84 protein-coding genes, 9 tRNA genes and 3 pseudogenes (2 of these 96 running past the window's edge) are annotated in these 115,343 nt (G+C 43.3%); 58 read left to right on the forward strand and 38 right to left on the reverse strand.

Annotated features, from left to right (window positions below):
• The 15 genes from cysA to HGO23_RS07145 form a co-directional block, all read left to right on the forward strand.
• Positions 1 to 738, forward strand: partial view of a sulfate/thiosulfate ABC transporter ATP-binding protein CysA gene (gene cysA, locus HGO23_RS07075; RefSeq protein WP_209028407.1) — the 3' portion only. It extends 351 nt beyond the left edge of the window; only the last 738 of its 1,089 coding nucleotides appear in the window; its start codon lies off the left edge, out of view; the stop codon is at positions 736 to 738.
• A 136-nt stretch (positions 739 to 874) separates the two neighbouring features.
• Entirely contained in the window at positions 875 to 1,756 is an 882-nt protein-coding gene (gene cysM, locus HGO23_RS07080) for a cysteine synthase CysM (protein WP_099136265.1), read from the forward strand.
• A 639-nt stretch (positions 1,757 to 2,395) separates the two neighbouring features.
• A complete protein-coding gene (locus HGO23_RS07085; protein WP_209028408.1) occupies positions 2,396 to 2,647 on the forward strand; it encodes an acyl carrier protein in 252 nt (83 codons plus the stop codon).
• Complete coding sequence (locus tag HGO23_RS07090) at positions 2,640 to 3,803, forward strand: acyl-CoA dehydrogenase family protein (protein ID WP_099136263.1); 1,164 nt, start codon at positions 2,640 to 2,642, stop codon at positions 3,801 to 3,803. The genes HGO23_RS07085 and HGO23_RS07090 overlap by 8 nt, the downstream gene beginning before the upstream one ends.
• 161 nt (positions 3,804 to 3,964) lie before the next feature.
• Positions 3,965 to 5,593 (forward strand): amino acid adenylation domain-containing protein, encoded by a 1,629-nt coding sequence (locus tag HGO23_RS07095; protein ID WP_209028409.1) that lies wholly within the window; start codon positions 3,965 to 3,967, stop codon positions 5,591 to 5,593.
• Positions 5,586 to 10,394: an AMP-binding protein gene (locus HGO23_RS07100; protein ID WP_209028410.1), complete on the forward strand. Its 4,809-nt coding sequence runs from the start codon at positions 5,586 to 5,588 to the stop codon at positions 10,392 to 10,394. Before HGO23_RS07095 ends, HGO23_RS07100 begins: the two co-directional genes overlap by 8 nt.
• Entirely contained in the window at positions 10,391 to 11,641 is a 1,251-nt protein-coding gene (locus HGO23_RS07105; protein ID WP_209028411.1) for an ACP S-malonyltransferase, read from the forward strand. The genes HGO23_RS07100 and HGO23_RS07105 overlap by 4 nt, the downstream gene beginning before the upstream one ends.
• 2 nt (positions 11,642 to 11,643) lie before the next feature.
• Positions 11,644 to 15,054, forward strand: coding sequence for an AMP-binding protein (locus tag HGO23_RS07110; protein WP_209028412.1), 3,411 nt, complete (start codon positions 11,644 to 11,646; stop codon positions 15,052 to 15,054).
• Positions 15,051 to 21,785 carry a type I polyketide synthase gene (locus HGO23_RS07115; RefSeq protein ID WP_244967913.1) on the forward strand — a complete coding sequence of 2,245 codons (6,735 nt, stop codon included), beginning with the start codon at positions 15,051 to 15,053 and terminating at the stop codon, positions 21,783 to 21,785. Before HGO23_RS07110 ends, HGO23_RS07115 begins: the two co-directional genes overlap by 4 nt.
• A complete protein-coding gene (locus HGO23_RS07120) occupies positions 21,778 to 23,322 on the forward strand; it encodes a serine hydrolase domain-containing protein (RefSeq protein ID WP_244967914.1) in 1,545 nt (514 codons plus the stop codon). Before HGO23_RS07115 ends, HGO23_RS07120 begins: the two co-directional genes overlap by 8 nt.
• Positions 23,323 to 23,361: 39 nt before the next feature.
• A complete protein-coding gene (locus HGO23_RS07125) occupies positions 23,362 to 30,072 on the forward strand; it encodes a non-ribosomal peptide synthetase (protein WP_209028413.1) in 6,711 nt (2,236 codons plus the stop codon).
• Complete coding sequence (locus HGO23_RS07130; protein WP_244967915.1) at positions 30,062 to 36,661, forward strand: AMP-binding protein; 6,600 nt, start codon at positions 30,062 to 30,064, stop codon at positions 36,659 to 36,661. Before HGO23_RS07125 ends, HGO23_RS07130 begins: the two co-directional genes overlap by 11 nt.
• Positions 36,658 to 41,730, forward strand: a complete 5,073-nt coding sequence (locus tag HGO23_RS07135) for a beta-ketoacyl synthase N-terminal-like domain-containing protein (protein ID WP_209028414.1) — start codon at positions 36,658 to 36,660, stop codon at positions 41,728 to 41,730. Before HGO23_RS07130 ends, HGO23_RS07135 begins: the two co-directional genes overlap by 4 nt.
• Before the next feature lie 73 nt (positions 41,731 to 41,803).
• On the forward strand, positions 41,804 to 42,535 hold the full coding sequence (locus HGO23_RS07140; protein WP_099136256.1) for a GNAT family N-acetyltransferase: 732 nt from the start codon (positions 41,804 to 41,806) through the stop codon (positions 42,533 to 42,535).
• Positions 42,536 to 42,599: 64 nt separating this feature from the next.
• Positions 42,600 to 43,451: a 3-hydroxyacyl-CoA dehydrogenase family protein gene (locus HGO23_RS07145; protein ID WP_099136255.1), complete on the forward strand. Its 852-nt coding sequence runs from the start codon at positions 42,600 to 42,602 to the stop codon at positions 43,449 to 43,451.
• 126 nt (positions 43,452 to 43,577) lie between these two features.
• Here the strand turns inward: HGO23_RS07145 and crr are convergent, their stop codons facing one another.
• From crr to cysZ, 5 genes are all read right to left on the reverse strand, one after another.
• Positions 43,578 to 44,087: a PTS glucose transporter subunit IIA gene (gene crr / locus HGO23_RS07150; RefSeq protein ID WP_099136254.1), complete on the reverse strand. Its 510-nt coding sequence runs from the start codon at positions 44,085 to 44,087 to the stop codon at positions 43,578 to 43,580.
• A 65-nt stretch (positions 44,088 to 44,152) separates the two neighbouring features.
• On the reverse strand, positions 44,153 to 45,880 hold the full coding sequence (gene ptsI / locus HGO23_RS07155; protein WP_209028415.1) for a phosphoenolpyruvate-protein phosphotransferase PtsI: 1,728 nt from the start codon (positions 45,878 to 45,880) through the stop codon (positions 44,153 to 44,155).
• Between the two features lie 133 nt (positions 45,881 to 46,013).
• Positions 46,014 to 46,271 carry a phosphocarrier protein Hpr gene (ptsH, locus tag HGO23_RS07160; protein WP_038262654.1) on the reverse strand — a complete coding sequence of 86 codons (258 nt, stop codon included), beginning with the start codon at positions 46,269 to 46,271 and terminating at the stop codon, positions 46,014 to 46,016.
• 468 nt (positions 46,272 to 46,739) lie between these two features.
• Entirely contained in the window at positions 46,740 to 47,693 is a 954-nt protein-coding gene (gene cysK / locus HGO23_RS07165; RefSeq protein ID WP_209028416.1) for a cysteine synthase A, read from the reverse strand.
• Between the two features lie 181 nt (positions 47,694 to 47,874).
• Complete coding sequence (cysZ, locus tag HGO23_RS07170) at positions 47,875 to 48,654, reverse strand: sulfate transporter CysZ (protein ID WP_209028417.1); 780 nt, start codon at positions 48,652 to 48,654, stop codon at positions 47,875 to 47,877.
• Positions 48,655 to 48,877: 223 nt separating this feature from the next.
• Here cysZ and zipA point away from each other — a divergent pair, with 223 nt between their 5' ends.
• From zipA to HGO23_RS07190, 4 genes are all read left to right on the forward strand, one after another.
• Complete coding sequence (gene zipA / locus HGO23_RS07175) at positions 48,878 to 49,795, forward strand: cell division protein ZipA (protein ID WP_416778653.1); 918 nt, start codon at positions 48,878 to 48,880, stop codon at positions 49,793 to 49,795.
• A 61-nt stretch (positions 49,796 to 49,856) separates the two neighbouring features.
• A complete protein-coding gene (gene ligA, locus HGO23_RS07180; RefSeq protein WP_209028418.1) occupies positions 49,857 to 51,875 on the forward strand; it encodes an NAD-dependent DNA ligase LigA in 2,019 nt (672 codons plus the stop codon).
• 247 nt (positions 51,876 to 52,122) lie between these two features.
• A complete protein-coding gene (locus tag HGO23_RS07185; RefSeq protein ID WP_209028419.1) occupies positions 52,123 to 53,313 on the forward strand; it encodes a NupC/NupG family nucleoside CNT transporter in 1,191 nt (396 codons plus the stop codon).
• Positions 53,314 to 53,376: 63 nt separating this feature from the next.
• Positions 53,377 to 53,595 (forward strand): DUF3820 family protein, encoded by a 219-nt coding sequence (locus tag HGO23_RS07190; RefSeq protein ID WP_099136247.1) that lies wholly within the window; start codon positions 53,377 to 53,379, stop codon positions 53,593 to 53,595.
• Here HGO23_RS07190 and HGO23_RS07195 read toward each other — a convergent pair.
• The 6 genes and pseudogenes from HGO23_RS07195 to gltX form a co-directional block, all read right to left on the reverse strand.
• Entirely contained in the window at positions 53,592 to 53,969 is a 378-nt protein-coding gene (locus tag HGO23_RS07195; RefSeq protein WP_099136246.1) for a VOC family protein, read from the reverse strand. The two genes, HGO23_RS07190 and HGO23_RS07195, sit on opposite strands and share 4 nt — an antisense overlap.
• Positions 53,963 to 54,292: an MATE family efflux transporter gene (locus HGO23_RS20050; RefSeq protein WP_209028420.1), complete on the reverse strand. Its 330-nt coding sequence runs from the start codon at positions 54,290 to 54,292 to the stop codon at positions 53,963 to 53,965. Before HGO23_RS20050 ends, HGO23_RS07195 begins: the two co-directional genes overlap by 7 nt.
• Positions 54,264 to 54,637: pseudogene (locus HGO23_RS20055) on the reverse strand (transposase); the annotation flags it as partial. The gene HGO23_RS20050 and the pseudogene HGO23_RS20055, both read right to left, overlap by 29 nt.
• A gap of 147 nt (positions 54,638 to 54,784) precedes the next feature.
• Positions 54,785 to 54,860: transfer RNA gene (locus HGO23_RS07210), tRNA-Ala, on the reverse strand.
• 25 nt (positions 54,861 to 54,885) lie between these two features.
• Positions 54,886 to 54,961, reverse strand: a tRNA-Ala gene (locus HGO23_RS07215).
• A 186-nt stretch (positions 54,962 to 55,147) separates the two neighbouring features.
• The gene (gltX, locus tag HGO23_RS07220) at positions 55,148 to 56,563 is read right to left on the reverse strand and encodes a glutamate--tRNA ligase (protein WP_099136243.1); all 1,416 of its coding nucleotides are present in this window, start codon (positions 56,561 to 56,563) and stop codon (positions 55,148 to 55,150) included.
• A gap of 269 nt (positions 56,564 to 56,832) precedes the next feature.
• Between gltX and HGO23_RS07225 the strand changes: the two genes are divergently transcribed.
• From HGO23_RS07225 to HGO23_RS07250, 6 genes are all read left to right on the forward strand, one after another.
• Positions 56,833 to 56,908, forward strand: a tRNA-Val gene (locus HGO23_RS07225).
• 63 nt (positions 56,909 to 56,971) lie between these two features.
• Positions 56,972 to 57,047 (forward strand) — tRNA-Val (locus HGO23_RS07230).
• Positions 57,048 to 57,125: 78 nt separating this feature from the next.
• Positions 57,126 to 57,201: transfer RNA gene (locus HGO23_RS07235), tRNA-Val, on the forward strand.
• Positions 57,202 to 57,243: 42 nt separating this feature from the next.
• Positions 57,244 to 57,319, forward strand: a tRNA-Lys gene (locus HGO23_RS07240).
• A gap of 31 nt (positions 57,320 to 57,350) precedes the next feature.
• Positions 57,351 to 57,426: transfer RNA gene (locus HGO23_RS07245), tRNA-Lys, on the forward strand.
• Between the two features lie 30 nt (positions 57,427 to 57,456).
• Positions 57,457 to 57,532 (forward strand) — tRNA-Lys (locus HGO23_RS07250).
• A 130-nt stretch (positions 57,533 to 57,662) separates the two neighbouring features.
• Here HGO23_RS07250 and HGO23_RS07255 read toward each other — a convergent pair.
• The 5 genes from HGO23_RS07255 to HGO23_RS07270 all read right to left on the reverse strand — a co-directional run bounded on the left by HGO23_RS07255 (position 57,663) and on the right by HGO23_RS07270 (position 61,239).
• On the reverse strand, positions 57,663 to 58,325 hold the full coding sequence (locus tag HGO23_RS07255) for an L-fuculose-phosphate aldolase (RefSeq protein ID WP_209028421.1): 663 nt from the start codon (positions 58,323 to 58,325) through the stop codon (positions 57,663 to 57,665).
• Between the two features lie 12 nt (positions 58,326 to 58,337).
• Positions 58,338 to 59,342, reverse strand: a complete 1,005-nt coding sequence (gene mtnA / locus HGO23_RS07260) for an S-methyl-5-thioribose-1-phosphate isomerase (RefSeq protein WP_342355500.1) — start codon at positions 59,340 to 59,342, stop codon at positions 58,338 to 58,340.
• A gap of 114 nt (positions 59,343 to 59,456) precedes the next feature.
• Entirely contained in the window at positions 59,457 to 60,215 is a 759-nt protein-coding gene (gene mtnK, locus HGO23_RS19620) for an S-methyl-5-thioribose kinase (RefSeq protein ID WP_244967917.1), read from the reverse strand.
• Positions 60,212 to 60,715, reverse strand: a complete 504-nt coding sequence (locus HGO23_RS19625; RefSeq protein ID WP_244589929.1) for a hypothetical protein — start codon at positions 60,713 to 60,715, stop codon at positions 60,212 to 60,214. The genes mtnK and HGO23_RS19625 overlap by 4 nt, the downstream gene beginning before the upstream one ends.
• A gap of 158 nt (positions 60,716 to 60,873) precedes the next feature.
• The gene (locus HGO23_RS07270) at positions 60,874 to 61,239 is read right to left on the reverse strand and encodes a YkgJ family cysteine cluster protein (RefSeq protein WP_209028422.1); all 366 of its coding nucleotides are present in this window, start codon (positions 61,237 to 61,239) and stop codon (positions 60,874 to 60,876) included.
• A gap of 571 nt (positions 61,240 to 61,810) precedes the next feature.
• Here HGO23_RS07270 and HGO23_RS07275 point away from each other — a divergent pair.
• The 3 genes and pseudogenes from HGO23_RS07275 to HGO23_RS07285 all read left to right on the forward strand — a co-directional run bounded on the left by HGO23_RS07275 (position 61,811) and on the right by HGO23_RS07285 (position 63,500).
• Positions 61,811 to 62,509: pseudogene (locus HGO23_RS07275) on the forward strand (IS1 family transposase).
• A 149-nt stretch (positions 62,510 to 62,658) separates the two neighbouring features.
• Positions 62,659 to 62,988, forward strand: coding sequence for a hypothetical protein (locus HGO23_RS07280; RefSeq protein ID WP_209028423.1), 330 nt, complete (start codon positions 62,659 to 62,661; stop codon positions 62,986 to 62,988).
• Positions 62,985 to 63,500, forward strand: coding sequence for a DUF4411 family protein (locus HGO23_RS07285; protein WP_209028424.1), 516 nt, complete (start codon positions 62,985 to 62,987; stop codon positions 63,498 to 63,500). Before HGO23_RS07280 ends, HGO23_RS07285 begins: the two co-directional genes overlap by 4 nt.
• Before the next feature lie 293 nt (positions 63,501 to 63,793).
• On the opposite strand, the gene HGO23_RS07290 is transcribed toward HGO23_RS07285, so the two are convergent.
• From HGO23_RS07290 to HGO23_RS07320, 7 genes are all read right to left on the reverse strand, one after another.
• Positions 63,794 to 64,450 carry a hypothetical protein gene (locus tag HGO23_RS07290; protein WP_209028425.1) on the reverse strand — a complete coding sequence of 219 codons (657 nt, stop codon included), beginning with the start codon at positions 64,448 to 64,450 and terminating at the stop codon, positions 63,794 to 63,796.
• Positions 64,451 to 65,560: 1,110 nt separating this feature from the next.
• Positions 65,561 to 65,797, reverse strand: a complete 237-nt coding sequence (locus HGO23_RS07295; RefSeq protein ID WP_209028426.1) for a hypothetical protein — start codon at positions 65,795 to 65,797, stop codon at positions 65,561 to 65,563.
• 320 nt (positions 65,798 to 66,117) lie between these two features.
• Positions 66,118 to 68,244, reverse strand: a complete 2,127-nt coding sequence (locus HGO23_RS07300; protein ID WP_209028427.1) for a primase-helicase zinc-binding domain-containing protein — start codon at positions 68,242 to 68,244, stop codon at positions 66,118 to 66,120.
• Positions 68,238 to 68,543 carry a hypothetical protein gene (locus HGO23_RS07305; protein ID WP_209028428.1) on the reverse strand — a complete coding sequence of 102 codons (306 nt, stop codon included), beginning with the start codon at positions 68,541 to 68,543 and terminating at the stop codon, positions 68,238 to 68,240. Before HGO23_RS07305 ends, HGO23_RS07300 begins: the two co-directional genes overlap by 7 nt.
• Positions 68,544 to 68,545: 2 nt before the next feature.
• A complete protein-coding gene (locus HGO23_RS07310) occupies positions 68,546 to 68,716 on the reverse strand; it encodes a DUF4222 domain-containing protein (protein ID WP_209028429.1) in 171 nt (56 codons plus the stop codon).
• The gene (locus tag HGO23_RS19915; protein WP_280529531.1) at positions 68,709 to 68,831 is read right to left on the reverse strand and encodes a hypothetical protein; all 123 of its coding nucleotides are present in this window, start codon (positions 68,829 to 68,831) and stop codon (positions 68,709 to 68,711) included. Before HGO23_RS19915 ends, HGO23_RS07310 begins: the two co-directional genes overlap by 8 nt.
• Before the next feature lie 122 nt (positions 68,832 to 68,953).
• Positions 68,954 to 69,142 (reverse strand): hypothetical protein, encoded by a 189-nt coding sequence (locus tag HGO23_RS07320; protein ID WP_209028430.1) that lies wholly within the window; start codon positions 69,140 to 69,142, stop codon positions 68,954 to 68,956.
• Positions 69,143 to 69,344: 202 nt separating this feature from the next.
• Between HGO23_RS07320 and HGO23_RS07325 the strand changes: the two genes are divergently transcribed.
• The gene (locus tag HGO23_RS07325; protein WP_209028431.1) at positions 69,345 to 69,545 is read left to right on the forward strand and encodes a YlcI/YnfO family protein; all 201 of its coding nucleotides are present in this window, start codon (positions 69,345 to 69,347) and stop codon (positions 69,543 to 69,545) included.
• Positions 69,546 to 70,073: 528 nt separating this feature from the next.
• On the opposite strand, the gene HGO23_RS07330 is transcribed toward HGO23_RS07325, so the two are convergent.
• The 7 genes and pseudogenes from HGO23_RS07330 to HGO23_RS07360 form a co-directional block, all read right to left on the reverse strand.
• Positions 70,074 to 70,769, reverse strand: a complete 696-nt coding sequence (locus HGO23_RS07330) for a Rha family transcriptional regulator (RefSeq protein WP_209028432.1) — start codon at positions 70,767 to 70,769, stop codon at positions 70,074 to 70,076.
• 86 nt (positions 70,770 to 70,855) lie between these two features.
• Positions 70,856 to 71,061 (reverse strand): annotated as a pseudogene (locus tag HGO23_RS07335) (helix-turn-helix transcriptional regulator).
• 205 nt (positions 71,062 to 71,266) lie between these two features.
• Positions 71,267 to 71,797, reverse strand: coding sequence for a DUF6387 family protein (locus tag HGO23_RS07340; RefSeq protein ID WP_244967918.1), 531 nt, complete (start codon positions 71,795 to 71,797; stop codon positions 71,267 to 71,269).
• 42 nt (positions 71,798 to 71,839) lie between these two features.
• A protein-coding gene (locus HGO23_RS07345; protein WP_209027487.1) for an IS1 family transposase occupies positions 71,840 to 72,552 on the reverse strand; the annotation gives its coding sequence in 2 pieces (ribosomal slippage) (positions 71,840 to 72,306 and positions 72,306 to 72,552; 714 coding nt in all).
• Between the two features lie 50 nt (positions 72,553 to 72,602).
• Positions 72,603 to 72,926, reverse strand: coding sequence for a DUF6387 family protein (locus HGO23_RS07350; RefSeq protein WP_209028433.1), 324 nt, complete (start codon positions 72,924 to 72,926; stop codon positions 72,603 to 72,605).
• A gap of 144 nt (positions 72,927 to 73,070) precedes the next feature.
• Positions 73,071 to 74,285: a tyrosine-type recombinase/integrase gene (locus HGO23_RS07355; RefSeq protein WP_209028732.1), complete on the reverse strand. Its 1,215-nt coding sequence runs from the start codon at positions 74,283 to 74,285 to the stop codon at positions 73,071 to 73,073.
• A 175-nt stretch (positions 74,286 to 74,460) separates the two neighbouring features.
• Positions 74,461 to 74,535: transfer RNA gene (locus HGO23_RS07360), tRNA-Arg, on the reverse strand.
• A 198-nt stretch (positions 74,536 to 74,733) separates the two neighbouring features.
• Here HGO23_RS07360 and mlaA point away from each other — a divergent pair.
• On the forward strand, positions 74,734 to 75,486 hold the full coding sequence (gene mlaA, locus HGO23_RS07365; protein WP_209028434.1) for a phospholipid-binding lipoprotein MlaA: 753 nt from the start codon (positions 74,734 to 74,736) through the stop codon (positions 75,484 to 75,486).
• Between the two features lie 61 nt (positions 75,487 to 75,547).
• Here mlaA and fadL read toward each other — a convergent pair whose 3' ends face one another.
• Positions 75,548 to 76,870: a long-chain fatty acid transporter FadL gene (gene fadL / locus HGO23_RS07370; RefSeq protein WP_209028435.1), complete on the reverse strand. Its 1,323-nt coding sequence runs from the start codon at positions 76,868 to 76,870 to the stop codon at positions 75,548 to 75,550.
• A 353-nt stretch (positions 76,871 to 77,223) separates the two neighbouring features.
• Here fadL and HGO23_RS07375 point away from each other — a divergent pair, with 353 nt between their 5' ends.
• The 4 genes from HGO23_RS07375 (at position 77,224) to sixA (ending at position 81,919) form a co-directional block, all read left to right on the forward strand.
• The gene (locus HGO23_RS07375) at positions 77,224 to 77,346 is read left to right on the forward strand and encodes a DUF406 family protein (protein WP_145956633.1); all 123 of its coding nucleotides are present in this window, start codon (positions 77,224 to 77,226) and stop codon (positions 77,344 to 77,346) included.
• Between the two features lie 298 nt (positions 77,347 to 77,644).
• Positions 77,645 to 78,955, forward strand: coding sequence for an acetyl-CoA C-acyltransferase FadI (gene fadI / locus HGO23_RS07380; protein WP_209028436.1), 1,311 nt, complete (start codon positions 77,645 to 77,647; stop codon positions 78,953 to 78,955).
• On the forward strand, positions 78,955 to 81,123 hold the full coding sequence (fadJ, locus tag HGO23_RS07385) for a fatty acid oxidation complex subunit alpha FadJ (protein ID WP_209028437.1): 2,169 nt from the start codon (positions 78,955 to 78,957) through the stop codon (positions 81,121 to 81,123). Before fadI ends, fadJ begins: the two co-directional genes overlap by 1 nt.
• Before the next feature lie 298 nt (positions 81,124 to 81,421).
• On the forward strand, positions 81,422 to 81,919 hold the full coding sequence (gene sixA / locus HGO23_RS07390) for a phosphohistidine phosphatase SixA (RefSeq protein WP_209028438.1): 498 nt from the start codon (positions 81,422 to 81,424) through the stop codon (positions 81,917 to 81,919).
• A 37-nt stretch (positions 81,920 to 81,956) separates the two neighbouring features.
• Here sixA and smrB read toward each other — a convergent pair whose 3' ends face one another.
• Positions 81,957 to 82,499, reverse strand: coding sequence for an endonuclease SmrB (smrB, locus tag HGO23_RS07395; protein WP_099136419.1), 543 nt, complete (start codon positions 82,497 to 82,499; stop codon positions 81,957 to 81,959).
• Positions 82,500 to 82,590: 91 nt separating this feature from the next.
• A complete protein-coding gene (locus HGO23_RS07400) occupies positions 82,591 to 83,229 on the reverse strand; it encodes a hypothetical protein (protein WP_145956634.1) in 639 nt (212 codons plus the stop codon).
• A gap of 92 nt (positions 83,230 to 83,321) precedes the next feature.
• Between HGO23_RS07400 and hutI the strand changes: the two genes are divergently transcribed.
• From hutI to HGO23_RS07465, 13 genes are all read left to right on the forward strand, one after another.
• On the forward strand, positions 83,322 to 84,587 hold the full coding sequence (gene hutI / locus HGO23_RS07405) for an imidazolonepropionase (protein WP_209028439.1): 1,266 nt from the start codon (positions 83,322 to 83,324) through the stop codon (positions 84,585 to 84,587).
• Positions 84,588 to 84,647: 60 nt separating this feature from the next.
• Complete coding sequence (hutG, locus tag HGO23_RS07410; RefSeq protein ID WP_209028440.1) at positions 84,648 to 85,607, forward strand: formimidoylglutamase; 960 nt, start codon at positions 84,648 to 84,650, stop codon at positions 85,605 to 85,607.
• Positions 85,608 to 85,642: 35 nt separating this feature from the next.
• Complete coding sequence (gene hutC, locus HGO23_RS07415) at positions 85,643 to 86,374, forward strand: histidine utilization transcriptional repressor HutC (protein ID WP_416778029.1); 732 nt, start codon at positions 85,643 to 85,645, stop codon at positions 86,372 to 86,374.
• A 294-nt stretch (positions 86,375 to 86,668) separates the two neighbouring features.
• Complete coding sequence (gene hutU / locus HGO23_RS07420) at positions 86,669 to 88,393, forward strand: urocanate hydratase (RefSeq protein WP_209028442.1); 1,725 nt, start codon at positions 86,669 to 86,671, stop codon at positions 88,391 to 88,393.
• A gap of 14 nt (positions 88,394 to 88,407) precedes the next feature.
• The gene (gene hutH, locus HGO23_RS07425; RefSeq protein ID WP_209028443.1) at positions 88,408 to 89,967 is read left to right on the forward strand and encodes a histidine ammonia-lyase; all 1,560 of its coding nucleotides are present in this window, start codon (positions 88,408 to 88,410) and stop codon (positions 89,965 to 89,967) included.
• Positions 89,968 to 90,046: 79 nt separating this feature from the next.
• Positions 90,047 to 91,417 (forward strand): amino acid permease, encoded by a 1,371-nt coding sequence (locus HGO23_RS07430; protein ID WP_099136425.1) that lies wholly within the window; start codon positions 90,047 to 90,049, stop codon positions 91,415 to 91,417.
• A gap of 181 nt (positions 91,418 to 91,598) precedes the next feature.
• Entirely contained in the window at positions 91,599 to 92,531 is a 933-nt protein-coding gene (gene prmB / locus HGO23_RS07435) for a 50S ribosomal protein L3 N(5)-glutamine methyltransferase (RefSeq protein WP_209028444.1), read from the forward strand.
• Positions 92,532 to 92,701: 170 nt separating this feature from the next.
• Positions 92,702 to 93,787, forward strand: a complete 1,086-nt coding sequence (gene aroC / locus HGO23_RS07440) for a chorismate synthase (RefSeq protein WP_209028445.1) — start codon at positions 92,702 to 92,704, stop codon at positions 93,785 to 93,787.
• A gap of 104 nt (positions 93,788 to 93,891) precedes the next feature.
• Positions 93,892 to 94,692, forward strand: coding sequence for a sulfite exporter TauE/SafE family protein (locus HGO23_RS07445; protein ID WP_209028446.1), 801 nt, complete (start codon positions 93,892 to 93,894; stop codon positions 94,690 to 94,692).
• Between the two features lie 36 nt (positions 94,693 to 94,728).
• Entirely contained in the window at positions 94,729 to 95,280 is a 552-nt protein-coding gene (locus HGO23_RS07450) for an elongation factor P hydroxylase (RefSeq protein ID WP_209028447.1), read from the forward strand.
• Positions 95,281 to 95,303: 23 nt separating this feature from the next.
• Positions 95,304 to 95,591 (forward strand): YfcL family protein, encoded by a 288-nt coding sequence (locus tag HGO23_RS07455; RefSeq protein ID WP_099136430.1) that lies wholly within the window; start codon positions 95,304 to 95,306, stop codon positions 95,589 to 95,591.
• Between the two features lie 534 nt (positions 95,592 to 96,125).
• Complete coding sequence (locus HGO23_RS07460) at positions 96,126 to 96,602, forward strand: hypothetical protein (protein WP_209028448.1); 477 nt, start codon at positions 96,126 to 96,128, stop codon at positions 96,600 to 96,602.
• Between the two features lie 112 nt (positions 96,603 to 96,714).
• A complete protein-coding gene (locus HGO23_RS07465) occupies positions 96,715 to 97,233 on the forward strand; it encodes a GNAT family N-acetyltransferase (RefSeq protein ID WP_209028449.1) in 519 nt (172 codons plus the stop codon).
• 155 nt (positions 97,234 to 97,388) lie between these two features.
• Here HGO23_RS07465 and mnmC read toward each other — a convergent pair whose 3' ends face one another.
• Positions 97,389 to 99,434, reverse strand: coding sequence for a bifunctional tRNA (5-methylaminomethyl-2-thiouridine)(34)-methyltransferase MnmC2/FAD-dependent 5-carboxymethylaminomethyl-2-thiouridine(34) oxidoreductase MnmC1 (gene mnmC / locus HGO23_RS07470; RefSeq protein ID WP_209028733.1), 2,046 nt, complete (start codon positions 99,432 to 99,434; stop codon positions 97,389 to 97,391).
• A gap of 212 nt (positions 99,435 to 99,646) precedes the next feature.
• On the opposite strand from mnmC, the gene fabB reads away from it, so the two are divergent.
• Positions 99,647 to 100,861 carry a beta-ketoacyl-ACP synthase I gene (gene fabB / locus HGO23_RS07475; protein ID WP_099136433.1) on the forward strand — a complete coding sequence of 405 codons (1,215 nt, stop codon included), beginning with the start codon at positions 99,647 to 99,649 and terminating at the stop codon, positions 100,859 to 100,861.
• Between the two features lie 51 nt (positions 100,862 to 100,912).
• On the opposite strand, the gene HGO23_RS07480 is transcribed toward fabB, so the two are convergent.
• Genes HGO23_RS07480 through HGO23_RS07490 form a run of 3 tightly spaced genes read right to left on the reverse strand, consistent with a single transcriptional unit; the run spans position 100,913 to position 103,866 of the window.
• Positions 100,913 to 102,436 carry a tripartite tricarboxylate transporter permease gene (locus tag HGO23_RS07480; RefSeq protein WP_099136434.1) on the reverse strand — a complete coding sequence of 508 codons (1,524 nt, stop codon included), beginning with the start codon at positions 102,434 to 102,436 and terminating at the stop codon, positions 100,913 to 100,915.
• Positions 102,437 to 102,446: 10 nt separating this feature from the next.
• Positions 102,447 to 102,878, reverse strand: a complete 432-nt coding sequence (locus HGO23_RS07485; RefSeq protein WP_099136435.1) for a tripartite tricarboxylate transporter TctB family protein — start codon at positions 102,876 to 102,878, stop codon at positions 102,447 to 102,449.
• A 13-nt stretch (positions 102,879 to 102,891) separates the two neighbouring features.
• On the reverse strand, positions 102,892 to 103,866 hold the full coding sequence (locus HGO23_RS07490; protein ID WP_209028450.1) for a Bug family tripartite tricarboxylate transporter substrate binding protein: 975 nt from the start codon (positions 103,864 to 103,866) through the stop codon (positions 102,892 to 102,894).
• 389 nt (positions 103,867 to 104,255) lie between these two features.
• Here HGO23_RS07490 and HGO23_RS07495 point away from each other — a divergent pair, with 389 nt between their 5' ends.
• Entirely contained in the window at positions 104,256 to 105,224 is a 969-nt protein-coding gene (locus tag HGO23_RS07495) for a hypothetical protein (RefSeq protein ID WP_099136437.1), read from the forward strand.
• Positions 105,225 to 105,449: 225 nt separating this feature from the next.
• On the opposite strand, the gene HGO23_RS07500 is transcribed toward HGO23_RS07495, so the two are convergent.
• Entirely contained in the window at positions 105,450 to 106,334 is an 885-nt protein-coding gene (locus HGO23_RS07500) for a DMT family transporter (RefSeq protein WP_209028451.1), read from the reverse strand.
• A 262-nt stretch (positions 106,335 to 106,596) separates the two neighbouring features.
• Between HGO23_RS07500 and pdxB the strand changes: the two genes are divergently transcribed.
• The 9 genes from pdxB to purF all read left to right on the forward strand — a co-directional run.
• A complete protein-coding gene (pdxB, locus tag HGO23_RS07505) occupies positions 106,597 to 107,724 on the forward strand; it encodes a 4-phosphoerythronate dehydrogenase PdxB (protein ID WP_209028452.1) in 1,128 nt (375 codons plus the stop codon).
• A gap of 88 nt (positions 107,725 to 107,812) precedes the next feature.
• Positions 107,813 to 108,823, forward strand: coding sequence for an aspartate-semialdehyde dehydrogenase (locus HGO23_RS07510; RefSeq protein ID WP_209028453.1), 1,011 nt, complete (start codon positions 107,813 to 107,815; stop codon positions 108,821 to 108,823).
• Entirely contained in the window at positions 108,823 to 109,662 is an 840-nt protein-coding gene (gene truA / locus HGO23_RS07515; protein ID WP_209028454.1) for a tRNA pseudouridine(38-40) synthase TruA, read from the forward strand. The genes HGO23_RS07510 and truA overlap by 1 nt, the downstream gene beginning before the upstream one ends.
• 46 nt (positions 109,663 to 109,708) lie before the next feature.
• The gene (locus HGO23_RS07520) at positions 109,709 to 110,398 is read left to right on the forward strand and encodes a DedA family protein (protein ID WP_416778045.1); all 690 of its coding nucleotides are present in this window, start codon (positions 109,709 to 109,711) and stop codon (positions 110,396 to 110,398) included.
• 152 nt (positions 110,399 to 110,550) lie between these two features.
• Positions 110,551 to 111,495, forward strand: a complete 945-nt coding sequence (gene accD, locus HGO23_RS07525; RefSeq protein WP_209028455.1) for an acetyl-CoA carboxylase, carboxyltransferase subunit beta — start codon at positions 110,551 to 110,553, stop codon at positions 111,493 to 111,495.
• Complete coding sequence (gene folC / locus HGO23_RS07530) at positions 111,488 to 112,768, forward strand: bifunctional tetrahydrofolate synthase/dihydrofolate synthase (protein WP_099136442.1); 1,281 nt, start codon at positions 111,488 to 111,490, stop codon at positions 112,766 to 112,768. Before accD ends, folC begins: the two co-directional genes overlap by 8 nt.
• 6 nt (positions 112,769 to 112,774) lie before the next feature.
• On the forward strand, positions 112,775 to 113,482 hold the full coding sequence (gene dedD / locus HGO23_RS07535) for a cell division protein DedD (protein ID WP_099136443.1): 708 nt from the start codon (positions 112,775 to 112,777) through the stop codon (positions 113,480 to 113,482).
• Between the two features lie 193 nt (positions 113,483 to 113,675).
• Entirely contained in the window at positions 113,676 to 114,164 is a 489-nt protein-coding gene (gene cvpA / locus HGO23_RS07540; protein ID WP_038264857.1) for a colicin V production protein, read from the forward strand.
• Between the two features lie 32 nt (positions 114,165 to 114,196).
• Positions 114,197 to 115,343: the 5' portion of an amidophosphoribosyltransferase gene (gene purF / locus HGO23_RS07545; RefSeq protein WP_099136444.1), read on the forward strand. It continues 371 nt past the right edge of the window; 1,147 of the gene's 1,518 nt are visible here — the first part of the coding sequence; it begins with the start codon at positions 114,197 to 114,199; its stop codon lies off the right edge, out of view.

The raw sequence follows: 115,343 nt of genomic DNA on the forward strand, positions 1-115,343 counted from the left end.
ATGTCTTTACTCGATATGGTTCAGTTATCTCATCTTGCAGATCGTTATCCATCACAACTTTCTGGTGGTCAAAAACAGCGAGTGGCTTTAGCAAGAGCGTTGGCTGTTGAGCCACAAATCCTCTTATTAGATGAGCCTTTTGGTGCTTTGGATGCTCAGGTTCGGATGGAATTGCGTCGTTGGTTACGTGAGCTGCATGAAGAATTAAAATTTACCAGCGTATTTGTCACTCATGATCAGGAAGAAGCAATGGAAGTGGCGGATCGGGTTGTGGTGATGAATCAAGGTGCTATAGAGCAGGTTGGCACTCCACAGCAAGTATGGAAAGAGCCGGAAAGCCGTTTTGTCCTGGAATTTATGGGCGAAGTGAATCAGTTACACGGTGAGATCAAAGGCTCTCAATTATGGGTTGGCGGAAAAGTTTTCCCATTGGAGGTGATGCCATTACATCAAGGGAATGTTGATGTTTTCTTGCGTCCGTGGGAAATGAATCTCAGTACACAACAGACGTCATCTTGCCCTTTGCCGGTTAAGATTGTGGAAGTGAGTCCACGAGGGCATTTTTCCCTGTTGTCTGTTCAGCCGATGGGGTGGGGAGAAGAGAGTTTGTCGGTTATCTGGCCGGATAATTCTTTGATTCCGGCGAGAGGAAGTCAATATTTTATTGGTGGAAATAATGCCCGTTTGTATGAAGGTAATTCTGCATTAAAGGTACTGAAACTTGCTGAGTCCGCTTGATATTTTCATTACTCGTAGAACCCTGGGTTTCCCCTGTTGTCCTGAAGGATACAGGGGTTTTTTTGCTTAAGATCTTGCGACAGTTTTCTGAATACGATTATTCTATTGTTTATTCTCATATGATTCAGGTAGTGCTGTGGCAAGCTTAGAAAAATTTATCGGTAATACCCCGTTGGTTAAATTACAACGAATTATTGAAGAAGTAGATGCGGAGATTTGGGTAAAACTGGAAGGCAACAATCCTGCTGGTTCTGTGAAAGACAGAGCAGCACTCTCAATGATCCAGCAAGCGGAACTACGGCGAGAAATCTCACCGGGAGATGTGCTTATTGAAGCAACGAGCGGCAACACAGGTATTGCGTTGGCGATGATTGCCGCGGTAAAGGGGTATCGGCTTAAGTTACTGATGCCTGAAAATATGAGCCTTGAACGTCAGGCGTCTATGCAAGCTTACGGTGCTGAACTGATTCTGGTCAGCGAAGAGTTGGGCATGGAAGGTGCACGGGATTTGGCGCAACAAATGGAACAGAACGGTGAAGGAAAAGTTCTTGACCAGTTTAATAATCCTGATAACTCGCTGGCGCATTTCAAGACAACAGGGCCGGAAATTTGGCAGCAAACACAGGGGCGTATTACCCACTTTGTCTCCAGTATGGGAACAACCGGCACTATTACAGGTGTGAGCCGCTATCTGAAATCTCAATCAAATAAGGTACAGACGACGGGGCTACAGCCAGCAGAAAACAGTCATATTCCCGGTATCCGCCGTTGGTCGCCTGCTTATATGCCGGGTATTTATCAGAAAGATCTGGTGGATCAAATCTTAGATATTACGCAACAAGAAGCAGAAACAATGATGCGATTGCTGGCACAGAAAGAAGGCATTTTTTGTGGTGTTAGCTCTGGAGGTGCTGTTTCTGGAGCACTGCGCATTGCGGCTGAAAATCCAGGTGCAATTATTGTTGCGATCATTTGTGATCGTGGAGACAGGTATTTGTCTACCGGGGTATTTAGTTAGCTCTCTTTTCATCCTTTATCTTCACTCTCCATACTCAAGCTGTAGTTTTGTTGGTTATGTTACAGCTTGAAGTCGGTTGAACATCTTCCACGCTCCATCAATAACCTCTTATCAGAATAATGTGAGTTAAGTAAGTTTTTATTAATAGAATAACGCCGATCATTTGTGCTCTTAAACGATTGGATGGGTAACTATATTAATTGCTCTTATTAATCTTTGTGTTATCCAAAAACACATTTAAATGTGTTTTTTATTTTTTCATATATTAAAAAGTTATTTAATATATTAGATGATTTTTATTTATATCTTACTAAAACATAAGGAAAAAACTTGTAATCACAGAATATTTTTCACCAAAAATTTTTTATTGTTCAACTATTACCTTCTTATTAAGAATAATTTAATTAATATTTTATATTATGGAAAAAGAGGTTCATTGTTATTAACCTGCTTTTAACTGTCTGCTTTATTAAATGTATATTCTGAATTTTTATTATTTTGGGCGATTACACTCCCGTGCGGTAGCTATGAGGTCTTAAGTTTTATATTTAACCTGAAAATTAACCCATTACGTAAATCGTCCAGATAAATATTACGAACCAAAGACCAATGAAATGAAGCTTACAAAGGGAAGTCGTGATGAATGTATCTGAACGTAAGAAGTTAGTATCTGAATATCTCTGTAAACTTTCGGGTAAGCAAGATCTGGGAGATAACGTTAATATTTTCGAAACAGGCTTGGTTAACTCTCTGGCTGCCATCCAATTAATTTCCTTTTTGGAAAAAAACTTCAAAATTAAAGTCGAAATTGATGATCTCGATAATGCCAATTTTTCCAGTATTGAAGCTGTCTGCAATTTCTTAGACAGAAAGGTGGTAACAAATGTTTGATCGTTTTTTAGCACCTGAACAGCAAGAATGGTTACAGACATTTGAACAATTTTCAGTAACAAACGTTGCCCCTTATGCCGACGAATGGGATTTATCTGAAGCCATACCTGTTGGTGTGGTGAAACAACTGGCTAACAATGGTTGGTTAGGCGGATTAGCAAAAACAAAAAATGGAGGATTGGGATTTGATGCCACCACGTTCGGCTTACTGAATATGGCGATAGGCGCCGGAAGCGGATCACTGACTGGTTTGTTGAATGTACATTCAATGATGTTAAAAACCATTGAGGATTGGGGCTCGCAAGAGCAGAAACAACGTTTTCTGGCACCCTTGGTAACAGGGGAACTGATTGGGGCTTTCGCCCAAACAGAAGTTTCAGCAGGTGGTGATTCTAAAAACCTGTCAACCAGATTTGAAGATCACGGGAATGAACTGAGTATTAATGGGCAGAAAAGCTGGATTACTTTTGCTCAGATTGCGGATCTGTTTCTGGTATTCGGCAAATATCAGGGTTTGGATACTGCGGTGTTGGTTCCTAAAAATGCACCAGGATTAACAATAACAGCCAAGAAAAACATGTTGGGATTCAAGAGTGCTTATCTGGCTGGATTGGATTTCAACGATTGTCGGGTCCCGAAGACAAATATTGTCGGAAAACCCGGTTTTGGGCAAAACCTCATATCTAACAGTGCGCTGGACTATGGTCGTATTAGTGTGGCCTGGGCTGCGGTAGGAATACAGCAAGCGGCATTATCAGCATCAGTATACAGAGCCAACTCTCGCTCTACCTTCGGAACACTGCTTGCAGACCAAGGCATTATCCGTGGTTATTTGGCGGAGATGTCCAGTAGTCTGCTTGCCTCTCAACTTATTTGCTTATCAGCGACAAAAGCTAAAGAAGCCAGGGATGAAGATGCTCTTGAACAAATACTTCAAGCCAAACTTTTTGCATCACAGGAAGCGGGAGTGAGTGCTGCAAAAGCGGTTCAGATCCATGGTGGTTACGGTTGTGATGAGATCAACGGTATCAGCCGACTTTATCGCGATGCAAAAATTTTGCAGGTTGTTGAAGGAAGTAATGAATTACAAAAAATGCTGATTGGTAAGCAAATCTGTACTCGGTACAGTTATAACGCTGGACTGACTCATCCATAAAAGATCCCCAATAACTTCTGACTTACAGCACGAGACATTTTGTCTGGCTGGTAGGTTTCTATTGTCTGACATCCGCCTGTGATGTCGGTTTGCTATCACTACGGGAGAAGGGGAATGAAATTGGGGGACAATAAAGCCAGCAATCAGAGGACTTCGGCGTCATGAAAACAGGTCGATTTATTACTGATTATTTTGAAAATACGGCGAGAGATAACCAAAACCCTGCGATACGTTGGGGCAAAGGAAATATCTTATCCTGGGAAGGATTATATGTAAGCGTGAAGCGATTGGCTGATCACTTAATGAATGAGCGAAATTTACGTCAGGGAGAATGTGTTGCTATTGGGCTTGAACGTAGCCCAGAGTTTTTAGTCGCAGCATATGCCGTTTTATTAGCCGGGGGCGTTTATTTTCCCGTTGATTCGAAAATACCTGTTGCCCGTTTGTCATCCATGTTTGCAACAGCCCGATGCCGTATTGCCTTCTGTAGCAGAAATCAGATCAACTTATTCACTCAGGTACATGCTGAATTGGCATTAATTAGCTGTGATCAATTAGAAGAGATAACCACACAGCCACGACCAGAGAACGAATGTTATAACTCTTTTCAGTTAAATACACCTGAATTGCAATCTACTGATCCTGCATACTTAATTTTCACTTCCGGTACAACAGGCACGCCTAAAGGCGTATTGGTCAATCATGGCGCGTTTATTAATCGACTGGAGTGGCATCAGCGACACAGTGAAATGATTGATTCAGATGTCATCTTACAGAGAACTGCACTGACTTTTGATGTGTCCTTATGGGAGCTTTTTCTACCGGCTTTAAGCGGTGCAAGTCATTATTTGTTACAGCCGGGATTAGAATCCTATCCCAGAGCTATTGTGGCAGCATTAGCAAATGAAAATATTACGGTTGTTCACTTTGTTCCCAGTTTGCTTAAGCCGGTATTGCAAGAGCTTCAAGACAGTGACATGCAAAGTCATCATATTAAAAACCGTCAAATAGATCTTGAACCACCATTACCTGCTCTGCGCAGAGTATATGTGAGTGGGGAGTCACTACTTGCCAGTTTGGTTGTTCAATTTCATGAAATGTTTCATTTCCGTTGCTTGCTGACCAATTTATATGGTCCGACAGAAGCCGCTATTGATGTTAGTTTTTATGATTGCATGGAAAATCCATCGGGACTTGTTCCTATTGGGCAGGCTCTTACCGGATGCAAATTGTACATCGTAGATCCGGATAATTTGACCTTAAAAGCAGAGTCGGAAAAAGGCGAAATTGCGATTGGTGGGTTATGTCTGGCAGAGGGGTATTACAACCGTCAGGATTTGACCGATGAGGCGTTTGTATTTCATCCAGAACTTCAGGAGCGAATTTACCTGACGGGAGATCTTGGTTGGTATGAAAAAGAAACAGGATTTTTCTGCCAGGGCCGAAAAGATACGCAAATCAAGCTGCGTGGATTGCGGATCGAATTGGGAGAGATTGAGCATCACTTACTCAATTATCCATCCATTACTGAAGCTGTTGCTTGCGTAGTTGAAGACGATAAACAAGAGCAATGGCTTGTTGCAGCTATCGTAGCGGGACAAGAAGAACTGGAGCCACAAGACATCAGGCAATTCCTTTCGGCACAGATGCCAGCTTATATGCTACCTGCCCGTTACTGGCAGGCTGAACAGTTACCCCGTTCCAGTTCAGGAAAACTTGAACGGAAAGTGATCGCCCAAAATATTCGGACTCTGTTTTTTAATCAAAACGAGGGGTCACATCATGAATAATCGATCAATTTTTAGATTGGCCCGGTCACAACAGACTATTTTCAAAATGGAACAGTTTAACCTCTCTGGGTATCAATTTTATTTTGGCGGGATCACGCGGTTACGGGGAGATATTTCTCTGGAGCGGATTGCGCGTGCTGCTGAACACGTCCGCAATACGCAAGATGTTTTCCGCATCGGATTTATTAATAAAGCGTTGCATGGGCAGCAAACAGAAAGCGAAGCATTGGCAACCGAAACTACAGAAATGGAATGGTTCGGTATTCGACACGATAGTCCCCAGGCAGAAGTAGAGAAAGCCGATTTCAGCAAATATCCCAATCCTAAGGAAGCGTTTGAATATTGGGTAGAGCGTCAGTTATTGATGGAAGAGGACTTATCACTCACACCAGTGAGGATCTTTGCTGTACGTTTTCAGCCTGATCAATCAGGTTGGTTTTTGAAAGCCCATCACGCTGCGCTGGATGGGATAGGTGTGGCTATGTTGCAGAGTCACCTAATCAAAGAATTGGAACAAGAAAACCCGGATTCAGCAATCGGACAAACCGAATCCTTTTTATTTTCCACCAATGCTGAGGAAGAACAAAATTATGAGCATTCCCGGCGATTGGAAAGAGATGCCGCGTATTGGCAGGGGCTTTTTGGAGAAACTTCACCAATAGATGCCCGAAAAATATCCCGCCGTTATCCGATAGGTGATTATCGTGGGTTAGAGCCACGCTCCATGCGTATAGAAGCAACTGTGGCCCAATCGCAAAATGAAATATTACTCCGATTTAAAAACAGTGGTGGTTCTATTTTCAGATTGTTTTTCACTGCGGTTGCTTATACGCAAATGGTGATTGAAGATAGCAACTGTGTGTTATTACAGGCACCTATTGGTAATCGCTGGAGCAGGGAAGAGAAACAGACTATCTCAATGGGAGTGGCTCCTATCTTGGTGCCTGTGTTTCGTCAGGATGGACAGACAGCCACAGACTGTTACCAGAGCCTGCAAAAACATTTGCAAAAAGCACTTATACATTCACGTTATGCGCCCGCGACCCGTTGGGGAGAATTAGCATCACCGGACTGGAAACAGATTATTCCCGCTTTTGGTGTTTCCTACCAAACAGGTAATTTTCAGAAAACAAGCAGTTATACAGAAACAATAATTGAACACCATCAGGCCGTCGAATCTCTGTTTGCTACCATCCATCTCCATGACCGCTTTGCAGATGGTTATTTGGCGATTGAAGCTGATTTCCGCAGAATATGGTCACCTGAACAATGCCATACCTTTCTGCACACTGTGCTTAATTATGCAGTAGATATTGCGGTTGAAGTTATGGCACAAGAGCACACTGATCATCATCCGAAAGCCTATCATACCTCTGACGAATGTTCGGCGGAGCCAATAGGTGTTCATTTACTTAAAGCATTTGAATGCCACACAGACAACGTTTTATTTAAGCCAAATGGGGAAAATAGTACGCTTACTTACCATGAGGGTTTACAGTGGATGCACCGTTTCAGTATGCGATTGCATGATATACATACTGAGAATAAACCTGTACTTATTCTGGGCAGGCGTACCCCTGAAACAGTACTGGCTTATCTGGCTTGTCTGATTAAAAACGTGACGGTTGTGCCTGTTTGCCCCACGACAACACCAACAGAAAGATTATTAACCATCACCCGTAATTCCGGGGCTTCCTTGTGTATTTACACCGAAGCTGACCAAAACTTAGCTGAGACACTGAATTTACCTTTGCTGCGGGTTTCTTTGCATAAGGGAGATAGTGCTCAGAAAGGGATCGTTCAGGAACAGATTGCCTCGACATCGTATCCTGAAATTCAGCATCTATCCTGTAATCCGGCTTATATTCTGTATACCTCCGGCTCGACGGGAGAACCAAAAGGCGTTGCCATTTCTTCTGTTGCATTGGCTAACTATGCGCTGGCAGCGAAAGCAGCATATGCTGATGAAATTCCATTTAACACGCCTCTGTTTACTTCCTTTGGATTTGACCTGACGCAAACCGCTATCTTAGTGCCCATTTTGTCAGGAGGATTTATCCAACCTTATGAACAAGACATTCGTGATAATCCTGAATTGTTACGTGCTCTGCTCGCTGATGAATCCCTGACAGGTGTTAAATGCACGCCATCCCATCTGTCTTTGTTGATCGAGCATGGCATTGGATCCACCAGACAACACCCGCTGACCTTTGTTGTAGGCGGTGAAAATCTGCCGGCTTCACTGGTGAATCAGGTACTGGATTGTTTGCCGTCAGGCAGTGAAATTATTAATGAATACGGGCCAACGGAGGCTACGGTTGGCTGCTGTATTTATTCGATAAACAATGGCGCTAGAAGCATTGAGGAAGAAAAAACCGCGCCTGCTCTTATTACGCCGATTGGTACAGCACTGGGTAAAGCAGAAATATCGATCAGGGATCGCTGGGGTCAAATTATGCCCCGTGGTTTTCATGGGGAAATCTGGATTGGTGGGCCTGTACTGGCAGATGGCTATCTGAACAATAGCACCCAGACAGAAGCAAAATTTGTGTTCAGTGTGGATAAGCAGTGCCGTTGGTATCGTACAGGGGATTTGGGGTTGCAGGATGAACAGGGCATATTCCATTGTCTCGGACGCATTGATGATGAATTTAAAGTGCGAGGTCATCGGATCCATCCGGTGGAGATTGAGAAAGCCGTGGAAGATGTGCTGGTACAGCTTGGTCAATCAGAGGATCATAATCGGCAGTTGAAGGCATTGAAATTAGTCATTGATGAAGCTGACGGCATAGCGGGTTATGAAACTATTGCCTTGTGCAGTAACCAACCAATCCCGCATGACAGTCACCAATTCCAAGATAAATTAAAAGAAAAAATAGCTGAATCCTGGTTGCCGAATCTGTATTGCACTGTGCAACCCTGGCCAATGAATGCTAACGGTAAGGTTGATATAGCGCTGCTTACCTCCGCTGCTGAAACTTACCGCAGGTCATTCATTGATGTTGCACAGTGCCCCTTAACGGATAAACCGGCAGCCGATAAAAAAACGCAGCAACAGGCCGAAAACTATAATCTGCCTTTATGGCTGGATGAGGAATTTTTTAGGCCAATTTGGCCTCACTCGGTGGATCTGACGGCTTCATTTCTTGCACAGGGAGGAGATTCGATCAAAGCAATCCGCCTGGTCGCATTATTAGCGAAAAGAGGCGTTAAACTAGAGATCAAAGAATTGCTGACGTTGACAGTATTAGGTGCAGTATTGGAAACGGCCTGTGCTGAACAACTGGCAGGTTGTGCAACAGATGCCGCAGTACTGGAAAAGCCATTGAAACCAGAAGATGCATTGGAGGAGTTAGCCGCCGGTTGGTTACATTATTTACCCAGTGTTCGCTGGTATCAACATCACCGCTTTATACATGGTGAACGGTTACAGCAAGGTGTTGTGCTCGAAGTCACCTCTGCCTTATCTGCCGAACATATCAATGCAGCGGTTATTGCAGTTAAAGCCAGACATAAAATTTTTTCCCTGCGAGCGAATCAAGATCTGACTGAACTGCATTTTTTGCCTGCTACTTCTGTATTAACGGATATGGTATTAACGGATATTGAATGGGAGTCGCAAAACAGCAGTAAGGTATTGGCCCCGGGCGAATCTCTTGAAGACAGGCTTAAGCGATTACAGGGTAAAGTCAGTCTTGCGACTCAGCCCAGTGTGCATGAAGTGATATACGATCCACACGTAAATAAACACTATTTGGTTTGGGTTTGCCATCACCTGATTTGCGATGTGCATTCGTGGATCTACTTGCTGGACGAATTAGAGCAAGCATTAAACACTCCAATCGTTAAAACGAACACTTTTGCTGAGATTGAGGCAGAGCAGGGAGCGTTCTTGTGGGGTAAATGGCTGGCAGACAATCAGTCACAGGAAGAAATGATTGATGTATCCCCCTCATTTGATAGCAATCTCAATGACCAGCCAGCTACGACACCTGTCACAATAGCGTTATCAGTTTCCGGTGATGACTTTCGGCAGATGGAGCAACATAAAAAAGCTGATCGTTCACAACTTATTGCCGCTGCATTGCTGGAGGTGATACAGGAAAACGGCCTGTTACCACCGCAACCTGGCGTGTTGTTTGAAAACCACGGACGTTTATTCTCTGAAACAAAAATGCCTATAGCCTGGAATGCAGCCATGGCAAATGCAGTGGGATGGTTTACCGGCTTCCAACTGATGCAGTTGGATGTGGCTTCGAATCACTCATTGAGTTTTTTGCAAGTGTTGAAATTACAGCAGCATAAAGATAACTCGGATTGGAAAAATCAACTGGGGCTGAATAGCACGGGAGAGAGGCCACTGATTTGCATTAATGATCTTGGTTTCGGTTTCAGTCTGGGCGATAGCAAAGCATGGCAACATATTCATTTAATTCAGTCTCTCTCTGGCGGTTTTCGTCATCCTGATGAAAAAAGTGTGGTGAATTTCGACATACTGACCCACGATTGCTGGGAATCTGGCTCTGTTCTGGTCGAACTGAGTTTGGGCATTCCTGAAACCAATGCCGATGATGCCCTTAACTATCTGACACAACTCGATAACCGACTATCAGCGTGGTGCCGTGCCTGTTGTTATGACATCTATTGTCATGACAATGCCAAATGCAATGACAACCCTGATGAACTGAACAATGGGCAATCTGCTCACGGTCAGGAACGCGCATTTATCCCTGCGGATTTTCCTCTTAGTCAGCTCTCACAATCGGAGCTCGATTTCATTATTCATGGAGCCTCAGAATGAGAACAGCTAGCGACTCAGCCAAAACCGTATTTTTATTTCCCGGCGTAGGCGTGCAGCAACCGGACATGTTTGCTGAATTCAAAACCTATCCAGAATATCGGGCATGTTTGGAGGAAGTATCAGATCTGTCACAAGTTGATCTATTTGATGTTATTCATGGCAACCGCCGTGACACGTTGCAGCAAGTCCGCATTGCACAATTGACACTAACGGCAACCACAGTCGCCATTGCCAATATATTGCGTCAGCATTGTGGATTAGTGCCTGAATTTATGATGGGGCATAGCTTGGGGCAATACCCTGCGCTGTGTGCTGCTGGCTATCTTGATTTAGCAACACTGACAAGAGTAGTCAATATTCGTTCTGAAATTGTGGAAGCCTGTGCGAGGCATTATCAGCAGGGTGATATGTGCTGGGTTCTGCATGTTCCCTCCGAAGTTGTTGTGCAGCAAGTTGATAAAGCCCGCATTGATGATGGTATAGCGATCTATGTATCTGCGATTGACGCATTTGATCAGGTCACTATTTCTGGTGAGATGGCAGATATCCGGCGTTTTGCACCGCGTATAGAAGCACTGGGAGGATTACTGTTTCCGTTGAAAATTGGTGGCCCTTTCCATTCACCTTTAATGATTGAGGCAAAGGAAAAATTAGATACATTGCTTGATTTTTTGCCGCAATCAGACCAGCAAAATGCTTTATTGTCTCGCTTAGTTTCACGTTTGGTTTGTAATGTCAGTGGTACGGAGTTACCTGCGGAAAATCTCAGAACATCGATTCTGCAACATCTTATTTCTCCGGTGCAATGGTTACCGAGCTTACAGTACGTTGCGCAAAATGGTGTGACCCGTTATCTGGAAGTCTCGCCTAAAAATGTGCTGAGTTATCTCACTCAACGTGCGGGGCTGCCTATGTGTTCGCTGTGGGGGGCTGATGAAATGTTCACCTCCATTCAGGCATTAAGCACGCAAGAGAATCGGTTGAAACAGTTTTCAGGATACTGTTATTTCCACTTTTACAGCTCAAAGCTACCTGCAATTACAGAGCCAGCGGCGATAGAACAATTGTCTCGTATTCGGAAAAACGCCAGACAGACGATGACAGGATCACGTCTGAAGGTTGAAGAGAGTCATTCTCTCTATCAACTCACACAACAGTGGCTGGAGATTGTTGAGGCAAACGGAAATCGCCCTCTTTGCGTAGAGAAAGTGAAATTACACACACTCTTTGATGCGGTAAGGAGTTGATCATGGCAGTGTTCAGGCATAATCCCATTGAAGAGTTGCTACAGGCGACGCCACAAGCGAATGGATTGTTGTTTCACGCTTTAAAAGATGGCAACAGTGCTTACCATATTGGTGTGGTATTCAGGCTACAAGCGGATGTTGAAAAAGAAGAAATTTTCAACGTGTGGCATCAGATACAACAATCACAACCCGCCTTGCGATCAGTATTTATCTGGCAGGGTATTCGGGTTCCTCACCAGATAATATACGCATTGCCACGCATTCCACTGGAATATGTCCGTATTGATTCCGGGCAGTCTACGTTATCCATCAGACAACATTGTCTTGACTGGCTGGCCCAATCGAAAACAACGCCATTCGCACTTAATAAAGAAGTGTTTCGTATTGCGGCCTTCCACGATATTGACGCAGAAACATTAAATATCGCGTTCTCCTTTCATCATATTTTGATGGATGGTTGGAGTAGTTCGTTACTGATTTCCTTATGGTTGCAAGGATTGCGTAAGCAAAAAATCATGCCTTTGACGGCGCGTTTGTATGCACAGCAACTTTGGCGGGGATTAAGTGAGGAAGAACAGGCAGCCAGCCGTAAATATTGGCAACACACATTACAACAATTGCCCGGTGGAAAAGATGCTGCGACGACCAAACTATTAGCGGAACCCTTGTTTCGTACTTCTGAATATCCGGCAATTAAGCACGATGCCAACGTAAGAATAGCAACAAGTAGTGTATGGAGTGAGGAGCGCAAGGCGGCGATAGAGGCGTTATGCCGTCGTGTTGGGGTAACTCCGGCAAGTTTCATTTATCTATGCTGGGCATTGACATTATCCAAACTGACTTTTCAAAAAACGGTTGCATTTGGCTGTACATTTTCTGGCAGAGGCGAGGCATTGACGCAAGATGGTGATTACCAGCCGTTGGGGCTATTTACCAATACCGTGCCACTGATTTTGATGCTGGATGGCAAATGGGGTCTGGATGTTGCACTGCGCACAATTTTTCAGGTATTGCAGCAGGTTCAGCAACATGAAAAAACACCCCCGCTTCTTATTCGGGAAGAGACGGGAATACGTGATGATCTTTATGACTCTATTGTTGTTTTCGATAATTATCCTATTGATACTACGTTACAGGACAGCCGCCGCGGCATATTTCTGACAGAGCTACACAGTGAAGAGGCAACGCACTTTGGTTTGACATTAACCGTTGCTGGCATTGAACATTGGCACGTTGAGTTAAGTGCAGGAGAAAGTTATCAAGGGGACCCTGCTGCCGTCACGATGGTATTTAATGCGTTCGAATCGCTGGCGGCGGATCTGCTCAAACATACTGCAAATAGCCCGATTGAAGAGAGAGTATTCACTCTTGGTTCAAGTAATCCCGAAGAAGAAAAAAAGGATGGTTTGCAGGAGATCTCTCTGGTAGCAGGGAAATTAAAAGAGCAATACCCTGATATCAACGAATTGCTATCTTGCATTTATCATCGATTCGATGAATTCCCACAGGAAATCAGTTTGATTGACCATCGGAACCGCATCCGTAATATCGAATTGTTACGGGGGGTGGGGATCTTACAGCAACACCTGCGGGAAGCTGGTTTTATGCCGGGGGATCGTGTTGCGGTTCATCTGGAGAAAGGGCTGTTATCCACTCAGGCAATATTGGCCATTCTGTTCAGCGGCGGAAGTTACTTTTATCTCAACCCGAAAGACCCCTTACAACGTAAAAAGACCCTGCTGGAGTTGGCCAATTGCAGTATGGTTTTATGTGACTCAGCTTTATGTGATTCAGCCTTATTTAATTCATCTTTAAATAATTCGGTTCTGAACGAGGAATTCAGTAGTGACAGAGGACGTTATTTGTTGCTGGATGTTGAATCGTTAAATGCCGTACCCCCGAATAACACAGCAGCCCCCGTACTGTATCGTAATCGTCAACCTGAAGATGAATTTTACTTCATTTTCACCTCAGGAACGACAGGCAAACCGAAAGGGATCTCCATCCGTAACGAATCAGTGGCAAATCTGCTGGATTGGTTTGTACAAGAAGTAGGCCTGACATCCGCAGATAGGGTGCTCGGATTGACCGATCTGAATTTCGATCCGAGTGTGGAAGATCTGTTTGCCAGCTTTGTCGTCGGAGCGACGCTGATCTATCCAGACCCTCATGTTTTGCTGGAAAGGCAATCCTTTATCGAACTGGTGCAAAATGAATCTGTTACCTTAATCAACTTTATTCCGGGAGCCATTGCGCAACTTATTCAAGATGCCCCTTTCTTTCCCTCCATGCGCTTATGGATATTCGGTGGCGAGGAGTTGTCGAAACATCTCAAAGACCATTTATTACAGCAGGGTTATGCGGTCAGAAATCATTACGGGCCGAGTGAGGCGACAGTAGATTGCCTTACGGCTGAGCAATCTTTGGTTGCGGATGTCGCCATTGGCTGGCCAATTCAAAATGTGGTTGCCTACTGTGCGGATGTGTTTGGTAAGCCATTGCCCGCAGGCATTCGTGGTGAGTTGTGGGTTGGCGGACTTGCTGTTGCTCATGGTTACACGACCAATCCGGTTGAGTCAGCCAAATATTTTGTCCAAGCCAAAGGCATGACTGACTACCCGAACCTGATTAAATCTTTTTATCGCACAGGGGATGCGGTAGTTTTTTCTTGTAACTCTGGTTTTCGCTATCTGGGTCGGATTGATGATCAGATGAAAGTGAATGGTGTTCGCATCGAACCACGAGAATTGGAACTGACTGTCGAAAAGCTGGAACAGGTAACAGCCTGTTATTTGTTGCCCGCAGTGCAGGCAGGAAAGCGCCAATGGCAACTCTTTATTGAGAGCGCAGAATCACCCGCAACACTGGTTCCCCGTGTAAGAGAACATATCCGTCAGCACTTCCCTGAATCGTGGAATCCTGCACTTATTGTGGTGGTGGAAGGTCTTGAGCGCACTATTACAGGCAAAATTGATCGTAAATGGCTTCAGGCACTGGCGGTTGAATGGCAACAAAAGCAAGCGGGCGAACATCATGCACCGTTAACCGATCCAGTAGAGATTCAGGTTCAGGCCGTCTGGAATGAAGTTCTGGGAACTCAGGTTATTGCCAGAGATGTGAATTTCTTCGATGCGGGCGGGGATTCGCTTAAGATCATTGCATTGCAATCCCAGATGCAGCAGGCATTCAGGCAGGACATTGGGATCGCCATCTTATTTGAGTATCCCACTATTGCCTCTTTTGCCGACTGGATAAAACAGCGCCACTTATCATCCGAATGCGCAGAAAATGCCGAAACGATCCGCACTGATCACCGCAAACAGTTATCCCAAGAATCCATTTTGTCGTCGGCCCGATCCGGTAAAAACAGGATGGCGGATCGGCGGCGTAAAGCAAAAGGAAGTTCAGCATGATGAAGCGTGAATATACCGGTAATGAAATTGCGATTATTGGCATTTCCTGTCGGTTTCCCCATAGCCCGGATTGGCAGCGTTTTTGGCAAAACTTGCTGGCAGGGCGGGAATTGGTATCGTTCTTTTCTCGCGAAGAGCTTTTGGCTATTGGCATCCCGCAGGAGGTTATTGACCAACCCAATTATGTGCCAGCCAAAGCCGCCCTTGAAGATACTGAATGCTTTGATTATCGCTTTTTCGGCTATTCGCAACGGGAAGCACGGAAGATGGACCCACAGCTTCGGGTGCTGCATGAAGTCAGTTTCAATGCTTTCCTTGATGCAGGAATGACTCCCGGAGATGCAATGCTAAATGCAGGTGTTTTCATTGGTTCCACATTGAATCTGACCCGATTTGGGCAATTTACCGGAGCCAGTCAGGATACCTCAGAAATGTTCGATATCGGAAATTATAACGATCCGGCTTCGTTTGCGGCGCAAATCGCTTACCGCATGAAATTGAATGGGCCAGCCGTACATGTGCAGACAGCCTGTTCGACATCATTATCTGCCGTACATTTGGCCTGTAAAGCGTTGCTGGCGGGAGAATGTACGCTGGCGTTGGCCGGAGGTGCCTGCATTACTGATCCTGTAGCGGGTGGATATTTGCATCAGGATGGCATGATTTTATCGCCTGATGGACATTGCAAAACCTTTGCTGAAGATGGAAAAGGAACGGTAAATGGTAACGGGGTGGCAGTGGTATTGCTGAAACTATTGGAAGAGGCAATCGCGGACGGCGATCCCATTCATGCAGTTATCGTCGAATCGGGTATGAACAATGACGGTGACCGGAAAGTTAGTTTTGAAGCTCCCAGCGTTCAGGGACAAGCAGAGGTGATTGCACAGGTCTATCGGCTGGCAGATATTCCGTTTTCAAGCCTCGGAATGATTGAAGCGCATGGTACTGCCACTGTATTGGGTGATCCCATTGAAATTCAGGCATTAAACAGAGTCGCTCAGGAGTTGTTGTCCGCAGAGGAAATTAATCAATTCCGTTGCGCGGTAGGCAGTGTTAAATCCAATATGGGGCATTTGGATGCCGCAGCGGGTATCGCGGGGCTTATCAAAGCCGCTTTAAGTGTCCGCTTTGGGATCATTCCGCCTTCTCTGCATTTTAATCGACCAAACCCACATCTGGAGTTGGAACGAACACCTTTCTGGATACCGACCAAAGCGACGGAGTGGCCGGAGCAGCAGACAATTCGGCGTGCCGGTGTCAGTTCTTTCGGCATTGGTGGAACTAATGTTCATGTATTACTTGAGCAGCCGCCGGAAATTGTTCGTGACGAGACTTGCAAAGAAGCAGAAGCGGAACTCACGGAAAACAGCGTACCAATACAAATATTGCCTCTTTCAGCTCATTCACCTTTAGCACTGGCAAAGTTAACGGAAGCCTATTCGAATCATCTTAGTGTTGTTCAGAAAAAAACGGTTGTTCAGACAGAATCATCAGACTTACCAGCCATTGCCTATCAATTACAGGAGAATCGCGCTACTTACCCAAGCAGAGCTGCTTTTGTAACTGCAAATAGCGATGACTGGAAACAACAGCTTGATGATTGGTCGTTGATAGATAGTTTTTTGATAGATAGTTCTTTGATGAATGGTTTTTCGGGGAATAGCACTTTTTCAGCGACGGAACAGCAGGTTTGGTTATTTCCGGGACAGGGCTCGCAATCGCCAGAAATGGGCCTACACCTTGCAGCAGCTTATCCAGAATTCGGGGATATCTATCTGGGATTACTGAATATAGCCGCTGAATTGTTATCTGTGGATAAAGGCACAGCGATTCACAGAGAAACCATCATCGAATGGATCAAACAACCTGAAAAGCTGTCAACTTATTATCTCCAGCCTATTTTATATGCTTTACAGGTAGCATTAGGCGTTTGGTTACAGCAAATTGGCTGCCGACCGACCGCATTGTGTGGATTTAGTCTGGGAGAATTTGCTGCGGCAGCCGTTGCGGGGGTGTTTAGCCTTGAAGAGGGGATGGAACTCGTGATCGCCCGGGCAAAGCTGATGGACGCGATGCCCAAAGGAGCAGTCTTTGCGGTTAGCCAGAGAGCAGGCAAAAAAGAGCCGGAAGGTTATTCAACTGCCGGATCATTTCCTGAAACATTATGGTGTATATCGGAACTCAGCCCAAAAACATGGACATTAGCAACTGAGGAAGGATTAGTTGCAGAGGCAGAAGCATGGTTAACACAGCAGGGATTTGTTTTTAAACGCGTGGCGGTATCTCATGCATTTCACACACCGATGGTTGAACCTGCCGCCAAAGCGTTTGGTGAATTGCTGAAAAATTATCATCTGCAACCTGCACAGTGTGCTATCTACTCCACTGCGTTGGGACGGAAAATCTCGGCAGACGAGATGAGCAACCCGCAATACTGGGTCAAGCAGATGTTATCTCCAGTACAATTTGGTTCAGCGCTGAAACAGATAGGGCAAGATCACCCTGCGTCACTTTTTGCGCAAATTGGCACAGGCATTGATTTGTTGCAACACACACGTAAGTGGCTGCAACTGAATATGGAAAGGATGATACCGACCTTAGGAATGCGAGGCGCGACTCAAGAAGTTAAATCAACATTGCAGTTTATTGCCAGGGTTTGGATGAATGGGGGCAACATTGCATGGTCAAAGATTCGGCAACAAAATTATGCGGTTACTGATAAAAAAATCCATTTGCCCGGTCATGCCTTTGAACGAGAAATTTGTTTGCTGCAACAGCCTGTTGCCCAGTTGAATATCGCTGCAAAAGCAACCGAAGAAACACCAACACTCTCATCACTGTTTTTCGGTTCAAATTATTACGGTTTCGACTGGGAGAGAGTCAATATTTCGCTGTCAGGCAGTGAGCATACGCGGGCAGTAGCACCAATGACATGGATCATTTGTCAGAAAATAACAGCAAGGGAGCGGGATCTGGTTGAGTTGTTAGCGCTAAATGATAATGAATCAAAGCTCAGTGAAATCACTCTTGCCGACATTAACGCTTCCCACACCGATTTTTCTCATATCTACACCTTATTATCAGATTGGCTGATGCAACAAAAAGTAAAGCTATCCACAGAAATAGATGTGATCTTCACGGGATTGTTGGATGATTTAAGTGCTCAACAGGCTCAGTTATGGGCGTTCTGGTTACCTACGGCTCTGGCAAGATGGAGTGCAACCCTGAATCCAGTTCCGAAAATAAGACTGTTCTTCCCGACGACACAGATGGTGGCCTGGGATGGTACAGAGACACTGAACGCTGAAAAGCATCAACTTCTGGGGCCATTGTTGATCCTGCCGGAAGAATATTCCTATATCTCCACGGTTTGTATCGATTTTAAACAATCAGCCGCAAAAACCATTGCCCGTGGATTGCAGCCGTGGAGAGAACAAGCGTGGCAAGGAGGGCAATTCTATTGTTTCCGGCAGGATAATTCGGGTGAAGGTGATTCTGGAGAATATCGTTTTTTCCATCGCAGGGTAACTTCACGTGTGCAAAAACGGACTTTGTCCCAGGTTCTGCCGGACATCAGCCGCAATAGTTGGGTATTGATTACCGGAGCCAACGGCGGCATGGGTGCTGCGATTGCTGAATATTTAACGCGTGTTTATCACTGTAATTTGTTATTGCTGGTGCGCCAGCCGTTGCCGAAAAAACAGGCTTGGCAGGCAGAGATTAATAATAACAGTACCCATACCGAGCTGTTGCAGTGGGCCTTACAACTGGAAGCGAAAGGCAGTCGGGTAGAGTTTATACATGCTGATTTGGGGAATGAGCAAACTCTTGAAAAAGCATTTGCTCCCGTATTTCAGTTGGCTGCGCGTGGTGTGGGAATTGATTATATCTTCCATACCGCCGGACGGGGAGAAGGCGCTATGTTGCAAATGCGTTCTGAAACAGAATCCATTGCAACTCTGGCTCCCAAAGTGACCGGAACCCGTTTCCTTTGCGATAACCTGCATCGGTTAGGAGATCCCGCACTGTTATTGTTCTCCAGTCTGGGTAACTTATTGCCAAAAGAGAAAGTGGGGCAGATTGCTTATGTTGCTGCTAACGCCTGTATGGAATCTTACGCAGAACAAATGCGTAGCAAAGGGGGAAAAGCGCTGGCGATTGCGTGGGATGACTGGGCAGAATCCGGCATGGCAACACGTTCAGCACAGCAGTTGGATCAGGCTATGCAGAATAGTGCGAATCGTAAAGAGACTGACTCCGTTCAAAATAGCAGCATATGGCGTTATCAATTAGATGCTAAAAATGACTGGTGGCTTGATGAACATCGGCTTGATACATCAACCACAGTGATGCCTGCGATGGGGATGGTTGTTCTGGTTCATCGTGCTGTAAGTGAGTTACGTACTGAAATGCAGGATGGTTTTTCATTACAGGGGATCACGATTGAAAGGCCGTTGACTGTGGTTGACAGAGTTAATCTTGATGTCGCCGTAGTTTTTGCAGATGACTCGGATTATTTTGAAATTTTTTCAGGTAATGGTGAATTTTCCCATAAAACGTGGATTAAACATGCCAGCGGTAAAGTCATTTCCTGTCACCGCCAAACCATACCATCTGATAAATCGTTACCAACCCGAATTATTCAGAACCTGTTCCGTGCCAGAAATAATATCGGAGTCAGCCCGAAGGCAGCACTGACTTTTGGCTCTCGTTGGCAAAATATTATTTCCGTCGATCAAACTGCCCCAAACGAAGTGCTGAACCAGTTGCAGCTTCCCGCTGTTTATCAAAGGGAGGTAGAAACTTCCGGCTTGCACGTTGCGCTATTAGATACTGCGACGCTGATTACCTCTCCAGAAGATGAAGATAGGCAATTTGCGCCGGTTTCCATCGGCAGTTTTACCCAGTTTGCGCCAATGTGTTATCGCGTAAAAAGCCATGTTCAGATACAGCAAGTTGGCACCAGCAGATTGTTACAGGTAGATATTTACTCAGAAGCGGGGGAATTACTGGTAGCAATCAATGATCTGTTACTGGTCGATGCAGCTACAGCATTGGCAAACCAGCCAGAGCCATCACAATTACACCAAGTCATGCGGTTGGATAACCAGGGTTCAGACAGAGCAAGTTTCACCTTTATTTCACAGCTTGAGGCGCGTAAGCATCTGGGGCGGCAGGATGTCGAAATTCAGGTCAAAGCGGCAGGCGTTAATTTCAAAGATGTATTAATTGCACTTGGTGTACTGCCGGCTCCTGTTGATCCTACGATGACTTTTGGTCAGGAGGCAGCCGGTATTGTTACCCGTGTTGGTCAGGAAGTCACAAAATTCCGTGTTGGCGATCGGGTGATGTGTGCCGGCCACAGTTGTCTGGCTGAACATGCTGTAATGCCACAGCATGTAGTCGCAACTATTCCGCAAACATTAGGTTTCCAACAAGCTGCCGGTATTCCTGTTGCTTTCACTACCGCCTGGATCGCACTGAAACATGCCGCCAATTTGAAAAAGGGGCAACGTATTCTGATCCACTCAGCAGCGGGTGGAGTTGGTATGGCCGCTGTGCAAATAGCCTTATATCTGGGAGCCGAAGTATGGGCTACAGCAGGTAGTGAAGAGAAACGCCAGTTACTGTTAAGTATGGGGGCGAAAGGGGCGGCGAATTCCAGAACACGGGAATTCGGCAATGTTTTCCGTCATGCATTGGGAGAACGGCCTTTTGATGTGATCCTTAATGCACTGGCAGGAGAATTGCTGGAAGAAAGCGTCTCCCTGTTAGCACCACAAGGCCGATTCCTTGAACTGGGATTGCGGGATATTCTGCAAAACTGGCAATTAGGGCTGTCGATTTTTGCCGAAGGTGGCAGCTTCCATGCAGTACAGGCAGGTGCAGAGCATCCCGCTTATCAGGAGGCGTGGAATGAAGTCACGACACTGTTCGGGCAGGAAATTCTCAGGCCTTTACCGACGAAGATTTATCCCGTGAAAGAGGTTTCTGAAGCATTTCAGTATATGGCTCAGGGAAAACACATTGGCAAGATTGTCATTGCTATGGAAGAACGGGATAAGACGCTCAGTTTTGTTGAGAAGTTGCAGGCGGAAGGCTTGTCCAATGTGGAAGGCACGCAGATTGCTATGGCAATGGCAGTATTGGTTCAGCAAACCTCATTGCCCTATATTGCGGTTTCTAAACTTCCTGTTGGTACTGTTCTGGAGAAACAACAACATACTCAGCAGATGTTGTTCAGTACCGGCTCGACACCGAATACAGCAGATATCCACAGTGATGAAACTGAGACATCGTTGAAAGACGCTAATACAGAAGATTTACTGCAAGCGATGCGTTCTATGCTGGAAAGCTTTTTAGGGATTGTGGGTTTAGATGTAGATGCCAGTTTCTTCACCTTGGGGGCAACTTCTCTGGATCTGATCCAATTTGCCAAAAAGTTGGAGCAGCGCCTTGAACGGGAGATTCCCGTAGCATTGTTGTTTAAGGCCGCTTCTTTACGCGAATTGAGCAAAGAACTGGCTCCATTGCCATCCACGCAAGAACCATCCATAAAAGCACCATCTGTTGAGAAACAGCCCGTTGAAAAACTGTTCGTTGAAAAATTGTTCGTTGAAAAAGAAGTACAAATGCCTCAAGCAGGGCTTGGGGATAAACGGCGTTCGTTGCAGGCTCGTCGTAAATTACGTGGAACTGCGTCAGGACAAGAGGGCGGAACTCATGATTAATTCCATACGTGTCCGTAGTAAATTTTTTTTTATCGTCATTTGGCTTGTTGCATGGATACCGGGCACATCGGCTAATACGATTGATGTGATACAAGATGATATAAATCCAGTTAATCTAGAAATCATTGGGGACGCAGAACACGACAAAGTAAAACGCGGTCTGGAACAACAGATGAAGCTGGTACAGGTTATCAGTGGGTTATATCGTCGTTGGGATGTGAAGCAGGTTCCTACAGCCGGATTGAGTATTGTTGTTAATGGTCAGGCAGTTTCTTTGCGTCTGGGTAAAGCAGAAAAGGGAATATTTGAACTGGCTTCCACCTCCAAGGCCTTCACCGGCTTGTTGATTGCCTTGCTTGAACGTGAAGGGGTACTTAACCGGCAAGATTTGATTACGCGCTGGCTTCCTGAGTTAGCGGAGCATCCTGAAATGGGTTACTCCGCTATCCGAATTCATGATCTGTTATTTCACACCAGTGGCATTGCAAAAACTACGCTTGATCTGCTGCAACCTGATACTTCTCCCGATGCCTTAACCCATCTGCCGTCACTGCTAAAAAATGTTCCTCTGGCCTATCCTGTGGCAACCAAGGAAGAATACGCTACATTGAATTACAGCTTGCTGGGTTTAGTGGCGGAGCGGGCAGCCGGGAAACCATTCGCGGCCTTATTAAGGGAAAAAATCTTTCTCCCTTTAGGGATGAGAAACACAACGGTAGAGAGCCGTGTCTCGGCAGAAAAAACCGAACCGCTGTTGATCCAGGGATATAAAATCAGTTTTACAGTTGCACTGCCTTATGATGCACCACGTTACTTACAAAATACCCCTGCCGGTTATGTTCAGAGTACTCAACAGGATATGCTTATTTGGTTGCAGTTTTTGCTACATCAATTACCGTTACGGGAATGGGTAACGTCTTCACTAGCCGAACTGTATGCTGCGCTGGAGCTGGCCCAACGCCCTTATGCGGGCAGCGGTAAGCAGGGATATGCTTACGGTTGGGATGTTGAAACCGATCAAACAACGTATTGGAGTCATCTGGGACAAAACCCCAATGCTACTGCTTACGTCGCTTTTGATCCGCAAGTCGGAGTCGGGCTTGCTTTACTGGGGAACAGTAACAGCCCTCAAGTCATTGAACTCGGACAGTCCATATTCGAATACTTGCGCGGTGCTTCCGCAAAAGTCCTGCCAGAGCAGTTTCCCATTGATATGAATGATCGGATCTCTACAGTGATGGCGGCCATTTTCTGGTTAGGTGGCGTGCTGTGCTTACTGATGCTTTTCTACAAAAGGAAAAAGAAAAGCAAAAGGGAAATAAAAGGTATCGGTAAACCCTTCTTCATGGTGTTTATTGCACTGAATATATTGCTGATATCCATGCTTATGATTACCCCTCCGTTGTTATTGGGATGGAGTTGGTCAAACCTGTTGGTTTGGGGCCCTTTAAGTTTGCCTGTTGCGGCGGCAGGGCTGATTTTCTTTGCCAACACCATCAACCTGTTCTTTTTCCTCACCATGAAATCCAGTCAGTAAAAAATCCAGTGGCAAATATTCAGTTAAAGGAAGCGAGTTATGTGTAGTAAGTCGTTGTTATCGACATGCCATAAATATGCTGTTCATGAACTGTTTGAGCAGCAAGTAACGCAGACACCGGATGCTATAGCTATTCGGTTTGGGGAATTGACGTTAACTTACGGAGAATTAAACCGGCGGGCGAACAGATTGGCTCATTATCTCCGCTGCCATTATTTATCCGGTCGCAATGCAGACGGTAAATCGGATCAGGCTTCTGGAGATGAAATTTCTGCGGTCGGTATCTATTTAGATCGTGGCATAGAGATGATTGTTGCTGTCTTGGGTGTGTTAAAAGCCGGAGCTGCTTATGTGCCGGTTGATCTCAATTATCCCGCTGAGCGCCAATCTTATATTCTGCATGATTCCGGTGTTGCCGTCGTCATTACTCATGGTGAGCTCATCCATTTACTGCCCGATACCGTTAAATGTATCAATCTGGATCAACATGATTTTTGCCGTGGTGATGAAAGTGCAAATCATACCGATGAAAATTTAACGGCAACCTGCACTCCTGACAGCCTCGCTTACCTTATCTACACCTCTGGGTCGACAGGAAAACCCAAAGGTGTCTGTATGCCCCACAAGGCGCTGGTGAATTTATTAATGTGGCAGCTCAAAAATCAACGTGACATTTCCGATGATGCCATTTGCCACAATGATACCAGCCAGAAAACATTGCAGTTTTCTCCGTTAAGTTTTGATGTTTCTTTTCAGGAAATATTTTCCACTTTGTCCAGTGGAGGAGAATTAGTCCTGATCCCTAACCAATTACGGTTGGATCCGCTGGCATTGTTATCGTTTTTATCTGAGCAACGAATTGAGCGGATATTCCTGCCTTATGTGGCATTAAACAGTCTGGCATCCGCTGCGGTGGCTGAAGATCACTATCCTGAAAGTCTCAGGGATGTGCTGACGGCTGGTGAGCAACTTGTTATCACCAGCGCCATCCGGCAGTTTTTCAAAACTTTGTCCCATTGCCGTTTGCATAACCATTATGGCCCCTCGGAAACACATGTTGTAACCGCTTATACCTTAAAGGAAGACGCAGATAATTGGCCGGCCCTGCCTGCCATCGGACAACCCATCGACAATGTGAAAATCTATCTGTTAGATGATAAGAACCACATTATTGTTGATGGCTCGCCGGGTGAACTGTGTGTTGAAGGTATCCAACTGGCAGCCGGGTATCACAAACGTCCGAAGGAAACGGCTGCTAAGTTTGTTGACATTATTTCTAATAAAACTGTTTTTGATAAAACGGTTGCTGCTGAAATCGCTGTGGATAGTAAAACGGCCAAACGTATGTACCGGACAGGCGATCTGGCGCAATGGCGGTCAGATGGTCTGCTGGAAATACTGGGGCGAATAGATTTTCAGGTCAAAATACGCGGGCATCGGGTCGAATTAGGGGAAATCGAAGCGTTACTGATGACACACCCCGCAGTACGAGATGCTGTTGTTGTTGCTCAGGGGAAAAGTACGGAAGAAAAGCGCTTGATCGCTTTTGTCATTGCTTCTGAACGGGCTTTACAGCGCCAGACACAAGATAGTGTGAAAGAACGTATTCAGGAGTTTATCAAAGACAAATTACCGGATTACATGTGTCCTGCGGCCATTGTCATTGTTGAATGCTTTCCGTTATCTGCCAGCGGCAAAATTGACCGCAAAGCATTTCCTGTTATTACTGCCGATGAACTGGCCCGACAGGAAATCGAACCGCCAAAAAATGCGGTGGAAAAAACAGTGGCTGAGGTGTGGCGTGAGTTGCTTGGTATAAAAAAGATCGGGCGACATTCCCATTTCTTGCAGTCAGGCGGGCACTCTTTGTTGACGATGAAAATGATGCTGGAGTTGCGTCGCCGTGGGTTTATGGTCGATGTCCATACCTTATATCAGTATCCGGTCTTGTCAGAATTGTCCGTGCAATTGCAGGAGGGATCACGACAGCGGAATATATCTGAAAAGGAAAGTGCCGGGACAGAAACGCCTGTTCCGTGGACAGCGCTGAGTCAGGCAGAAATTGAGTTGTTATCTGCCGCCATTCCCGGTGGTATTGCCAATATTAAAGATATTTATCCTCTTGGCCCTTTGCAGCAGGGGATGCTCTATTATTCTCTGACAAATACGGTGGGTGATCCTTATATCCTTTGGCAAATTACCCGTTTCCGTAATGCAGATTTATTGCAAGCCTACCTTGATGCCTTACGTTGCACTATCGCCCGCCACGATGCGTTTCGCGTCAGTATCCATTATGACGGTCTTTCTCAGCCTGTGCAGGTGGTTTGGCGGGAAGCGGAATTGATGGTGGAAGAGGTGGGGGAAAAGCTGAAACGGGCAATAGATTGCGAAGATCTACAGATTGCGCTGCAACAGTACTGTAACCCCACCATGCAGCATTTTGATATGACCAAAGCGCCCTTGCAGCGTTGCCTGTATTTTCATGACGCTAAGCAGGACGAATGGGTATTGCTGCATTTGTTTCATCATATGACGGTGGATCATACGACAGTCGAAAAGATGCAGCAGGAAATAGAAACCCAACTGCTTTCCTCTCCGCTGGCTGCACCTCAGTTAATTTCCCCACCGCTTAATGAGATATCCCCGTTATCATTCAGGCAGACAATGATTGATCTTTTCAATGCAACTCATGCTGAGGGGCAAAAAGCCTTTTTCGATAATTTATTGCAGGATTATGAACCTGCTCCAGCCCCGTTTGGCATCAACAAATACTTAGGGGGCGAGGCGATTATTACGGAAGCATGGCAACCACTGTCAGCGGAGTTGGGAGAACAAATACGTCAACAAGCCAAAACTCATGGTGTCAGTGTTGCAGCGATCTTTCATCTGGCATGGGCTAAGGTAATCGCTTGCCTGACCGGACAAGATGATGTTGTGTTCGGCACAGTTCTGTTGGGACGACTGTTTGCTGGCGAGGCTTCTGTCAACGCGATGGGACAGTTTATCAACACACTGCCGATCCGTATTCGTTTGAATAACTTGCCTGTTCTTGAATGCCTTTGGGGAACGCAGGATACCTTGATGCAATTGGTCAGGTATGAACAGGCTTCGTTGGCACAGGCACAAAAATCGGTACAAACTGTGGGAACAACGCCTCTGTTCACTTCATTGCTGAATTATCGTCATAGTGAGGTTCGTAATATTCCTTCGGCAGAGCCATTTCAGGCGCTTAATCCATCCTCCGTAGAAGGTATCCGCTATTCCGGCATTATGGAGCGGACGAATTATCCTATTTCAGTCAATGTTGATGATTTTGAGCTGGATTTTGTTATCAATGCACAGGTTGAACAGGGGATTGATCCTGCATTGATCTGCGCTTATTTGCATACAGCACTGTGGGAAATCACTTCAACGCTGGCAAATACGCCTGAGCGGAAAATCGGTCGCATTAGTGCCCTGCCAGCGCAGGAAAAAGATAAATTGATTCGTGAATGGAACCAAACGGAAGCTGATTTTCCGCGTCATGTTTGCCTCCATACCCTGATTGAAGCGCAGGTTCAGCGAACGCCAGATGCCATTGCTGTGGAATTTGTCGATCAGGCACTGAGTTATGCACAACTAAACCAAAGAGCCAACCAACTGGCTCACTATCTTCGAACTGAGCTTAAGGTTGGCCCGGATATGCTGGTCGGCGTCTGCATGGAACGCAGCATTGAAATGGTAGTTGCATTGCTGGCGATACTGAAAGCAGGGGGAGCTTATGTCCCTCTCGATCCCGGCTATCCAAGAGAAAGGCTTGATTACATGTTGCACGATGCCGCTCCCTGTGCACTGTTATCACAGAGAGAAATTTCGCCAGAAATAAGTGCCTTATTGGTTGACTATGCTGCAAATACAGAAGTCTGTGTGATCGACCTAAACGAAGATGTGTTTAAGTGGTCTGCCCAAAGCCGTGATGATTTACCTACAGCAAGTATTGGCCTGACATCATCTCATCTGGCCTATGTGATCTATACGTCAGGATCGACCGGAAAGCCGAAAGGCGTAATGAATGAACACCGTGGCGTTGTCAATCGCTTAGTGTGGATGCAGAAAACGTATCAGTTGAGTGCAGATGATGCCGTTCTGCAAAAAACACCTTTCAGCTTTGATGTTTCTGTCTGGGAGTTTTTCTGGCCGTTAATGTATGGTGCTCGTTTGGTTGTGGCGAAACCAGAAGGCCATAAAGATCCCCTCTATTTAAGCGCTTTGATTTGTCAGCGGAAGATAACAACGCTCCACTTTGTACCGTCAATGTTGTCTATTTTTTTGGAACATGCCGCCCCAGAAATCGGAGCTTGTGTCAGACGGGTATTTTGCAGTGGTGAAGCCTTGCCGGCCCGCAGTTTATTGCGGTTTCACGAACGGTTTGCCGATGTTGAATTACATAACTTGTATGGGCCGACCGAAGCTGCAATCGATGTGACGGCATGGCATTGCCGTTTGGGAAAAATAAAAGACTTAACTGAGAAAAGCGTTATTCCCATTGGTAAGCCAATTGACAATATTCAACTCTATATTTTGGATGATTATGGTCAACCAACATCGGTTGGTGTGGCAGGGGAACTGTATATTGCAGGTATCGGAGTAGCACGTGGATACCTGAATCAGCCTGAACTAACAGCGGAAAAATTCATCAGAGATCCTTTCAGCCTTGAGCCAGACTGTATTATGTATCGTACTGGTGATTTAGCCCGTTATCTACCTGATGGTGATATTGAATATTTGGGGCGCAATGATTTTCAGGTCAAATTACGTGGCTTACGCATTGAACCAGAAGAGATCGAAGCTGCGCTGTTATCACACCATAGCGTGAAAGAGTGTGTTGTGATAGTGCGGGAGGATATCCCCGGAGATGCTCGTCTGGTCGCGTATGTTACCGGCTCTTGTTCTGATTTAACCGATACTTCCTCAACCGTGCTGAATCAGGCTTTGAAACGGCATCTACAGACCTGTTTGCCCGCATTTATGATCCCGTCTCATATTATTTGGTTAGATGCATTTCCGCTAACCACAAACGGTAAGCTCGATCGTAAAGTATTACCTGCTCCTTCCGATCTACCCATAATGCAGACAGCGGAAGTCGAACCGCCTTGTACGGAAACAGAAATGAGATTGGCTCAGTTATGGGCTGAGTTACTAAACGTGAATTCGCCTGGCCGCCAGTCTCACTTTTTCGAAGCTGGCGGGCATTCATTGCTGGCTGTCACTCTCATGATACGGATACAACAAGAATTTGGTGTTTCGTTGCTGTTAAGTTCGATAGTCAGTCATCTGGATCTTGCTTCACAAGCCGAACTGATTGACGCGAAGCTGAGTGAGACTGAAATTGCGGGAAGAAATCAGGGTGAGATGACACATTTATTTTCATCCGCTTTATCTTCACCTGCTTTATCTACAGGGTCATTAACTGAATCGTCTGCTGTAGAGTGGGTTCGGGCATTGCCGACACAGAAAGCCATTTATAAAGCGCTAAAACTCAATCCTCAGGATTTGAACAACAATAGCTTCATTGCTCTGTCATTTGAAACTGAACCTGATCTCAAGCTATTGCGTAGTTTGTTGCAATCGGTGTTTTCCCGCCATATGGGATTGAGTGCGCGATTCATGCTGGTTGATGGCGAGCTTTATTTACAGTCGGCCAAACGTTTTGTATTCCGGTTGGAAAAGCGTCAAAGCCTCGGCTCGCTGGAAGAAGATCTGCGTGATTTTGTCCGTCCGTTTTCACTGGAGGATGGGATGAATGTTCGGGGTCGATGGCTGATGACCGAGTCAAACCCGATCTTATTATTGGATTTTTCCCATGCCTGTATTGATGGTTCAGGTTTGATGCAAATACTTAATGAATTGGCTGCCGGAAGTCATACGGTTTATTCAGGTGTCAGTTTGGCGGCTTATTCCGCATTGTTCTACAGCGGCGAATTTGCGGCTCTGCGACAACAACATGCCGATTTTTGGCAAACGAAGTTACAGGGTTGGCAGCCCTCTGCTTATGTTGCTGATGGGAAAACTGTAACTGGTTCTTGTCTGATAAGGGTCGATGCTAAACAAAAAGCGCAGATTGAAAGGCTCACTTCGGGTTTGAAGATCAGTATGCCCGAATTCTTTATGACACTATTTTTACGCTTTAAATCCTATCTGGAATATTCCGGCAATTCACAGACGGAACAGCTTATCTCCACCATATTTCACGGTCGTGATCGGTTGGAGCAACAGACAGTTATTGCGCCTTTGATGACGATTCTGCCTGTGCGGGTGAAATTGCAAAGTGAAGGCAACAGTCTCGAAGATTTTGCAATGGTAAGCAGGGTAGTTCGGGAAGCCTGTCAGCATTATTTGTTTGCTACTGAACTGTTTGATACCGAACTGTTTGATGCTGAAGAATTATCGATGTTGTATCCAACTCTATCCAGACAAGCATTGCTACCCACAACGTTTTTCGGCTACTTCCAGAAAGAGGGGTTTGATGGTCGTATCTGTGGCATTCCCTGCCGTCAGTTGGAAACATCCAATGTTTTAGATGGGCAATCACATTGGAACCTGACATGCGAAATTGCGGAACACACAGCAGGTTTTGCTGTGCATCTGGAAGCGCTCTCATTCGGGACAGCGAATCGTCTGGAATCAAATCATGTGGAAACTTGGGAAGCGTTGTTTAACTCGATTTTGCAAAATGCGTTAAATGCAGGTGAAACGAAAAATGCCGGATGAAAAAAATAAAGCAGGAAGTTATGAGATGTTCATCAATGACCCTATTGCGCTAAACGCAAGAAAACAAGCAATAAAAGAGTATGTTAACCAACAGTTGAAGACAGAATATCAAGATTGTCCTTTTTTTGTGCTGGCGCAAGCTGTAGCGGAGACGGATACGGAATTTGTCATCACTTCTTTGGCTTTGCCGGAAAAACTGAATGATAGAATTTTCACTATGGCTTCCGCTTCTCCACTGCATCGCTTATCACTATTTTCCGCCAGTATTAATTATCTTGCATTTCTGCATTGTCATGAATCCGAAGGCAGCTTGACGTGGGTACTTGGGGGCAGTGATTTAACGGGTAATTCCTCATCAATGGAAGAAGCTGGATATTTTATTCCGGCTAAATGGTATCTGACAGAAAAGGAAATAGAGCAACCGGTAAAACGTCTGTTTGGTGAAGAGCTTATCCGCTGGAAGCAGGTTGCTGCATTAGTGTCGGCCGTACCGCCACAAATGGTGTCGTCTGTTATGCCATCGTTGCCGGAAATTTTGGTGGGCTATTCGGAAACCTTACCGCCTTTTATGTATCTGGCTTCTGAGGGGCAGAATACAACGCACTGTTCATTAAATAATTGGCCATTGAATATCTGGCTGCAAGCACAGCCGGAAGAAAGCGTGTTACATATGCGGTTTGATCCACGAAGAGTGGCACCAGAACTGATTACGTTGTTGATGAAACGAGTGATTTGCTTGTTGAGCAATATGGTATTTGAGCCGGTTGCACCGCTGGCATCAATGTCCTGGATACCGGAACAAGAGCAAGCGAGAATACGCGCTTTGTCTGCGCCAGCGCTACAAGAACAAACATTGCAATATCAAAATGTGGCGCAGGCGATTACGGTGTCGATCCGTGACAGGGCGGACACAATATTTTTGGCGGTGGCGGATAAAACCGTTAACTTTTCCCAATTGGCACAGTACACAGAGAACTTACTGATGTTACCGCAGTTCCCACAATGGGAAGCTCTGGGGGATTGTGTACTGATCGTAGGAACGAAAGGCATAGAAACGACACTTGCAGCAATGGCTTGTATGCGTATTGGTAAGCCATTCTGCCTGCAATCAAGTAGTGCACCGGAAAAGCAGTTATTGGATGTGATCGAACTGCATCAGACTAAGATTGTGTTATTGCAGAAGATGCCGCCGGAAAATGATCAGATGGAAGCATTTTTCCGTCGTCATGGCTGTCAGGTGGTGATTTTAGCGGATTTTCATCCCGCTTCTTTATCATCATCGTCACCGTCACCGCGGTTGCTGGCCGAATTGTTATCCAGAGGAGAAAGCGTTAATCCTGAAGATAATTTGTTTGTGGTCATGACCTCTGGCAGTGAAGGAAAACCGAAAGGTAGTATTAATACTCACAAAGCACTACTTAACCTCAGCGCAGAAACGCATATTCTGAATAGGTCGGCGGGTTCCCGATTTGCCTCCCTGTCCAACCACGTGTTCGATTATTTCGTTCTGGAATGTGTGCAGGTTGTGACACAGGATATTATATTAATCATGGCGCCGGAAGAGGCACGCATAGATGCGAAAAAATGTGTCGAATTTTTGCAGAAAAAGCAGATTGACCTGCTGTTTACCACAACCGTATTTGCCGAAAACATTATGGAGCAAGGGGATATTCCCACATTGCGACAACTTTATTTCGGTGGAGAAAGTCTGAGGACGTTCCAAAAAAATAATTACCAGTTATTTAATCTCTATGGCCCCAGTGAAACAGGCGTTGTTACCACTTACTTACCTATTGAGCGCAATGATCAAAAAATGACTATCGGTAAGCCACTTGGGGGATATCAATGTGTCGTGGTATATCCCGATACTCTGGAGCCTTGCCCCATTGGGGTTGCGGGAGAATTATTGATAGGTGGTATCGGTGTAGGGGCGGGGTATTTGAATCGTCCTGATCTTACTGCAAAGGCATTTATCAACCTGAATACAGAATGGTTGTCCGGCAAATATTATCGTAGTGGAGATTTATGTTGTTGGGACACGCAGGGAGAACTTGAAATCCTGGGGAGACGTGATCGTCAGCTAAAAGTCAATGGATTCCGCATCGAACTGGATGCGATTGAAAAGCAGGTACTGGATTTACCGATGGTATCCGAGGCCGCGGTAATTGGCCTGGAAGATAAACGCGGGCATGTTCGCTTAGGTCTTTTTATCGTTGTGGCAGATGGAAGCCGGATCACAGAACAAAATATCAGGGAAGCATTATTAAGCAGGATGCCAGCTTATATGGTGCCAAGTCAGATTACTTTCGTATCTGAATTACCACTGACAGGCACAGGCAAACTGGATCGGCAGGTATTGAAACAGCTAATGGGAAAAACGACTGCTGAGCAGCATGTCCGACCCAGTGGAGAGACGCAAGAATGGCTGGCTGCCTGTTGGGGGCGGTATTTAGAGTTGGAAGCTGATACGTTGTCAGTGGACAAAAGTTTCTTCGCATTAGGTGGGCATTCATTGCGAGCGGTGAAAGTGCTGGCAGAAATTCAGCAAAAATTTGACCAGATTGTCTCTTTGCAGGCGTTTTTCCAAAACGACACCATTGCAATGTTGGCCAAACTGATTGATTCGCGGGATACCCCTGATAAAAAAGTGACAACAGACGATTTTCTGAGTCTGTTGGAAACCGCTCCACCGCTTTCGCCTGATGGACGCGGGCCACTATCGGCGCAGGAAGCGCGGCTTTATGCTCAGTATCGTCTGTATCCTGATTTGCTCGTTTATGTTGTGCCGCTGAAAATCCCGCTATCACCTCAAATTTCTGCTGATGCAGTGAAAACAGCATTACAGGTTTTTCTGGATCGCCACGATATCTTGCGTACTCGCTACCGAATCGATAGTGAAGGTATTCCCTATGCAGAGACATTACCGTCGCTGTCAGTTGACCAGATCCTGGTGGATAACCAAAACCAATGGTTACAAATACAGATGCAACCTTTCGATTTGGAGAAAGGGCCTCTGTTGAGAGGTTATATACAGGATGTGGATACAGAACACGCCTGTTTGCAGCTACAAGTCCACCATATCTTAATGGACAAGCCTTCGCTGGAAATTCTCCAGCATGAATTTGAGCAGTTATTGGTTAATGCCTCTTTGGCTCCAGTTACGCTGGATTACCGGCGTTATGCTATGGCGCAGATGAATGCCCGCCAATATCCTGTCTGGGCTCAGGCCGAAACGTTCTGGAAAAATTACATGGAGGGGTTGGAGTTTGATCCGTTCGGACATGGCGCTATAGAGGTGGGGGGAAAGATGCGGTACACCTCCTGGGCATTGTCGGTTGAGCATCAACAGAAAATAAAACGATTGAGTCAGTCATTGAACATAACACCAGCTATGTTCTTTCTGGCGGTATGGGGGCTTACTGTAGCACGGGAAGGGCGCAGCAATCTGTTTGCTATTTCCGTCGCCAATGCGTTGCGCCCGAAATATGTGCTGAATACGGTAGGTATGTTTGTCTCTTTGTCTCCCTGTGCGTTTCGTTTTGATCAGTCCGTTGATAACTTTGAGCAATTTATCAAAAAGCTGGCGGATGAACAGTGGCAAACTGCCGATTACCTGTTTTTCCCTGTTGAAGAAGCCTTCGCATTGCTTAGTTGTGATCCGAGAATGTTCGGCAGCAATCCATTGCAGAATGTTTCTTATGCCTACATTGATTTAGTGGATGATTCCGAAAAAATAATCAATGAAACACCGGACGAGGATAATTTATCGAAGCAGGCCGATGAGGCGATTAATCTTTCTGTCGTCTATACTGCGCAAGGTTATCGGTTGGTTCTGGAATCTCACTCTGATGTCTTCACTGATGCACAAATAGCGGCGCTTGTAACCAGTTATCAGGCAATTTTTCAAAAAATTCTGCATCATAATCCTGCCACCTTGCAGATTAATGAATTGATCGTGTCCGATAAAGAGACGCAGAAAGCGTTCCGGCCGATACAACGGCGTACATCATATACTTCCATTGATAATATGCTGCTGACTGCATTCCAGACATTGGGAGATCGCCCTGCTGTTATTGAAGATGCCAGTATTGTTACTTGGCAGACGTTTGCGACATTAACAGCCACTTATGTACAACAGTTAAACTATAGTGCGATCCGGCGGGCACTTATTATTGGGCGTACGGGAAGCCAGATGCAGGCATTTCTGGCGGCTTGTTTTCTGACACGCACAACTTATCTGGCATTAGAGGTCGGGACACCGGAAGAGCGCATCAATGAAGTTATTTGCCATGCGGCACCCGATCTGATTGTGAATTCAGCGATTGTCAATTCAGGTATAGATGCTGACCTCAGTACCGTGACGGTGGATTGGCGTAATTTTCATAGTGTTAAATCCCGCGGTGATAACCCGGTTGCATGGATACTGTACAGTTCTGGCACAACCAGCCGACCAAAAGGCATCTGTGTCTCTGTGAACACCGTCGCACAGTATGTGGATTCTCTTATCAATACATTGGGATTGAATACATCTAGTTTGCATAGATCGGGTTTGCAGCCAGCATTGCCAACAGAGCAACAAGGATTACGCGTAATCCAACAGCTTTCGCCCAGTTTTGACGGTTATCTGAAAGAAGTTTTATTGTCTTGGGCACTACAAGGAACAAGTGTTGTGATGGACCGTTACAGCTTGCTGGATGAACATAAAGCAAAAGCACTTTTAACCCGTTATCGCCCTGATATTATTTCTGCAACTCCAGCGCTTTTCGCCGCTTGGAACCGTATGCCGGATTTGGCGCCTTTACCCAAGATTTGCATCAGCGGTGGCGATTTCTTGTTCACCTCAGATATCAATAATTTGCTCGAACGCACGCAGATTTGGAATGGTTATGGCCCAACAGAAACCTGTATTTCCGTTTCGATGGTAAATTGTGCCTGCTTGGCAGCAGGCGCAACACTCTCTATCGGCAAACCCTTTGACCATGTTGCTTTTGCTGTGGTTGATCAAAATGGTGCCCGGCTCCGGGCTGGTCAGTGGGGCGAATTGCTGATCTATGGAGATTTTGAACATCATAGCTATTTGAATGATCCTCTCCAGACTGACCGCAAATTTGGGCGGGATGAACAGGGGGGGTTCTTTCGTACCGGTGATTTGGCGATGGTGGATAAAAATGGTTTGTTTTATCTCAAAGGACGCATGGATGACAGTTGTAAGGTACGCGGCAATTTTATTGGTCTGGGTGAACTGGAAAATCGGGCAAGGCAGTATCCAGGGGTACTGGCGGCGGGGGCAGCCGTAGCGTTCTCTGGAACTCCGGAAGCCTGTTTGATACTGGCGGTTGAAGGAAAAGAAAATATTCAGTCTGGATTACAACAGTATCTGGCACGTCATTACCCGCGTTCCCATCTGCCTTCGGTAATATTTATGGTAAAGAGCCTGCCACGCACAGGAATAGGCAAGATGGACAGGCAACGGATTGTGCAGTTGTTTCAGGAGTGGTTTGAACATCAGCAGCAGACACAGCAAGACCTGATAACGGAAGAGACGCTGCAAAAATTAATGGGTTGCTGGAGGAATTGCCTGAGTTATAAAGGAACACTGACACTGAATTCCGATTTCTTCCTGATATCTGGCTCATCGTTGAGCGCCGTGCGTTTGGCCAGTCAGTTAGAAAATTTGTTTGGTGTGACATTCAGCCCTGTTGATGTATTCCGTAATGCAACGGTTGGTGAACAGTGGTCTTTGATTAAAGCAAGGCAGGCGTTCAATGGAAATGTTGATGCCATATTCAGTGAAAAATATCTGAATATAGATGAACCTGCTCTTCCCAAATTGCTCTTGTTACCACCGGCAATGGGGGGATTGGTAGAGTTACAGACGTTGGCAAATAATCTGGCAGGTCGGGTGACTGTCTCTGTTTTGACGACGCAGCCGAATATGGTTGAAAACCTGTCAGAGCCGGCGTTTAAAACAGCGCTATTTAATGCTTTGCAATTACTAATTGAAACACAGGCAAACTCTCCATCACGGCCATTGTGGTTAGGAGGATATTCCCTCGGCGCTGAAATGTTGGCTGCATTGTTACAATATGCAACGTTACAACATGCAACGTCGTCACAAAATAATTGGTTGAAAAACACATTATTACAAAGCATAGACAAACTGTTTTTTTTCGACCCGAATCTTAAAACGGACGCATTTGATGGTCGTGCATTGTATGCAGGGTTTGTTGATTTCTTCTGTGAAATTAATCAGTCGGCCGGAGAACGTATTGAGATTAATGCGAATACTGATGTCGAAACATTACGGCAAACCTTCCCTGCGCTCTATCAAGAGTGGCGTCATTATTTATTGCAGCACCAATTACTGGAAAGCAGGACATTCCATGAGCGAATACTGACGCTGTCATTAACGTCTATTCCCATTGAGATGTTCTTTTCTGACGATGCGGACAGCACAGATACTGATGAGCTTATGCAACAACTGCAAGGGCAGGCTTCTATCCATCGTCGAAGCGGTAATCATGTTGAATTCATTCAACGATTATCTCCTGATGACTTTATAGACTCGGAACAAGGTAAGGGATCATGAGTGTAAGTATAAGAGAAGATTTGGATATCGCGGTTGTTGGTTTATCAGGTCAGTTTCCGGGAGCAGAAAACTGTACTGAATTTTGGCGCAATCTATTGATGGGGATGGATGGCATCTCCCGCTTTACTGAAGGAGAATTGCTTCAGGCCGGGCACGATAGCAAAAAAATAGGCAATAAAGATTTTGTTCCGGTTAATGGCGTGCTGGAAGGTGCTAACTATTTTGATGCTGAGTTTTTTGGATATAGTCAGGCAGAGGCTGCACTGTTAGATCCGCAAACCCGTTTGATGATGCAATGTGTCTGGCATGCTCTGGAAAATGCCGGTATTGACCCGGACAAACGGGGACGCAATATCGGGTTGTTTCTGGGGGCACGCAGCACAGTACAGTGGACAATGCAGGTGATGTTATCTGAGCAGGTTGAAAATGTTGGTGGTTTTCTTGCCTCTCAGTTAGCCAACAAAGACGCCATGAGTACACTGATTTCCTGGAAACTGGGATTGGAAGGCCCCAGTTTTACCCTCCAGACAGCTTGTTCAACCAGTTTGGTGAGTGTGCATCAGGCTGTACAGAGTTTGTTAAGTGGTGAGTGTGATTTCGCGGTGGCAGGCGGAGTTAGCCTGTTGTTACCGCAACAAAATGGGTATATCTATCAGGACGGGATGTTGTTTTCAAAAGATGGAAAGACCAGAGCCTTTGATGCAGAAGCAACCGGCAGCGTATTTGGCAGTGGTTTGGGAGCTGTCGTATTGCGGCGAGCCGCGGATGCTATTGCAGATAACGATCCTATCTGGGCGATCCTGAGAGGTTCAGCTATTAATAATGATGGTGCCCGTAAAGTCGGCTATACAGCGCCTAGTGTTAAGGGGCAAGCAGATGTGATCCGTACTGCTTTGCAGCTGGCAGAAGTAGATGCAGCGGATTTGGATTTTATTGAGTGTCACGGAACGGCAACTTCGTTAGGTGACAGCATTGAATTTATGGCGTTATGTGAAGTATTCAATGAAGACCGCCCTTCTGGTAAGGCAACCATTCCACCGACCAGACTAAATAAATGTGCTCTCGGTTCGGTCAAAACCAATATTGGGCATTTGGATTCCGCTGCCGGTATAGCAGGTTTTATCAAGATGGTGATGGCCATCAGATATGGTGTGATCCCACCTATGCTGCATTTCCAATCTCCTAATCCACAATTGGGATTTGAGCAAGCACCGTTTTATATCAATACCCGTGCTGAACCGTGGTCATCTGAACAAGGGAAATTACGCACCGGTGGTGTGAGTAGTTTTGGTATTGGTGGAACCAATGCGCATATCGTGTTGCAGCAATATATTTCTCCCTCTGATAATTCCATGCCTGAAAAGGCGAATAATGGCGATATGCGATCCCAGGTCTATTATTTTCCCTTCTCTGCGAAAAATAAGGCATCGCTGGCACTGCAATTGGAGTCAGTATCTCACTGGTTGGTAACGCAATCTTATCTGGATCTCCCTGCGTTATCCCACACTTTAAACAAACGGCATCATTTTTCGTGCCGGATCATGTTTGCCGCCGATTCGAAATTTGCCTTAATGCAGCAAATTAAAATGTATTTGGAACTGGAAGAAGATGATGAGTCAATCCTGATCCCTCAATTTTTGGAAAAGAGCACCGTACCATCAGAAAAGCATACAGAAGTGTTGGCTGCTATCACTAGTTGGGTGTCTGGTCAGGAAAAAGAACCGGCAAAATGGCTTTTCCCTTCTTTTGATGGACAACCGCTTCTTGATGTTCCCGGATATGCCTTTATGCGTGAAGATCATGGCGCAGGACATATTACAGACAAAAGTTGGGAGCAGATTGCCGGTGTGATTGCTGCGACGGGCGGGAATAGTTTGTCCAGAAATATGCCGGGTTTGTTACTGCCATTCTGGAAAGCGATTCGTTTACCAAAAGCAATTCGTTTACCGAAAACAGCAGTACAAGAAAAAACAGTGCAGGAAGAAACACCTCATTCGGTAATACTGATTGATCAGGCATTGCCAGTAAATGCCTGGGTGGATAAAAGCCAGATTGAGGCGTTCAGCCTGAATATGTTGTCTCCTGAGCAAGTCAGAAATGCACTGACCGGACTCTCGCGTGATTTGCAAAAGAATCGGGCTTTGATGTTGTCATTGCTATTCCCTGCGGATGGATTTTCTTTTTCGCCGGCCTCTCTGCAAATACTGGCTGAATTGGGTAATGTTTTGGCGGAGAATGAGTTCTCTGCGTTTAACTCAGTACATATTTACTTGATTGTGCCGGCTGTGACAGCCAAAGGCGAATGTTCCGCGGAGTCTGTTTTAACAGAGTCAGTACTAAAAGCGCTGGCTTTAGTGTTGCCGCAAGAGATACCCGGTGTTGAATGCGCATTCTTAAGTGTGCAGGACCCAGATGCTGACTGGGTGCCTGCCACATTAAATCAATTACTACAATCACCAATTCATGGCCCCCTGAAACTAAATCGCGAAGGCCTGTTCGTTGAGGATTTTCGTTGCCCGGATGTGGAAGAAAATGAAGTGGTGGACGAATCCCACTTCATGGAGAAAACCTATGTGATCACGGGGGCTGGCGGAAAAATGGCCAGAGCGATGGCAAAAGTTATTGCCCAACGTTTTCAGGGACGACTGGCATTGATCAGTCGCCAGCCCGCCGATACGGCTGCAATGCAGGATTGGCAGATGGAATTAAAAAAAGCCGGTGCGACTGCGGTAGAGATTTTCCCGTATGCCCTGGAAAGTGAAGAAAATGCGCTGGCTCTGTTTGAATCTATTCGTCATCGCCTGGGGGATATTTACGCCGTCATTCATGCAGCAGGTGTAACTGATGGGGAGTCGTTCTCTCCGTTAGTTAAACTCAATGCTGAACATTACGGCACACAACTTAAACCCAAAGCTCAGGTTGTTACGGTACTTGGCAAAGTGTTCGAAAGTATTCCGGTTGAATACTGCTTTGTAACCTCTTCTATGTCGGTGTTTTTCGGTGGTATTGCTCATGCACCCTATGCGGCAGCAAATTTGTTTCTGGACGGCTGGGGGCAGAGACAAAACCGACAACCACAAAATCCCCGCTGGGTTGTTGTGAACTGGGAAACGGTACATTTTGATGAGCAGTCTCGTTCAGCAGAAGAACATACCTGGGGAAGTAATGAAGTTGCCTTTTCTGGCGCTGAATTCCCTGCTCTGTTTGAACGTAGTTTGCGTGAATATGATTGTGAAAATCAGAAAATTTTCTCGGCGGGACAGTTTATAGACAGGCTGTATACTTGGGGAGGAAGGCGAATTGCCAATAGTAATGGTAACGGTAAATCACAACCAGCCAGCAACATCAGATTAAAACCCAGACCAAAAACTTTGCAGTCTGCTTATCAGCCGCCGGCAAACGAGATGCAAAAGGAAATTGCCGTAATATGGAGTCAGATCCTCGGCATTGATGGCATTGGTATTGATGATAAATTTATGGCGTTGGGTGGTGATAGCTTAAAGACTATCGTGATGGCAGAAAAAGTGTATAAACAGATCGGAAAACGGATAGCCATTCAAGATTTTTTTGCTCAACCTACCATCCGTGAAATTGAACGGCAGTTTCTCAGTGAACAGCAACATTCTCCGACGACTCTGTCCCGCACTGATTCATACGAACCGATTGATTTATATAAACCGATCGTTGCCAGCGCAGATCAGGATTTACTGTATATACATCAAATCACATTTGCCAATGGTAGCTATAACATGCCAATGGCTTTTCGGTGTCCCGGTTCGATCAGTGCGTCTTCTATTGCGGAAGCGCTGGAACAAGTTGCTGACAGACATCCTGTTTTGAAGTGCCTGTTTCAGCGTCAGGGAGCCGATTTGATGATGTTACCTCAGCGTGATGCCAAAGTAGGATTATCGGTATCTGAGGCAGGGGAGGATCAAGCAGAGAATTCTGCCCGTCTGGCACAATTCGCTAATTTGCCTTTCGACCTGCATACCGATTTACCTATTCGGGCCATGATACTCACGGGGTCAGATGATTCACCATTCCATCAGGTGCTTATCGTTGTTCATCACATTGTCTGTGATGCTGTTTCTTTAGGGGTCCTTGCTGATGATTTTCAACGTTTGTTGCAAGGATTATCACTCCCGGCTCCGGAATATAGTTTTGCTGCTTATAGGCGCTACAGGCAAGAGTCTGAAAGCGAAGATAAAGTGAGGAAAGAGAAAGCCTATTGGCTTGCCAATCTGTTACCTCTGCCTGCTCCGTTGTCGTTACCTGTAGCTGAAGGCTATGACTGGCATACTGATACAGAAAGAGAGCAAGGTATCACGCTGGAGAAAGATCTCTCCTCACACACCAGCACGGAAATTAGACAGTTATGCGATGAGCTTGGTTTATCTCCCTTTGCATTCTTCCTTGGGGTATTTGGTGTTTTGATTGCAAAAATTGCCCGTGCCGACGCTTTCTTGCTTGGTGTTCCGGTCACCGGGCGTATACAACCAGAAGAGCTGAAGCTGGTCGGTTATCTTGTCAACATGCTGGCTTTAAAGATTGAGCCGGAGGCCGATCTGCCGATGGCGGATTACTTGCTGCAACTTAACGCTCAATGGGCTGAAAGTGTGCCTTACCAAACTTATCCGATGAGTGCATTACTGGAAGATCTCAGCACTGAACAGCAAATTCAAAATCGTCAGGGTAAACATCCACTGTTCGATGTGGTGTTCGGTTACCTGCCTTTGAGCCTGAGTGGAGTTGACAGAAATGATGATGTGAATGGAGAAAGCAAATTTTCTCGGCTTGAACTGACATTAGAAGCAGTCAAGTTCGATTTAGCAATGGATGTATCTGAAACTATAGAGTCTTTTAATTGTACGATACAGCTTCGCCAACAGATGTTCAGCGAAACCATTGCCAGAGCGATATTTGATTATTTCTTTGTGTTGATAGATGAAGTTATCACCAATCCTGAAGAGGAAATACAAGAACTGCTTAAAAGCCTCAATTATGGATATGCGCCGGAGTTGTTCGCACAGACGAACGATCAGGATATCGATTCAGAGTTTAATTTTTAGGGAGTGAAAAATGAATTTTTTCTGCTTCTCTGGAAGATCACCAGCATGACCCTAACTCAAGCGAGTAAGAAATATGCCCTTATTTTCAAAAGCAATAACTGATTTTTGGCAAGCTCCGTTACTAAATGGAGATATTATTTATAGTGATAATGTTTTTACTCTCGTTACCAATGCTAATCTGGCAGAAGATGATCGTGTGATGGTATTGGAAACCACGGATGGGCGGGTTATGGCGGTTATAACTCCAGAACTGGCCGAAAAAGCGGGGCTTTATCATCAAGAAAAGATGTCTGAATCGATCTTTCGCCAGAAATTAAATGCGGCAGACATTACTTTGCACGGTGCAGATTATATTTTTTATTTTTCAGAAGAAGAAAAGCGTAAGTTATTGCAGGAAAATTCGGATAGTACACTGCGCCAGCTAACGGAAAAGAAAGATAAAGATCTCTTCTCTGAGTTCCAATCTTCCGCTTCGGAGCAAGATTTGGATGGTGCTTATGTCGAACTGGATCACTGGGCAGTATTTGGCGTTTTTGACCAAGACCGTCTGATCAGCGCTGCCAGCATGTACCCGTGGGATAATGCGCAAATTGCCGATATGGGAGTACTGACCTTAGAAGCTTTCAGAGGTAAAGGCCATGCCAGAAAAGTGGTGCGTGCAATCAGTAAACATGCTTATGCCCAAGGGTATGAACCCCAGTACCGATGCCAGATCGATAATCTTGCGTCTTCGGCGTTGGCAAAAGCAGTCGGTTTGACGCTGTTTGGGCAGTGGGAGCTGGTCTCTCCTGATTCAACTAATTGAGTAAAGCGGCAACCTGAGTTTCATTGCTCATAATCCTTCTTAAACCCGATAAGAAATAGTCACTATGTCAAAACTTAAAATAGCTGTGGTTGGCGGCGGTAATATCGGCTCCAGCCTTGCCTTCGACTGTGCGTTGCGGGGGCATGATGTTGTTGTTATCGAAAAAGATGCGCTTTCTTGTGAGAAAAGCAGAGAGAGTATTACGGAAACCGCGGCTTATGCACCACTGTTCAGCCCGCTCGCGAAAGGAAAAACGCCTGAAACAATAGTACAAAACATCGTCTGGTCGCAGGATTTATCTGTGGTGTCCGATTGCGAGTTTATCGTCGAAAATATCACCGAGAATATTGCCTTAAAACAAGCACTATATGCGAGTATGGCCGAATTTATTGCTCCCCATGCGGTACTGGCGGCGAATACTTCCTGCATTCCCATCACAAAACTGGGTTCGTTCCATCGTGTACCGTCGCAGGTGATTGGGGTGCATTTTATGAATCCAGTGTATTTAAAGCCTACTGTTGAGGTGATTATTGGTTTTAATACCGCAGAGCAGACTCAGGAACGATGTTTGCAGATCCTGGAAAAACTGGGTAAGAATGCGGTTGTGGTAAAAGATGGCCCTGGTTTTGTTTCTAATCGAATTTCCCATTTATTCATGAATGAGGCTGCATTTACGATACAAGATGGTATCGCTCAGCCAGCGGATGTGGACGCAATATTTAAAGGCTGTTTCGGCCATAAAATGGGGCCATTGGAAACCGCCGATTTGATCGGTATTGACACCGTCGTTAATTCTCTTGAGGTGCTCTATCAAATGTTTCAGGATCCGAAGTACCGTGTTTGCCCGTTGATGCGGACAATGGTTGATGCGGGGCATTTAGGGCGTAAAACAGGTAAGGGTTTTTATACGTACTAGGTTTTTTGTTTATCTATAAAAAAGCTTTTTGTTTACCCATAAAAAACCGCCCTGTTTTATCAGATATCGTTATTGCTTAACCCGATAAAACAGAGGCGATTCACATACAACTCATCAATGGCGTTGTTACTTTTTGATGCGCATGATGACAGATTCACCGACGGTCACAGCACCATTCAGTTTAGATAACTCTTTGATTTCATCCATGTTAGAAATAACAACAGGAGTCAAGGTTGATTTAGCTCTTTCCTCCAGAAATGCCAAATCAAATTCTAAAACCAGATCGCCTTTTTGCACACGCTGACCTTCTTCGGCAATACGTTTAAAGCCTTCGCCTTTCAGTTCAACGGTATCAATACCGAAATGAACGAACAGTTCTATCCCACTATCGGATTCGATAGAAAAAGCGTGATTAGTTTCGAAGATTTTACCAATGGTTCCATCAACAGGAGAGACAATCTTATTGCCTGTAGGTTTAATGGCGATACCATCACCTACAATTTTTTCAGCAAAAACAACATCTGGAACATCTTCGATATTAACTATCTCACCTGATAACGGGGCGATAATTTCAATACTGCCGCTGTTTTTCTTATCATCTGAAACCAAAGATTTCAGTTTATCAAGCAGACCCATAAATCTTCTCCTAATTGTTTTAATGGAACCGTATTCTGGCTAACGTGCTATTTTGGTTAACGTATTTAGCAGAGAGTTTTTTCTCTGATGAAAGTGTCAACCAACTCCATCAATTCCTGTGCGGTCGGCTGAGTCAATGCTTGCTCTGCCAGTGCTTTTGCATCATCGTAATTTGCATTACGGATGATTTTCTTAATACTTGGAATTGATATTGCACTCATACTGAATTCATCCAATCCCATGCCTAAGAGCAATAGTGTAGCGCGTTCATCTCCAGCCAGCTCTCCACACATGCCCGTCCATTTACCTTCTGCGTGTGAGGCGTCAATAACTTGTTTGATAAGACTCAACACTGCTGGTGACATTGGGTTATAAAGATGAGAGATCAGCTCATTACCACGGTCTACCGCAAGAGTATACTGAGTTAGATCGTTTGTCCCAATACTAAAAAAGTCAACTTCTTTTGCAAGATGTTTAGCAATGGTTGCAGCAGCAGGCGTTTCTACCATGATGCCGACTTCAATTGATTCATCAAACGCCTTATTTTCATTGCGTAATTGATCTTTGAGCAACATCAGTTCTGCTTTCAGCTCCCGGATTTCCTCAACTGAAATAATCATAGGGAACATGATGCGGAGTTTACCAAATGCGGAAGCTCGCAGAATAGCACGCAATTGAGAATGTAAGATTTCTTTACGATCAAGGCAAATTCGGATTGCACGCCAGCCAAGGAATGGGTTCTCTTCTTTGGGCAGGTTCATGTAAGGCAGATCTTTATCACCACCGATATCCATAGTACGGATAATAACCGATTGATTAACAACAGTTTCTGCGACTGCTTTATAGGCTTCAAACTGCTCTTCTTCAGTCGGCAGAGAATCACGATCCATAAACAAGAATTCAGTGCGGTATAAACCTACGCCTTCTGCACCGTTACGCTCTGCACCCGCAATATCGCGGACTGTACCGATATTGGCGCAAACTTCCACTTGATGACCATCCAACGTGATAGCAGGCAGATCTTTCAGTTTTGCCAGCTCTGCTTTTTCTGACAAATATTCACTTTTGGTTTTTTTTAGTTGTTCAATTTCAGCGTCAGATGGGTCTATGTAGATGTGATTATTGACAGCATCTAAGATAAGGTAACTGCCATTTTTTATTTGGGTTGTGGCGTTAGTTGTTCCTACAATTGCGGGTAATTCCAACGAACGTGCCATGATTGAGGTATGAGAGGTGCGGCCACCTAAGTCAGTAATGAAACCCAGTACTTTATCCAGATTAAGTTGTGCGGTTTCTGAAGGTGTTAAATCATTGGCAACCAGAATAACTTCTTTTGTGATAGAGCCTAAGTCAATAATCGGCATACCCAGAATATTTTTCAGCAGGCGTTTACCAATATCACGAACATCGGCAGCACGCTCTTTCAAATATTCATCATCCAGTTCTTCCAGTGCCTTGGCCTGATCTTCGATCACTGAATAAATAGCGGCATCTGCTGTAGTCAGATTTTTCTTTATCAGGGTAATGATTTCCTGCTCCAGTTCTTCATCTTCCAGCAACATGATGTGGCCTTCGAAGATTTCGGCTTTTTCTGCCCCCAAATTTTTTTCTGCTGTATTTCTAATGATTTCTAATTGAGCAGAGGCTTTGTCGCGCCCTTGTTTAAAGCGTGAGATCTCTTGTTCGACTTGTTCAGGAATGATTTTTTTGTGATTGATAATAATGGGATCTTCTTTCAGTAATAATGCTTTACCGAAAGCAATACCTGGTGATACTAAGATGCCTGAAATCATATTATATGACCTTAACTGCGGGTGATTATATTTCATTGCGCCTTCAGAGGGCAGGCTCTAAATATCCCCAGATTTTGTTTTTCTGGGGATAGAATTGGATGATATGAAATAGACTGGTTTTACAAACGGATGATTATTCCAATTCACCCATCAGTTTAACTAAATGTTCAACAGCTTGTTGCTCATCTTCACCTTCAGCAGAGATTGTTACAACAGTTCCTTGAGTCAGTCCCAGCGTTTGCAACTTAAACAGACTTTTCGCACTGGCTGATTTACCGCCGGAAGTAAGAGTGATATCAGAAGAAAAACCCTTTGCTTCTTTGACGAACTGTGCAGCAGGGCGGGTGTGAAGGCCATTTGGTGCAGTAATAGTAACTTCTTGCTGGAACATAGTATTTCCTCAATAACTTAAATTTTCGTTGATAAGCCAAGAGAATGCTAAAGCTAGTTTAGACTTTAGCTGGATTATTTCTGACTTGTACAACCGTTAAACTGATAATGATATGTACCTTTTTTCTTTCAAGTTGTTTCTTTGGCGGCATTCATTTGCAACCTTGATACAACTCGAAATTTATTGGGTATAAAGTGTATTAAATCATTATCAAAAAATTAACACACTTGATGCCATTCAATTGTTGATTGAATGTTAACACACACCAACCGAATAATGAGCTAAAACCAAACAGGGTTCTTTGTGGTTGTCTGCGATTAATTTCGTGCATCAAAATAATTACTGGTTAAATACTAAAGCTACTTGAATAAATCATCTAGGAAAGTTTTAAACTTTGATCTGATGCACAAAAAAGCACCCTCGCGGTGCTTTTTTATCAATAAAATTGAAAAATAATGAGGTGATAAATTAGTCAGTGACCAAATCAGCAAACAGTGCTGTGCTCAGGTAACGTTCAGCAGAAGAAGGTAGGATGACAACAATATTTTTATCTTTGTATTCGTCTTCCTGAGATAATTTGATAGCAGCGGCAACGGCAGCACCTGAAGATATACCGGAAAGAATTCCTTCTTTTTCAGTGAGTTCGCGAGCAATTTTAATCGCTTCTTCATTACTGATTTTAAACACACAGTCAACTAATGTTAAATCCAGGTTATCAGGGATAAAACCTGCACCAATCCCCTGAATTTTGTGTGGGCCTGGTTTAAGTTCTTCGCCAGCAAGTTTTTGGCTGATCACAGGCGAATCTTCCGGCTCTACGGCAACAATAGTTACCTGTTTGCCCTGCGTATTTTTCAGATAACGGGCAACGCCAGTAATCGTGCCTCCTGTACCTACGCCAGCGACAAAAACATCGACATCACCATCGGTATCTTCCCAAATTTCTGGTCCGGTGGTTTTTTCGTGAATTTTAGGGTTTGCTGGATTACTGAACTGTTGTAGCAGGACATAACGCTCCGGCGCGTTGTCATGGATCTCATTCGCTTTATCGATAGCCCCTTTCATGCCTTTAGCACCTTCGGTCAACACTAAGTTAGCGCCCAGTGCTCTTAACAGCTTACGACGTTCTAAACTCATGGTTTCCGGCATTGTTAATGTCAGTTTATAACCGCGGGCTGCTGAGACATAAGCAAGTGCAATACCTGTATTACCACTGGTTGGCTCGATAAGCTCTTTGCCTTTTGTCAGAATGCCACGTTTCTCTGCATCCCAAATCATGTTGGCGCCAATACGGCATTTCACACTGAAACTTGGATTACGAGACTCTATTTTTGCCAGAATGTGACCATTCCCGAAATTTTTTAAGCGTACAAGTGGAGTGTGACCGATGGTTAACGAATTATCTTCATAAATTTTGCTCATTGTCCGATTGCCCCTAAGATACTCTTAAATTCTGATTAATTAACCATACGCGAACATCTTATTAATGGAAATAAAGTTTAAATCTATTCTTATTATATAAAAGAATATTTAGTAATTTATTGTATTACTCCCCTGTATTTTTATTCTATTTCGTTATTCCTGTTCATTTTTATATTAGTAATTATTGATGAGGAGAATGGTTGTTCAGAACATGCTGAGTGCGATAATGGTCAACCCACATAGCGGTAGCGCCACAGACGGCAACAGGAATAATAAACAGATTAATGATTGGGATCATGGTTAATATACTGACTGCGGCCCCAAACTGGAGATTGTCAATTTTGTCTTGTCGTAGGGTATTACGCATATTGGCAAAGCTGATTTTGTGGTTATCAAACGGGTAATCACAGTATTGGATAGCCAGCATCCATGCACTGAAAATAAACCAGATAACCGGAGCCACAGTCTGCCCGATACCCGGAATAAAGTACAACAATAAGAGGGCGATAGCGCGCGGAATATAGTAGAGAATTTTGACTATTTCGCGTTTCAGAATGCGGGGCGTATCTTTTATTAGGTCAAGAACACCTGTGTCCGGCGCAGGGATACCCGTCAACTGAGATTCTAATTTTTCTGCTAATAATCCGTTAAACGGAGAAGCAATAAAATTCGCTAATGTGCTGAAAAGGTAGGTGAAAATCAGTAGCACAGAAATAACAGCCAGTGGCCACAACAAATAACTGAGCCATTGCATCCAATCTGGTACTTTATTGAGCGCCCATTGTATCCAGCCATCCAGCCTTTGGTATAACCACCAGAAAGAGCTGCCGAATAGTAAGATATTAGCCAGTAGAGGCAATAGAACGAATCTCTTGATGCCAGGGCGGGTTATTAAATGCCAACCTTGTACAATATAATGAAATCCGCCTAAATGTTTTGGCAATTTTTTCGAATTCGTCATATTTTCTTATTCTCTCTTAGAGGATTGAGACGGTATGATATAGGCAGGATTTTCCACTGACCAGTAGTTTTGTGTGTGAAAAACACTCGGAAAAACAGGAGATACCTCTCTTTATGATAAGAAAAGTCTGTAGAGGCTTGCACTTGTGCTATTTGACAAATACTCTTATCTAAAGAATATTCCGCCGTGGTGGCAATTAATTTAAACAACAGAGACAGCAATGATGCAGGATTTGCGTCTGATATTAATCGTTGTTGGTGCGATAGCCATAATAGCTTTGCTATTACATGGGTTGTGGACCAGCCGTAAAGAGCGTTCGTCACTCTTTCGTGATCGCCCAGTGAAACCTCATAAACAGGAGCGTCGGGAAGAGTTATTAGAGGATAATGATGGCGATGAACTGTTTGATAATTCGTCAAAATCACGTGTTCAGGAGCCAGTTAAGTCTCGTCATGAACATCGTGAAGAGTCGGTTATTGAGCGCGATTCACCTGATTTATCAGAAGTAACATCTGATGATGGAGTTGATCCTTTACTTTCAAAGCAGCAACCTGAAACATCTGTGGCAAAGGTGAAAGCTATTGATGAAAGCCAGAAAGAATCACAACTTGGCCTGTTTGAATCTGTTGAGAAAAATAGTGCAGAAGGTGCGGAAACGGAAGCTGTTCAAGAGCAGTCAAAGTTGGAAAATGCAACGAAAGCTGAAACTGAGCAAACTAAAAAAGAAACCGTGTTGGTATTACATGTAGCTGCCCATCATGGTCAGGAACTAAATGGCGAAGTACTGCTTCAGAGCATTTTGCAATCAGGTTTCCGGTTTGGTGATATGAATATCTTCCATCGTCACTTAAATCCATCGGGTAGTGGTGCGGTACTGTTCAGTTTGGCTAATATGGTTAAGCCGGGGTCATTTGATCCAGAACATATGGTAGATTTCAGCACTCCGGGGATCTCAATGTTTATGCTCGTACCTTCATATGGTGATTCTAATCAGAATTTCAAACTGATGTTACAGGCAGCGCAGCGTATTGCTTCTGATGTGGGTGGTGTGGTGTTAGATGCCGAGCGTAAAATGCTTACACCGCAAATGATCGAATCTTATAAGGCACGTATTCGTGATACACTCAGCGCCCAAGAATAAATCCTCTTTTTAGTATTAAGCCCCCGCCTAGTCGGGGGTTTTTCATCTCTGGTGAGAAGTCATGAAAAATATTATTCAAACAATCAACGAACTAAGAACAACATTGCGTCATCATGAGTATTTGTATCATGTTATGGATGCGCCAGAGATCCCTGATGTGGAATACGATCGCTTAATGCGTGAGTTGAAATCACTGGAAGAACAGCATCCAGAGTTGATTACGGCAGATTCTCCTACCCAACGGGTTGGAGCAGCGCCATTAACTGCATTTGAGCAGGTTCGTCACGAAATTCCGATGTTATCTCTGGATAATGTATTCGATGAAGAAAGTTATCTGGCATTTGATAAACGTGTTCGTGATCGTCTGAAAGACAGTCGCGAATTGGTATTCTGTTGTGAATTTAAACTCGATGGTGTGGCTGTCAGCCTGTTGTATGAAAATGGCGAATTAGTACAGGCTGCGACTCGTGGGGATGGTACGACAGGAGAAAATATTACCGCCAATATTCGTACAATTCGCGCGATTCCTCTGCGTTTGAAAGGAGACAACATTCCTGTTCGTGTTGAGATTCGTGGTGAAGTCTTTATGAAGCAAACGGGTTTTGAAAAACTCAATGAAGAAGCGCGCCGTACAGGTAATAAAGTATTTGCTAACCCTCGCAATGCAGCCGCAGGATCACTGCGCCAGCTCGACCCACGTATTACAGCCAAGCGTCCGCTGACTTTTTATTGTTATGGCATTGGTGTGATTGACGGTGGAGAGTTGCCAGCAAGCCACTACGAGCGGCTGATGCAATTCAAACAATGGGGGCTGCCGGTTAGCGATAAAGTGAAATTGTGTCAGGGAACCCAACAAGTATTGGATTTTTACCACGAGGTAGAGCAACAGCGCCCGACTCTGGGTTTCGACATTGATGGTGTTGTCATTAAAGTGGACTCCCTTGAATTACAGGAAACATTGGGGTTTGTAGCCAGAGCTCCACGTTGGGCAACCGCATTTAAGTTTCCTGCACAAGAACAGATAACAATCGTACGTGATGTCGAGTTTCAGGTAGGACGCACAGGGGCAATTACACCAGTTGCACGTCTGGAACCAGTACAGGTTGCAGGTGTGATAGTCAGTAACGCTACATTACACAATGCGGATGAAATTGAACGACTGGGGCTGCGTATAGGAGATACCGTCATTATTCGCCGGGCAGGTGATGTGATTCCGCAAGTTGTTGGTGTGGTAAAGGAGCAAAGACCAACAGAAAGCCAGGAAGTGACTTTCCCACAGCATTGTCCTGTTTGTGGTTCTGATATCGAACGTATTGAAGGCGAGGCTGTAGCGCGTTGTACAGGTGGCTTATTTTGTGGGGCACAACGTAAAGAAGCGCTCAGACACTTTGTTTCCCGTCGTGCAATGGATGTGGATGGAATGGGAGAGAAAATTATTGAACAGTTGGTTGATAAGGAATATGTCAAAACACCAGCCGATCTTTTCCGTTTGACCGCAGGGCAATTAATCGGCCTTGAGCGAATGGGGCCAAAATCCGCTCAGAATGTGGTTAATGCTCTGGAAAAATCCAAGAAAACCACATTTGCCCGTTTCATCTATTCTTTAGGCATTCGGGAAGTTGGAGAAGCCACTGCGGCTAATTTAGTTGCACATTTTGGCACATTGGAAAAATTGCGTGCAGCAGATACGGAAGCATTAATTGCTGTACAAGATGTAGGTGGTGTGGTTGCCAGCCATGTAGTTAATTTCTTTAACGAACCGCATAACCAGACAGTAATTGATGATCTTGTCAATAATATTGGCATCTGTTGGGAAGCGGCGGAAATACCGCAACCAGAAGAAATCGATAGCCCATTTGCGGGTAAGACCGTAGTTTTGACTGGCTCATTAAACCTTTTATCCCGGGATGAGGCCAAAGACAAATTAGTTGCGTTGGGCGCGAAAGTCACAGGCAGTGTCTCCAAGAAAACAGATTTGGTGATTGCGGGTGAGGCTGCGGGATCTAAATTAGCCAAAGCGGCAGAATTGGGTATAACTGTGATTGATGAAGAAAAAATGCTTCGTCTTTTAGGTGAATAATAAAAAGAAAACTTTCAGGAAAGAGGTGCTATTAGGATGCTTGATAATAAACCTTAATAGTGCCTTTAAATAAGATATTTTTGCATACATTAGTCGCCACGTTCCGGCTTAAAGTGTGATCAGGTTTGCTAAATAGGAATTTGTTGCCACTCTATAGTAAATTTATGTGATAGTTATCAATATTTATTATCGTATGTTGCAAAAATGCTATTATAAATTTGCACCTCGTCATGTTTGGAGTTCTTTTATGCCTCATATTTTTCACTTTGTTCTCGCTCTAGCGGTCATTGGCGGCTTGGCGGTTTTTGCGAGTAATAACCGGAAAGATATTCGGATTCGGTATATTATTCAGTTACTTGTTATTGAACTTGTTCTGGCGTGGTTTTTCCTTAATTCCAATGCTGGACTAGGGATCGTCAAAGGGTTTGACAGCTTGTTTGTCCACTTACTGTCTTATGCCGTGAAAGGTACTAGCTTTGTTTTCGGTGGTATGATTGAAGCAAATCTGGCATTTTTCTTCCTGAATGTACTTTGTCCTATCATCTTTATCTCTGCTTTGATCGGTATCCTGCAACATATAAAAATTCTGCCAATTATCATTCGTGCAATTGGTACTATGTTGTCCAAAGTTAATGGCATGGGAAAACTAGAATCGTTCAATGCGGTCAGTTCATTGATTCTGGGACAATCAGAGAATTTTATCGCTTATAAAGATGTATTGAACAAAATGTCTGAGCGTCGGATGTACACAATGGCGGCAACAGCGATGTCTACGGTATCTATGTCTATCGTAGGTGCTTACATGACAATGCTGGATGCAAAATATGTGGTAGCGGCCCTGATACTTAACATGTTCAGTACCTTTATCGTTCTGTCCCTTATCAACCCTTACTCTGTTGAAAGTGAAGGGGATATCCATATGAACAATCTGCATGAAGGGCAAAGTTTCTTTGAAATGCTGGGCGAGTACATTCTGGCTGGTTTCAAAGTCGCTTTGATTGTAGCGGCCATGCTGATCGGCTTTATTGCCTTGATTGCGGGTATCAACGCCATTTTTGATATGGCATTTGGTATTTCTTTCCAGGAATGTCTGGGGTATGTTTTCTATCCATTTGCCTGGATCATTGGCATTCCCAGTGATGAAGCACTGAAAGTAGGTAGTATCATGGCAACTAAACTGGTTTCTAATGAATTTGTTGCAATGCAGAGTTTACAGGAAATTGCAGGACAATTGAGTGATCGTTCAAAAGGTATCCTGTCTGTATTCTTGGTTTCCTTTGCCAACTTTTCATCCATTGGTATTGTTGCCGGTGCTATTAAAGGCTTGAATGAAAAACAGGGGAATACTGTTGCGCGTTTTGGCCTGAAACTGCTGTTTGGCTCAACATTGGTGAGTTTCCTGTCGGCTGCAATTACCGGACTGGTAATGAGCATTTAATTTTCTTAGCAATTTGAATTTTATCTTTTATATAAAGATAAAGTGACTCAATAGGTCGGCATGATGAATAAAGAAAATTTGCTGGAGATCGCCAACACTGCCATGCCATTTGGTAAATACAAAGGACGGATGTTAATAGATCTTCCTGAAGAGTATTTACTTTGGTTTGCCCGTAAGGGGGAATTTCCACAAGGGAAACTGGGTGCACTAATGGAAATGACCCTTGCAATTAAAATTGAAGGGTTGGATTCATTGGTAAAGCCATTGAAAAAAACTGATTAGCCATAATTGCGGTCAAGTGGAGCTGTTGGTGCTGAAATATCGATCAGCGCACCACTTTTATCTTTAATTAAAAGACGACGCTGACCATAGGGCAAATCACGTGGTGGTTCAATAATTTCCAGAGCAAGGGTTTTGGCTTTTGAAAAATAGGGTTCAACATCCTTAACGACAAACGTGATAATCAGCCCCTGACAAGATTTTTGATATGAATCTGGGATAAATTTACTTGTCCTTAAAAAAGCTGAAACTTGCCCATCTGATTCAGAAGACATTGCTATAAACCAATCAGATTCGTATTCGATATTAAAATTCAATAGATTAACAAATAAATTGCTTGTACCTGCCAGATCATCAGTAAGAATGTTAGTTAACATCTTGAGTTACCCATTCTTTCAGTGATGAAATCCGTTAGTCCTAATGTAAAACCAAGAGGTATTCCAACAAACCAGTAACCTAAAATGGGCACGTAGAATACTATTTTAGTCTCATGAAACCCTGGTAAAATACCTGATAATATGGAGTATATAGAATCAAAAAGCTGAAAAAAGAATAAAAATATTGTGATACTAATAGCAATGTCTATGACAAGAGTATCTTTAGTGTACAAACCAATAATGAAATCGGCATATAGAAACTTGCATTCACATAATAAGCTACCGTCTTGATTGTCAAGTTTTGATAGCATAGTTTTCATCATATAATTGCTGCGTATTTAGTACCCCGTAGCACAAATGAACTAATTTACGCATCGCAGCTCCTAAAGCCAACATTTTCGCCTTTCCTTTATTAATCAATTTATTATATAAATCATTTATGTGGGGTTAAAACGAATTGCAGTTAGTGCAGACATAAACAACTTAGCACGGATTTCAGCAGGATCCGTTTTAGATAAGCGCACTCTACCATGCACCGATGTGCCTGACTGCTTTTCAATAGGAATAACACCAAGATATGCAGCTACTTGTGTTGCACTAGTAAAGGTATTCGTACGTAAGATAACCAGCATGTTAAGACCAATCTGAGATCCAACCCCCTTTATTGACGTAGACTCAAATTATTCGGATGGAACTTTCAGTTTAAAAATAAAAAGTATTACGATGATTTGATGTTTTAACAGACGGGCTGGTTTCATTATATTCAGCCACAAGAAAAATCCCTGAAAACTTGCGCTTTCAGGGATTCAGAATTTTGGTGGAGCTAAGCGGGATCGAACCGCTGACCTCTTGCATGCCATGCAAGCGCTCTCCCGGCTGAGCTATAGCCCCACAATTGTGGCTTAGGATAAGTATTTGGTGGAGCTAAGCGGGATCGAACCGCTGACCTCTTGCATGCCATGCAAGCGCTCTCCCAGCTGAGCTATAGCCCCAAATCAAAATCCTGTGGAACGGAGCGCATCATATGAAACCCAAAGAACTCTGTCAACGGATTCATTAATATTTCCGGTGTAAACGCTGAAAAAGCCATCAATGTTTGGTTGGGAGAATAAAAAATAAAGGCACTACAATAAATTGTGTGCCTTTATAACTTATTTTGGCCGATTTTTTAATGCTGATTATTGCGCTTCACGCTGGGCAATATAAGCCAGAGCTTTATCAATACGAGAGAGTGAACGTGCCTGATTAATAGCGTGGATAGTGACGTCAACACTCGGAGATTGACCAGCACCAGTAACTGCAACACGTAGTGGCATACCAACTTTACCCATGCCGACTTCTAATTCGTCAGCCGTTGACTGAATTGCATGATGGATATTCTCTGGTGTCCATTCGGTAATAGCAGCCAGTTTTTCACGGACAACTTCTAATGGCTGACGGGCCACCGGTCGCAGATGTTTTTTCGCAGCATCTGCATCGAACTCTGTAAACTCTTCATAGAAATAATGGCAAGCGTTGGCTATTTCTTTCAATGTCTTGCAGCGTTCACCCAACAGTTTAATCAGGTCAACTAGTTCCGGGCCAGTACGTGTATCAATACCTTGTTGTTCAATATGCCATGCTAAATGAACAGCTACTTTTTCCGCTGGCAGGGTATTAATGTAATGATGGTTCAACCATTGCAGTTTTTCAGTGTTGAAGGCGCTGGCTGATTTGCTGATAGCGTCAAGGCTGAACAGCTCAGTCATTTCTTCAACACTGAAAATTTCCTGATCGCCATGTGACCATCCCAAACGAACCAGATAGTTCAAAAGTGCTTCCGGCAGATAGCCATCATCACGATATTGCATCACGCTGACGGCACCATGACGTTTGGATAATTTTTTACCATCGTCACCGAGGATCATAGAAACATGAGCATATTCTGGTACTGGTGCACCGAGCGCTTTCAGAATATTAATTTGACGCGGGGTGTTATTGATGTGGTCTTCCCCACGAATAACGTGAGTGATTTCCATATCCCAGTCATCAATGACAACACAGAAATTATAAGTTGGTGAGCCATCAGTACGGCGAATGATCAAATCGTCCAACTCTTGGTTACTGAATTCAATCGGGCCACGGATGCTGTCATTAAAAATAACCGAGCCTTCCTGTGGGTTGCGGAAACGCACAACATGTGGCTCATTATGGATATGCTGGCACTCACTATCACGGCAACGACCGTCGTAACGTGGTTTTTCGCCATTTGCCATCTGAGTTTCACGTAATTGTTCCAAGCGCTCTTTAGAACAATAGCAGCGATACGCTGTATTTTGTTCCAGCATTTCATCAATAACCTGATTATAACGGTCGAAACGTTTGGTCTGATAATAAGGGCCTTCATCCCAATTCAGATTTAACCAGTTCATTCCGTCCATAATCGCATCAATGGCTTCCTGAGTTGAACGTTCCAGATCAGTGTCTTCAATGCGCAGAACAAATTCACCTTTGTTATGGCGGCTGTATAACCAGGAATAAAGGGCAGTGCGTGCGCCGCCAACGTGAAGATAGCCAGTAGGACTTGGCGCAAAACGGGTTTTTATTTTACTCATCGGGAATTGCCTTAATTACATTTCACTTTTCAGAGAACGTTTTGGATGATTGAAATAACAATAGTGGGGGTTATTTTATCACTGGACTTCAATTCCTCAATGGCGTTAATGGTAGGTTATTGAGAAAAGGTAAAATACATTGCCTAAATGATAACTCAAAGTGACTATAATTGTTTCATTCTGTGTAATTTTGCGACGAACAGAAATTTTAGTAATAAAAACCGTTGACTCACCTCGAACTATCCCTATAATGCGACTCCATCACGACGGGGCGATTAGCTCAGTTGGTAGAGCATCTCCCTTACAAGGAGGGGGTCATCAGTTCGAATCTGGTATCGCCCACCATTCTCTCGTAGTAATAAGCTGGAGAAAGTGGCAACCGTAGTGATAAAAAATGATTTTATGATTGGGCGATTAGCTCAGTTGGTAGAGCATCTCCCTTACAAGGAGGGGGCCATTGGTTCGAGTCCGATATCGCCCACCAATCATAAATCAGTGATATAGATGTCGTTACAATAACTTTTCAGTAATAGTCATCATGCAGTAATAGTCATCATGAAGTGGGCGATTAGCTCAGTTGGTAGAGCATCTCCCTTACAAGGAGGGGGTCATCAGTTCGAATCTGGTATCGCCCACCACTTCATTAGATTGTTCCGCAGTATCACAGCGATATTTACGATGGGTCGTTAGCTCAGTCGGTAGAGCAGTTGACTTTTAATCAATTGGTCGCAGGTTCGAATCCTGCACGACCCACCATCTTAAATATCAAAATCAAAATTATCTAATTGGGTCGTTAGCTCAGTCGGTAGAGCAGTTGACTTTTAATCAATTGGTCGCAGGTTCGAATCCTGCACGACCCACCATTTAGATATCAAAATCATAATTACCTAGTTGGGTCGTTAGCTCAGTCGGTAGAGCAGTTGACTTTTAATCAATTGGTCGCAGGTTCGAATCCTGCACGACCCACCATTTTCATCCAGCTCCTTATAATCCAGCCATAAAATAATATACAGACAAAATCCGTATCTGGTTTTTACTTAGATTATGTAAAAACAGCATAGTCCCCAATAAGATTAGAAAATGCTGTTTTTTTACCTTGTTACTGAGTTTTTAATCCATAATTTTTAAATTTTGTCAAGATTCGTTGCATCTCTTCGGAAGAAAGTATCGGAATATTTTTTGCGGCATTTCCAATGTCATTTCCAACAACAGGCAGGATTTTTAAATAAAGTTTTGCTAGTATTTCCACCTCATTTGCCAGCCATAGTGCTTTTTCCAGATTGGCTTCCATCGCGATCATGCCGTGATGTTGCATTAACAGTGCGTTACTGTACCTAATTCCTTCCTTGACACTTTTTGCCAGTTCAGGAGTTCCAAAGGTTGAGTAGGGAATATGATCTGTCCCTGTCACCGCCACCATATAATGAATAGCAGGGATGGAATGATTGAGTATGGAAACTGCTGTTGCATTGACAGCATGGTTGTGCACAACGGCATTCAACTCAGGGCGTGCTTGATAGCAGGATAGATGAAAATGCCATTCACTTGATGGCACCTTATCCGGTTCAGTTTTCCCGTCATGTTTGATGTAGACAATCTGATCTGGGGTCAATCGTTCATAGGGAACACCACTGGGAGTGATAAGAAAACCATCCTGATAGCGAGCACTGATATTTCCCGATGTTCCTTGATTTAAACCCAGTGCATTCATCTTAAGACAAGTTTCAATGATTGACTGGCAGATATGTTTTCTATTTACCATAAAAAATAGCCATTACAAATACTGCTGGTATAAATCAGGGAAAAGCGCGCGCAATCCTTTTGTACTGGCATCACAGATCCCGCGTTCTGTAATTAATCCGGTAACTAATTCTGCTGGTGTGACATCAAAAGCATAATTTCCACAAAGTGTTTCTTGCGGAACGATATTGACCCAATTGCGCTTCCCTTCCGAAGTGAGCCCATAGACATGTGATTGCTCTTCACCTGAACGTTGTTCAATAGGGATCTCTTTTACTCCATCCCAAACCGTAAAATCCAGTGTCGGTGATAGTAAGGCAACATAAAATGGCACTTGATTTGCTTTGGCTGCCAGAGCCTTAAGATAAGTACCAATTTTATTGCATACATCCCCTCTGGCAGTCGTCCTGTCTGTACCAATAATACAAAGATCCACTTTCCCATGTTGCATCAAGTGACCTCCTGCATTATCAGCGATTAAAGTATGTGGTATACCGTGTGAACCTAATTCAAAAGCCGTCAATCCCCCCTGATTGCGAGGACGAGTTTCATCAACCCAAACATGAACTTTAATGCCTGCATCATGTGCCATATAAATGGGTGATAATGCAGTACCCCAATCCACTGTTGCCAGCCATCCCGCGTTGCAGTGAGTCAATATATTCACGACTTCACCTGCTGGTTTATTCTCAGCAACTCCTTGTATGATTTTTAGGCCATTTTCACCAATCTTACGGCATAGTTCGACGTCTTCATCAGCAATTTCGTTGGCAATACGATAAGCAGTCTCTTTACATTGTGGAGCGCGTGTATTTTCCAATACCTGATATGAACGCTCCAAAGCCCATTTTAAATTAATAGCAGTTAGCCGGGTTTTGACTAGCGTGTCATAAGCAAGTTGCAAATTCTCAGTGCTGCTGTTCTGATGCATTGCCAGTGCCATATCATAAGCGGCAACAGCACCAATTAAAGGGGCGCCACGTACCCACATATCTTTAATCGCTGTTGCAACATCCTGCATGGTGCTTAACTGAATGATTTATAATTCAAAAGGTAGCTTGGTCTGATCGAAAATTTCGACGGTATATCCATCGTCAGCAAGCCAAACAGAACGATAATGGATGCCATTAATTTTCATCTAAGTTTCTTAATCCTATGTGATATAACGTTTAATTAGTGAAAAATCTTGGTGTTTATGCTTGTTGACAATTAACTCACGTGCTAGTTTCAAGGCGCGTTTTTCACAAGTGGCGCGTAGTGTTAGATCTTCAATCTGTTTGAAATCAGCGACATCGACAAAGCCAATAATACGGCGATTAATTTCAAGCCCGGCATAGACCAGAGTTTCTTCAAATAAATTGGAGAAAAAATTATCTTGTGCTGTTTTAAGGAACGATGAGCTGAAAGTTCCCTGCTGGTAAATTGTGATAGGATAGGCTTCTCCGGCACTCTTTTCATTCCATAATTGACGAAAATGATGCACAAATACTGCCCATGTCGTTTCAATCTGTGTTAGAAGCCACAACTGATAATCAGTACATTTCTTTTTATTATCTCGTAAAGCAGGTTGGGCAAAATAAGCGATAAACAGATTACCGATATAGTTGCCGATATCAAATGCCATTGGTCCCATAAAACTGAATTCTGGGTCGATTCCCTTTGTAGAATCCGGTGTTACCATAATGGAACCAGAGTGGAGATCACCGTGTAGTAAGGCTTGGACTTCAGTCATGAATTTGTATTTATACTGCATCACAGTTTGGATCATTGTCTGATCCTGCCAAACAGCGTGGGCGTCACTATCAAGTTGCGGAGAAGTCCAATTGTTTCTTTCGGCATTGAAATGTGGCTCTGTAAAAATCAGATCTTCGGTGATCTTACAAAGTTCGTGATTATTAGCAAAGCGGCTCACCAGCTCTTTTTTTCTTTACTGTCCATTCCGATATCAGAGGTGTGGAATAGGGTATCAGCAAGAAAAATTCCAATATCTTCTGCGAGATAAGGGAATTTCTGCCCGGCGATTAACTGCTTACGCAAGATAATATGCTGATATAAATATTCCATCACAAATAAAGACATTTCTTCATCGTAAAAATACACATCAGGAACATACTGGCTGACAAATTTATTTACTTCTAGCAGGTTATGATATTCAAAATAGGTACGATCAAGAGAAAGTTGCCATGATTCTCCTGCTGCCCGCATATAAGGTAAGGTTTGTTTGACAATAACCGTTTTTTCAGTTCCAGAAATAATGAAAACTAAGTTGAGATTCCCATCACCAACTTCCTTTATTTGCCATGTTTCAGGCAACCCGCCGAGTGAGATGGTTGTTGGTAAATTTTTCGCAAGATAATGTGGTAAGGATTCACAAGTTTGTGGGGTATATTCAGTAGGAACATAAGCAGACATTATTTTTCATCCTGATAATTTTATGAAGGGAAGTTCATAAGCTGTACAGTGATAACATATTCTGCGGTAATGGATTTTCACATTTGTTAACAATAAGTATACAAAAGTAAAGTGTCTGTGATGGAAATAACGAATATAGTCTACGACAGCGAAAGTCATCAGGTTTGTGGCTTTGGCAGAGGGGGAAGGCCATAAGCAGACCTGGCGCGATCACAGGCTTCATTGTAATCACCAGTTTCCCATGCTTGAGAAAACTCCCTACAAGGAGAAGGTCTTTTATCATAAATGGAACAGGAAACTACGTGACCAATTTCCCCTTGTAGCTTTATACAACGAGGGTGTAGTTCATTCGTGCCTTTCATGCAATACATAAAATTGTTCAGTTTTTCAGTGGCAGAGATGGGAACTGTACCTCCTCCATCTTCTGCTTCTGCCCAATAAAACGAAACACGAAAATATGCACAGCAAGCACCGCAGCTAATGCAAGGATTATTCAAAGATTGAGAATTTAACACGTGACTCATACCAGATGTCTCTATCTAATTTTTGAGATATTCACTTAAGTAAAATAGCTCTGATTTCAAGAGATTATTTTTATATATCCTGAGTCTTTAAAGCTATAGCTTTGTTGGCTGTACTTTAAAATTCATAGGGTATATGGAAAGATAGCCTCTTTGAGAATAGATTATCTTTTTAGATAATAGGGGATATCAAGAGAAATTTATTTTTCAATGTTAAAAATCAAAAATAGTCTTATTAACAGACCACTTTTGATTTAGACAATTGAATATTACTTTTTAAAAATTAATAACAATTTTACTCTGAGAATGTTTGCTGAAAAAAGATAATAATATGCTTCAGTATTTCATTGTGAATTTTTTCCCGACTTCTCTTGCCTCCATCTTTACAAACTATTCCCTTTCCCGGAGCGTCTTTTTCGATTAGCACTATCGCATTAGGTTTGCAATTTTGGATAAAGCTAAAATGCATTGCATCATCAATAATTACATATCTTGATTTATCTTTTGGAAGATTAGGTCACGTATTCAACCTGTTGATGGTTGTGTATAATCGCCATTTTTTTGGAGAAATCACATGGCGACTGTTGAAGTAAAATGTCGATTTTGTCAGCAAACTGAATACGTCAAAAAGCATGGCAAAGGTGAGGCTGGGCACCAACGCTATCGCTGTTTCTCCTGCAAACGAACCTTCCAACTGGATTACGCCTATCGCGCGTGCCAAGCGGCTATAAAAGAACAATTTGTTGATCTTGCCATGAATAATGCTGGTATCCGTGATACGGCCCGTGCATTACATATCAGTATCAATGCTGTTGTCCGTGTTTTAAAAAACTTAAACCACGATGCGTAACAACACTCCCACTGGATAAATAATGTCAACGTTCAGCTCATTTGTGAAGTTGATGAAGTGTGGTCATTTGTCGGGAATAAAAAATGCCGACGCTGGTTATGGTATGCTTGGGAACCGCGTCTAAAACGTATCATTGCCCATACATTTGGAGCGAGAAGCAAAAAAACACTCAAGAAACTTCTCAAAAAACTTGCTTCGTTCAATGTTGTTTTCTGGTGCACAGATAATTTCAAGGCTTACAACCTATTACCAAAAAGCCATCATCTTGTCGGAAAAATCTTCACTCAACGTATTGAGCGGGAAAATTTGACATTGCGCAACCGACTTAAGCGACTCAATCGTAAGACGTTGGGTTATTCGAAGTCGCCGGAAATGCATGATAAAGTCATCGGCACTTTCATTGAACGTGAATACTATATTTAACACAAATCAACGGATTGAATACGTGACCAATTATCGGACAATCTGCCATATCTGATCTATCTAGCTATTCTCATGCTAAAGAGGAAGTATTCTGCAATGCTGTTGCTGCTGAATATCTAACACCTCAAGAATTGTTTCTAAAAGAATGGGTGACCTATATTGATTTAGGGGAAAATATAGATCATATGGTGTCTACGTTTCGAGTAAGTAGATGGGTTATTGCAAGAAGAGCTTTAGACCTTAAATTGATAGTTCAAGAAGCACATGATGCGTTTATCAACTCTATTAATGAAAAGAATCCATCAACTGGAGGAGGTGACTACGCTAGAAACCAAAAAGTAAGGATTAGCGAGCGCCTTGCTGTGGCAGTAGCAACACAAGCCCTAGAGGGAAAAATATTGCTTAGAGAAGCTCAGCAATTGACAGGAATTCGCCCTAATAAATTATATGAGTTTGCTCAGAAGGAGTTGGGGTTTTGATTTATCTTATTGATTATAATATCTTTATTCAAGCACAACAAGATTATTACTGTTTCGATTTATGTCCTGGGTTTTGGGATTTAATGGAATCAAAATTTGCGGAAGGACAGGTAGTCAGCATAAAAAGTGTATATCATGAACTACAGAAACAGGATGATGATGTGTATTCTTGGATTAAGAATAAAAAGTCTTTTTTTCAATCTATTGATGATGAACTAACACAAAAGACTTTCACTGAAATTGTGAACTACGTTTATACAGAATACTCACCAAGACACAGAAATAGCCTTCCTCATATAGAAAAATTTCTTGGCGCAGCCGATCCTTGGATTGTGGCTAAAGCGAAATCAATAAATGCCACTGTTGTTACTCATGAAGTTAGAGACAAAAACAATGGCTGTCGTCCCAAAATTCCTGATATATGCGATCATTTTGAAGTCCCAATAATTAGAACAAAAGAAATGCTAAGAAACTTCCAGATAAAATTTATATTATCTCAATCTTCGAATTAACTACTAGCCCTCCCCGCGAGGGCTTTTTAGCATCTGCCCCCAATCCACCCGCTAATCTCCCCTATTGGCTATTTATTGACGGCTGACGTGGCGCCATGCTCCTGCGGAGGATCAGACGCCAATACCTGTTTCTGGTTCCAGATAGAATCTTCCGGCATCTGGACACGGACGTCTAACCGGGTGCCGGAAGATTCGGTGTGGAATTTAAGGTTGAAGGCAACAGGGGTAACAACGGATACTGAACGGGTGGAGTGAGGGTAGGGGCATCATGCCCCTGATACTGAAATTAAGCGTTATTTATTAAAGCTAATGCAACGGAATTTGGAATCAGGCAGTAGGTGCCTAATATGGGGTGTCAGCAACAACGCCGAATCCTTAGAGGGTTTATAATGCCCACTGGCGTTTGTCCATTCCAACAGTTGACCTTTGTCAAATAATAAGGTTCCGGCGAAATACACCGCCTGTCTGTAGCTTATTGAACTATGTCCATCAACGGCATCATACCAATGGTAGTTACTATCTCGCACGCTCCTTGCACAGCGTATAATAAGAGGGTCATTAGCAGAAATAACAAAGATATATTGACCATCAGCCGCTTTGGGTTCATGAGTTATAAAATTTATCAAACGATACTTGGTGTCCTCTTTCGCTTTCGAATACTCGGTGTATTTTTCCAAATAATAAAGTGATTTTGGACTCGCAGGACGCTGTAATACTTTATTATTCTGAACTGGAATAGGCTTACTCATCATGCTAAGTTTATTTGGAAAAATAGAGTCATTCATTCTTTCAAATGCAGCAATACCATTAGAGTTGTTTAATAGAGCGGTTTTATTAAGTTTAATCGTTTTATTATTAGGTAGAACAAAGTTAACAGGCCTTCTAAGTCTAACAAGGTTATCAATTCGCTCCCCAATGGGCATATCATCATCTTCATCACTATCAATCATAATGAACCCCTTAAATAAACTTGTAGTTCTGGTGCGTCATATCACTTTGCAAAAACCGTGCTGGATCAAGGTAGCGAAAGCATTCACAAACGAAGAATATAATAGCAAGCACTCCAATACGATGTACTATACTCATAGTCAGAAAATAATTTCAATATGTTATTTTTAAAGAGTGAACAGAAAGATGTTTTCTTTAACCCTTAATTCCATAAATCCATGCCTCAGTGATAGAAATCATATAAATTAATAAATTACGTAAAATTATAATTTAATCTATTGATATTATTGGCTTCTCTCTCTGTGCAGGAATTAATAAAAATCAATAAGTTACATAAATGGGATTTGAAAGCCTATTTAGTTCCCTTATTTCTGCATAGCACAGGTTTTAGATGCGGGATTATTCCGCATGTAGAAGATGGCTGATTTTCCCGATTTCAAATCGGGGAAACATTGCCACCTCAGAGCAAAGACTCTTCGAATTCAAGGCTACAAAACCAAAACTCAGGTAAGCCAAATGATAAGTTTTGATAAGGTTGATGCCTTTCTCTACGCTATACGCCAAAGAAATAGCATAAGTGAAATCTTAAGAAATCTTAAGGTAAAAACTTCTTTTGGCAGACCAACCCGGCAGATCACCCATCGCTAAATCCTAACAATTCTTAACATTAAAACCTTTCTACGAAGCATCACAACCCCGTTTCGTACCTGTAACCTGCTGCGCAAAATAATAGTGCGCAATACTGCGCAAACTCAGGCCACATCTGCGCAAGCAAGGTGCGCAAAGCAACAAACTGCGCAAAATGATACCCAAGAAAAGCAGGGGTATTCAGCCATTGCGCAGAATGAGACGGTTAAAACTGCGCAGTAAGAACCGACGGAAAACGCGAGTATTCAGAGACTATTGCGCAGAGCGGGGGACAAAATACGCAAGAAAACGCAGGTATTTTAAAGTGATACTGGAGCCGCCAATTTATCAGCGGCTCTTTATGTAGTGAGATATGCCGATAATACCGTCAAATATCTTGTTGGGTAATTGGCATTATTCTGTTTCTCTAAATATTGTGACGTAGAACGTTTCTAATGCCTCGGCTATTCCGCGAATATTCATCGCTAACTCATAATGTGCCATGAATAACAATAAGGCTCATCAGAACGTATAAACTTATCTTCGGGTAGATAGAGTAATTCACAAGAGCCATCACTAGGGTGCAAGGGTTCCATGCCAAACTCTGTTGTTAAAACGGGTAATATTTGCGTGCATATCCTTTCTTGTTTCTCATATTTAACATCACATAACGCCCATGCCGCTACGGGTGAAATACTTTTGATATTTAATTTATCTCTCATTTTGTATCTCTCATATATAGGGAAATCGGTTTTTTCTTGGGATAACGGGATAAGCTTAAATTTATTGTTTTATATCATCACGTTAACTTATCTCAGACCCCCTAAAAACTTATCCCATAATTTTGATTTTTGGGATAACTTAGATTCTTGATTAGTGCCAATAACAACTCATTATCATTTTATTTGGGGTAACTTGGGATAAGATGGGATACATACTGATACAATAAGGTATTAATAATTATATCTTTTTTATTACTTATCCCGTTATCCCACTTATCCCAAGATTTTTGACTTATTAGAGGGATTTCTATTTTGACTGGCTAATCTTCCTCGTTATCAATAAGCACAACAAATCGCTGTTGGCTGCCATTAATGCTGATAGTTTTACCGTCTACCCGACCCGATTCAGGTCTAATTAAAATCCCGGCTTCTTCTAGTGCCTCAGCGCCCAATTTCTTTTGAACCCCAGCGAGTATTTCATCTTCGAATATTGACGGGATAATATGATATTCGTCTTTTCCATCTTCTCGCCTGCCAGAGACAAGGTAGCCCGCAAGGTTTGCGATCCTGCCTGCATGTGTTCGGTCTAGCTCACCATTACGTTTCCCGTAGGTATAAGGCTGGAAGCGATTTAGGCCATAGCGTTGAATAAAGTCACGCGCCCGTTTCACAACCTGATATTTCTCTCGGTTGCCTGTCCCGTAGTTCTCCATCCATTCATTGAAGCTGTCACGAACAAAACGGTTACATTCTGCTGTATCCCATCCTGTGATAGATGCTGATAGTTCGGCGGTGGCATCCAGCATAGCGAATCGTGTAGCAACTCGTTTTACTTGTGGCGATGCGTTATCAGGCAAGCTTTCTAACCATTCCTTTTCTTTTTGGGTTACCTTCTGGCTAGCTTCATCTTGTTTTGCCGCGAGAATTTCTATCCATGCCCTACCTGCTGCCCCGCAATGCTGAGTTGACGCACGTTTAATGGCTCTTGAGTGCAAATCGCCATCATCAAGACTGTGGAATTCTACGGTATCGGCAAACGGTACACTGACCAAGCGGACTAATTGACCTGCTTTTGGTGTTACACCATTACGGATCAGATAGGTTTCGAAGTCTTCTTCACCTGTAGACAAGGCGACAATTGCCCATCTTAGAACTGCACGGTTGCCACCGTCTTTATTGCCCTGTATACGCCCTGTGCCGTTAAACAGGCTGTATGCGCTACCTGCAACGTGTTTAACATCGTTACCCTGTCCGATTTCATCAATTGGCATAAAACCGTCATTACGTGATGCAGCTTCGATAGTTAGCCCGTATTTGGTTGCATCCCATGTTTCTTGTTCGTCAATCTCGCCCGTGCTGTTGTTTTGCTTGCGCTCAATGTAATACAAGCCGCCATATCGCTTATCAAAAAAAGGTTTTAGATCTTCGTTCTTCTTCCATTTCCCTTTCTCGATAGGAATTACTACAGCTTTATTCATGCTCTTTGTTTCCTCGACTAAATATAGTTCCTCGTTAAACGCTTGCCTTGCTGCCTCAATGCCGTGACGCTGACGATAATCATCCCAATCAGCCTTATATTCTGTTGGCGGTAATGCGATCCACCCATCGATAGCCTTAGCGGTCTGCTCGGCAGTAATCTTGCCAACGTTCTTCTTGGGCTTGCCTTTGTCGTCCAGTTCGCCCAATTCATGCCAATCATTGTCAGCCGCCAGAATGATTTTTGCTGTTGTCCACTGCTCTCTTACCAGTCCGGCAACCGTCGATAAATTGCCCTCATCCAGCGCAGCCAGCACCAAGCCCTCATGCAATTGACTAACGGTTAAAGCCGTTGCATAGCCCTCAGCAATAATGATCGTGTCCGGCGTTCCGGTGATGGGTGATAAGGGAATAAAACTCCCCTTTTTCTTCGAACCAGGAACAAAGCGCTTTTCACCACTCGGCTTAATAACCTGAGCACCGGTGATTGTGCCGTCCAGTGCCTGAATGACCAGCACTAAAGAACCGTCTTTCAGTAGTTTCTGATTGGGGCATTGCAGCCCCTTTTTGCTCAGATAGTCGGATTGTCCGATAGTAGTCTGAGCCACCAGCTTGTTCACCTTATCGGCTATCGGAGGAGCCTCCGATTTTGGAGCCTCCTTTCTGGCAGGCTCAAGCAGTGGCAACGCTAATACCAAAGACACTTCTTTTGCGGCCTCGGTGATCGTTATCCCTTTGGCCTTCATCAATAAATCAAAGCCATCCCCATGATTCGGGTTATCACACTGGCGGCAGTGCCAGTCACCGTTACCGTGGTCGTCTATGAAGTGAAAACGGTCATTACCGCCACAGATGGGGCAAGCGCCATGCTTACCCTTTGCTGGAACGTCCACACCACAGGCAGACAGCAACCCTTGCCACTGATTTTGCGCCGCTGCTTTCACCGAACGGATATCAATATGACTTACCATTTCGGGAATCCCTCACGGTGATGAATTTCAAAATCCGCATGCTGTGCTGTGTCGTTCAGCGCTTCGGCGATCCTCGGCAAATACATCAGGGCTTCACCCACGCGGCGTAAATCCTTTCTTGCCTGACAATCTGCATAGTTTTCATTATCGGCTGACCAGAAAGCCAACTCACCCATTGCTGACATTGCCGCCATCACGCCACTCAATGCCCCTTCGGAGTTTTTACGCAGATCTTTCAGTTCTTCCGTACTCATGGCGCTAAAGTTATTTTTTACCAAATGGTTATAGATATCAGACATAATCAGGCTCTCCCTGCGTAGGTGTATTCTTTGGTGAAACGGCTTAATGGCATGGTGCACGGGGTGTGATAACCATTACGGACAAACGTCACGCGATTAAAGGCGACTGACAGCACTTGTACGGTTTCCCCGTTCTTATGGGTGTAATAGTCATGGGGTGCGGGGTTACGCATGGTTCACCCCCTGAACTGTAGACATATCGCCATAGTTGAAAGGGGTATCGATAGCTTCTTCACCCGCGATTACTTCAATCAGAAATACAGCAATATCGCCGGATAGCTTCGCCATCAGAGAGGAAATAACAGATATTTCACTGCCCTGTATTTGATGAGGGTATGACTCAATAAGCTAATTAATAAATTCGAGTTGCTGTGCCTTTTCAACGGCTTGATGAATAGTGATAGGCTTGCTCATGCGGCCACCTCCTGACGGGAAACAAATACCAGAGAGGGAATACCGACCAGTAAACGGGCTTCACCTTCACTATCTGCCAGTACCGTGATAAGGCGCACCGGGTGAATATCCACCAGCCGTTGAGTGCCCGATGCAATTAGGAATGTAAATTTAAGGCGAGTTTGGTTATGCTGTGGTGTATCCATAGCGTAAGACTCCTTTACGTTGTTGGTTAGCCCTCGTCTGGTACTGCGAATACCATTCGGGGGCGTTCTTTTTTCTGACCTTATATCTCTCAATATGTGTATACACTTTATTTTAAGGTGTGCGCACATATCAACACTTTTATTTATTAATTTTTTATAGTAAGGTGTATATACACAAATAATGTGACAGAGGTTGGAAATCGTGGCTACAGGTAACAAAAACAATAAATCAGATAAAAAGAATATCCGCTTTCCCCATGAGCTGATTGATAGGATAAATGTAAGCGTTGAGATTGAAAAAGCAAATAATCCCAATGTTAATTTTTCATCATGGGTCATTGATGCCTGTGAGAAAAAACTTAAGCCGGTGAAGTGCAAAGCCAAAGCATCATCTGAGCAATAATTAACCGACAGACAATAAGTCCGGTGGTTAACCAAGGCAAAATTATTGACTTGGTTCACTCCCCCTCTTAAAGAGTTGTAGTTAACTAATTGATTTATCTTATGATGGAAAGAACCATCATCCCAAAGGGTAGCATTCGCCGTGCTATCCTTTTCTTTTTGTGACTGACTAAATGACAGCCGCAAAGTTTGCGCGTCGCTAAATGATACGCGCATATTATGACCAGACTGCATATTTGCAGTTTGATTAAATATCAATGGGTTACTGAGGTATCCGAAAATATTCGCATACCCATCAGCTAAAATTTCAGCCAATGTGTGAGCGAAAAGTTTCTCTGAGTGACCAGCCAAAGTGAGGACCACGGTATTCTTCGAGGTCACTGAGATAATGACCTCGACAATAGGACTCCTTAAACTGGAGGAATCCCTATAGTTAATTTCTCCTCGCTTTGTGGCTGATTGTTCAATATTTAATCTTTGATTCCCCCGTTTAGGGGGATCAAAGAGCATGTTATGACCACTCATCAAATTAACCTCCAATGCGCCCGATTGGGTTCATCAGTGTTGCAAATTGCTCAATACGGCGGCTCACTTCCCCTAACGCCTGAGTCGGTGATAACCCTGCATTCCTTGCGTCTTGAAAGGCTGCCTGTTCGATTTTCTGCATACAGACGAGCAACCCTAACTGTTGTTCATCTGCGCTCTGACGTTCACCATCCAGCAACCCCGCAAAGCGATTCTCAGTACGGGCAAGATTGATGTAGTGGTGACGTTCTGCGCCTAAATCCCTTAACGCATCACGTGACTCATGGTAATTCGGCAGATATTCACGGCGGATAGGTTCAGCAGCTCGCTTCTTACTGAATGCCTTTGTCACGTCCAATTTGAACTGGGTCATTTGTTCATGATTGCGCCCACGAACAATACGGCAGATAAAATCAAATTGGTTTTCGTTGAGTAAGTAATAGCGATTGTGCTTAATTCCTCGTGCCCCAATCTCTTTCACTGCTGCGATTTCAAATGACGGCAGTGAACCAAACTCCCTTAGCTGCTTAATATTGGCTTTGATTAATTTGTATAAGCTGCGGTGCTGTAATCCAGCACGCTTTGCAAACAAGCGGCTATCAATTCTCGATTCAGTTCTGTGCTGAACCAAAATAGGTTCTTGACTGTTTTCAGCGTGAGCGAATCCCTGACCGGATAAGGCTATATTTTTGGATGTCATATTTTTACCCTGTCTTAATTAATTCGATTTTCTGCTATACGGGTTATTCACATTGTCTACTACTGGCAGGAATATAAAGTTTTTCATTACATAACCTCGCCGCGAGATTCAGAGATTCGCTGTGATATCCAGTCATTAATTTCTGATTCAATAAAAGCGACTGAGCGAGTACCAATCTTGACTTGCTTAGGAAATTTATTATCTGCAATGAGTTTGTAGATCCACGCCCAGTTCTGCGTTGAACTTCGGGTAAGCGGATAAGGTTTTCTTTAGGTATTGTGATTGCTGGCATGTAGCCCTCCTGTTATCTAATCCTTGATTTGTCTTAGTAGACGTTCATTGATTACAGAGGGGATTTTATTGAAAGAAAATAATAATGATAAGCGTGATATAAAAATAAAATTTCACGCTAAATTGAGTAAGCTTTATTTCCGATAAAATACAAATTCGTAAAATTCTAGATTTTTATCAGAATGAATTTCGTAGAAAAATGCTAGCTATGAATCTCTACGCATTAGATCTGATATCTTACATTTCCCTATTTCAGGGTCTCTATTAATATACAGCTCAAGTAATCTAGTGTATTTACTACTCATAGCTTCAAGCGCAAATGGTTTAATGGATTCTTTAATAGCTTGAGTATCTTTTGGATCATCATTAAAAACAAGTAATGAGATCATTGGATTAGTTACGTTTTTACCGTTCATTTTTTCCCATAGAAGTAGATCAAGTATAGGAAGAACTCTATTAGAAATTAATTTATGTAATGTTTTTATACCAATTCTTTTTTGTGACACATGCTCTTGCTCAGGAAGTAATAACTGTTCTCGCCATAAAGGAAGTAGTTGAGTCAAACTAGTAATAATTTCATCATCTGTAGCATCATCCAAATCAATCCATGTTAAAACCAAATTATTAAAACAATCAAGATTGCCTGTTACGCTTGCAAGCATAGCATTAGTTTTTATATATGTATCTTCTTCATCTATTTTAAAAAATCCCTGTTTAATAGCAGCATAAGAATACATCGTCAGCTCACTGAATGTGATTGGGCTTACTCCATTTTTTGGTCATGACTCCAAAGCGTTGTAATGATGTTTTTCAATATATGCCCCAATCAGCTTTTCGTGGACTTCTATCGAACGTGAATAACAAATTGTTTTTCTTGCCAATCGTTTGATATGAATACGCAGATTGAGATTATGCCGCTCAATGCGTTGAGTAAAAATTTTTCCCACTAAATGCTTTTCAGACTCAATTTCTCGGGTGTAACTCCCCCAGTCATCCGTCGTGATGAAACGAATGCTAAAAGGGGTCAGTAAGTCGAGCAATTTGCGGCAGGTTGCATCGGTTCGCGGACCGAATACATGGGCTATGACCTGTTTTCTTTTTGTATCAAACGCATACCAAAGCCAATGGCGTTGTTTTTTGTTGCCCACAAAAGACCATTGTTCATCTAATTCACAGATGAGAGTCACATCTTCGTAAACGGCCTGTCTCGTTGTTACTTGTTTTGGCGAGAGTTTTTTAAAGTGCGTATTACCGTATTGATACCGACACCTAAAACGCGGCCAGTGTCTCTCACACCAGAGCCATTCATTGCCATATCAACAATTTTCTCTTTCATGTCAGGTTTATGGCCATTGTAACGATAGTTAAGTTGAAAGGTTTTCCGGCAATCCTTGCAATAATAGCGCGGGAAGCCTGCTTTACCTGTCCCGTGTTTACGTACAGGTTCGGTTTGACCGCAATATCGGCAAACAACTTCTATCTTGACAGTCACATATGGGTTCCACTAAAAAAACACAAGAATATCAAATTAACGCTTTAGAGTCACGACCCATTTTTTGAGGGAAGGCTTGGTAATTCGCCGTATAGGTTTCTTAAAGAGGGAGCTTGACTATTGACATATTCAATTGCTTCATCAACTTCCCTTTCCTCTTGATTGGGGGTCGTTATATTGGGATCGCCATTAAATATTCTTTCAAATTTTATCTCATACTCATCGTAATCACTGGATTCATAGTCTTCTATAAGGGTAAATAAAAAATTACGTAATACCAGTTCTTCAATCAGATTTTCAAGGGTCAAATCTTCCAAGAATGCATAATTATCTAAACTAAACCATGGTAAATCTTTTTTTGTTGCCTTTGTCATACCGCCACCTCATGCCCTCTATTAGTAGGAGCTATGCCAGCTAGTAGAGGTGTACTAGTTTTCGGAGATCAACCTAGGCATAGCTTTATTCTTTAACGTCTTGGATAGTCTACTAAAGACAATTAAGGCTGTCTATTCATCCAGTTAAGCACGCTTCCCAAATGTGCCATGTACCACATTTTCGCCCCGTTCGAGTGCGCCCATGTAGTCGGCATACCATTGAAGCATTTCCCTACGACCGTCCAGATATTGGGCGTGGTTGTAAGTTCCTCGAATGCTGTTCTTATCAACATGGGCAAGCTGAGTTTCAATCCATTCGGACGGATAACCTTGTTCATGCAAAATAGTACTCATTGTATGGCGGAATCCGTGACTCGTTGCTTGCCCTGTATAACCAATTCGTCTAATTAATAAATTTAATGCCATTTCACTCATAGGTTTATTTGCATCATTCCTACCCTGAAAAACATATTTCCCTTGTCCTGTAATGGGCTTTAACTGTTCTAAAATATCGATAGCCTGATTTGATAATGGCACAATATGAGTACGGCGCATTTTCATTTTCGCAGCAGGTATTTCCCATTGCGCTTTATTAAAATCAACCTCTGACCATTCAGCTTTGCGTAATTCACCGGGACGGGCACCAATTATCATTTGTAATCGCATCCCCATTTTTACGATGAAACTGCCAGTATAGGCATTTAAGGATTTATAGAACTCAGGGATCTCATCAACAGTTAAAAATGAATAATGTTCTTTTTTATGTGGAGCAAAAGCAGACACTAAATCTGGGGCGGGATTATATTCAGCTCTCCCTGTTACTATTGCATATCGCCATACCTCCCCACACCGTTGACGTACCTTCCTGAGTTTTTCTGTCGCTCCTCGATCGTTCATTCGTGATAAAACAGCCATAAGTTCCATTGGTTTAATCTCAGCAATAGGCCTATTGCCTATATATGGGAAAACGTCTTTTTCAAATGTTTCCATCATTTCTTTGGCATAAGAAGAAGACCACCTGTCTACACGTTTCTCGTACCATTCATGGGTTATGTTTTCGAAGGTGTTCTCTATCAGGTTTGCCGCGGATATCTTTTCAGTTTTTCTTACTTCGCTGGGATTAAGCCCATTAGCCACCAGCTTTCTTGCTTCATCGCGCTTGGTTCTGGCTTCGTTGAGTGTGACTACCGGATAGATACCTAATGAGATCATTTTGGTTTTACCCGCAAATTGATAACGATATCGCCAGCCTTTGGAACCATTAGTATCAATCAATAAAGATAGCCCGTTGCCGTCTGCCAGCGTATAGGCTTTTTCTTTTGGTTTGGCTCGCTTGATTGTCAAGCCTGTCAGCTTTATAAATCACCCAATATTGTATAGAAAGAATGTATAGGGAATTTCTATACAAAAAACTATACAACAAATTGTATAGATTTAGAAAGACGAGACTAGACCTCTAGAGAAGGGATGTGCTGTTAATGAGCTGATTTTACTGGGATTAATTGACTTGAATAGACTATGAGAGATGTTTATTTGGCGCCCCCTGCAGGAATCGAACCTACAACTAGCCCTTAGGAGGGGCTTGTTATATCCATTTAACTAAGAGGGCGAATAAAACAGGGCACAGTATATCTCTTTTTCTTTCCTGAGATAAGATATAACGAACTGTTTGCCTATATAATCATCAATCATTTTGATTACCATTAAAGAAAAATTGGCAGTATATTTAACATATTGGCGGCTATTGGCTGAAAGGCATAATGCTCGAAAACAGACAATGGCAAAAAGTAATCATGTGGAGAACAATATGAAGTATCGTCTGAGCGGGGTTGCTCTTACTGCTGTATTACTGGTGGGATGTGCGAGTTCATCGAATACGAATGAACAGGGGCGCTCTGATCCGCTGGAAGGGTTCAACCGCACCATGTTCAACTTTAACTATAATGTTCTCGATCCTTATATATTACGGCCTGTCGCGGTAGCTTGGCGTGATTATGTGCCAATGCCTGCACGAAACGGTGTTGGTAATTTCATGAGTAATCTTGAAGAGCCGGCCAGTATGGTTAATAGCTTTCTGCGTGGTGATATCAACGAAGGTGCGAAGCACTTTAATCGGTTCTTTTTGAATACTATTCTGGGCATGGGGGGGCTTATTGATGTTGCTTCGATGGCGAACCCTAAACTGGCAAAACAGGATCCAATGCGTTTTGGTAGTACGCTGGGGTACTATAATGTTGTTTATGGTCCTTATATGGTTTTACCGGGTTATGGCAATTTTACTGCACGTGACGAAGGGGGTAATTTAGCAGATATGACTTACCCTGTTTTAAGCTATCTCACGCCTTGGATGTCTGTAGGGAAATGGGTATTTCAAGGTATTGAAACCAGGGCGCGTTTATTGGATTCAGATGGCTTGATGAAAAACTCTTCTGATCCGTATCTAATGATGCGCGAGGCTTATTTCCAACGTCATGACTTTTTGGCTAATGGCGGTAAGCTGATACCAGAAAAAAATCCGAATGCTGCTGCTATTCAGGATGAGCTGGATTCTATCGACTAATTTTATAGAGAGATTAAAAAAGGATAGCTCAGGCTATCCTTTTTTAGATCATGGAAGATGATTAGAATGTGTAGTTAAGGCCTACACCGAACAGCCATGCAGTTCCTTTTGAATCGAATTCATATGGTGCACTGAAAGGTCCTTGTTGAGCTTCTTTTGGTAATTTTTCACTCACATGGACTTTTTTACCGCGCATGTAGGAAACACCAACATCTACAGAGGCATCTTTATTAAATGCGTAAGTGGTTCCCGCACTTAGCCAGAAGCGATTTTGGTCTGGGATAGAGATAGAACGATTCTGAGCTGGTACAGGGCTTTCATCGAAAGCGATACCGGTACGGAAAGTCCAGTTATCGTCATGATAATAAGTTGTTCCTAGTGAAATACGGTAGGCATTACGGAATCCTTCGTGTTTTTCGAATAGATCTTCGCCCTTACCGTTTTTAGGTTTACCCCTCAATTCTTTAAATTCGTTCCAGCCAGTGTAGAGGAAGCTATAGTGGATTGCCCATTGAGGTGCTACACGGTTGTAACCGGAGATTTCCCACATATCAGGCAGGTTCAGATCTAACGTTCCTTTAACTGTATTTCCACCTAACCCACCTGGTAGTAGTACTGGTTTGTCGTTGCTGTAATCACCGTTTTTAAACTTCACTTTGACTTTCGAACGATAAGTCAAACTATAACGATTGTTTTCATCAAACTGGTACAGAAGACCCGCATTCCAGCCATAACCCCAATCTTTGCCTTCCAGACGAGCTGCTTCTGCGGTTGCTGGGATGTTAATATTAAGTTTTTTATATTTAAGTGTTGATGCAGGCCCTAATTCACCCATATGGCGAATAATTTCAGCATCAGCATAAACTGCATTCACACCTAAACCAAAACTGAACTGATCATTCAGCTTATATGCACTGCCCAGATTAAAGTTTACAGTCTTGAGTGAGGTCTTCCCACCAAGCGAACCCGCAGTATAATTATTGCTGAAATTTGTGGCTAAGCCAAAGTTACTTGTGGCTGACGCGCCAACAAACCATTGCTCAGTGATTGGTGTAATAAAATGCAGGTTTGGTATCGGAGCATTTGGTGCAATATTTTTCGCATCAGTGCTGTGTTTAAGTGGGGACTGGCCTGTGATATCAACGCTTGGTTTGACATAAATAATGCCGCCAGAAAATGATGGACGATCAAATAGGGTCATGGCGGCAGGGTTGCGGCTACCTTCAGAAGCATCTTCTGCAACGACACCTGCTCCAGAAAATGCCCGGCCTAGTCCTGATGATGAATATTCATTTAATTGAAAACCAGCAGCACTAGCGTTAGATGAAATAATTGCAACCGCCACTGCTAATGCTGAACGTGTAAATAGGTTTTTCTGGTTCATAACCAAAACCTCATTGTTTAATTATTATTTAACATGCTACTCAATGTAGCTGAGAGCGCGGAATTGTAGAGTCAGTTTATCATAATGACAAATCAGACCAGTGCGGGAAGTATAGGCCCGACCTCATAATGTGTTGCAAGAATGTTTTTAAAATATGATGAAATTGATTACAGAAATGGGACTTGCTTAACAAAAAAGAGACAACTCAGATTGATAAATTGTAAATAAAAAGCCTTTAGTGTGCTGAGATCAATAAATAGTAAGATAAATGATATTAAACAATGTAATTACTGGTTAGCAAAGGGAAAGATAACGTAAAATCAGTCGCAGATTTTCATAGTCGGAGAAATAAAATGACTGATGCAATTAAACGTTGTTATGCAGAAGAAACTGCCGCCTGTTGCTGGCAACTGACAGTGGATCTTACGTTTAGTTGTCAGGCAGAAGTAATGATATTCCAGTTAGGATTGCGTTAGTTTTATCTTGAGTCAAAGTTTTTGGCAACTGTTTTCCACTGTAGTTTAAGGTAGTAGAAAAACTGACTCTTATCTGTGGTAATCAATGATTATTTCTTTATCTTTTTCTTACATACTATTTGTTCAAGTTGTGTAGATTATAAATATATTAAAGTTGCGCTTGCTCGCAATTTTAGTTTATTCCTGTTTGCTATTCTTCAACATTGCGTTAACAATGCTCCATCAGGTCTGACCTCTTATGAGGTGAGTAAATATTTTTAATAAATTGATTTAGTTAATGATTACTTCAGGAGTTGCTATGAGTCGTTCTTCAACAAAAGTGGCACAACAAAAGGAACGAGTGGCTATTGTCAGTGGATTGCGCCTTCCTTTTGCGAAACAGGCGACTAACTACCACGGTATTCCGGCTGTTGATTTAGGAAAAGCTGTTGTTAGTGAGTTGGTCATCAGAAGTGGGCTGCCACCAGAGAAGATCGACCAATTAGTTTTTGGGCAAGTTGTTCAAATGCCGGAAGCACCAAATATTGCGAGGGAAATCGTATTAGGTGCCGGTTTAAGTGTCAGTACAGATGCGTATAGTGTTTCCCGGGCCTGTGCGACCAGCTTTCAGGCAATAGCGAATGTAGCAGAAAGCATTATGGCTGGGGCAGTGAATGTGGGGATCGCGGGTGGTGCTGATTCTTCTTCAGTCTTGCCAATCGGGGTAACCAAATCATTGGCTCGTACGCTGGTTGATATGAACAAAGCTAAAAGCCTGTCGCAACGCCTTAAATTACTTAGTAAATTGAGGTTAAAAGATTTACTGCCAGTATCCCCCGCTGTTTCTGAATATTCAACGGGGTTAAGAATGGGAGATACGGCTGAGCAAATGGCGAAAACCTATCATATCAGTCGTAAAGAGCAGGACGAATTGGCTCACCGTTCTCATGTATTAGCTGCTAAAGCCTGGGAGCAGGGATTATTGCGTGATGAAGTGATCTCTGCACATTTCCCGCCATACCATGAATCTTTGCTGGAAGATAATAATATCCGTAAAAATTCAGAACTCACCTCTTACTCTAAATTACGCCCTGCCTTTGACCGCAAACATGGTTCAGTAACTGCCGCCAATAGTACACCGCTGACGGATGGTGCGGCAGCGATTGTTTTGATGAGTGAATCTGCGGCTAAAGAGCTTGGCATGACTCCGTTAGGTTATTTACGCAGTTATGCCTTCTCAGCAATTGATGTTTGGCAGGATATGCTATTGGGGCCGTCTTATGCGACTCCGTTGGCGTTGGACAGAGCTGGTATTACTTTGAATGAACTTTCGCTCATAGATATGCACGAAGCATTTGCTGCCCAAACCCTCACGAATTTAAAAATGTTTGCCAGTGAAAAGTTTGCCCGCGAGAAATTAGGGCGCTCTCAGGCAATGGGTGAAGTGGATATGGATAAATTCAATGTATTAGGCGGTTCAATTGCTTATGGTCATCCGTTTGCTGCGACTGGAGCCAGAATGGTGACTCAGACACTGAATGAGTTGCGCCGTCGTGGTGGTGGGCTTGGATTGACAACAGCTTGTGCTGCCGGTGGATTGGGTGCAGCGATGGTATTGGAGGTAGAATAATGGCTCAGGCTGAAAAAGAAATAATCATGTCAGAGATTCAATCGGTATTCAGTTTTTCTGTCAGAGATGACAAGATTGGCGTTATTACGATTGATGTCCCGGGTGAGAAGGTCAACACACTGAAAGCAGAGTTTGTTGAACAATTTTTGACAGTTTTTGAGAAGGCACAACAAGTTTCCGGCTTAAAAGGTTTGGTAATTGTGTCCGGCAAACCCGATACATTTATCGCTGGTGCAGATATCACTATGATCGCAGGCTGCCAAACCCAACAAGAAGCAACGAAATTGGCTGAAAAAGGTCAAGAATTGTTTGCCCGGATTGCTAATTATTCTTTACCGATTGTTGCCGCCATTCATGGTGCATGCCTAGGCGGCGGTCTGGAGTTAGCATTAGCCTGCCATGCGCGTGTTTGTTCTCTGGATGATAAGACGCGCCTTGGTTTACCGGAAGTGCAGCTCGGGTTATTACCCGGTTCGGGGGGAACTCAGCGATTACCTCGTCTGATAGGTGTCAGTTCTGCTTTGGATATGATGCTGACAGGCCGCCAACTTAAGGCAAATCAGGCAAAACGTCTGGGTGTTGTAGATGATGCGGTTCCTTTGGATATTTTGCTGAATGTCGCTGTTCAATATGTCAAAAAAGGAATAATTAAGCGTAAGCCGTTAGCATGGTCACAGCGTCTGTTGGCAAGTGCCTTGGGCAGGCCACTGTTGTTTCGGATGGTTCAACAAAAAACACGGGCCAAAACTCACGGCCATTATCCGGCACCAGAGCGGATTATTGATGTCGTTCGTACCGGACTGGAAAAAGGGCAAAAGACGGGTTTTCAGGCGGAAGCCAAAGCATTTGGTGAACTGGCTATGTCGTCAGAATCGGAAGCATTGCGCAGCCTGTTTTTCGCCGCCACCTCATTAAAAAACGAAACGGGTTCTTCAGAACAGTCAGTTAAGATCAAGCACGTGGGGATTTTGGGTGGTGGTTTGATGGGGGGCGGAATTGCCAACGTTACTGTAACTCGCGGTAATTTACCTGTCCGCATCAAAGATATTAATGAAAAAGGTATCAATCAGGCGCTTAAATATACATGGGATCTGCTTTCTAAACGAGTCAAACAACGACGTCTGAAACCGTCGGAGCGTTCCCGTCAGATGTCTCTGATTTCCGGCTCAACTGATTATAGTGGCTTTAAACAAGTTGACATTGTGGTAGAAGCCGTGTTTGAAGATCTGGTACTGAAACGTAAAATGGTCTCAGAAATTGAGGCACACACAAAACCGGAAACTATTTTCGCCTCCAACACCTCTTCATTGCCAATTCACCAAATTGCAGCGGTTGCTAAACGCCCAGAGCATGTTATCGGTCTCCACTATTTCAGTCCAGTTGATAAAATGCCATTGGTGGAAGTGATCCCACATGCAGGAACCAGTGAAAAAACAATTGCAACGGCGGTAGCGCTGGCGAAAAAACAGGGTAAAACAGCGATTGTCGTTGGTGATAAAGCAGGGTTCTATGTTAACCGAATTTTGTCCCCTTATATCAATGAAGCTGGTTATTGTTTGGTAGAAGGTGAACCTGTTAACCATATCGATAAGGCGTTAGTTGATTTCGGTTTCCCGATTGGGCCAATCAATTTGCTGGATGAGGTCGGTATTGATGTTGGAACAAAAATAATTCCTGTCCTGATAGAGCAATTAGGTAGCCGATTTACTCCATCGGCAATTCTGGATGCAGTATTGAATGACAATCGTAAAGGCAAGAAAAATGGTCGTGGTTTTTATTCCTACGAGGTCAAAAAGAGTAGATTTTGGTCATTTAGAAAAAGCAGTAAAGAGGTTGACTCTTCTATCTATTCTTTGTTGAAAATTAAGCCTAATGCTAAGATGTCTCCATCAGACGTTGCTCAGCGTTGTTTAATGCCGATGTTAAATGAAGCTGTTCGTTGTTTGGATGAAGGTATCATCCGAAGTCCTCGTGATGGTGATATTGGTGCAGTGTTTGGTATTGGCTTTCCGCCATTTCTGGGAGGGCCATTCCGTTATATGGATAAACTAGGTAGTAATAAAGTTGTGGAAATTTTACGTCGCCTGGAGCAACAATATGGAGAAAGATTTGCGCCTTGTGAACGTCTGGTTCAGATGGCTGAACAGAATAAAAAATTTTATGAATAATTTATAGTTTTTGTGGAATCAATTATATCGGCTCTTTTAACTCAAGAGCCGATTTTTTATGCCAAATAATTTCTTATTATTATAATATTTTTACTTGTTGGGTAAATGAAATAATAACAACCAAACAAGACATATATAATTCGTCATTAGTGATTTTATTTGTTTCTATTTTGAGGCAGAATGCCTATCAATTCTAATTGATTTCCTTCTGTTTAGATGTTGTAGTCAATAATATGATTTTTTTCATAATTAATTACCTAAAAGCGATGTAATCTAAAATTTAACTCAACGGTGAATTATGTTCGTTTTTATTATGCGTCACGGTGATGCGGCTTTTGATTCAATCAGCGATGCAATGCGAGAATTAACGCCACGTGGTTGTCAGGAGTCACAGAAAATGGCCCTTTGGCTTGCTCAACAGTTGCCTGATATCGATTGTGTCTTAGTCAGTCCCTATATCCGGGCAGGGCAGACTCTGAAAGTAGTTCGTGAAAACCTGACATTGCCTGATAGTGAGGAGGTGTTAAAGGAGTTAACACCATCGGGTGACGCGGCACTGGTAGCGAGCTACTTACAAGTTTTGGCAATGCACGGGAAAAAAGCAGTATTGTTAGTTTCCCATTTACCTTTGGTTGGTTATTTAGTGTCTGAGCTTTGTCCTGCACAAACTCCGCCTATGTTTACAACATCCGGTATTGCTTGTGTAGAGTTGGATCACCAGACAGAGAAAGGCCGCCTATTATGGCAAACCTCTCCAGCACACTTAGTGACAAGCAATATTAGTGATAAACAATAAGTGACAAAATCCTAGTTAATCAAAGGAGAATTCACATTTAACGCTGTATAAACTCATCCTGTTCTACCAAAATGAGCAGTGCAGCGTTTCCTCCCCACTCTTTGGGAGCTTGATGAAAAGCAATAATATCGGGATGTTGAGCGAGCCATAATGGTGTTTGTTGCTTAAGAATATGCTTACCGTGACCATGCATAATACAGGCACAATAGACTGTTTCACGGCGGCAGGCGGCTATCAAGGCTCCAATTTCCTGTTTAGCCTGCAACTGGGTTAATCCATGTAAATCCAGAAAAAGCTCAGGGGGATAGTCTCCTCGACGTAACTTCTTCAGTTCATAATGATTGGCACCTTCACGTACATAGCGGGTCGGGCCTTCCATATCGAGATTGGGTTGGAATTCATCAGAAAAATAGTAACTAGCATCAACCTGCTCTTGCATTAGACGTTCAGGAGCAATCTGGCTGATTTTTTTTCTTCTGGGGGAGTGTAAGACTTTATCTTGAGCAATACGACGGGTTCCCGCAACAGACGTTCTAAATAGACTGATGTCTTCTTCATTTAATGTTATTTTCTTCTTCATTACATACTAATTTTATTAACAACTTTTGGTCAGTGTACCTGATTTTCTGTCATTTTGCTTAAATGCTATTACATAATATAACCATGTATATTTAATGGTTATTTGTTTTTTTCTTCAATATGGCTTGCCAGTGTTTTAGTCTTTTTTGAAGAGTTTGTGGAAAAGGTTTCTTTTCTCTGGCTCTGGGGAAAAAACTATTGATCGTATTTTGATCGTGCTTCTCCCAGAGAGCAGGATTCTGGGTTAATCTTTCATACCACATTGGTTTATTAATAAGAATATCGTTTTTGAAATCAGAAGGCAGGGCGAAAAGAAAATTATCCATAAAATTTTTAGCTAAATTACTTGAGGGGTATTTTTTTAAGATAATGAGCTTATTTAAAAAAATATTTTTTAAATAGTATTGCCATTCTTTCCTTTCGCCAAAAAAGGGTTCTATTGGTTTGGAGGACCATTCAGTATTTTTGAACTGTATGATAGTAGGATCAATAATAATTCTCTGGCTTTGATGGTAAGCTTCAATAACAAGGTGAGTTGTAGGGCAGCTATCGTCTACGCCACGCCAGATGAATACGCCAATCGCCTGATGTGGTATATGCATTCTATGAAGATATTCACTGACGTAATCGGCACATCTGAAACAGGCTGTTTTAGGTGATTTAATAAAATCTAATATATTTTTATCATTACGAATCTCATCTAAAAAATTCACAATTGCACCTTTATTCATAAAATGGATTGACAAATTTTTTTGGTTATAAAATATATGTATATACAACAACAGGTTGACATTGACAAGAAAAAAGTAACGGAGAGAAACTAATGTCAATTGGACTTAAAGATAGTGATATTATTTGGCGCAATGCTAGACTTGCCACAATGAACCCTACAATCAACAACATAGATGGAAAACACAATTACGGCATGCTGGAACGACATGATTTGATCATCCGGGATGAAAAAATTCTGGCGATTTTACCAACAGAAAGTGTGCCAGCTAATTGTTGTAAGGTGATTGATGCGGAGCAGCGATTAATCACCCCCGGCCTGATAGATTGTCATACTCACTTGGTTTTTGGTGGCAATCGGGCATCGGAATGGGAACAGCGTTTGAATGGCGTTTCTTATGAAAAAATCAGTGCTAAAGGCGGTGGAATTAATGCTACAGTCAATGCAACCAGGCAAAGTTCAGCCCAACAATTGGAAATTGCCGCTCAAAAGCGACTTAATGCTTTGATATCTGAAGGTGTAACGACAATTGAGATGAAATCGGGTTATGGATTGGATCTAAAAAATGAAGAAAAACAACTGCAAGTTATGCAAACACTAAAACAAAAGAACTCCGTTGAAATCAGTCCGACTTTACTCTCAGCTCATGCAGTTCCTTCTGAATATAAACATAATCCTGATGCTTATGTCGATTTAGTTTGCAATACCATTCTTCCTGCCCTTTGGCAAAAGCAGTTATTTGAATCTGTTGATGTTTTTTGTGAAACCGTTGGATTTAGTCTCCAGCAAACTAAACGGGTCTTTGACGCAGCCAAAAAACTCAATATTCCCATCAAGGGCCATGTGGAGCAGCTTTCTAATTTAGGCGGATCTGAATTGGTGGCGGATTATCAAGGATTATCCGTTGATCATATTGAATATCTGGATGAAAAAGGAGTTGAAGCGATCAGTCGCAGTGGGACTGTCGCCGTGTTATTGCCGGGAGCATTTTATTTCCTGAGAGAGACTAAACGTCCTCCTATTGCCTTATTGCGTCAATATCGTGTACCGATGGCCATTTCGACGGATTTTAATCCGGGAACCAGCCCTTTTACATCTTTGCGTATGATGATGAATATGGCCTGTGTCCAGTTTGGTTTAACACCAGAAGAGGCATGGCAGGGAGTGACTATCCATGCGGCACGTGCATTAGGGCGGGCAGATAGCCACGGCCAGTTATCAGCAGGTTATGTAGCTGATTTTATTGTCTGGGATGCCCGGGACCCCGTTGATATATTATACGAACTTGGACATAACCCATTGGTTTACCGTGTTTATCGCGGAGCAATCACACATAGCCCTATACATCGTAATTCATAAGTAGTATCGCTTGGAAAACAACACATTATTTAGAGAACAATAAATAGTGAGGGATATAACATGAAATTATGGCATCCGACATCAGAAAACATTTGGCAAGGACGGAATGATCTTGCAGAAGCAAACAATGCATTACGAGTATTCCAGACGATAAAACAGCCCACCAGTTTCTCTCCAGAACAATTTCCGAACCATATTGCATTGTTGGGATTTGAATGTGATGAAGGAGTAAAACTTAACCAAGGGCGACCGGGAGCTAAATTAGGGCCTGAATATCTGCGCCAGTCATTGGCAAATATGGCGAGTCATGATGGGCATGAATGGCTGGTGGATTTGGGTAATATCCGGGCTAATAGTGGACAATTAAGTGAGGCCCAGAATGCCCTGAGTGATGCTGTTTATGAGTGTCAGAATCAGAAAATGCGGACGTTAATTTTTGGAGGCGGACATGAAACGGCATTTGCTCATGGCATGGGCATTTATCGTGCGTTTCCAACTCAACGGGTAGGGATTATTAACTTTGATGCGCATCTGGATCTGCGGAATGCGCCACAACCCACATCGGGAACCCCATTTCGTCAGCTTGCTGATTATTGTCATCAGCAACAACGTCCATTCAATTACACTTGTGTAGGTGCCAGTCTGGCCTCGAATACGCAGGCTTTATTAGACGAAGCTAATCACCTTGATGTCACAATTATTTGGGATACTCAATGTATTGACTCTATGTTGGATAAAGTACAGAAACAGATACAAGATATCATTAATCAGGTTGAAATCATTTACATGACTATTGATTTGGATGTGTTGCCAATCTGGCAAATGCCATCAGTATCGGCTCCGGCTGCGTTGGGCGTTCCGCTAGAACGCTTATTATCATTGATTCAACCCATTTGTCAGAGTAAAAAATTACAGGCTATTGATTTAGTTGAACTTAATCCGCTGTATGATATTCAGGGTATGGGCGGTAAAGCAGCGGCTCGTCTTGCATGGCAATTAGTGCATTGGTGGAATGGATAATTCGTGAAATAAATAGGAGTAAGAAGGAATTTATTGTGACCATTGATTTATCAGATAAAGCGGCTAAGCCTGTGCCTCTGTATGCAAAAGTTAAACAAGCAATTGTTGAAAAAATCTATACAGGGGAGTGGAAGCCGCATGATAGGGTTCCTTCAGAATCTGAACTAGTTAAGCAATTTAACTGTAGTCGCATGACAGCAAACAGGGCATTGCGGGAGCTGACAGCAGAAGGATTTCTGTTCCGTCTGCAAGGGGTAGGTTCATTTGTTGCAGAGCCTAAAGGACAATCTGCCCTGTTTGAAATACACAGTATTGCTGATGAGATTGAGGCTCGCTCCCATCGGCATAGTTGCAAAGTACTGAAGCTTGCAGAAGTGACGGCTAATATGACTCAGGCCGCAGAGTTGGCAATCGAGATTGGCACATTTATTTATCATTCAATTATTGTTCATTATGAAAACGACATTCCTGTACAAATTGAAGATCGTTATGTCAATGCGTTGGCGGTGCCAGAATATCTGCGGCAGGATTTCAGTCAGCAAACTGCTCATGATTATTTATCGATAGTGGCTCCTCTTACGGAAGGAGAGCACATTGTAGAAGCGGTTGCAGGTGATGCCCGCTCTTGCCGTTTGCTGCAAATAGAAGAAAATACTCCTTGCTTGTTGATCAGCCGACGAACCTGGTCGAAAGAGCATATTGTTTCCAGTGCTAAATTATTATTTCCCGGCAACCGTTATAAATTGAAAGGGCGTTTTAGTTCATGATTCGGAGCTTATGATTTGGTTGAGACATCTCCTCTTTGCTTTACGCATAGAGGAGAGAGGAAAGAGTATATTGTGACAACAATGTAAATAATATGTGATATAAAACACAAAACCAGCAAAAATACGCTTCTGCCAGCCTGAAAATAAATCATTATCATCTTATTGATCTTCCTAACAAAAGAAAACACACAAAATTATTGACTTTATCTTCGTCACATTTTTGCCTATTGAATATACATGTATATACAACTATACAATTAATAAATTTTCATAAAGGCGAAAAAGGAAAAAACCGTGACAACGCAAAATAATAAATTCAGTAACGCGGTCATTCGTGCTCCCAGAGGAAAGCAACTCACAGCAAAAAGTTGGTTGACGGAAGCACCGCTCCGTATGTTGATGAATAATCTTGACCCTGACGTAGCAGAAAATCCCCATGAACTGGTCGTTTATGGTGGAATTGGTCGTGCAGCCAGAAATTGGCAAAGTTATGAAAAAATCGTTGAAACTCTGAAAGATCTGGAGAATAACGAAACATTACTGGTGCAATCAGGTAAGCCTGTCGGAGTTTTCAAAACCCATGAGAATGCGCCTCGTGTATTGATTGCAAACTCAAATTTGGTTCCACATTGGGCAACGTGGGAACACTTTAATGAACTGGATGCCAAAGGGTTAGCAATGTATGGTCAGATGACTGCCGGTAGTTGGATATACATCGGTAGTCAAGGAATTGTACAAGGCACTTATGAGACATTTGTTGAAGCGGGACGCCAGCATTATAACGGTGATCTGACAGGTCGTTGGGTATTGACTGCCGGTTTAGGTGGCATGGGTGGTGCACAACCTCTGGCAGCAACATTGGCGGGGGCTTCATCACTCAATATTGAATGTCAGCAAAGCCGTATTGATTTTCGTCTGCGTACTAGGTATGTAGATGAACAAGCAACTGATCTGGATGATGCACTGGCACGTATTAAGCGGTACACCGAGGAAGGTAAGGCGGTATCGGTAGCACTGTGCGGTAATGCAGCAGAAATTTTGCCGGAGTTAGTTCGCCGTGGTGTTCGTCCTGATATGGTAACAGACCAAACCAGTGCCCATGATCCATTACATGGTTATCTGCCAGTGGGTTGGACATGGGAAGAGTATTGCCGCCGTGCTGAAACAGAGCCAGAAGTGGTGATTCAGGCTGCGAAAGCCTCAATGGCAGTACATGTTGAAGCGATGCTGACTTTCCAGAAACAGGGTATTCCTACTTTTGATTACGGTAATAATATCCGTCAAATGGCAAAAGAAATGGGTGTTGAACATGCTTTTGATTTCCCGGGTTTTGTGCCTGCCTATATTCGCCCACTCTTTTGCCGCGGGATTGGGCCTTTCCGTTGGGCTGCTCTTTCCGGTGATCCTGAAGATATTTACAAAACCGATGCCAAAGTAAAAGAGCTGTTGCCAGATGACACCCACTTGCATCGTTGGCTGGATATGGCACGGGAACGTATCAGCTTCCAGGGCTTGCCTGCACGTATTTGTTGGGTTGGTCTGGGAGATCGGGCTAAATTGGGTTTGGCATTTAATGAAATGGTACGTAGTGGCGAACTTTCAGCGCCAATCGTGATTGGGCGTGATCATCTGGATTCAGGTTCAGTGGCAAGCCCCAACCGTGAAACGGAATCAATGAAAGATGGGTCTGATGCGGTTTCCGACTGGCCATTACTCAATGCGCTATTAAATACAGCCAGTGGTGCAACATGGGTATCTTTGCACCATGGTGGTGGTGTGGGCATGGGATTTTCTCAACACTCAGGCATGGTCATTGTTTGTGATGGTTCGGATGAAGCAGCAGAACGTATTGCCCGGGTACTGCACAACGATCCGGCGACGGGTGTTATGCGTCATGCTGATGCGGGTTATGAACTGGCGGTTCAATGTGCAAAAGAGCAGGGATTGAACTTACCCATGCTGAATACGCGAGCAGTAGAAAACTCATCAGTAAATACAAAAGCGGCAGAAACGAAATAAGGAACGTTATTAATATGAAAAACATCATTATTCATCCGGGAAAAATGACGCTTGAAGAGTTACGCCATGTTTATCAGCATTCCGTACAAATAACTTTGGATGCACAATGCTTCCCGGCGATTGAGAGCAGTGTTGAATGTGTTAACCGCATTATCAGCGAAAACAGAACCGCTTACGGAATTAATACCGGTTTCGGCTTGCTGGCAAATACCCGAATTGCAGAGCGGGATTTAGAAGAGTTGCAACGCTCTATCGTAATGTCACATGCAGCAGGTGTTGGTGAGCCTTTATCGGATGAAATCGTCCGGTTGATTATGGTCTTGAAAATCAACAGTCTGGCTCGTGGTTATTCCGGTATTCGTTTGGAAGTTATTCAGGCATTGGTAACATTGGTAAATGCCGAAGTTTACCCTTGCATTCCAAGTAAAGGCTCGGTTGGGGCTTCTGGTGATTTGGCTCCACTGGCGCATATGAGTCTGTTATTGTTGGGAGAGGGCAAAGCCCGTTATCTTGGTGGATGGTTGCCGGCAAAAGAAGCCTTGGCAAAAGCGGGACTGAAGCCAATTCGACTGGTGGCAAAAGAGGGGCTGGCACTACTTAACGGTACACAAACCTCAACTGCATTTGCTCTGAAAGGGCTTTTTGCGGCGGAAGAGTTACTTGCATCTGCCATTGTTTGTGGTGCCCTGTCTGTTGAAGCGGCATTGGGGTCCCGTAAACCATTTGATGCGCGTATTCATGAAGTGCGTGGGCAGCAAGGGCAAATTGATGTTGCAGCTTTATACCGTATCGTACTGGAAGAACAAAGTGACATTTCTGCCTTCCACGAAAACTGCCCGAAAGTGCAGGATCCTTATTCGTTACGCTGTCAGCCACAGGTAATGGGAGCTTGTCTGGCCCAAATTCGCCATGCTGCTGATGTCATTATGGTTGAGGCTAATGCAGTTTCTGATAACCCACTGGTCTTTACTGAACAGGATGAAGTGATTTCTGGTGGTAACTTCCATGCAGAACCTGTCGCAATGGCATCGGATAATCTGGCTATCGCACTGGCGGAAATCGGCGCGTTATCAGAACGCAGGATTGCTCTGCTGATGGATAGTAATATGTCTCAGTTGCCACCATTTCTGGTCAAAAACAGCGGAGTTAATTCCGGTTTCATGATTGCTCAGGTAACCGCGGCTGCTTTGGCAAGTGAAAATAAAGCACTGGCACATCCTTCCAGTGTTGATAGCCTGCCGACCTCAGCGAATCAGGAAGATCATGTGTCAATGGCACCGGCAGCAGGTCGCCGCTTGTGGGAAATGGCGGATAATGTCAGGGGAATTCTGGCGATTGAATGGTTGACGGCTTGTCAGGGGATGGATTTTCGTGAAGGCCTAAAAAGTAGTCCGATTCTGGAAAAAGCCCGCCATATTCTGCGTGAGAAAGTAACATATTACGATAAAGATCGTTTTTTCTCACCAGACATTGAAACGGCTATTCAATTGTTAGCAGAGCAACAACTTTCTGCACTGTTGCCGGCTGGTACGATCCTGTCGAATAGCAATACCCTGAAAAACTACATAAATTAAATTATTCTTAGGCCGATTTTCCGGCCTTATCGTTGTATTTATCTTTCACATCTAATAATAAAAGAAATAAGGATAAATCATGCAAAACATCTCACAACTCAAGCGTGGGTTAAGTGTTCGTCATATTCGGTTTATGGCACTGGGGTCGGCAATTGGTACTGGGCTTTTTTATGGTTCTGCGGGAGCCATTCAAGCAGCAGGGCCTGCGGTATTGTTGGCATACGCTATTGGTGGTGCGGCAGTTTTTATGGTTATGCGTGCATTAGGGGAAATGGCTGTCCATAACCCCGTGCCGGGTTCTTTCTCCCATTATGCCAATCATTATCTGGGGCCATTGGCGGGGTTTCTGACCGGGTGGACTTATGTATTTGAAATGTTGGTTGTTTGTCTGGCGGATGTCACCGCATTTGGCCTCTATATGAAACTTTGGTTTCCCCATGTTGATCAATGGATCTGGGTTCTCGGTATCGTCTTTTTCATCGGGGCGATAAATCTGTGTAATGTCAAAGTGTTTGGTGAAATGGAGTTTTGGCTTTCCATCATTAAAGTCGCAGCGATTGTTGCCATGATTATCGGTGGTTTCGCGATTATGATGTATGGATTTGGTCAGGAAGCGGGTCATGTTACCGGGTTGTCAAACCTGTGGGAACATGGTGGTTTCATGCCGAATGGTATTGCAGGAGTGATTGCTTCATTTACAGTTGTGATGTTTGCATTCGGTGGTATTGAAGTTATCGGTATTACCGCCAGTGAAGCGAAAAATCCGGCACAATCCATTCCACGGGCAATTAATGCGGTGCCGCTGCGTATTTTGCTATTTTATATTCTTACTTTGTTCGTGCTGATGTGTATTTATCCGTGGAATCAAGTTGGTCAGAATGGCAGCCCGTTTGTCCAGATCTTCTCCAGTCTGGGGATTAACTCCGCAGCCAATATCCTGAATATTGTTGTTATTACTGCTGCCATTTCAGCGATTAACAGTGATATTTTTGGCGCGGGGAGAATGATGTATGGCATGGCGCAGGAAAAACAGGCTCCTGCTTCTTTCACCAAACTGACTCAACATGGAGTACCGTGGATCACAGTATTGGCAATGTCAGTAATTTTGCTAATCGGTGTCGTTTTGAACTATCTGTTGCCTGAACAAATCTTTGTCATTATTGCTTCCATTGCAACATTTGCCACCGTGTGGGTATGGCTGATGATTTTGTTGTCACAATATATGATGCGCCGGAAAATGCCGGCGGAAGAGGCTAAACAGCTTAAATTTCCGGTTCCGTTGTGGCCAATAGCTCCAGCTCTGACAATTGCATTTATGGCATTTATCATCATGGTACTGGGTTATTTCCCCAATACGCGCGTTGCACTGTTTGTGGGGATCGTGTGGATCGTGCTACTGACTGTCAGTTATTTCTTATGGGTAAAAAAATCGAGTGAAAAAACTGCCTGATAAAGAAAATGGGTAACGCTAATAAAAAACCATCCTGTTGATGCAGGGTGGTTTTTGTGTTTTTGTTACTCTTACATGAGTCTCTGAGCTTAAAATAATTCGTACATTCAGATTGCTGATTTGTGGCATGGATCATGGCAAACTAACGCACTAATGACATTTTTGTGGTTTAGAGGTATTTGTGGATAAGATTTTTGTAGATGAAGCCGTCGCAGAGCTGCATACCATTCAGGATATGCTGCGTTGGACAACCAGCCGTTTCAGTGCAGCCAGCATCTATTATGGTCATGGAACGGATAACCCGTGGGATGAGGCTTTGCAATTGGTTCTTCCAACACTGTACCTGCCTCTAGATATTCCAGAAAATATGATGACAGCCCGCCTGACAACAACAGAGCGTCATCGTATTGTTGAACGTGTTCTGCGCCGTATCAACGAGCGTATTCCCGTTGCTTATTTGACTAACCGGGCGTGGTTCTGTGGGCATGAATTTTATGTTGATGAGCGGGTTTTGGTGCCACGTTCGCCAATTAGTGAGCTGATTAACAATCAGTTTGCCGGGTTGCTCCCACAGGAGCCTTCGACCATTCTTGATTTGTGCACAGGAAGTGGCTGTATTGCAATTGCTTGTGCTCATGCCTTCCCTGAAGCGGAAGTTGATGCGGTTGATATTTCTGCTGATGCTTTGGCCGTTACTGAGCACAATATTGAAAATCATGGGCTTTTGCATCGTGTCATACCGATTCAGTCAAATTTATTCCATGATATGCCTCCGATGAAATACGATCTGATTGTGACTAATCCGCCTTATGTGGATGAGGAAGACATGAATGATCTGCCGGATGAGTTCCACCGTGAGCCAGAGTTGGGGCTGGCAGCGGGAAGTGATGGATTGGATCTGGCCCGTTGCATTCTCGCCACAGCACTGGATTTCCTCACAGAAGAAGGTGTGTTGATATGTGAAGTGGGTAACAGCATGGTTCATTTGATTGAACAATATCCTGATGTGCCATTCACATGGTTGGAGTTCGAACATGGTGGTGATGGTGTTTTTATGCTGACACGCAAACAATTGACCGAATATCACGAACATTTCCATCTATTTAAAGACTAATATTTTGTCATTGTGCTGATGGTTAAGGCGTTTTTTCATCAATTTTATTTAAATTAAATTGATGAAATCAATTAGGCTTTAACCATTGGTTAGGTTATTGTTAGTCAATATCAAATCTTTAACACACATCTTTAACACATAAACGCATAAGAGATAATGGCAGGACAGGAATGGCAGGAAACAGTATTGGGCAGTTTTTCCGTATCACGACATTTGGTGAATCTCACGGGGTTGCATTGGGGTGTATTGTTGATGGTGTTCCGCCGGGCATTGCTATTACAGAAGCCGATTTGCAAATCGATTTGGATAGACGTCGTCCGGGAACCTCTCGCTACACTACACAGCGCCGTGAACCTGATCAGGTACGAATTCTTTCTGGCGTTTTTGAAGGTGTGACAACAGGAACCAGTATTGGCTTATTAATTGAAAACACCGATCAGCGTTCACAAGATTACAGTGCGATTAAAGACGTTTTTCGCCCCGGTCATGCAGATTATACCTATGAGCAGAAATATGGATTGCGTGATTATCGTGGTGGTGGACGTTCATCTGCCCGTGAAACTGCGATGCGTGTTGCCGCTGGTGCGATTGCAAAAAAATACTTGTTTGAAAAGCATGGCATCCGTATTCGTGCTTGTCTGACCCAGATGGGAAATATTCATTGTGAATTGAAAGATTGGGATCTCGTTGAGCAGAACCCGTTTTTCTGCCCTGATGAAAGTAAACTAACCCAACTCAATGAGCTATTGCGCGCTCTGAAAAAAGAGGGGGACTCCATTGGCGCTAAGGTGACGGTAGTTGCTGAGAATGTACCAGCAGGATTGGGAGAGCCGGTTTTTGATCGTTTGGATGCAGATATCGCCCATGCTCTGATGAGCATTAATGCCGTGAAAGGGGTTGAAATTGGTGATGGTTTTGATGTTATTAACTTACGTGGCAGTGAAAATCGGGATGAAATCACTTCACAAGGTTTTACCAGTAACCATGCTGGCGGCATTCTGGGGGGGATCAGTAGCAGCCAGCCAGTTATCGCTCACATCGCGCTGAAACCGACATCCAGCATTATGGTATCGGGTAAGACCATTAATCGTCAGGGTGAAGAGGTAGAAATGGTGACTCGCGGTCGACACGACCCTTGTGTTGGTATTCGGGCGGTTCCTATTGCAGAGGCCATGATGGCGATTGTACTGATGGATCATCTGCTGCGTCAGAGAGCGCAGTGTGCAGATGTAACATCTTCACTTCCGCGCTGGTAAATCGGTAACAGCTTTTCCTGGGTATATTTTCCGAGATTAAGCATCTAACGATGCCAAAAGATATCCTGATGAAACGGGTAATTAATTTTCTGGTGAAATAAATAATGGAATGGTCATTACTGGGTCCGGAAGTTTATGGTTTTCTCTTTTTAGTTGCCCTGGTTGCGGGCTTTATCGACTCTATAGCAGGTGGTGGTGGATTACTGACTATTCCTGCTCTACTATCAGCAGGTGTTTCTCCGGTGCAGGCATTAGCGACAGGAAAACTTCAGTCCGTAGGTGGCTCGTTATCTGCCAGCCTGTATTTTATCCGTCGTGGTATAGTGAACCTACGCCCTCAGCGATTTTCCATCGTTATGACAGTGTTAGGTGGCATGTCGGGGGCATTGCTGGTTCAGTTTGTATCACCAGATTTATTGCGTTACGCCCTGCCTATGTTAGTGATGATTATTGGCCTTTACTTTCTGCTTGTACCTAATATTGGTGCAGAAGATCGACAGCATCGTTTAGGGCCGATTGCCTTTGGTTGTTTTGCGGGAGGCGGGATAGGTTTTTATGATGGTGTATTCGGGCCGGGAACCGGTTCTTTTCTGGCACTCTCTTACGTAACGCTCTGTGGTTACAATCTGGCGAAGGCAACAGCACATGCAAAAGTGTTAAACTGCGCAGCCAATCTCGGTGCATTAGGTTTCTTTATTCTTGGCGGGCAGGTTCTATGGCTGTTGGGTTTTGTCATGCTGGCTGGTCAGATGATTGGTGCTCGTTTAGGCGCTGGTTTGGTATTGAGCAGAGGGCAAAAGTTGATCCGTCCAATGCTGGTGACTATCTCTTTTCTAATGAGTATCAAACTCCTCCATGATCAACATGGCGACACCATCCGTTCCTGGCTGGCATTTTATTTTTGATTTTAGGATATTAATTTTAGGATATTGTATTAATACATGGCTGGACATCACTATCAACAACTGATTGAAATTTTTGATAATTGCTTTAGCGATGATTATAACACCCGTTTGATAAAAGGTGATAATGAGCCGGTTTATCTGCCCGCAGATGAAGAGGTAGTTTATAATCGGGTTGTGTTTGCCCATGGTTATTACGCCAGTGGATTGCACGAAATTTCGCATTGGTGTATTGCGGGTAAAGAACGTCGCAAATTGGTTGATTTTGGTTACTGGTATTGCCCTGACGGTCGTGATGCTCAGACTCAAGCGGAATTTGAGAAAGTCGAAGTTAAACCACAAGCATTAGAATGGTTATTTTGTGTAGCTGCTGGTTTTCCTTTCAACATTAGTTGCGATAATTTGGATGGCGATTTTGAGCCGGATCGTTTTGCTTTTCAGCGGAAAGTTCATGCGCAAGCCATGACATATCTTGAAAACGGAATACCCATCCGTGCAGCACGCTTTCTTCATGCACTGCAATCGTTTTACAATACGCCTCCACTAAAAGCAGTACATTTCCCTTACCCGGAAGATCCTTTTGCTGACTAATATTGATTTTTTGAGGAAAAACAATGCTCGCAGAGTTTGAAACACGCATTCTGGCATATATAGATGATATGGTTGAACATGCCAGTGATGACGAATTATTTGCTGGTGGATACCTCCGCGGGCATCTGACGCTGGCTGTTGCCGAATTGGAACAAGAAGGCACTAATACTATTGAACAGCTTCACCTGCGTGTAGAAGAAAGTGTCCATAAAGCGATTAAGGCGGGAGAATTGACGCCACCGGATCAAGTTTTAGTTTTGACGACCTGGCAAAAGCTATTGGCAAAACTTCTGGACAGTGTGAAAGCGTGATTTATTGATGCTGAAATTATTTCTTGGGGCTGTTTTTCAGCCCTTATTTTTTGTTCAGGTAAAGTAAACCTCAATGTTCGGTTACATAAAAATTCGCAATAGCTCGCAATAACTATAATAAACTGAAAAGTGTAAATCTTTATTGATCATTTTATAGTGTATATAGATTAAGATAATGTGGTTAGCAGAATTACTTAGAGGGTTTTTAAATCATATTTTGTGTGACGCCGTTCTTTTTGAGGAGATTAAAATAATTATGTTATTAGTAGAACGCGTGATGATTAAAAAAATTAATGATGGTAAAGTTTAGGTTACAGTTTAGTAAATAATTAGGTGTTTTTTTAGTTGTATATCCAATAATTTCTGGATTGCCTCAATAAAGGGAAGATATGGGTACTCTACCAGAGTAATTGGAGAGGAAATTTAATTTTAGAAATGCGATTAAATAAAAAATAGAGCACGTAATTCATAATAAATAGGATGAATTATCTGTGAAAGTTCAGAATTGAAAAGGATATTTCAGGAGATAACACTATGGGATTGGGAAGTTGCTCTGTGCGAAGTGGATATGGATTTTATACTGATGATAAGATGTTTTTGTTACCTGAATCGATAAGTTTTAGTGCGTCAAGACGGAGGGGAAGACAAAATATGAACCCACAATTGGAAAAAAGATTTGAAAACCTGGAAATAGATGTTTCTCAGTTAAAGATAGATGTTTCATTGTTAAAAACAGATGTTTCACAGTTAAAAGAAGATGTCTCACTGTTAAAAACAGATGTCTCACAATTAAAAATAGATCTGGAAGTTATAAAATCCAACTATGCGACAAAAGCTGATATTGAATCAGTAAAGGCACTGATTCATAATGAAATAACATCTGTAAATAAAGAAATGTCATCTGTATATAAGGAAGTATCAGATAAAATAACAGCTCAAACTAAGTGGATGGTAACAGTGATGTTTGGTTTTTCTGGTATTATTATCGCAGCAATGAAATTTATGCTTTGAATAGCTTTGTGAGTCAATGAACTGACATGTTTTTAATTCTTATTTATTAGTGTAATATTTATTTCAATGTTATTAATATGACTATAAAATAAATAAGTTGTCAGGGTAAGTCATGTTTACTATTTGTCGTACACAAACATCAGATATAAGTCAATTACCTGCAATTGAATATTCTGCTGCGCAGTTGTTTCGTTTTATACCTGATTTGGCCTGGATTGCTGATGGTCATGTACAAATGGAACAACAACATTTGGAATATATTGCTCAGGATAATAGCTGGGTAGCTTTGAGAGATAAGGAGCATCCGATAGGCTTTATTCTGGCTAAACCTTTGGGTGATGGACTGCATATCTTTGAACTGTCTGTGCATGGAGATTGGCAGAGAAGGGGAATAGGTAAAGCATTAATAGAAACAGTTATTCAGGTTGCTAAACAACGTAAACTACAGGCTGTAACCTTGACGACTTTCCGTCATGTCAGTTGGAATGCTCCCTTTTATCAACGACTGGGATTTTCCATTTTAGAACCTCAGCAGATGAGTGAAGTATTGGAACAGATTTTACAAGATGAAATTAAATATGGGTTTTCGGCAGTTCAGCGTTGTGCAATGAAACGCTCAGTGATTACATGAGAAAGCTACAATTGAATTTTAATCGTTTTAATTAATGTGGGTTCAGTAGCATCAGGCATAATTTTGTTATGCCTGATGCAAATTGGGGTTTATGCGTGCGTAGTAAAACTTCAGTCTTTGCGACATCCTCTTTAGGGCGGTGAGGATGTCAAAAATTAAGGTTTTTCTGCTTTCACTTTTTTACCGCGTAACAGCTTTCTGACCCAGAAACGATTCGGATGCAAGGCTGCTAATGTTTCATCATCAAATGGTAAGGCTTCATTAAATACTTGCCCTGCAAGTAATTCAGCACTTAAAGGAGCAGAGCACAAACCACGTGAACCTAATGCACCAATAACAAATAAATCAGGGTAACGAGGTGATTCGTCTATTTTCTCCCTGGATTGTATCTGTTGAGGTAAATCGGCATACTTTGCCATAATTTCACTGAGAACAGGTACATTGCCGACCATTGGCATATGATCCCGAATTACACATCGTATCCCCTGACGGGATTTATCCTCTGAAATGTCAACTTGTTTTACCCAATCAACATCAGGGAAACACTTCAGGAGACGGTCACGATTCTCCTGCTGTTCGGCAGAAGAATACTGAGTATCTAATTGATCGCGCTGATAACTCGCCCCAATACAGTGATACTGATTTTTGGGGTTAACGGGAGTCATATAACCATCGTAACACAGCACACTTTTTAGCTGGCTAAGTAGGTCAGTTGTTGGGATATGGCTGACTTGACCACGGACTGCGGTAACAGGTAATTTTTCGGTCTGTTCAAATTGAGCCAGGCAATGCCCATTGGCAATGATAACCACTTTGTGGTTTTTAAGTTGTATTTGTCCCTGATGTTTAATGTGTAGTTGCCAACCATTTTCATATTGAACCAGTCGTATTATTTCGTGGTTGAGATATGTACTCATACCACGCTGTTGTGCAAGTTTGATAACTTCTTGAGTCAATTGAGCTGGGTATAACCATCCTCCCTGTGGATAATGGATACCATGATAGTTGACATCTAGTCCGCTGATTTGACTCAACTGTTGGCGATCCATCCCAGTAGCAATATCTTCCGGCCATGTTGTGTGCAGCATATTGTCGATTTTCTTGCTACTTTTTTCATCGTAAGCTAATTGGCTAACACCACACCATTGATGCTCAAATAACACATTTTCATTAATCAGTTCATCGTATTGACGACGGGCAAAGGTGAATGCAGAGGTAAAGAAACGCTCTAATGGATCATGACGACCAGTCAGTAAAGGATAAAGCGCGCCTTGTTGGTTACCTGATGCACCTTGTGCTGGCTGTGTATCCTGACAATATAGCGTGACTTTTGCACCACGTCGCAGTAAAGCAAGAGCAGTGAATGCACTGGCAATACCTCCGCCAATGATTGCGATATCATCAGTATGATTTGTGCCAGGGCGGGCAAACCAGGGCATATCAGTTTTGGAGTTGTGAACTGAGGGAGGTAAAATGCCTGTCAGCATCTCTCTCTTATGCCCAAATCCCTTAACTTTTGTGACAGTGAAGCCTGCTGTTTGTAGTCCACGGCGTACTAAACCTGCTGATGTGAATGTCGCAAATGTTCCTTCTGGACGAGAAAATTTTGCCATTGCAGTGAACAGCTGTTCGCTCCACATTTGTGGGTTTTTGGCGGGAGCAAAACCATCTAAAAACCACGCATCAACTTTACCTGTCAGGTTGGAATTTACTTTGGGCAATAGTTCATTTACGTCTCCAAACCAGAGATCCAGAGTAATAGCGCCATTATCCAGAATTAACCGCTGACAACCTGCGAGTGGTAAAGGCCACTGCTGACATAATTCTTCAGAAAACTTCTGAAGCTCTGGCCAGCGTTGATGTGCACTTTTTAGGTCAGCGATTTTTAATGGATATTTTTCAAAACTAATATAGTGCAGCCTTTTTAGCGTAGCGTCTGGGTGTTGCTGTTTGAACTCTGAAAAAGACTGCCAGAGTGCAAGGAAATTTAGCCCAGTACCGAATCCGGTTTCGGCAATGACGCAATCAGAACGGCAATGTGTGCTAAAACGTTGGGGAAAATGATTGCCTTTTAAAAATACATATATGGTTTCTTCTAACCCATCTTGATTTGAGAAATAAACATCATCAAATTGCTTAGAAATAGGTGTGCCCTGTTCATTCCAGCTTAGGGTTGCGCTACTGATAGCACTGTTTTGCACAATACTGTTGTTCAAAATAAAGCCTGTATTGTTGAGAATAATAGAGGATTTTAACGGTCTTGATGCTGTTACACCACTTATGAGCAATCTTAAAGTCTGGGTTATGATCAATTGTTCATGATTTTTATCCTGATCGGACTTGTTCAGCGTACAAGTGTACGCTAAAGTGCGAGAAGGAAATCCCGTAGGTAAACATATTGGTGAGGTAATTAATGAAACGAGCAGTAATCACTGGTTTGGGCATTGTATCTAGTATTGGTAATAACCAGGAAGAGGTGCTGAAATCTCTGAAAGAAGGCCGTTCCGGGATAACTTTTTCCGAAGAATTCAAAGAAATGGGGCTTCGCAGTCACGTATGGGGGAATGTCAAACTGGATACAACGGGTTTGATTGACCGTAAAACACAGCGTTTTATGAGCGATGCTTCTGTTTATGCTTATCTGGCGATGGATGAGGCAATCAAAGATTCTGGTCTTTCCGATGAGCAGGTTTCTAATTTACGTACAGGGCTGGTTGTCGGCTCTGGTGGTGGTTCTCCACATAATCAGGTTGTCTGTGCGGATGGTATGCGTGCCCGCGGTTTACGAGGAGTTGGGCCTTATATGGTGACACGGACAATGGCCTCCGGCGTTTCCGCCTGCCTGGCAACACCGTTCAAAATTAAAGGCGTAAGTTACTCTATCAGTTCTGCTTGTTCGACTTCTGCACACTGCATTGGTCATGCCGTTGAATTAATCCAGCTTGGTAAACAGGACGTTATTTTTGCCGGTGGTGGTGAAGAACTGAGCTGGGAAATAGCCTGTGAATTTGATGCAATGGGAGCACTCTCTACCAAATATAATGAAACACCAGACTGTGCTTCCCGTACTTATGATCAAAACCGTGACGGCTTTGTTATTGCTGGCGGTGGCGGTATTGTCGTTGTTGAAGAATTAGAACACGCATTGGCTCGTGGTGCACATATATATGCTGAGGTTATTGGCTACGGAGCGAATTCAGATGGTTTGGACATGGTTGCACCTTCAGGTGAAGGGGCTGTGCGTTGTATGAAAATGGCTCTGGATGGTATTGAAGGTGAGGTGGATTATATTAACACTCATGGCACATCAACACCTGTTGGCGATTTGAAAGAGCTGGAAGCGATTAGAGAAGTATTTGGTGACAAGACACCAGCTATTTCAGCAACTAAGGCGATGACCGGGCATTCTTTGGGGGCTGCCGGTGCCCAGGAAGCGATTTACAGTTTATTAATGTTAGAGCATGGAATTATTGCACCAAGTATTAATATTGAAGAGCTGGATGAAAAAGCCCTTGGTATGGATATTATTACTGAACCTACCGAACGCGAGCTAAAGACGGTTATGTCTAATAGCTTCGGGTTCGGCGGTACAAATGCCTCTCTGGTAATGCGCAAGTATCTGAACTGATTTTCCAAAACTGAAAAGTTTTACCGACCTACATAAAAGCCAATTTACCAACTACGTGGATTGGCTATAAATCTTCTCATTTTTCTTACGTTTTTTATGAACTACCCGCAAGATAGGTGGGACGATAATAACCAGCGCAGCTAAAACCAACAAAGATTGAGCAATGGTACTGCCCCACAAAATTTCAAAATGACCGTTACTGATTGAAAGTGCCCGTCTTAAGTTCTGCTCCAGCATTTCACCTAATACAAACCCTAAAATGAGCGGCGACATTGGAAAGTTCATTTTCCTAAGAATATAACCGAACACCCCCAGACCGACCATCAACATCAGATCGAATGTTGTACTGTGTATGGCATAAACTCCGACTGCTGAAATGGTGGCTATGGCTGGCACTAGGAACCACAGGGGGATACTCAACATACGGGTAAACAGCCCAATCATCGGAATGTTCATGATAAGTAAAAGAATATTGGCGATAAGTAGGGCAGCAATCAATCCCCAGACTATATCCGGTTGCTCTGTAAACATAGCAGGCCCCGGTGTGATGTTGTAGAGCGTCAGTGCACCTATCATTACGGCTGTAGTACCTGAACCGGGGACACCCAGAGTAAGCATAGGAATGAATGAACCACATGCTGATGCATTATTGGCTGCTTCAGGTGCGGCCACACCACGGATATCGCCTTTACCAAATGAATCGCTGTTTCCACTAAGCCGTTTTTCTGTCATGTATGTGATTGCGCTGGCAATTGTTGCTCCGGCACCGGGTAAGATACCAACAAAGAAACCAATGACTGAGGAGCGTAATATTGGTCCGGTACAGGTTTGGGCCTCTTTTTTGTTAAATAGTAATCGTCCGGTTTTACTTATTACTTTTTGTCCAGTGGAGGTGCTCTCAAGCATCAGCAGAATTTCGCTGACAGAGAACAGACCGATTACAACGACAATAAACTGAATGCCATCAGAAAGGTGGACACTATCAAACGTGAAGCGATAAACCCCAGTATTAGCATCGACTCCTACTGTCGCTAATCCTAACCCAATCAAAGCAGCCAGTAGAGATTTGACAGGGTTCTGGCTCATCATGCTGCCAAGACAGGCAATCGCAAACACCATCAGAGCAAAATATTCAGCAGGCCCGAACGCCAAAGACCATTTGGCCAGAAGAGGAGCAAACAAAATGATACCAACAATGGCTAAGAGTGAACCACAAAATGAGCTGATTGCTGAGATAGACAATGCAACACCAGCTTGCCCCTGTTTTGCCATAGGGTATCCATCAAGAGCGGTCATAATCGCGGCGGCATCTCCCGGAACATTCAGCAGAATTGAAGATATCCGACCTCCATATTCACAACCAATATAAACCGTTGCCAATAAAATTAAGGCGGATTCTGCGGGTAATTTCAAGGCAAAAGCTAACGGCAATAAAATGGCAACACCATTTATTGGGCCTAGACCGGGGAGTAAACCAACAACAGTACCAATAAAGCAGCCTATTAATGCGATAATCAGATTCTTAGGGATTAATGCAACTTCAAAACCTTGTGTCAGGTATATCCAAGTATCCATTTTATTCTCCTTACCTGAACAGACTACCAATGGGTAGCGTGACATCTAACAGGCGATCAAATACAAAAAAGAGTGATATACCTAAGCTCACACCAGAAATCATTGCGGCGAGGAGTGAGGCATTAAACAGCAATGCGATGCTGATGGTCAATAATGTCGTCGCCAAAGGAAAGCCTAACCACTCAAATGTTCCTGCATAAAAGACCAGTGAAACAATTAGCAACAATAAACGGCGCAGCACTTGTGGTGTAGGCCAATGAGTCTTCTCAGTTTTCTTGAATAGCAGTAACAGAGCACATAGCGCCATTAATGAGATAATGGCAATCGGGAATGGTCGCGGCCCCAGAGGCTCATAGCTGTATTCACTATGAATACCCCAGCCAATGACTAATCCTATTCCACACAGAGCTAACCAGATAGCAGCAAAGATACGATCGCTCATGATGCTATTCCCGTTATTTTGCTAAACCAAAGGATTTTGCCATCTCATGGTATTGAGTAACCTGTTTTTGCACATAGTCATCCAACTCTTTACCTGTCATATTGAATTCGAAAAGACCACGTAGTTCGCGTTGTTTTTTAAATTCATCTGTTTGTTGTAGTTTGTTGAATGTGTCTACCCACCATTGATATTGTTCATCAGAAACTTTGGGACCCATGTAAAAACCACGAATAACTGGCCATACGATGTTGTAGCCTTGCTCTTTGGCTGTTGGGATATTTGCCAAAGCACCATCAAGCCTTTTATCGGCATAGACAGCAAGAACACGCAGCTTATCACTCGTCAGATAAGGTAAGGTTTCACTGATATCCCCAGAGAAAACCTGAATATGCTTACCCAGCAGCGCTGTGATTGCTTCACCACCACCTTCAAAGGCGACGTAGCGCATTTTGCGCGGATCAACATCAACTTGTTTCGCCAGTAAGGCCGTTTTCATCCAATCCTGACCACCAATGGAAGCTCCGGCACCAAATACGATGCTGGCAGGATCTTCCTGGAATGTATCAATGAGATCTTTTAAAGTCTTGTAATGAGAGTCTTTGTGAACAGCAATTATACCATAATCAGTACCAACACTGGCCAGCCAGCGCACATCATTCACGTTATAGCGTCCGAATTTTCCTTGAGCAAGATTTAACAGAGAGCCACCAGAAAAGGCGACAATAGTGCCGGGTTCGGCAGGCCGTTGGGCAACAATAGCATTATAGGCAACGGCTCCAACACCTCCGGGCATAAATGTTACCCGCATAGGCGAATCAATAGCTTTGGTATCCAGCAATGAGACTTGCACTAACTTGCAGGTTAAATCGAAGCCACCACCGGGTTTAGCAGGGGCAATACATTCAGTTCTGTCAGGGGCATCAATAGCAAAGGTATTGGTACAGAAAAATAAGCCGATAGTAGTTAATAATGTTTTGAGTATCTTCATTTTTTATTCCTTACATAGCACCAGTGATGGAAACAATTTTATAAATTCCCGGTACATTATTATTTATAGAACCGAAATATTCTATTAACAGAAAAAAGTGTCTGGATGTGACATTAATCACTTAATTTGAAAGATGTTGATTTTTTAAATGCCTCAAGGTTTTTTGAAGTTATGTAATATGATTACTGAAAGTGACTTTGCATACTTGTAGTATTTTCAGAATATAAAATAATTTTTAAAAAATTAATAGGAATATGTTTGTTTTAGATATTTATCTAAATAATTTTGATATTAATAAAAATAAATTTATGGATTATAAATGTTTTTGTAATTCGTTGTATTCATTGAGGGTAATAACATTCATACTAAAATTATATATGGGGCCTAGAATGATTAAAGTAACATTACTGACTTTTTCTGGACTGGAAGATTATTACTGGTATTACTATGATCTTGATTATGAAATGAACTCAAGATGGTTACTAGGGCTATTCAGGGATAATATTAAGGGAATTAACTTTGGAGAAACTTGTGGAAAACTTGGATTCTCTGGTTTTTTAGTCGAAATTGATGGCACTGAACAGACAATAGCACATAGTTATGGGTTGACTAATTCTTTTTATGTATGTGATGGAAGAGCCTTTGATCTTTATCAAAGTAGATATCTTGGCTTCGCTTTAATGGAGTCCTCTAAGCAAAACAGTAACCTTAAAGCCGCAATATTTCAGGATATAATTAACCTTCAGCAAGATACTTCCGATTGTTCTGAGGGAGGCGATCCAGATGAAGATCTGCATAATGAAAAAAGATATACTTTACACGATGCAAATAGTGATGAACTCTATACAGTAAATATTGTGAGTCCGAAAACGGGTAAGTTGATTGCTGTACAAGCGGGCTTGTTCAATACAAATTTCTGGACTACACCTGAAAAGCAGAAGTTACATAACTGTTATTCTTACGCCTGTAATTATGCAGGTGGGAGCTATTCTCAACCGGGAGGGAATACCGAGAAACTCCGACAAGAACGTACTATGAAAGTTGTTATAGATGGCGCAATTTCAGATGGATTAGTTATGTTGGATGATTATCGAAATGAAAGAGACTACCCGAACCATGTTGTAGCACTTTTTACTACTGACGATTATGCGGATGACTGGGACTACCATTGGTATAGATTGGTTTTAAATAATAAGCACGAACGTTCCCATATGTGGGCTCATAAACCAGGGAGAATGTCAGTCAGAAAAACGGATAATAAGAATGAAATTATAAAAGATCCCCGTAATGCAGAACGCGGAAAATATACCCAATTCGGAGGATATTTTAGAGTAAATAATCAAGTAAAAATAAAATAGTCAGTTAACAAGTGATTCTTGTATAAAATTAATTTGGATATTCAATATCTGGTTGATTTTTTTCTTTAGCTTTGTTTTCTTTGGTATTGTTTTCCGATTAACTTTTATGACCCTATTATATAAATGATAAAGTCATAAGCTATTTTATCATGATAACTATTTACAATTATCGCCCAGTGAAGCATTGGGCGATAATTGGTAAAAGTATTGTTGATAAAGTGTTACTTAAGTTTTCTGACGAGTGATTGGGATACGTAATTGTTGAGCAAGAATTACGCCAGCCAGCACAATACCCCCACCAATCAGATGATAGCTATACATTTTCTCATGGAGTACCGCGATGGCAATAATTGCGGTGAAAACCGGAGCCAGGTTCATAAAGATTGAGGTCATATTAGCGCCAAGGCGAATAACCCCTTGTATCCACAGATAAGGAGCAATAATTGAAGCCGGAATACCTGCAAATAGCACAAGAGAAATATTATTGCTGGTTAACCGGATATCTTCTGTCATCATGAAGTTAGGCAAAAGTAATAATACCCCGAAGCCGATCTGTACATAGAGTGATTGCCAGTTGGGTAATGGAATTGCCCAGCGTTTGGTCAGAACGCCGTACAGAGCGTAGGCTGCTGATGCAATAAACATCATCATGTATCCTGACCCTAATCCGTGTTGTAACAGGGAAGCAGGTTCTCCTTTGCCAACTAACCATATAAGGCCAAACAGAGAAAAAACTGTGCCGAGCATAATTCCAACTGTCGGGGCAACTAGCAGGACAAAAATACTGAGTATGACAGTCAGCAATGGGATCAACGAAGTAAAGATCCCTATCAGTGTTGCACTGACAGTATGGGCAGCGTAGTAAACCAGACTTTGATTAAGAACCATACCGAGGGAGCCGAGGATCAATAACTTCCACCAATATCGGGTAAGCATTTTCCACTGTTTCAGTGCGGGTAATAAGATAAAAGGAGTTAAAGCCAAAAAAGCGATGAACCAGCGATAGAAAGCGATAGCAGCAGGTTCAATTGAAGTGGCGGCGGCTTTACTGACCACAGCGTTAATTGACCAAATTAGTACAGCAATAAGGGGAAACAATAAATTCTTCATTGAGTTAAATCGCGTATATCAGAATATCGTGCACTTAGTGTAACAATGACCGATTTATTGTATATATTTATAATCTGCCAATTGATGTAGCCATCAAGACAAGTTACAAATCCCCTCTGTTATTTGAAATAGATCTTGTACCAATAGATTTCGAGTGACTTCTGGCAAAGAGGCAACTCGAAAGATAAAGGGGGATTAGGTATTATGCCGATTAAATGGCAGAATAGCGGATCACGCCCATTTAAGCCGTTGGATGAGAAAAGTGAAAATTTTGGTCGATGAAAATATGCCTTACGCTGAACAGCTCTTTAAGCAATTAGGGGAAGTTCAGGCAATTCCGGGCCGCCCTGTGCCTAAGGGGATTCTGGAACGTGCAGATGCCTTTATGGTTCGCTCTGTCACTAAAGTTAATGAATCCTTGCTAAAAGGTAGTCCGGTGAAATTTATCGGTACTGCTACTGCCGGAATGGATCATGTTGATCAGCAATGGTTAAAGCAGGCAGGTATTGGTTTCTCCGCTGCTCCCGGATGTAATGCAATTGCTGTGGTTGAATATGTCTTTTCTGCACTGATGGTATTGGCTGAGCAGGATCAGTTTCAACTGAAAGATAAGATTGTCGGCATTGTTGGTGTTGGTAATGTCGGAGGACGTCTGGCTGACCGACTGGCTGCTTTGGGCGTGAAAACCTTGCTGTGTGATCCACCTCGTGCCGATCGGGGAGATGAAGGCAAATTCTGGCCTTTGGAAAAGCTGGTCAGGGAAGCAGATATTCTGACGTTCCATACGCCGCTTAACACATCAGGCCCTTATCAAACTTACCATTTAGCAGATGCAGAATTGTTTTCTGCTCTGCCGGATAACCGAATCTTAATTAATGCCAGCCGTGGCGAAGTGGTTGATAACCAAGCACTGTTATCAGCACTGCAAAACGGAAAAAAATTACGTGTCGTACTTGATGTCTGGGAGCCAGAGCCTAACCTTTCATTACCTTTGCTTAACTTGGTTGATATCGGTACACCGCATATTGCGGGATATACTCTGGAAGGTAAGGCTCGTGGCACAACTCAGGTTTTTGAGGCGTATTGTGAATTCCTGGGGAAATTCCAGAAGACAGAATTGTCTGAGCTGTTGCCTGAGTCTGATTTCAGCCATATCACAGTTCATGGCGAAGTGACACAAAGCATCCTGAAGCGCTTGATGCATTTAGTGTATGATGTGCGCCGTGATGATACACCATTACGTCAGGTAGCCGGACAGGATGGTGCTTTTGACCAGTTGCGGAAAAATTATCCGGAACGTCGGGAGTGGTCTTCCCTGACAGTGCATTGTGATTCAGAAAGCAGTGCTCAATTACTATCCGTAATTGGGTTTAACGCTAAATTGATTTAATGCAAAAGAGATTTAACGCAGGCAGAGGTTTTTGCCTGTTACCAAAATAAAAAAGCAGTGGAATAAAAAAGAAGTGGAGAAAACCAACATGTCAGAAGGTTGGAGTATTGCGCTCTTGGGTGCAACGGGCGCAGTGGGTGAAGCGATATTGGCGTTATTGCAGGAACGCCAGTTTCCGGTTGGTGAACTGCATCTTCTAGCCAGTGAGCAAAGTGTCGGGAAAATCCAGCGTGTTAGCGGCAAAAATATCACTGTTCACAATGCCGCAGAATTTGACTGGTCACAGGTACAGCTCGCATTTTTTGCTGTGGCTATGGAAGTGACAGCACAATATATTACAAAAGCAACAGAAGCGGGTTGTCTGGTTATTGACAGCAGTGGGTTGTTTGCAACAGAGCCGGATATCCCATTGGTTGTTCCGACAGTGAACCCGTATGCTTTAGCTGAATATCGTAACCGTAACATTATTGCGGTTGCTGATAGTGCTACAAGTCAGGTGCTAACAGCTATCAAACCGTTAATTGATGCTGCGGGCATTGCACGTTTACAGCTGACCAATATATTGCCTGTTTCCGTACATGGTAAAGCTGCTATTGAAGAGTTGGCAGGGCAAAGTGCCCGTTTATTGAATGGTATTCTGCCCGATGAAGGACGTTTTAGTAAACAACTGGCGTTTAACTTGCTACCGCTATTGCCTGATGCTGAAGGTACGGTACGCGAAGAGCATCGTATCGTCGATCAAGTGCGTAGGATATTGCAGGATGAAGGTTTGCCTATTTCAGTGAGTTGTGTTCAATCTTCCGTGTTTTACGGTATTGCCCAGATGGTTAGTCTGGAAACATTGCGTCCGGTTGGTGTAGAAGAAGCGCGTGGAGAATTTGAACGTCTTGAAGAAATTCAGCTCTCGGAAGAGGGCGATTATCCGACTCAGGTTACAGATGCATCAGGTGCTGATGGGTTGAGTATCGGTTGTTTGCGTAATGATTACGGAATGCCGGAGATGTTACAGTTTTGGTCTGTTGCCGATAATATCCGCTTTGGCGGCGCTCTGATGGCGGTTGAAATCGCAGAAAAACTGATACAGGAGCAATTTTACTGATGTCTGATACAGAACTGAATCAGTCTGTGCCAGAAGCAAAAAAAGTGAAAATTGCACTGGGGATTGAATACGACGGCAGCCGCTATTATGGTTGGCAGCGCCAGCAAGAAGTCAGAAGTGTACAGGAATATTTGGAAAAAGCACTGTCAAAAGTGGCAGATGAGCCTATTTCTGTTTTCTGTGCGGGCAGAACGGATGCAGGTGTTCACGCAACCGGGCAGGTAGTGCATTTTGAAACGTCAGCACAACGTAAAGATGCAGCATGGACAATGGGCGTTAATACTCATTTACCGCCGGATATTGCAGTACGTTGGGTAAAAACGGTAGATGATGAATTTCATGCTCGTTTCAGTGCAACAGCGCGTCGGTATCGGTATGTTATTTTCAACCATCGTTACCGCCCTGCGGTACTGGCGAAAGGTGTCACGCATTTTCACTACCCGCTGGATGAGAAAAGAATGCATGAAGCGGCACAATGTCTGCTGGGAGAGAATGACTTCACTTCTTTCAGGGCAGTACAGTGTCAGTCTAATTCGCCGTGGCGTAATCTGATGCATATTAATGTCAGTCGTTATGGGTATTATGTTGTTGTGGATATCCAGGCCAATGCTTTTGTTCATCATATGGTGCGCAATATTGTTGGTAGTTTGTTGGAAATTGGTTGTGGTAATCAGGGCATCCAATGGATGGCTGAATTACTGGCACTGAAAGATCGGACAAAAGCAGCCGCAACAGCTAAAGCTGAAGGGTTATATTTAGTCGCAGTGGATTATCCTGTCCATTTTGGCTTGCCTGAGCCTGTTATGGGGCCCTTATTTTTGGCCGATAAATTAATCTGATACTTTCGAATGATGACAGGGATGTTTAGGCATAACGAGGAATATTATGGAGTTGTTTACTCATTTTATTGATTTCGCGAAGTTCATTGTCGATTTTATTTTACATATTGATGCTCACTTGGCCGAATTGGTTGCTGATTATGGTTATTGGGTATACGGCATCTTATTTTTAATCGTATTTTGCGAGACGGGGCTGGTGGTGACACCATTCTTGCCGGGAGATTCTCTGCTATTTGTAGCGGGAGCACTATCGGCATTAGATTCTAACAATCTTAACGTGAATATTATGGTGGCGTTGATCATCATTGCGGCCATTATTGGTGATGCCATAAACTATACCATTGGACGTATTTTCGGTGAGAAATTGTTTAATAACCCGGATTCTAAGATTTTTCGCCGTAGCTATCTGGATAAAACTCATCAGTTTTATGAAAAACATGGTGGAAAAGCGATAATTCTGGCGCGATTTGTGCCAATAATCCGAACATTTGCGCCATTTGTTGCCGGGATGGGAAAAATGTCTTATCGCCATTTTGCTGCTTATAATGTCATTGGCGCGTTTGTATGGGTATTATTGTTCACTTATGCTGGTTATTTATTCGGTGATATGCCGATTGTTCAGAATAATCTGAAACTATTGATTGTTGCAATTATCTTTATTTCTATTTTGCCTGGGGTTATTGAAATTTGGCGTCATCGCCGTGCCGCATCTAAAAAAGCGGTAGATAATAATTAGATAATCATCAAACAGGTTTGAGTAGTTTTTTGTCCACACTGTTATAGCATTGTGGTTTAATGGCACGTAAAACATAAAGCTGGCACATACCCAAGTATACCAAGCATACATTGTTAAAAGTATGTGCCAGAATCAGACGGAAAGGTTCATTAATGAGCTGGATTGAAAAGATTCTAAATAAAAGCAAAATAATGCAAACTCGCAAGGCAAGTATTCCTGAAGGAGTTTGGACAAAATGCGACAGTTGCAGTCAGGTACTTTACCGCGCTGAGTTAGAGCGTAATCTCGAAGTGTGTCCGAAATGTGACCATCATATGCGAATTTCTGCCCGTCAGCGTTTGCAGGCATTTCTGGATGAAGAAAGCACGACAGAGTTAGGCAGTGAACTGGAGCCTAAAGATATCCTGAAATTCCGCGACATTAAAAAATATAAAGATCGTTTGGCTGCGGCTCAGAAGCAAACCCAGGAAAAAGATGCCCTGATCGTGATGAAAGGTACATTACACGATATGCCAGTAGTGGCTGGTGCATTTGAGTTTAACTTCATGGGTGGCTCAATGGGCTCGGTTGTAGGAGCACGTTTTGTTCGCGCTGTTGAACAGGCTCTGGAAGATAACTGCCCATTCGTCTGCTTTGCTTCCAGTGGTGGGGCACGTATGCAGGAAGCGCTGATGTCGCTGATGCAGATGGCAAAAACCAGTGCTGCGTTGGCGAAAATGCAGGATCGGGGTTTGCCTTATATCTGTGTTCTGACTAACCCAACAATGGGTGGTGTGACCGCCAGTATGGGGATGCTGGGTGATATCAATATTGCAGAGCCTAAAGCACTGATTGGTTTTGCAGGCCCACGGGTTATTGAACAAACTGTCCGTGAAAAATTGCCGGCAGGTTTCCAGCGTAGTGAATTCCTGCTGGAAAAAGGAACAATTGATATGATTGTGCGTCGCCCGGAAATAAGGGAAAAAATCGCCAGCCTGCTTGCCATGCTAACGCATCAGCCACAACCCGGTACGAAGACAGAGGTGACAGAAATTGTTGCCGAACCTGCTGACGTTGAAGTTGACACAAACATCAATCCTAATAAAGAAGATGTCTGATACCTTACAAACTCCTCAAGCCATGTCGTCGCTGATGACGTGGCTTTCCTATCTTGAAAATCTGCACTCGAAAGCTATCGATATGGGGCTTGAACGTGTGGGTACACTCGCCAGGCAGCTAGATCTATTACATCCGGCCCCTAAAGTCATTACGGTATCCGGCACTAATGGTAAAGGCACAACCTGTCATACTCTTGAATCCATTTTTCTGGCTGCTGGTCTGAAAGTGGGGGTGTATAGCTCACCGCATTTGGTGCGCTATACCGAACGGGTACGTATTCAGGGTAATGAACCGACAGAGCAGGATTTTTGCCGTGTCTTTGCGGATATTGAATCTCAGCGTGGTGATATTTCCTTAACCTATTTTGAATACGGTACATTAGCAGCATTGCAGCTTTTCAAAGAAGCTGATCTGGATGTTGTGATCCTCGAAGTAGGCTTAGGCGGCCGTTTGGATGCGACTAATATTGTGGATGCTGATGTTGCGGCAATCACCAGTATTGCGCTGGATCATACGGACTGGCTCGGAGCAGATCGCGAACATATCGGGCGAGAGAAAGCTGGTATTTTCCGCCGTGATCACTTTGCTGTCGTCGGTGAACCTGATATGCCTCACTCCATTGCGGAAGTGGCCAATGAACTGGGCGCGAATTTGTTCTGTCGTGGTGCCGATTGGGATTTTTTACAAGACGAAGGCGGCTGGCACTGGCGAACAGCGACCCGGCAGTTTAACTCGTTGCCTATTCCTAATCTGCCATTGGCTAATGCAGCAACGGCAATGGGAGTGATCCACTGCTTGTTGCAGCAGAATGATAAAATCAGTCAGGCTATTGATGAACGCGCACTGCATGAAGGTTTAAAATGTGCTCAGTTGGCGGGACGTTTCCAAATCATCAGAGAAAACCCACTGGTTATTCTGGATGTGGCACACAATCCTCATGCGGCTGGTTATCTGGTACAAAAACTGGCTGAATTGCCCCGTTCACCAGACAGCAAAATACGGGGTGTTGTCGGTATGCTGCAAGACAAAGACATTGCGGGGACGCTTGCCTGTCTTTCCCGGCAAATTGACGAATGGTATTGTGCATCATTACATGAACTCCGAGGTGCAGAAGCAGAGGTGCTGGCTGAACATCTCCCTGAATCCCGGACATTCACGGAAGTGGAACAGGCATGGCATCAGGCCATGGAAGACACATCAGAACAAGATATCATTGTGGTTTGTGGCTCTTTCCATACTGTCGCCCATGTTATGGAATCATTGGAGGAGTGAAGGGACGTGGCAAGTAAGTTTCAAAATCGTTTAGTCGGAACCATCGTTCTTGTGGCACTGAGTGTCATCGTGTTGCCGATGCTGTTTGACGGCGATAAGAAATACAATGAAGAAAAATTCGCTTCTATTCCATTAGTGCCTAAGCCTGGTGATGAAGAGAATATTGATTCTATTCCGCCACTGACTCAAAGTATGCCATCTACACCACCAGAAGGCGCGGCTGAGGCGATGCAGACACAAACTCAGGAACAACAGTCAGGAACAGACATGCTGTCTGATTCGTCATCGTCTGAATCTGCGCCGCGGGTTCCTCCTCCTGTTACAATCACTAAAGATCCCAAGCAGGCAAGACCTGAATCTTCCTCTATGCAGAAAGTGGAAACTAAACCAGAAGCCAGGCCACAGATTAAGTCTGAAAGCCGTCCAGCAAGTCGGCCAGAAGCGAAACCTCAACCTGTAGAGCAGGCGCCACAAGCAGTAGCATATGTTGTCCAGCTTGGTGCGTTAAAAAATGCAGATAAGGTAAATGAGATAGTGACCAGGCTGCGTCTATCGGGACATCAGGTTTATACTATCCCTTCTTCTCCGGTACAGGGGCAATTGACCCGGATTTATGTCGGGCCTAATGCCTCAAGGCAGGCTTTGGCATTTGTTTTGCCTGAATTGAAAGAGTCAACGGGTTTGCAGGGGCAAATCAAAAATTACAAGCCATAACAAAAATTGATCTTTCATGCGGAGCTGGAATCTCCCGTGAAAGATCAAAAGCCTTATTATAGAGTCGATAAAGGTTAGGTTGATAGGTTCTTTAATTATTTTTGGTACAGTGATAAATCTGCTACGCAAACGTTTTCGTTTTCTGTTAGAATGCGCCCGACCTGAGTGTCGGGAGCCTATTTTGGATTAAAATATGGTCTGGATTGATTATACAATTATTGCCATTATTGGTTTCTCTGCACTGGTTAGCTTGATTCGCGGTTTTGTTCGTGAAGCGCTTTCTCTGATTACTTGGGGATGTGCTTTCTTTGTTGCAAGCCACTTTTATACTTATCTGGCGGTTTATTTTACTCGCCTTGAAGATGAGTTGGTGCGTAATGGAGTAGCGATTGCTATCTTATTCATTGCAACACTGATCGTTGGCGCAGTAGTAAACTATGTCATTGGTTCACTTGTTCAGCGAACAGGCTTATCAGGTACAGATCGGGTTCTGGGGATCTGTTTTGGGGCATTGCGTGGCGTGTTAATTGTTTCTGCCATTCTATTTATTGCGGATTCTTTTACACCACTTCCCAAAAGTGCAGACTGGCAACAGTCACAACTGATCCCGCAGTTCAGTCAAATTATCAGGTGGTTTTTTGACTACCTGCAAAATGCGTCGAGTTTCCTACCGGAGAAATAATCCTCTCCGCCTGACTGATGAGGAAAGACTACATGTGCGGTATTGTTGGTATCGTTGGTTTTACATCGGTTAACCAGTCGATTTATGATGCATTAACGGTGCTTCAGCACCGTGGACAAGATGCAGCAGGTATTGCGACTATTGATGGTAACAATCAGTTCCGTTTACGTAAGGCCAATGGTTTGGTTAAAGATGTGTTTGAAACACGACACATGTTACGTTTACAGGGGACAATCGGAATAGGGCATGTCCGTTACCCAACAGCGGGTAGTTCCAGTGCTTCAGAAGCACAGCCCTTCTATGTGAATTCTCCTTTTGGTATCACATTGGCACACAATGGCAATCTGACAAACTCCCATGAATTGAAAAAAATCCTGTTTGAAAATGCCCGCCGCCATGTTAATACCACTTCTGATTCTGAAATCCTGTTGAATGTTTTTGCTAATGAATTAACCAAATTCCCGCATTTCCCATTAGAGCCAGATAATATTTTCGCAGCAGTAGCGGCAATGCACCGAAAAATTCGTGGTGCTTATGCCTGTGTTGCTATGATTATTGGGCATGGTCTGGTGGCTTTCCGCGATCCGAACGGTATCCGGCCTTTGGTATTGGGGAAACGTACACTGGCAGATGGGCGCAGTGAATATATGGTGGCATCAGAAAGTGTGGCACTCGATACCTTAGGGTTTGAGTTCCTGCGGGATGTCGCTTCTGGCGAAGCAATTTATATCACTGAGCAGGGGCAATTATTTACTCGCCAGTGTGCAGATCATCCTTCATTAACACCTTGCCTGTTCGAATTTGTTTATCTTGCCCGTCCTGACTCCTTTATTGACAAAATTTCTGTCTATAATGCACGGTTGCGCATGGGTAGGAAACTGGGTGAAAAAATTGCCCGTGAATGGGAAGACTTACAGATAGATGTTGTGATCCCTGTTCCTGAAACGTCTTGTGACGTGGCACTGGAGATTGCCCATATTCTGGATAAACCTTACCGTCAGGGATTTGTTAAAAACCGTTATGTCGGACGCACTTTTATTATGCCCGGTCAGCAGGAGCGTCGGAAATCAGTTCGGCGTAAACTGAATGCCAATCGTGCGGAATTCCGGGGTAAAAATGTACTGCTGGTGGATGATTCCATTGTACGTGGCACGACTTCAGAACAAATTGTGGAATTGG

Origin of the sequence: Xenorhabdus budapestensis, from assembly GCF_017743015.1 — a bacterium.
GTDB lineage: Bacteria > Pseudomonadota > Gammaproteobacteria > Enterobacterales > Enterobacteriaceae > Xenorhabdus > Xenorhabdus budapestensis.

Excerpts from the sequence above, each read along its gene's own strand:
- HGO23_RS07085 (WP_209028408.1), top strand. The coding sequence starts at position 2,396 with ATGAATGTATCTGAACGTAAGAAGTTAGTATCTGAATATCTCTGTAAA.
- HGO23_RS07090 (WP_099136263.1), top strand. The coding sequence starts at position 2,640 with ATGTTTGATCGTTTTTTAGCACCTGAACAGCAAGAATGGTTACAGACA.
- HGO23_RS07095 (WP_209028409.1), top strand. The coding sequence starts at position 3,965 with ATGAAAACAGGTCGATTTATTACTGATTATTTTGAAAATACGGCGAGA.
- HGO23_RS07100 (WP_209028410.1), top strand. The coding sequence starts at position 5,586 with ATGAATAATCGATCAATTTTTAGATTGGCCCGGTCACAACAGACTATT.
- HGO23_RS07105 (WP_209028411.1), top strand. The coding sequence starts at position 10,391 with ATGAGAACAGCTAGCGACTCAGCCAAAACCGTATTTTTATTTCCCGGC.
- HGO23_RS07110 (WP_209028412.1), top strand. The coding sequence starts at position 11,644 with ATGGCAGTGTTCAGGCATAATCCCATTGAAGAGTTGCTACAGGCGACG.
- HGO23_RS07115 (WP_244967913.1), top strand. The coding sequence starts at position 15,051 with ATGATGAAGCGTGAATATACCGGTAATGAAATTGCGATTATTGGCATT.
- HGO23_RS07120 (WP_244967914.1), top strand. The coding sequence starts at position 21,778 with ATGATTAATTCCATACGTGTCCGTAGTAAATTTTTTTTTATCGTCATT.
- HGO23_RS07125 (WP_209028413.1), top strand. The coding sequence starts at position 23,362 with ATGTGTAGTAAGTCGTTGTTATCGACATGCCATAAATATGCTGTTCAT.
- HGO23_RS07130 (WP_244967915.1), top strand. The coding sequence starts at position 30,062 with ATGCCGGATGAAAAAAATAAAGCAGGAAGTTATGAGATGTTCATCAAT.
- HGO23_RS07135 (WP_209028414.1), top strand. The coding sequence starts at position 36,658 with ATGAGTGTAAGTATAAGAGAAGATTTGGATATCGCGGTTGTTGGTTTA.
- HGO23_RS07140 (WP_099136256.1), top strand. The coding sequence starts at position 41,804 with ATGCCCTTATTTTCAAAAGCAATAACTGATTTTTGGCAAGCTCCGTTA.
- HGO23_RS07145 (WP_099136255.1), top strand. The coding sequence starts at position 42,600 with ATGTCAAAACTTAAAATAGCTGTGGTTGGCGGCGGTAATATCGGCTCC.
- crr (WP_099136254.1), bottom strand. The coding sequence starts at position 44,087 with ATGGGTCTGCTTGATAAACTGAAATCTTTGGTTTCAGATGATAAGAAA.
- ptsI (WP_209028415.1), bottom strand. The coding sequence starts at position 45,880 with ATGATTTCAGGCATCTTAGTATCACCAGGTATTGCTTTCGGTAAAGCA.
- ptsH (WP_038262654.1), bottom strand. The coding sequence starts at position 46,271 with ATGTTCCAGCAAGAAGTTACTATTACTGCACCAAATGGCCTTCACACC.
- cysK (WP_209028416.1), bottom strand. The coding sequence starts at position 47,693 with ATGAGCAAAATTTATGAAGATAATTCGTTAACCATCGGTCACACTCCA.
- cysZ (WP_209028417.1), bottom strand. The coding sequence starts at position 48,654 with ATGACGAATTCGAAAAAATTGCCAAAACATTTAGGCGGATTTCATTAT.
- zipA (WP_416778653.1), top strand. The coding sequence starts at position 48,878 with ATGCAGGATTTGCGTCTGATATTAATCGTTGTTGGTGCGATAGCCATA.
- ligA (WP_209028418.1), top strand. The coding sequence starts at position 49,857 with ATGAAAAATATTATTCAAACAATCAACGAACTAAGAACAACATTGCGT.
- HGO23_RS07185 (WP_209028419.1), top strand. The coding sequence starts at position 52,123 with ATGCCTCATATTTTTCACTTTGTTCTCGCTCTAGCGGTCATTGGCGGC.
- HGO23_RS07190 (WP_099136247.1), top strand. The coding sequence starts at position 53,377 with ATGAATAAAGAAAATTTGCTGGAGATCGCCAACACTGCCATGCCATTT.
- HGO23_RS07195 (WP_099136246.1), bottom strand. The coding sequence starts at position 53,969 with ATGTTAACTAACATTCTTACTGATGATCTGGCAGGTACAAGCAATTTA.
- HGO23_RS20050 (WP_209028420.1), bottom strand. The coding sequence starts at position 54,292 with ATGATGAAAACTATGCTATCAAAACTTGACAATCAAGACGGTAGCTTA.
- gltX (WP_099136243.1), bottom strand. The coding sequence starts at position 56,563 with ATGAGTAAAATAAAAACCCGTTTTGCGCCAAGTCCTACTGGCTATCTT.
- HGO23_RS07255 (WP_209028421.1), bottom strand. The coding sequence starts at position 58,325 with ATGGTAAATAGAAAACATATCTGCCAGTCAATCATTGAAACTTGTCTT.
- HGO23_RS19625 (WP_244589929.1), bottom strand. The coding sequence starts at position 60,715 with ATGTCTGCTTATGTTCCTACTGAATATACCCCACAAACTTGTGAATCC.
- HGO23_RS07270 (WP_209028422.1), bottom strand. The coding sequence starts at position 61,239 with ATGAGTCACGTGTTAAATTCTCAATCTTTGAATAATCCTTGCATTAGC.
- HGO23_RS07290 (WP_209028425.1), bottom strand. The coding sequence starts at position 64,450 with ATGATTGATAGTGATGAAGATGATGATATGCCCATTGGGGAGCGAATT.
- HGO23_RS07295 (WP_209028426.1), bottom strand. The coding sequence starts at position 65,797 with ATGAGAGATAAATTAAATATCAAAAGTATTTCACCCGTAGCGGCATGG.
- HGO23_RS07300 (WP_209028427.1), bottom strand. The coding sequence starts at position 68,244 with ATGGTAAGTCATATTGATATCCGTTCGGTGAAAGCAGCGGCGCAAAAT.
- HGO23_RS07305 (WP_209028428.1), bottom strand. The coding sequence starts at position 68,543 with ATGTCTGATATCTATAACCATTTGGTAAAAAATAACTTTAGCGCCATG.
- HGO23_RS07310 (WP_209028429.1), bottom strand. The coding sequence starts at position 68,716 with ATGCGTAACCCCGCACCCCATGACTATTACACCCATAAGAACGGGGAA.
- HGO23_RS19915 (WP_280529531.1), bottom strand. The coding sequence starts at position 68,831 with ATGGCGAAGCTATCCGGCGATATTGCTGTATTTCTGATTGAAGTAATC.
- HGO23_RS07320 (WP_209028430.1), bottom strand. The coding sequence starts at position 69,142 with ATGGATACACCACAGCATAACCAAACTCGCCTTAAATTTACATTCCTA.
- HGO23_RS07330 (WP_209028432.1), bottom strand. The coding sequence starts at position 70,769 with ATGACATCCAAAAATATAGCCTTATCCGGTCAGGGATTCGCTCACGCT.
- HGO23_RS07340 (WP_244967918.1), bottom strand. The coding sequence starts at position 71,797 with ATGTATTCTTATGCTGCTATTAAACAGGGATTTTTTAAAATAGATGAA.
- HGO23_RS07350 (WP_209028433.1), bottom strand. The coding sequence starts at position 72,926 with ATGACAAAGGCAACAAAAAAAGATTTACCATGGTTTAGTTTAGATAAT.
- mlaA (WP_209028434.1), top strand. The coding sequence starts at position 74,734 with ATGAAGTATCGTCTGAGCGGGGTTGCTCTTACTGCTGTATTACTGGTG.
- fadL (WP_209028435.1), bottom strand. The coding sequence starts at position 76,870 with ATGAACCAGAAAAACCTATTTACACGTTCAGCATTAGCAGTGGCGGTT.
- HGO23_RS07375 (WP_145956633.1), top strand. The coding sequence starts at position 77,224 with ATGACTGATGCAATTAAACGTTGTTATGCAGAAGAAACTGCCGCCTGT.
- fadI (WP_209028436.1), top strand. The coding sequence starts at position 77,645 with ATGAGTCGTTCTTCAACAAAAGTGGCACAACAAAAGGAACGAGTGGCT.
- fadJ (WP_209028437.1), top strand. The coding sequence starts at position 78,955 with ATGGCTCAGGCTGAAAAAGAAATAATCATGTCAGAGATTCAATCGGTA.
- sixA (WP_209028438.1), top strand. The coding sequence starts at position 81,422 with ATGTTCGTTTTTATTATGCGTCACGGTGATGCGGCTTTTGATTCAATC.
- smrB (WP_099136419.1), bottom strand. The coding sequence starts at position 82,499 with ATGAAGAAGAAAATAACATTAAATGAAGAAGACATCAGTCTATTTAGA.
- HGO23_RS07400 (WP_145956634.1), bottom strand. The coding sequence starts at position 83,229 with ATGAATAAAGGTGCAATTGTGAATTTTTTAGATGAGATTCGTAATGAT.
- hutI (WP_209028439.1), top strand. The coding sequence starts at position 83,322 with ATGTCAATTGGACTTAAAGATAGTGATATTATTTGGCGCAATGCTAGA.
- hutG (WP_209028440.1), top strand. The coding sequence starts at position 84,648 with ATGAAATTATGGCATCCGACATCAGAAAACATTTGGCAAGGACGGAAT.
- hutH (WP_209028443.1), top strand. The coding sequence starts at position 88,408 with ATGAAAAACATCATTATTCATCCGGGAAAAATGACGCTTGAAGAGTTA.
- HGO23_RS07430 (WP_099136425.1), top strand. The coding sequence starts at position 90,047 with ATGCAAAACATCTCACAACTCAAGCGTGGGTTAAGTGTTCGTCATATT.
- aroC (WP_209028445.1), top strand. The coding sequence starts at position 92,702 with ATGGCAGGAAACAGTATTGGGCAGTTTTTCCGTATCACGACATTTGGT.
- HGO23_RS07445 (WP_209028446.1), top strand. The coding sequence starts at position 93,892 with ATGGAATGGTCATTACTGGGTCCGGAAGTTTATGGTTTTCTCTTTTTA.
- HGO23_RS07450 (WP_209028447.1), top strand. The coding sequence starts at position 94,729 with ATGGCTGGACATCACTATCAACAACTGATTGAAATTTTTGATAATTGC.
- HGO23_RS07455 (WP_099136430.1), top strand. The coding sequence starts at position 95,304 with ATGCTCGCAGAGTTTGAAACACGCATTCTGGCATATATAGATGATATG.
- HGO23_RS07460 (WP_209028448.1), top strand. The coding sequence starts at position 96,126 with ATGGGATTGGGAAGTTGCTCTGTGCGAAGTGGATATGGATTTTATACT.
- HGO23_RS07465 (WP_209028449.1), top strand. The coding sequence starts at position 96,715 with ATGTTTACTATTTGTCGTACACAAACATCAGATATAAGTCAATTACCT.
- fabB (WP_099136433.1), top strand. The coding sequence starts at position 99,647 with ATGAAACGAGCAGTAATCACTGGTTTGGGCATTGTATCTAGTATTGGT.
- HGO23_RS07480 (WP_099136434.1), bottom strand. The coding sequence starts at position 102,436 with ATGGATACTTGGATATACCTGACACAAGGTTTTGAAGTTGCATTAATC.
- HGO23_RS07485 (WP_099136435.1), bottom strand. The coding sequence starts at position 102,878 with ATGAGCGATCGTATCTTTGCTGCTATCTGGTTAGCTCTGTGTGGAATA.
- HGO23_RS07490 (WP_209028450.1), bottom strand. The coding sequence starts at position 103,866 with ATGAAGATACTCAAAACATTATTAACTACTATCGGCTTATTTTTCTGT.
- HGO23_RS07495 (WP_099136437.1), top strand. The coding sequence starts at position 104,256 with ATGATTAAAGTAACATTACTGACTTTTTCTGGACTGGAAGATTATTAC.
- HGO23_RS07500 (WP_209028451.1), bottom strand. The coding sequence starts at position 106,334 with ATGAAGAATTTATTGTTTCCCCTTATTGCTGTACTAATTTGGTCAATT.
- HGO23_RS07510 (WP_209028453.1), top strand. The coding sequence starts at position 107,813 with ATGTCAGAAGGTTGGAGTATTGCGCTCTTGGGTGCAACGGGCGCAGTG.
- truA (WP_209028454.1), top strand. The coding sequence starts at position 108,823 with ATGTCTGATACAGAACTGAATCAGTCTGTGCCAGAAGCAAAAAAAGTG.
- HGO23_RS07520 (WP_416778045.1), top strand. The coding sequence starts at position 109,709 with ATGGAGTTGTTTACTCATTTTATTGATTTCGCGAAGTTCATTGTCGAT.
- accD (WP_209028455.1), top strand. The coding sequence starts at position 110,551 with ATGAGCTGGATTGAAAAGATTCTAAATAAAAGCAAAATAATGCAAACT.
- folC (WP_099136442.1), top strand. The coding sequence starts at position 111,488 with ATGTCTGATACCTTACAAACTCCTCAAGCCATGTCGTCGCTGATGACG.
- cvpA (WP_038264857.1), top strand. The coding sequence starts at position 113,676 with ATGGTCTGGATTGATTATACAATTATTGCCATTATTGGTTTCTCTGCA.